Here is a 115343-nt window from a genome sequence, read left to right as displayed (position 1 = left end):
ACTGTGGGATTACCAGGGATCGCAAAGGGGGATACCGCAAAATCATAGCCATTACAGGATGAACTTCTGGCACACGAACAACTGGCCCGTTCAAACTAATCCCAGTTCAATAGAAAAACCAAATCAACCTTACGAACTGGAGGTGGATTGGATGTCCTATCATCCATTTAATAAATGAGGTAGCTGGCACATGCATTGACCTGAATGGAATATTTAATTCAGGGTAAACTTTCAATTCTTCGTCACCACTTCATCCAGGTTCAATATCGCATTTGCAACAACAATCAGGGCAGCAGTTTCGGGGTTGGTATGTTCGTTGATGCCACCCACCATTTCGCAGGTGTTATCTGCGTTATTTTTAAATTGATCATACCCTTTTTTATACAAATTGGTCAATGCCTGTAAACTGCCTGCGTCTATTTCATGATGAGTAGCGAGTTTAAAACCGGTCTTAATTTGTTTGGCTACCTCGCTGCCGGCAAGGGTTTGCATGCGGTACGCAAAATGCCGCGCCAAGTCAATATAAGCTGAATCATTCAAGGCTGTGAGCGCCTGCAATGGCGTGTTGGTACGGATGCGGCGCACGGTGCATACTTCGCGGGAAACGCCATCGAAGGTTAACATAGAGGGATACGCCGCGGACCTTTTCCAGTAAGTATACAAGGCCCGGCGGTACTGATCTTCATTTTTACTTTGCACCCACTCGGCACCATTCCAGGGCGAAAGCCAAATGCCTTTTGGCTGGTAAGGAAAAACACTGGGGCCAAACATTTTATTGCTGATCACGCCGCTGATGCAAAGTGCCTGGTCCCTGATTTGCTCAGCGGATAAGCGAACCCTTGGATAGCGTGCGTAGAATTTATCCAACGGATCTTTCTGTAATTGCTCCACCGTTATTTTTGAATCCTGCCGGTATGTACTGCTGAGTACAATTGTTTTGATTAACTTTTTTACGCTCCATTGATCACCATGCATAAAGCGATAGCTTAGCCAGTCCAGCAGTTCCTGGTGCGTAGGTGTTGTGCCCTGTGAGCCCATATCCTCCAGCGTTTCCACCAGGCCGGTGCCAAACAATTGTTCCCATACTCGGTTGACCATTGTGCGTGCAGTCAGGGGATTTTGGTCAGACGTTAACCATTGCGCCATGCCCAGCCTGTTTGCCGGCGCATTGGCCGGTAGCTTGCCCAACGATTTCGGAATATCCGGCTGCACGGCCGCACCTTTTACAAGCCAGTTGCCTCGTTCAAATACATAAGACGTGCGGTGCAGGTTGGCGGGGTTATCCATCATTACCGGCGTAGTGGGCACATCGGCATTCAGCAGACGCCAGTATTTTTTTTCAACACTGTCATAACCCGGCTTGCTGGCGGAAGCGAGTTCGTTTGTAAAATAAAACCAGTCGAATAACGCACCGGTAGCTTCCGGTTTTTTAAGCAAAGGATTGATGTAGGTAAAATATAAATTATGAAAACCAGTTTGTGGAATGATGTTGGTCTCGTTAATTGTCCAGCCATTTTTTGTTTGCTTCAGTGGAACATTTGCAATAACAGGACCGGTTGGCTCATCAATATGTATTTGCCAGGTACCGCCTGCAGCATAACCTTGGTACCGGAAAATCAATTGTGTGCGGTTGGTAAGGTCCACATTTTTTAGCCGGCACAGCGCCTTGTTGCGCAAGGCCAGCCATTTGGTATCGGACAATTCGCTATTGGTAAAACTATCGCAGGTAAGGCTGTTGTAAGCGGGTCCCCATGTTTTTAAAAATACATAGGCTTCCTTTGCTTTGGCAGGAGAAGCATTGCTTTGGAGCCAGTTAGTTACGGCCAGCAATTCTTTTTGCAAGCTATCATTGTAATGCCGTAATAAGGGATAATCTGCTTCAGTATCTTCATCGCGACTGTCATTATAAAACGCCAGGAACTTATAGTAGTCTTCATGCTTAAATGGATCGTAGGGATGACTATGGCATTGCACGCAGGCAAAAGTTGTTCCCATGGTGGCCTGCCAGGTGGTGTTCACCCTGTCCATTACGGCTGCTGTTCTGAACTCTTCATTATCTGTACCGCCTTCATCATTGGTCATAGTGTTGCGTTGAAAAGCTGTTGCAATGAAGTCTTCGTCGGTTGCCCCCGGTAATAAATCGCCGGCTATTTGTTTGGTAAGAAAACTATCATAAGGAATATCCCGGTTAAAGGCATTGATGAGCCAGTCGCGGTAATGCCAGATGTTCCGGGTATCGTCCCGTTCGTAGCCTTTGGTGTCTGCATAGCGTGCAAGATCCATCCAGAGTGCAGCCCATTTTTCACCATAATGCGGCGATGCCAGCAAGGAATCAACCAGGTTTTGATAAGCTTTGTCGCTGCTGTCAATCAGGTATTGTTGGGCAATATTTTCAGGCGCAGGCATGCCGATGATATCCAATGCGGCACGACGCAGCAGGGTTTCTTTATTGGCCTGCGGTGAAGCGGATACTCCGGCTGCTTTCCGTTTGGCTTCAATAAAATTATCTACTTCGTTGCTGGCCCATTTGCTGCTGGTTTTAAATAAACCAAAAAAAGTTGCTGGCTGCGGAACAGGCGTTTCTTTAACTGGTGCATAGGCCCAGTGCTCGCCCCAATGGGCGCCTTCATTAATCCAGCGGGTGAGGATTTCGATATCTGCTGCTGATAAATGATCGTGTTTATAAGGCATCCGTTCTTCCGGATCTTTCAATGACAGCCGCCTGAGCATTTCGCTGCTGCCGGCGTCGCCGGGTATGATGGCCGGCTTACCGGATTTTGTAATGGCCAGCGCTTCTTCGCGGAAGAGCAGGCTAAAGCCGCCTTTTTGTTTTACGCCGCCATGGCAGGTAATGCAGTTTTTGTTGAAGATGGGTTTAACCTCTGTTGTAAAATCAACTGGTGGTTTTTTGGTGATATACAAAAAACTACTGCCCGCCACGAGGAACAAGATAGCCACAACAGTGATTTTTTTAGAGAGAAAGGCAGGCATTGAATTTTCGTTTTTGCTTATTAAAATTAACGATAATTGGCCGAATTAACCTCATCTGGTTTAAATACAAAAAGTTCATTCATGCGTAGAGATAAGCAGAAAAAAGGAACATTTGAGAACATTAATTTTAAGGCAAGCATGGAACCAAAAAATTATTAGTCTATTTCGCAATGTGTTAAAAATTACAAACATAATTAATGACTTCAATTACCAAACTCAATGAACCAAATAGGTATAACGTACAAGAGGGCGACGCAAGAATTTACCACATAGCTTCTTAGCCCAGACAAAATAAAAATAACATCACAGATAATACAAAAGCCGAAGCGATTAAACTTCGGCTTTTACTTTTTTAGACTGATCTGTTATTCGTTAATGCCTTCCAGTGCAAGAAAAAACGCGTACTCTCTTGCCTTATCTTTTAATGGTTTAAACCTTCCGGAAGCGCCTCCGTGACCGGCGTCCATGTTGGTGTACAGAAACAATTTATTGCTGTCTGTTTTCATGGCTCTTAATTTGGCTACCCATTTAGCGGGCTCAAAATATTGTACCTGGCTATCGTGTAAGCCCGTTGTTACAAGCATATTTGGATAGGCTTTCTTTTCTACATTGTCGTAGGGCGAATAGCTCTTCATGTAGTCGTAACTTTCCTTGTTGGCGGGGTTGCCCCATTCATCGTATTCATTGGTGGTAAGCGGTATGGATGGATCGCTCATGGTAGTGACCACATCCACAAAAGGCACGGCTGCAATTACGCCGTTCCAAAGATCGGGACGCATATTTACTACGGCACCCATCAGCAAGCCGCCGGCACTGCCGCCGTTGATGTACAAATGTTTGGTGCTGGTATATTTATTGTCCAGCAGCCATTGAGCGCAATCGATAAAATCGGTAAAAGTGTTTTTCTTTTTCATCATTTTTCCATCCTCGTACCAGTAACGGCCCATCTCCTGGCCACCACGAATATGCGCAATGGCAAAAGCAAAACCGCGGTTGAGCAGACTTAACCTTATACTGTTGAAAGCGGCGTCTGTACTGGCGCCATAACTACCATAAGCATACAACAGCGCGGGCGCATTGCCATCTTTATTAAAGCCCTTTTTGTATACGATAGAGATAGGGATTTTTGTACCATCTTTGGCCGTAGCAAATGCACGCTCAGTTGTATAATCGCCCACTTTAAAATCCCCCAGCACTTCCTGTTGTTTCATTAGCTTCTTTTCTTTTGAAACCATGTTATAATCATACACAGAAGCTGGTGTTGTTAAGGAGGTATAATTAAACCGCAGCACATCTGTATTGTAATCTGCGTTGGTACCAATACTGGCCGTATAGGCTGGTTCATCAAAGGCGAGATAGTGACTGGCATTGTCTTTCAGGCTGATGATATGGAGTTGTGTAAGTCCGTTGATTCTTTCAGACACCGTCATGAAATTTTTGAACAATTCAAAATTCTGCACCAGGATACTGTCGCTGTGCGGCACCATATCTTTCCAGTTGCTGGTGTCTTTTTTATCTTCGGGGCAGGTGACTATTTTAAAGTTTTTTGCATGCAGGTTGGTGCGGATGTAGAACTGGTTATTGGCATGATCCACATCGTACAACACTTCTTTCATGCGTGGCTGAAAAACCGCAAATGCATCACCCGGTTTATCGGCATTGATCCATTTTATTTCTGACGATAAAGTTGCCTGTGAAGTGATTAAAATGTACTTGTCTGATTTGGTTTTGCTTACGCCAATATAATTGCTGGGATCTTTTTCTTCGTATACAATTTTATCCTGCATCGCGTCGGTTTCAAGCTCATGTTTTTTTATTTTTTCTGACAACAAGGTGACCGGATTTTTTGCAGTGTAAAAAATAGTTTTGTTATCGTTGGCCCAAACCGGGTCGGCCTCAGTATCTGTGATGGCATCTTTATAAATTTCACCCGTCTGCAGATTTTTTATGTAGATGGTGTATTCCCTTCTTGACAGCATATCAATGCCATAAGCCAGCAAATTATTATCCGGACTGATGGCAAAGCCGGTAGCTGAGAAATAGTTATGTCCTTCCGCCATCGCATTCACATCGAGCAATACTTCTTCAGGCGCACCCAATGTTCCTTTTTTTCTGCAGTACACAAAATAATCTTTGCCTTCTACCTGCCTGCTGTAATAAAAATAGCCCTGTTTAAAAAATGGCACGGACTCATCCTTTTCTTTTATGCGGGCTTTCATCTCCAGATACAATTTTTCCTGCAATGCCTTTGTGCCCGACATCATGGTGTCGTAATATTTATTTTCAGCCACCAGGTAATCAACTACTTTGGTACTGTCAGGACCTTTCTTAAAAAAGTCATTTAGCCAGTAATAATTATCTGTTCTTGTATCGCCGTGGGCGATTAATTCTTTCGGTTTTATTTCGCATACCGGCGGTGCGATATGAGCTGGCCAGTTGTAAGAGGTTTGTTTCAAAGTTGATTTGTTATTACATGATAAAGCCGCCATTGTTATAATTGCCAAAGGCAGCCAGTTTTTTGTTTGCAGGTGCATATGTGGATAGTATTTAGTAAAGTATTAATGTTGATATAACAGCGAATTAAAATTACCTGTCTGCTAATTTCTTCTTGCCAGTACAATCGGTAATTTAAATTGTTTTGTCTTGCCTTTCAAATTAAAAACTTCAGCAAACACAATGTAAATTCCTACCGGCAGCTGCTGACTTTTTTCTCCCAATCCATCCCAAATAAATTTACCCTTCGTACCACACAACGCATTGCGCTGCAGGTAACGCACCTTTTTGCCCGCAGCATCAAAGATAGTGATGTTAGCCACATAGCCCGGCTCCGGAAAATTATAACTGAGTGTTGCAAAATCATCCTGACTATCATTATCGGGCGAAACAATTTCTGGTGCCAGTTTCAATTCGCCCTGTAAAGTTTCGGTGATATGAAATTGTGAATTTTTGAAAGCGGGAGTTCCGTAACCTGCGCTGATGGCTGCTGAATGCCAGTTGGCTGCTGATTGCGATGGTGCATTGTAATCAATTCTTTCCAGCGATATACCTTCCGTATGATCGAGCAATTTAAAATGCCATTGATCACTATAAGTTACCTCATCAATAATATTTCCCTGTGCATTTAAAACAACCACACTGCTTTTATCATTATTATAAGAAGGCAGATTTACTGTGACGAAAGCATCAGGGTTCTGCGTGACGTACGATGATTTTACCCAGTCAATATCTTTGCTTAGCAAAATAAATTCCTGCGGAAAGAGGAGGTAATTTTCTGCGCTGATTGCTGTGATATTGCTGATGGCGCCGTTGGTTCCGAGGTTAGCGATGTAGGTTTGTTTAAGATCAATTATTTTATTGCTGCGGTTGTAGAGTTCAACATAATCACTGCCTGCTGCTGGCGGATCAAACAAAATTTCGTTGATGATTAGGTCAAGGCTGTCGGCTACAACACTTCGTCCAACCTTTACAATATTTTTAATTCTAATAGCATTACCAACACAATCTGTAATGCCCGTTACGGTGACAGAATAAATTTTTGACGCTTCAAGTGGAGCGCTTAACTCCAGGTTTACTTTATCCGGCACTGGAAATATAGCGGTGGCAACGACAGGCAAACCGATGCCATCGCTGATACTGTAATTGTTTACTGAAATGGCTTTCAGGGCGTCCAGTGGTTCGTCAAAAACAAGGACAATATTTACGCTGTCTGTTGCATAGGCACGCAATAATTTCGGCGCATTGGTATCGGGATTTATTGCATCGACGGTATTCTTTATACCCGGCGAACCTCCTCTTGCATCTGTGCTTGCCTTCCAGTTGCTGCTTCCTGAACAAGGATTTTTAGTGTCCGTCATTTCAAGGCTCCATCCGCCCTGCTTTTTTAATTCATTCTGATACCAGTTGTCTGAATAGTTAACAGCATGAATTACTTTTTCCTGTGATGAGATAATTGATAACACATCACCCTCATTTCCCAGTGAAGGGAAACTGGTGACTGCGATCGCCTTTCCTAAGCTTGTAAATGTTCCAAGTGCGTTGCTGGAGCAGATTATTACGAGGCTATCTGATGGTAAAATAAAATCAGGCATGGCCCCGCTTGTGCCTGAACGACCACTCAATTTCCATCCTTTTAAATTGATGGGTGTTATCGAAGTGTTCTTCAATTCTATCCATTCATTGTTTGGCAAATTACCCTGTGTTACAGGATGCGCCATTATTTCATCGATTACTATATCATACAAATGGCTGTTGTTAAGCGTTACAAATACAATAGGCGCAACTGCATTTATGATTGCATTGCCTGCTATATCCTGTACCCCATTTATTGTTAGCTGATTGTTTGGCAAGCCCGGCAAATTGTTGTTGAATGTTAGATGAACAACTGTATTATCAAATGCATCCAGCAAAGCTTTGACCGATGCTCCTATTCCATTATTTACAGAATAGTTAGCCGCTACCTGGCTGCTGATATTATCCAACGGTTCATTAAAAAATACATCCAGTTCGTTTGCACTGATTGCTTTTGCGTTTTGTACAACCGGTGGAGTAATATCGGGGGCTATCGTTTTTACTTCTATGTCATCAAAAAAATGTCTTTGTATAAAGCTGGCTGTGCTTTGTTTTACAAGTATTCCAAAGAATGAAGAAGTTGTAATGTTGGCATCTGAAACGGTCCCTTCTGTAAAATAATTTGTGCCAGCACCCGTCATGTCACGATTTAATGTCCAGTTGTTTGCCGCATCTCTTGTAACTTTTATTTTTATTTTATTGTTGGATGAGCTGCTGACAGCGCCATCAACACCGTCGATGATTTTAACTGCTGTTGCATTACCTGCGTCTTTACGGTATAAGCTTATTTCATCGGCAGTATTTCCGATTCGTACTACATAACCCGCATTGTCAAGCGCTTCCAAATTGCCTGAAGTGGATACCAGGTAGACATCTGTGTAGTTGGCACCTGAAGTAGCGAAGGTCAAATTAATATAGAAATCCCACTGCGCATTTACCGCCAGTGTGTTGGGCGTAGTGATAAAAAAACTGCTGTTGATCACTGTGTTATTACTTTGCAACTGGCCGGACGGGTTTACTATCCAGTCGACTCCAGTGCTTGTCCATACAGGGTTTGAAGTATAGTCGCCGTCGGAAAAATTTTCTGAGATCTGTGCATGCGTTATTAAATGAGTACACAAAATCATGGGCATGAAAATCATTAGTATCTTATGCATGAGAACGGGTTTAAATATTTCAGGTATTATCAAGTGGAGAAAAAAGGAAAGCAAGAGGACAGCTTAAAAGAAGAATATAGCTACCGGGTATTTTAAAGATACTGTTTTTAATATATTTATTTATAATCGTAAACGTAAAAAATGAATTGTACAACTTTCAATAAGGCTTATAAAACAGTATTTGTAATTTAATTAAAGAATGGTTTTATTAAATGCCTCACAATTTTACCTGCAGGAATGTTTGGCTGGTTGAGAAATAGTATTTATTTTCGCACCCGCAATGATGACAATAAAACATACAAAAACAACTAAGAAACATTCCGGTAGCGGGAGGTAATCAGTGTTTTGTTTGTTACACAATATGCACAGCCTTCCGCCAAAACGGGAGGCTTTATTTTGTCCTCTCTTTTAAAGGCAGACTGAGAACAAATCAAAACCTTTAATCAAAATAAAAACTAAACAAATGAAAGTTGCTGTAGTTGGCGCTACCGGGTTGGTAGGCACAAAAATGTTACAGGTATTAGCCGAAAGAAATTTCCCGGTAACCGAATTAATTCCTGTCGCTTCTGAAAAATCAATTGGTAAAGAAGTGGAGTTTAAAGGAAAGAAATACAAGGTAGTTGGTTACGAAGACGCTATTGCAGCAAAACCAGCCATTGCTATTTTTTCAGCCGGTGGTGGTACATCATTGGCCATTGCACCAAAATTTGCTGAAGCCGGCATTACTGTAATCGACAATTCCAGCGCATGGCGTATGGACCCCACAAAAAAACTGGTTGTACCTGAAGTAAATGCGGATGTGCTGACTGCTGACGATAAAATTATCGCCAATCCAAATTGTTCTACTATTCAAATGGTTGTGGTTTTAAAACCATTGCATGACAAATATAAAATTAAAAGAGTTGTAGTATCTACCTACCAAAGCGTTACTGGTACCGGCGTTAAGGCGGTAGAACAATTGATGAATGAGAGAAAGGGCGTGGAAGGAGAAATGGCTTATAAGTATCCAATTGATTTAAATGCTATCCCACAAATTGATGTGTTCCTGGAAAATGGTTACACCAAAGAGGAAATGAAAATGACACACGAAACGGTGAAAATTATCGGTGATGCCAATATTAAAGTAACCGCTACCACGGTGCGTATCCCCGTAATGGGCGGCCATAGCGAAAGCGTGAACATAGAATTTGAAAATGATTTTGATCTTGCAGAAGTAAGAGAACTGTTGAGTAAAGCGCCGGGTGTTGTGGTGCAGGATGATATAGCTAATTTCATTTACCCGATGCCATTAACCGCTCATGAAAAGGATGAAACCTTCGTCGGCAGAATACGCCGGGATGAAACCCAGCCGAATACGTTGAACTGCTGGATTGTGAGCGATAATTTACGGAAAGGTGCTGCCACCAATGCTGTGCAGATTGCAGAATATTTGCTCGAAAAGGGATTGGTGTAAACCCATCTTAATAAAACTAAAAACGGCCATCTTTAAAAGATGGCCGTTTAATTTCATTTTATTATTTCAGGATGATTAACTAATCGTCCAGGTTTCATTTCCGCGTAATAATTTATCCAGATCGCCCTTGCCTTTTTTAGAAATAATTTCTTCTATCTGCATCGCCATTCCATCTTCATAGCAAGGCCGGTCAGTTTCAAAAAATACTCCAAATGGTCTTGGTAAATGGCCGGCCAGTCTTGGATCATCAAACATGCGGATCAATATCTGCGCCTTGTAAAAATCTTTTTCATCGTGTATCCAAAGGTCATCTGCACTTGCTTTACCTTCTCCAACTTCTACAATCACCGGTTTAAATCCATCCAGTTTAATGCCTTTATTTTTTGAAGCACCAAATAACAATGGCTTTCCCTGCTCCAGGTACAATCCTTCTTCTTGCTTTGTGCCTTTTTCAGTAAATATTTCAAAAGCCCCGTCATTGAAAATATTGCAGTTCTGGTAGATCTCTAAGAATGAAGACCCTCTATGTGCCTGAGAACGCAACAACATAGACTGAAGATGTTTTGGATCTCTGTCCATAGTTCTTGCTATAAAGCTGGCGTCGGCTCCCATAGCCAATGCCAATGGATTAAACGGATGATCGATACTGCCAAAAGGAGATGACTTGGTAATTTTATTTTCTTCCGATGTAGGCGAATATTGCCCTTTTGTTAAACCATAAATCTGGTTATTGAACAACAATACATTTACATCAAAATTTCTGCGCAGCAAATGAATGGTATGGTTACCACCAATACTTAAACCGTCACCATCACCTGTAACTATCCAAACACTCAATTCAGGACGGGCAGCTTTCAGTCCACTGGCTACTGCGGTTGCCCTTCCATGAATACTATGCATACCATAGGTATTCATATAATACGGAAAACGGCTGCTGCAGCCAATACCGCTGATAATTACAATGTTTTCTTTTGGAATACCCAGCGTAGGCATTACTTTTTGTACCTGGGCCAAAATGGAATAATCGCCGCAACCCGGGCACCAGCGCACTTCCTGGTCAGTAGCGAAGTCTTTTGCAGTTAGGGTTTGTACGGGTTCAGAAATTACTGTTTCACTCATATGGACTTTTTATTAGTGTGTAAAGTTACAAATAGATGCTAACATTAGAAAATGAAAACACTTATCCGATATACATTAACAATTAAGTTCTGCACTTTATTGTTCTTTACTCTCTTTTAAAAAATCTTTTACACCGGCGACAATCTTTTCCACCATTTGTTGCTGAAAACCCTCGTCCAGAATTTTTGTTTCTTCCTCCAGGTTACTAAGAAAAAGCGTTTCAATTAACGCATTGGGATATTCGGTGGGGCTGTTGAGCATGAAATTGAAAGAGCCAGTATTGCCATATTCCTTTAAACCCAGTTCCAGCATGCGTTTATAAATATCCAGGCTTAAATTTTTAAACCCGATATACCGGTAATAGGTACTGGTACCGCCGGTACGAAACGGGTCTTCGGATGAATTAAGATGAACGCTTAACAATAAATCCGGCAGACTATCCCTGTAAAAAAGTATCCGCTCTTTATTATCAAAAAATTCCTCTTCTGTACGGGTCATGATCACTTTTGCACCTTCCTTTTCCAATGCTTTCTGCAACTTTAACGCCACCGCCAGCGTGATTTCTTTTTCGTAAACACCTGTTGCACCGACGGCCCCGGTATTTTTACCGCCATGGCCGGCATCAACCGCAATTACCAGGTTTTTTAAAGAAAGATTTTCCGGCTGGTGTTTGATCTTTATTATCAGGGTATTGCCACTGTAATAAATCAGGTGTCCCCAATGCTGCGCATGTTTTAAAGAAATGGTTATTCTGAAAAGTCCATCCTCCACCTGTTGGTAGTCAATCTTCCTGATTTCTTTTGCTGTTTGCAATTGGGTAATCCAGTTGGTATTATTAGTAGCGCCATAAATATCCACCACTAAGGTAGAAGGATCTGTAAATTGGTATGACTGGTAAGGCAATCTTGCAAACAAGCCCACCTTTACGTAATCGTACCGGTCGTCTCCATACACATTCCATTTATCAGTCAACGATTCAGGAGTAAAAGTTCCTTTGGGCATTAATGTTACCAATTCATCGGGAATATAGGCTGTTCTGCTTTTTGACAATTGCACCTTAAAATGCGTTCCCACCTTTCCAATAATTTTCAGCACAATATTGCTGTCAATATAACCAATCTTAGCGCCGCCCAGGCGGTCATCCCCGAGTCCGTATTCCAAATGCGCCAACCTGCCTTTAGTAAGTGCTATATCAGAGGCCAGCGGGGACATTACAGAAAAAACCTGTTTTGTTTCTTTGGTTGTACTAATCTGCAAAGAATCTGTAATGGTAACCGGCATTTTCATTACGGCAAAACTATCTGTTTCTTTTACGATGTATTCGCCCTGGTAAATACCGGGCATTCCCCTGGTTTGCGTAACAGGCAATTCATACAAACGGGTATCGCCAATGGTTTTTACTGTGCAGTGTGTAAAGGCCTTTACCCTGAATTGAATTTTATCGCCGGGAGACAGCACTAAATTTCCTTCGGGATAGGTCTGAATGCTTTCAATGCCCAGTTCCTTTACAGGTTCAGCAGGCTTTGGCACTGAATAAGTATAAGTAACTTTTTTAGTAGCTGTTTTACCGTTGATAACAGCGGCCAGGTTAATCGTAGTATCTCCCGGATGCAAATTTAATTCAATTGCAAAAGCGCCTGTTGGATACACTTTTACCGAAGATCCGTTTACTGTAACCATGCAGGTTTTACAGGTGCTGCCAATAATAAAATTTGTTGACCAGGAGACCTGATTGGATTCCCTTGAAGGTTGTACCAGGCGGATAAAAGGCTTATCGGGTGTTTGGGAAAAGGAATGGATACCTCCTGCACAAAGAAATACTGATATAATTAGTTTAATCACTTTAATAGTTTATAGAAAGGTAAAAATACACGATTAGAAAATGTAACTGCGATTAACGGGCCATGGTTGACGAACAGAAAAAAGTTTCTTGAAATTTTTACAGGGATTTACGCAATAAAAAAATTACTGTATCAAAATTTTTATAATTCAAATAAAGTATATATTCATCCCCTAAAATAAAAAAATATGAAAAAAATTATGTTGTCCGTATTGTCTTCTATGTTAGTGTTGTTTTCGTTTTGCCAAACCAACGATAAAATGTTGAAGCATTCTGGTGAAACGCTGGAAGTAAAAGTTATTAAAGTAGGAGAAACGACCATCTCTTACAAATACCCTGGTGAAGAAGCTGAACAAACTATCGGCAAATTTGCCGTGGCCAGCATTACCTATGGCGGAAGCGGCCGTAAAGAAGCCATTTCAGAAAAAATTGTTATTACCGGAAAAGATGACTGGGAAAAAGTTGAAATATTAACTGACAAAAGCCAGGTATTGGGACTTGCAAAAGGCGAAGAAATAAAAGGCAAGACTTCGGGATTGCTTAGTTACAACACGGCCGGCTCTGCTGACAAGAAAGCCACAAAAAGAATTAAAGAAGCTGCTGCTGAAGCCGGAGCGCCATTTATACTGATGACATCAGATAAAAGTGATGGCTTTGGAGTTAAGCAGGCTATAAAAAAAGGAGTTGCTTACTCTTATAAATAATCTTTCAATCGTACAAAAAGGTAAAAGGCTGATTCTAATAGAATCAGCCTTTTACCTTTTTTACCAGGGGTACTTAGCCGCAGTAATCAGTGTATCTGCAATTCTTCTTCTGGCATCTTTACTGTTGAAGGGTGCGGCTTTTGTAAAACGTTTTAGCCCAAGCAGCATCATGCGCTGTTCATCACCATCAGCAAAAGCATTAATGGCTTCCTTACCAGCCTTGTTTACATTATCAATCGCATCATTTAAACAGCAGCGCATCATATCAATGTGGATTGTGGCTGCAGCTTCGCCTTGTTTATCTGTCATTTTTATTATTCTTAATAAAGTACTTTCTGCTACAAACGTTTCGATCGCCATATCTGCAATGTTCATCAATATTTCCTGTTCATCCGAAATTTTCATCATCAGTTTTTGCACTGCTGCGCCTGCAACCATCAAAATACTTTTCTTCATATTTACGATGGATTTTTTTTCGGCTGCAAAAGGCGTATCATCTTCATTACCAAATTCCGGGATGCTCATTAATTCCTTGGAAACCGCCATGGCCGGGCCCATCAGGTCAAGCTTACCCTTCATGGCTCTTTTTAAAATCATATCCACGGTAAGCAAACGGTTAATTTCATTGGTGCCTTCATAAATTCGGTTAATACGGCTATCCCTGTAAGCACGGCTGATTGGATATTCATCGCTGAAACCGTTGCCGCCAAAAACCTGTACACCTTCATCCACCACAAAATCCAGCACTTCACTACCATGCACTTTTAATATGGCGCACTCAACTGCAAATTCTTCTGCAGCACCCAGCAAAGCCTCATTAAAAGGTTTGCCTGCATTGGCCAGTTCAATTTCTTTGTCGTCAATCCATTTACTTGTGCGGTATAAGGCACTTTCGCACGAAAAAATCCTGATGGCTGCTTCAGCCAGTTTATGTTTTATAGCGCCAAAATTTGCAATGGCTGTTTTAAACTGCTCTCTTGTTTTTGCATAATCAATGGTGCTGTTCAATGCCATCTTGGATCCGCCCAATGCTGCAGCACACAACTTCAGCCTGCCTATATTTAAAATATTAAAGGCTATGATATGCCCCTTGCCAACCTCGCCCAGTAAATTTTCCGCCGGCACTTTACAATCCTGAAAATACAGTTGCACAGTGGATGAACCCTTAATTCCCATTTTGTGTTCTTCCGGTCCCTGCGTAAAACCTTCAAAGCCACGCTCTACAATAAAAGCAGAAAATTTGTCGCCGTCAATTTTCGCAAATACAGTGTACACATCGGCAAAGCCACCATTGGTGATCCAGCATTTTTGCCCGTTTAAAATATAGTTTTTGCCATCGGCAGAAAGTACAGCAGATGTTTTAGCCCCCAGGGCATCGCTGCCACTATTGGGTTCTGTTAATCCGTAAGCGCCTTTCCATTCACCTGTGGCCAACTTAGGAATATATTTTTGCTTTTGTTCTGCAGTACCAAAATATAATATAGGCAAGGTACCAATACCCGTATGGGCAGCAATGGCCACGCTAAAAGAATAACCGCCGCCGAGGCCTTCGTTCACCAAAGTGGACGTAACAAAATCTTTTCCCAGGCCGCCATATTCTTCCGGGATAGATGCGCCCAATAATCCCTGTTCACCCGCTTTCACCATAAGCGATGGCATCAGACCCTGTTCCAGTTTATCAATGCGGTCGGCAACCGGTAGTACTTCTGTCTGCAAAAACTGCAAACACATTTCCTTTACCATCAATTGCTCCTCATTAAAATCTTCCGGGGTAAAAGAGTCAAATGCATTGCTTTCTTTAATTAACCATTCACCACCTTTAAGTGATGCAGTAGTTGAAGTTGATGCGCTCATAGTTATAAAGTTTGTCCCCTGCCTCGCAATTACAGCGTTTTTGGGGTATGATTATTTAAGACTTATTTGAAAATTTTAAGCTGATATGCTGGCGAGATTATCATATACTTTCTGCAATACAAGTTTAGCCACTTCTACCTCTTCAATGGTAACACCTTCCAGTGCTTCGTTCAAAGTTTGGTTGGCGAGTTCCATGGTCTTTTCCTGCAAATCTTTTGCTTCTGCTGTTAAATAAATCATGTTCATCCGCCGGTCGTTTTTGCTGGATACCCGTTTTACCAGTTGCAGTTTTTCCAGGTTATCTACCAACCGAGTAATGCTGGGCTTATCCCTGAAAGTGGCATCGCACAATTGCTGCTGACTCAGCCCGTCTTCCTTCCATAAATGATATAATACGCTCCATTGTTCAATCGTTATTTCTACACCCGCATCTTTAAAATTTTTCTGCAACCTGCGTGCAATGGCCGTGCTGGCTTTACCGGTAATAAAGCTGTATAATTCACCTTTTTTAAATTGGTTGTTTGGCATATAGTTGTTTAGACAACTATATAAAGATATATGATTCGTTTGAACTTTTAAAAATTATTTTTGTGCTCCCGGCTTTTGTGCAAAAATTTAACATCGTTGCGTCGCACTCTTGTACGGCATACCAATATGGAGCCCATTCTACTCATTACCGCTGGCGTTTTTTTTGCAGGTTACGCAGTACTTATTATCTATTATCGCCATTGCTGGATTCAAATTCCAACTTTTAGGGAGGCGTCACGTAAACATGTTTCCAGCAATAATCTATCTACAAAAATTACCATTGTCATTCCCGCCAGGAATGAAGAACACCATATCGGCAATTGCCTGCAATCCATTCTCAATCAAACCCATTCAATGGGTCTGGTTGAAATTATAGTGGTAGATGATCATTCGACAGACCGGACAGCGGCGATTGTTCAATCCTTTAATCAAGGTAACATCCATTGCATTGCTTTAAAAGATCACGTGAATGAAAAACTAAATGCCTACAAAAAAAAGGCGATCGAAATCGCCATATCCCAATCCCGGGGCGACCTGATTATTACTACGGATGCGGATTGTACAATGGAAAAAAATTGGTTGTCAACTATAGCTGCCTTTTATGAAAACTATCAGCCCGCCTTTATTGCAGCGCCGGTTGCCATTGATGGCAGCAGTTTTTTGGGCATTTTTCAATCGCTTGATTTTATGACCTTACAGGGCATTACCGGGGCTGCTGTTTACAAAAAAATACACAGCATGTGCAACGGTGCCAATCTTGCCTATGAAAAAAAAGCATTTTATGAAGTGAATGGCTTTACCGGGATAGATCATATCGCCAGCGGTGATGACATGCTGCTGATGCACAAAATTTATACACGCTATCCCGACAGGGTACTGTTTTTAAAGTCGCCTGAGTCAATCGTAACAACTGAAGCCATGAGTAGCTGGAAAGACTTTTTTAACCAACGTATCCGCTGGGCAAGTAAGGCAGATACCTATGACGATAAACGAATTATTTCAGTGCTCATATTGGTATATTTTTTTAATTTGCTGTTGTTGCTGTTGCCCATAACAGCTATCTTCAGTAGTGCCACATTTGAAATTGGTCGGGTTAGCTTTACCATTTTCCAATACTGGCTTTTGCTGTTGGTTTTAAAAACAGTTACAGAACTATTTTTTTTATTTCCGGTGGCGGCTTTTTTTAATAAAAAAACCAAGTTGTGGTGGTTTCCTGCAGCCCAGCCTTTTCATATTTTGTACACGGTCATCGCTGGCTGGCTGGGAAAATTTGGCAGCTATCATTGGAAAGACCGTTCAGTAAAATAATTTCGCAGCAATGCTTACAATGGAGCAATCATTTTCTTTTACAGCACAAACCTGGCATCGGCTTAAAAAAAACAAGGCCGCATTATTTGGCTTGGCGGTAATTGCTATTGCCATCTTTCTGTCCCTGTTTGGTTACCTGGTAGCGCCGGATGCCACGCCCAATGCGGATTTGCAAACCGTAGAGATACAGGCAAAAAATCCAGGTTACAAACAACTCTTTTTAAAAATTCCTGACAAAAAAAATAATTCAGTTAGCTGGTTTACAAAACTGATCAGTGGAAAGGCAGAGGATTGCCGGTATTTACCAATCAGTAAATACGAGGTCAGGAACGATTCGCTTGCAGTAAATAAATATGTAGATGATGACACAAGCGTAATGCAAATTTATTCCGTTAGCCAGTTAACCAATCACCAGCCAGCCAAATTGCTTCAGCAAAATATTGTTACCAAAACATACTACCTGGGCACTGATAAATTTGGCCGTGACATTTTGAGCAGGTTAATCATTGGTACAAAAGTAAGCCTTGCAGTCGGCCTCATCGCCGTGCTTATATCACTAATCCTGGGGGTTGCGCTGGGTGCTGTTGCCGGTTACTACCGGGGATGGATAGACGAAGTTATTATGTGGCTGGTAAATGTTACCTGGAGCATTCCAACTTTGCTGCTGGTGTTTGCCATTACCATGGCTTTGGGCAAAGGCTTTTGGCAAATATTTATTGCAGTCGGCCTTACCATGTGGGTAAGCGTTGCCCGTTTGATCCGCGGCCAGGTGATGGCTGTGAAAGAAATGGAATACGTACAGGCAGCGAAAGTTATGGGGTTAGGCAATAGTAGAATCATTGCCCGGCACATCTTACCTAACATACTGGGACCGGTACTGGTAATTGCAGCAAGCAATTTTGCAACAGCTATTATTATTGAAGCCGGCTTAAGTTTTTTAGGTATCGGGGTACAACCGCCACAACCCAGCTGGGGATTAATGATTCGGGAAAATTATAATTTTATCATTACCCACAATGCCATACTGGCCCTTATACCCGGCTTTGCCATTATGCTGTTGGTACTCGCTTTTAATTTACTGGGTAATGGTTTGCGGGATGCAGCGGATGTGAAGAGCATTTCTTAAAAGTGCTTATGATTATTATACCCAACTTTAATCAACCGGGGCTACCTGGACGTTCCTGTTAAATCCTTCTTCCAGCGAAATAAAAGTTTCGGTACGATCAATGCCTTTGATTTTTTGCAAGGCATCGTGAAGTACAAAACGCAGCTGTGTAATATCCTTACAAACAATCTCAATAAACATACTGTAATTACCCGTGATGTAGTTAAGCCTCACAATTTCAGGAATATTCATTAATTCTTTAGCTACCGCATCGTATAACGAGCTTTTTTCTAAATAAATTCCAACAAAAGCGGTAATATCATAACCTAACTGCCGGATATCTACGTTTAGTTTAGTACCTTTGACAATTCCGAACTCTTGTAGTTTTTTGATACGTACGTGAATGGTACCGCCACTTACAAATAATTTCTTACCCAGTTCGGCGTAAGAAATTTCAGCGGTTTCCATCATTTCATGAATAATTTGCAAATCAAGTTTGTCAAGATTTAATTTGGTCGCCATTTTTTATTTTGATTTTAATAACTATTCAAATATATGTACATTTGATTGAATATTATCTATATTTTTAAAATATTTAGTAAAATATATTCAATACAATGGCATTTTACGTAGATTTGCACTATAAATGTTCTTTAAAATTGTGGGGTGATGAAATCTTTGGCAGACATGCCCTCTTGTCTCGGGGGTGGAGATAACAGGATAAATATAGCATAGAGCCGTGCCTGCAGCAATGCAGACTCGACCAGGGTCGACCACTCAACTTTGTGCTACAACTAACTGCTCCGTGGAGGTTCGATCCCTCCCCCTACAGCTAAAAGCCTTTGCAAAAATTGCAAAGGCTTTTTTGTTTTATGAACGCTCTTAAGCCAGCAATATTCATATCAAGTTTTACCACGCACGCCATTATCTTATGTTTCTTCCCGTAAACTGTTATATACATTTTGGTTGTTTAACAGCTTACCACAATTTGATATAAACTTCTACGCAGACCGGTAGGCATTTCGCTGTGCAGACTAGTTATCAACCCACTTTTCTATCTCAGATAATTTCACGAAAATATCAGCATTCTCTTTGTTATTTAGATCAAATATCCTAAATAATGATGCTTGGCGTTTACAAAAAAATCCCCCAATTTATATTGAGGGATTTCGAAATACTATTAAAATTTGCTTACGCTACTTCTGCTTTCATCATTTTTGACACTTTCTTTCTTTCATCTTCATCCAGAATTACTTTACGCATGCGGATGTTTTTTGGTGTTACTTCTATGCACTCATCCTGCTGAATATACTCCATACATTCTTCCAAAGTAAACTGCCTTTTGGGAATCACACGAACTGAATCATCCGTACCGCTTGCACGCATGTTGGTAAGCTGTTTCTTTTCTACCACGTTTACCACAAGGTCGCCGGGTTTGGTACTTTCGCCTATTACCTGGCCAACATAAATTTCATCGGTGGTATCAATAAAAAAAGATCCCCTGTCCTGCAATTTATCAATAGAATAACCAGTTGGGAAACCGGCATTTTTAGCCAGCATTACGCCATTGTTTCTTCCGGGAATCGGGCCTTTCCATGGTTTGTATTCGTTAAACCGATGCGCCATTACTGCTTCACCAGCCGTATTGGTCAACATTTGAGAACGCAATCCCAGCAAACCTCTTGATGGAATATCAAATTCCAGATGCTGCATTTCACCTTTACTTTCCATCACCAGCATTTCGCCTTTACGTTGAGTCACAAGGTCAATTACTTTACCACTGAATTCAGCCGGTACATCTACCACCAAAACTTCATATGGCTCGTGTTTTTTACCATCTACTTCTTTTGTAAGTACCTGTGGTTGTCCTACAGTTAATTCATATCCTTCGCGACGCATGGTTTCAATCAATACACTTAAATGCAAAATACCACGACCGTATACCATAAAGCTGTCCGCACTGTCGGTTGGTTGCACACGCAACGCAAGATTTTTTTCCAGTTCTTTTTCCAGCCTGTCTCTTAAATGGCGGCTGGTAACAAACTTACCATCACGTCCAAAGAAAGGAGAGTTATTGATACTGAACTGCATGTTCATTGTTGGTTCATCAATGCTCGTAATGGGCAATGCTTCCGGATTTTCAAAATCAGCGATGGTTTCGCCAATGTTGAATCCTTCAATACCTACAACTGCACAAATATCTCCGGCGCTTACTTCAGCTACTTTCTTTTTACCAAGGCCTTCAAAAATATACAATTCTTTTACCCTGCTTTTTACTACCGAGCCGTCTGTTTTCATCAGGCAAACAGGCTGGTTTTCTTTGATGGTACCCCTTGCAATTCTGCCCACTGCTATTCTTCCTAAAAATGAAGAATAGTCAAGTGAAGTGATTTGCAATTGCAAATTTCCTTCGGTAACATGTGGCTCAGGAACTTTTTCCAGGATAGTATCCAACAATGGAAAAATATTATCAGTTGGTTCTAACGTTGTATTCATCCAGCCTTGTTTACTGCTGCCGTAAACAGTAGCAAAATCAAGCTGTTCTTCAGTTGCATCCAGGTTAAAGAATAATTCAAAAACCGCGTCATGCACTTCATCAGGGCGACAGTTTGGCTTGTCTACTTTATTGATCACTACAATCGGGCGCAAACCCAGTTGCAACGCCTTTTGCAATACAAAACGTGTTTGGGGCATTGGTCCTTCAAAAGCATCTACCAGTAACACCACGCCATCTGCCATCTTCAATACCCTTTCTACTTCACCGCCAAAATCGGCGTGACCAGGAGTATCTATCACGTTAATTTTAACGCCTTTGTAGTTTACAGATACGTTTTTACTAAAAATAGTGATACCACGTTCCTTTTCGAGGTCATTACTATCCATTATCAATTCGCCTGTTTCCTGGTTATCACGAAAAATATTCGTGGTATGCAGAATTTTGTCAACCAGGGTTGTTTTGCCATGATCTACGTGCGCAATGATGGCGATGTTTCTTATGTTCATTTTTTACTTTGCTTTTAGCTGTTTTTTCAGCCCCCGGTTAATCTGTAAGGTTAATCCGGTTACCCAAAAAACTTCAGCTGTTTTTTGAATGTGCGAAAGTAAGCAAATTCAGCCGTACCACAAGGTTAAATGTAAACTTATGATCGTAAAAAGACGTTAAATCAGACCGTGTGGGCAATGATTTGAGACAATTTTACAATGAAAACCACTTAATTTACTGTAGTGGGACTTGTGTATAAATTATTTTAACGTTTACCCCCTCTTAAAAAAAGTAAATTCAATAGCTGGATATCGCAATATTAAATATCAACAGTTCTTTAAATGGCAGGAGAATTGATAGATTAATAAAAACTTATATCAGGAATGAAAGAAAATGACAAAAAAATGTTTTTGCCACACATCGGTATTTGCGTAGCAATGGATTTGATTGGTATGGCTAGCTTTATTTTCCCTGGAATGGGTGAATTTACTGATGTTATATGGGCGCCCATTTCCGGCTACATTTTTTTTAAATTGTTTGGCGGCCGGCTGGGTTTAATTGGTGGCGTACTTGATTTTTTGGAAGAGATTATTCCTTTTACGGATATTATTCCTTCTTTTACCATCGCCTGGCTCATCCGCAGAGATGCCATCAGCAAAATGACACTCAAAAATGAAAAGTCTTTGCGAAGAGAATCGGTGGCAAAAAGCACTGTGAAAATTTAAATCTCCCGGATATTTCCCGGAACTTTCTTACTACATTTATTGTTTAGCAAATCAATATGCCTTTTAATCTGCAATCATCATACGCTCCTTCCGGTGACCAGCCGGATGCCATCCGCAAGTTAACGGAAGGCATTAACGAGGGCGAGCAATATCAAACTTTACTGGGAGTAACCGGTAGCGGTAAAACCTATACAATTGCCAACGTTATTCAAAATGTACAAAGGCCGGTGCTGGTACTTACGCATAATAAAACGCTTGTTGCCCAGTTGTACGGTGAGTTTAAACAATTCTTTCCCGATAATGCGGTTGGTTATTTTGTAAGCTATTATGATTACTACCAGCCGGAAGCGTATATGCCCGTGAGCAATACTTACATTGAAAAAGACCTCAGCATAAATGAAGAGCTGGACAAACTACGGTTACAGGCTACCGCACAATTGTTAAGTGGCCGCAGGGATATTATTGTGGTGGCAAGTGTGAGTTGTATTTATGGTATGGGTAACCCGACTGAATTTGAAAACGGGATTGTCCGAATTCAAAAAGGACAGGTGATTTCAAGGCAGGGCTTTTTGCATTCCCTGGTAAACAGCTTGTATTCCCGGTCGCAGGGCGATTTTACACGTGGTACTTTCAGGGTAAAAGGCGATACAGTAGATATCAATTTGCCTTATGTCGATTTTGGTTACCGTATCAGTTTTTTTGGCGATGAAATAGAAAGCATTGAAACGCTGGAACTTTCTACCAGTAAGCGCATTGGGGTCGTTGACAATGCCGCTATCTTTCCCGCCAATCTTTATCTTGCTCCAAAAGATATTATGCAGCAGGTAATTTATGAGATACAGGATGAAACCGCAGCGCAGGTGGAATATTTTAAAAACAGTGGTAAGTTTATAGAGGCACAGCGGCTGAGTGAACGGGTAAATTACGATTTGGAAATGATCAGGGAGCTGGGGTATTGTAATGGCATAGAAAACTATTCCCGGTTTTTTGACCGGCGTAAACCTGGCACAAGGCCATTCTGTTTGCTGGATTATTTTCCCAAAGATTTCATCTGCATTGTCGATGAAAGTCATCAAACAATTCCGCAGGTAAGCGGCATGTATGGTGGCGACAGAAGCCGTAAACTGATTTTGGTTGATTATGGCTTTCGGCTGCCTTCTGCTTTGGATAACAGACCGCTTAATTTTCATGAGTTTGAAAACATGGTGAACCAAACCATTTTTGTATCTGCTACACCAGGGGATTTTGAGTTGGAAAAAACAGGTGGCGTGGTGGTGGAACAAGTTGTACGACCTACTGGTCTGTTGGATCCGCCAATTGAGGTTCGCCCTTCCATTAACCAGATTGATGATTTACTGGATGAAATTGATAAAAGAATTACAAAAGGCGATCGTGTTTTGGTAACTACCTTAACCAAAAGAATGGCGGAGGAGATGGACAAATACCTGCATCGAATTAACATAAAAAGTAAGTACATACACAGCGAAGTTCATACCCTGGAAAGAATAGAAATATTAAGAGAATTGCGTCTTGGTATTATTGATGTATTAGTTGGCGTGAACTTGTTAAGGGAAGGACTTGATTTACCGGAAGTTTCGCTGGTAGCCATTTTAGATGCCGACAAAGAAGGCTTTTTACGCAATGAAAGAAGTCTTACCCAGACCGCCGGAAGGGCAGCCCGTAATGTGGACGGACTGGTTATTTTTTATGCCGATAAGATGACGGAAAGCATGCAGAAAACCATTGATGAAACCAGCCGCAGAAGAGAAAAGCAAATTGCTTATAATATTGAGCACGGCATCACACCTACAACCATTATTAAAAGTAAAGAGCAGATTTTTGCACAAGGTTCTGTGCTGGACGTCAAGGGCTATGATCCTTCAAACCCTTATTCAATCGGAGATTCGGATGATTTGGTTACTGTAGCAGCCGAAGACCAGGAAGTATACAAGACGATTCCACAAATGGAAAAAGGCATTGCCAAAATTAAAAAAGAAATGGAAAAGGCGGCCCGGGATCTTGATTTCATGGAAGCTGCCCGCTTGAGGGATGAAATGTTCCGGTTGCAAAAAGAACTGGAAGGAATGAAGAAATAGGCTCTGTTCAGTTATCTAAAAAAGCAATCTGGTAACATCAAAAAGGAACTCCCCAAATTGTTAGCACAGCAATGATAAAATACAGCAGAATAAAACAGCGGTTTGATGTGCAGCAGATGCAAGAGGAAGTGAACAGGCTTGAAGCAAATTTTTGGAAACCTCATTATAATGAAAAGCATTACGAAGGCAGTTGGACAATTTTACCACTCCGGTCTTTGAACGGTAGTATAGAAAATAACATCGCTATCCACAGTTGTTCTTTACAGACAAACATGCAGTACGAGGATACGACTCTTCTAAACGATTGCCCGTATTTAGCATCTGTGCTCAATTATTTTAAGTGTGAAAAAATGTCGGTACGCCTGATGAATTTAAACGCAGGTGCCAGCATTAAAGAACACAGCGATTATGAGATGAGTTTAGAGGAAGGTGAAGCAAGATTTCACATCCCTGTTCTTACTAACAGCGACGTGGCATTTTTTATTGAAGAAGAACAGATTCCGATGGATGAGGGAGAATGCTGGTACCTGAATCTATCGCTCAGGCACCGGGTAAATAACTCCGGCGCCACCAACCGTATTCACCTTGTTATTGATTGTAAAGTAAATAATTGGGTAAAGGGTCTAATTAATAACCAGGCAGAGTTGACAGAGGAGTGCACTGAGATGCCAGCTAAAAAATCCTATAACGCCGCCGATAAAGCCAAAATAATACATCAGCTCAGAATGATAGCAACGCCTGTATCGCTTGACCTGGCAAATAAAATGGAAAACGACAGTAACTAAAAATGGATAACTTACTATTTGAAAAAGCCGTAAGCTTTGTAAACGAAATAGGCATCGAAACATTATATGAAGATTTAAAAGACGAGGCCTGCTTTCTTCCCGGGTTTTTAATTGCGGATGGAAAAATAGTCATTGATAAAACGAAAGTAAAATATCCCGGTGACCTGTTTCACGAGGCTGCCCATATCGCAGTTGTTTCTTCAGCCGAACGGAGTTTATTGCAAGGCGAAAATATTGGTCAGCGAAAAGACGCAGCTTCGGAAGAAATGATGGCGATAGCCTGGAGTTACGCAGCCTGTATTCATTTAGAAATCGATCCGTATTTTGTTTTTCATGAACAAGGATATAAAGGGGGCGCTGAATCAATAGTAGACAATTTTGCAAAGGGAAATTATTTTGGTGTACCCGTTTTGCAATGGCTGGGAATGACAACGACTTCAAAAAATCCGGTTGATACCAATACCTATCCTTTCATGATAAAATGGCTGCGAGACTAACAATAGACTAATTCAAAATTATTTAAAATGTTCCCGAAGTTTTATAACAATCATAGATCATGCTAATGCTCCTGTTGACGGGTTTGTCGGGTGCAGGGAAATCTACACTGGCTGAAAGATTATTATCAAAACTATCAGCTTTAAACATTGCCGCCGAAGTGATTGACGGAGATGTTTATCGCAAAACAATGAACACTGATCTTTCTTTTTCTGCTGACGACAGAAGGGAAAATATACAACGCCTTTGCCGGATAGCCTATGATAAAAACAGGCAAGGCATCATTGCCATCGTTGCTGCTATCAATCCATTTGAAGATCTGCGGGTTGAACTTGTCAAACAATATGGAGCTAAAATTATCTGGGTAACCTGCAGCCTTTCAGTTCTTACAAAAAGAGATCCTAAAGGACTTTACAGGAAGGCGCTTTTACCTGACGATCACCCGGATAAGCTGTGGAATCTTACTGGCGTAAATGATCCCTATGAAATACCTGTACAAGCCGACTTGATAGTAGATACAAGTGAAAATTCCATTGAAGAATGCAGCGAACAATTAATTAATTATGTTTCGAATTTCATCCAAACGTAGTCAGGCGTATTACATCCAATTGATTGTATAAATCCAGCACAGGCGACAGGTAAGTTGGTGCCTTTTCTTCCCTGTTTTCTTCTTTAAATAATCGCTGTGGATGCTTTGCGTGAAAGAGGGTGCGTTGAGTTAGTTGCGACCGCATTTTTACATCTATCTCTAGTCCTAGCAAAGCATACATTTTTGAAAAAATGTTGTCTAAACCTTCATTATAGTTAACCAGCAAAACCTGCTTATCGGCCTGTACTATTTCAATCAATTTATTGAAATAGCCTTCCAAAACTTTTGTCATGTAATAATCCAGGTCATGTAGATTTATCTGCTGGTTTGAAAAACCAAAAATAGCAGGTTCAATAACACCGGGTACAGCATGCATACCGCGTTGCCTTCGCTGGGAAAGAACAACTTCCCATGGATTTCGATACAAAAAAATAAACGGTACTGCAGGATATAACGACCTCAATGACTCGTAAAAATGAATATGCCAGCTGTCCGTTTTAATAAAAAGGTGTTTTTCATTACCCGTTTTTTTACGACCGTATAAGGTTACAGCGGCCTTCAAAAATCTGGCTGCCATCAGATTGTTGTATGTTTTATTTTTAAAGGGAAGCCGAAGCATATCATCAAAAAATGGCACTTCAGAAAGTGCTAAATTATTTTCATCCAAACTGAGTAATTGAGATAAGAGTGTAGAACCGCAGCGGGAGACATGAAAGATAATGGCGGTAGGAGACAGGGCATCTGCACCATTTGCCCATTCTGACATTAACGACAAACTGCTAACCGGCTTAAAAGATTTGCAATTATTTTCCATTCTTCTGCAAATGGAAATGGTGTCATCAAAAAATGGTTCAGTAAAACTTTTGTCGCCGGTATAAAGCCAGTTGCAGGCTGGTTCGGTTGTATGATTTAATAGTTTCCAGGGAAGCCAGTCGTTTATTTCGGCATTTGCGTAAACACTCATGGGCAAATATAATCTTCCAATTTTTGTTGACTGAAATCAACGGCAAATAATACCCAGCTCCCGTTCAGCCCAAATTATTTCTTTTTGTTTCAGCTGCTCATTCGGGCGACAGACAAGTCTTGTCAACTTATCGGCGTGATTTTCGGTTAATCCTTCCAGGGATGATATGCAGTTGTCGTGTATATAAAACTCCTTCAGGTTTACCAGGCGTTCAACGGGTTTGATGGAGGTAATTTGATTGTGCTGCACATACAGTTCTTCCAGGTTAATGAGTCCTTCAACGCCAGTTAAACTGGTGATACCATTATTAAACAGGAACAATGATTTGAGGTGGTTCAGACCTGACAATGGTTCTACCGTTACAATCTTATGGTGTGTTACAATTAGCAGCGAAAGATTTACTAAATTTTCTACCCCATTAAGATTGGTTAGCTCAATCTGACTGTTTGGGAATGGCGCTTTAGGGCCGGCTAACCGAAGTGTCTGCGTATTAAACAACCTGTTCATTTCATTTGCATCCGGTTCATTGGAATGCAATAAAACAGAACACTTGAAAGTTTCCTTCCACTGGGGTTCCAGCTGTTTCCACCATTCGGCTGGTGTCAATAAATCTTTCAAGTTTAAAAAGTTTATTGTACCGGGTTTATGAATTGTACTGTTTAAGTGAGTGAAGAGTTGCCGGTTAAGAGAGTATATCTACTGTGATATGCTTTCTTAACCGACGCTCAGTTTATATGACCGCTAGTTGCGGCTTGGGAAAACTCCGTTTATGGCTATGATATAGTTCAAGGCCAGGAAAGGCTGCATAATACTAAATGGTTGAGATCCCCCGGTTATTCCTATAGCGGTTGCTTTCATAGCTACACCTGTTCCGGCAGCTGCTTTGTATTCTTTATCTAAAGCGCCGGTATTGGCCGGCAAAGCTCCTGCAGGCGCCGCTGTATCACCAGCGTCTGAAACCGCGTTTAACGTATGGTTATGCGCAGGCATATTGTTGATCAAAAGCGTAGTGTTCTCGGTTCCTGCCATTTCTCCAAGTACATAATTTGACAAGCCGGGTCCTGTTCCGGGATGAATAGGAACCCTGCCCCTTAAATCCGGCAACGCAAAAGTGGTTTGGCCGTTACCGCCATAGGTGGTTCCTAAAAGTGAAAACAATGCTGTATTTTGACTAATTGATAGTATTTGCCCTTCACAAAAAAGCCAGCCTCTTGGGGCAAAGTTGCCAGCAAAAAGTACAATAGAAGCAAGAAGAGGATCCATAAAATAAAAGTTTAAACGTTATAAATAATTTTTTTGTGAAAGACCAACGACTGCTCCTTAAAGTAGCTCAGGTGCTGGGTATTGGAATGCCTGTTAATAAGTGTTTTGTTTTGTATAAACGTGCTGATGTTACCAGCTAAAGGCTTTGTTGAATTGTGATGAGTCAGTAAAAGCTGATCAGCAGCATGTTCTTTCGAGAGTCTGTAAACAGCATCTATTTCAAAACGATTTAACCTGGTAATCTTTTTTTGAGTTTCACTGTTTTCAAATAAGGTAATTACAACATCTTTTGGATTTGTACGGTCATCGCCCCAATAAATCCAGGTTGGCTGTGCTAAAAGATTTTCTTTTTCAAAGAAGATTACGCCTCCGTTTTGATAATGGTGACCACTGGTATTGTTAACAAACTGCTGTTTTTTCAAATCGATCTTGCCGTTAAAAATTTGCCCCCCTGTTTCTTTCCAAAAACGCTCCCAGTTTTTGTCAAGGGCTTCTTCTTTTTTGTTTGCAGTAATAAATGGGTTGACAGTTGATCCCACTGCTGTGCCTGCAGACAGGATAGCGATACAACTTAAAAAGTTCCGGCGGTTATATTGGTTCTTAGTCATGCTTTAAAATTTAATCAGCTTCTCTGTAAATGTTGTAGTACCCTTTGCTATCTGCAGCAAATAAATACCGGACGGGAAATGGCTGATATCAATATATTGAATACCGGCGACCCCTGATTTAGTCATCAGTTTCTTTCCTCCGGCATCAATTACTGAAAGATTTACCGGTTGCGTTGCTGGTTCAATATTTAGCTGGTAACGATTGTTGCCGTTATTGCGGATAATTGAATAAAAATTGGCTTTTAAATATTTAACTGAAGCCACTGCTGAATAACTGAATTTTTCATCCTGGTCTACCTGGCGAAGTCTGTAGAAGCCAGTACCGGAAAGAGGATTCATATCAACAAATTCATATTTTTTTTCAACAGAAGAATTAATGTTGCCGCTAACAAATCCAAGCACATCCCAGTTTAAACCATCCTGGCTTCTTTGAATTTCAAAACCTTTGTTATTATTCTCGCTGGCAGTTTTCCATTTTAAAGTAACCTGGTTATTGTTAATACCTGCTGTAAAGTTGCTGATGGTAATTGGCAAAACACCTGATCCGGTAACGGCTAATGCTGTTCCTCCGGTGCACGTTTGCCCGCTGACTGCTGACCATAAACAAGCAGCATTTCCTGTACCGGGAGGTGCGATGGTATTGCATGAGTTCTGAAAGTAAGGCTGGCCGTCAAAAGCAACCACCCATACATTATCAGGTGCCCCTATCCAATATACATCTATCACAACACCCACATTACCATCCACTGTTCCGGTTCCCTCATAAGCTACTTTGCCATCAACATCGGCGATCTTGTTTAATAAAGCAGGGCTATTTATACACTCACCCGTCACAGTAATATTTTGCGAGCGGACCGTACTGAAATATGTTGTGAGAAAAATGAGGAGGTATAATTTACGCATGGGGTTAGTTTAGACATAATAAAATTATCAAATAAAAAGTAAAAAAATGATTTTTTTAATTGAACATTTTTAATCTGCTATCCAGTGAATAACATACTGATTACCTATCAGGTAAAATCTATATCCAAGCTTACCTAAATGATATAACTAAGGCGCTCTATCATTATAAAATAGTAAACTGATGCCATTTTTTTATGGCCAGGCCCTAAAGCCTGAAGATCGGCCCTTTACATTTTCATTTTTGTCTTTGACTACTATCTATCTGACCACGGATTTAGATAAAAATACCCGTTGTAAGCGCTTGAATCCAGTTCTCCAAACAACAGTATATGAAAACAAATAATATTCAAAACAATAAATAACAGCTTTTCCGTTTTAAATAATTTACTACCTTTCATATCTATCCCTTAATAAAATAAATCTATTTTATGATTACAGTAGCACTCTACAATTTAAAGGGCGGCGTTGGCAAAACCGCATCCTGCGTAAATCTCGCTTACCTGGCAGCAAAAGATGGTTTTAAAACATTATTATGGGATATTGATCCGCAGGGATCCACTACTTTTTATTATAAGGTTAAACCTAAAGATGCGCATGGAATAAAAAGCCTTATCAGTAAAGATGCTGATCTTGGCACCGCTATATTAGCTACTGAATATGACAACCTGGAAATTATTGGCAGCGACAATGCAGTAAAAAGTTTTGATATAATGGTAGAAGAAATGAAAGGGCAAAAAAGCAGGTTGAAGGGAATTTTGAAGCAACTGGAAAAAGAATATGATTTTGTATTTATTGATTGCCCGCCCGGTTTCAGTGCATTGAGTGAAAATATTTTTCATGCTGCAGATGTAGTGTTAATGCCTATTATCCCCACCACACTTTCTATCCGTACCTACAATATGGTAAAAGATTATTTTAAGGAAAAAGACCTTGACAGTACCAAACTAATGTGTTTTTTTACGATGGCTGATTTACGTAAAAATATGCACAACGAAATAATGGAACACTTGTACAAAGACAAAAGGTTTTTCCAAAATTATATTCCTTATTTGTCTGATGTCGAAAAAATGGGCATCCATCGACAGCCGATTGAAGAGTTTGCACCCAGCAGTTATGCCGCCAAATCTTACCGCGATTTGTGGACCGAAATTAAGGAAGGAGTAGTAGAATAATTATCTAATAACAACGTCCAGCTATCCAATAAGGATTATAGCAGCGCATTTGGCTGCATCCCACAAAAAATATTATGAAGAGAGAACTTAGCAGCTGGTACAGCCCTGCATTACAAAGAGAAATGCCCATTGCTCAATATGGAGATTATGGTTTTGCTTTATTATTGATTCCTACTGCAGCGGCGGACTACCTGGAATATGAACGCTTTCAGTTAATCAATTCCCTGGCCCCGCACATCAATGGGGGAAAAGTAAAAGTATTTTCCGTTAACAGCATGAATACGGAAAGCTGGATGCATCCGGGCATGCAGGGCGAACATAAAGCCATCAATCATAACAGGTTTAATGAATACATTTTCAATGAAGTGATTCCTTTTATAAAAAATGCTACTTCGCAGGAAACACCGGTGATTGTCTCCGGAGCATCGTTTGGTGCATTGCATGGCATGAATCTATTCTTAAAAAGGCCGGATTTGATTGACGGCGTAATTGCTATGAGCGGTGTGTACGACCTGAGAGAATATACCAAAGGTTTTTACGATGAACAGGTTTATTTTAATTCCCCGGCCATGTATATGCCGAATCTTACAGACCACCGCATCCTGGAGCAAATACGCGGCAGCCATCATATTCACATTTTAACCGGTTGCGGCGATTATGAAGATCCTGAAGCAGCTAAAAACTTTGCCGGAATTTTATATAATAAAGGAATTAATTATGAGCTGAGTGTTTGGGGCAATGAATGGAAACACGACTGGCCAACCTGGAGGGCCATGTTACCTTTATTTATTGATACAAGATTTTAATTGTTTCATAATAAAGCTATCTTCCTGATTTGTAATTAATTGACACTAATTTTCGGAATTACTGAAAGTAAAATGTAGTTTATGTGAATTAAAAACCGGGCTGTATCACAATAATAGCAGGCTTTTTCAGTTACTTAAAGGGTACCAACAACCCTGATATGAAAAATTTTATAGTCCTTACATTTGCTCTTTTTTTCTCGGTGATACTTTACATTATTGACTGGTCAAAATCTGACAAATTACTTGAATATTAAAAGTTGCTAATCCATTCACTTCTCTTCAAGATTTGCAAACAATCACTTTATAAAAACCCAATTACATTTTACCAGGTAACAGAATCAAACTTTTGCCCATCAGTTTGATTGGCGTGCACAATTGTTTTACTTTTACGGCATGTCAAAAAAATTATTTTTACTCGATGCCTATGCCCTTGTTTTCAGGGCTTATTACGCTCTTATCCGCAGCCCACGCGTTACCAGCAAAGGCAGAAATACCAATGCCCAGTTTGGGTTTACCAACACTTTAATTGATCTCATCAATAACCAGAAGCCTACGCATATGGCGGTATGTTTTGATACCCATGCGTTAACGGAAAGGCATACAGATTTTGCCGATTACAAAGCCAACCGGCAGGAGACGCCAGAAGATATCAGTTCCTCTATTCCTGACATTAAAAGAATTATAGAAGCCTTTAATATACCCGTGATTGCAATTGATGGGTATGAAGCAGATGATGTAATCGGGGCATTGGCAAAGCAAGCTGAAAAAGTAGGTTATGAGGTATTTATGGTTACCCCCGACAAAGATTATGGCCAGCTGGTAAGTGAAAATATCAAGATTTATAAACCCCCTTACCAGGGAGGAACCATTGAAATAATGGGTCCGCAGGAGGTTTGTAAAAAATGGGACATTGCAAATGTTGCACAGGTAATTGATATTTTGGGCTTAATGGGCGACGCGGTAGATAACATTCCCGGCATAGCTGGCATTGGCGAAAAAACAGCTGCCAAGCTATTGAAAGAATACCATAGTCTGGAAAACATACTGGCCAATGCCGATAATATAAAAGGCGCTCTTGGAGAAAAAATAAGGGCAGGAAAAGATGCCGCCATTATGAGTAAAAAACTGGCTACGATCATAGTGGATGTTCCGACAGAATTTCATGAAGAAAATTTCAGGATAAAAGAAATGAACCGCGAAAGCCTGAAGGAAGTATTTACAGAACTGGAGTTCAGGGGATTTATTAAAAGGGTTTTGGGTGAAGAAATCCAGTTGCAGCCAGGCGTGCAAATACAGGAAACGGGTGGCCGTAAACAGGTACCCAGCGGACAAATGGATCTTTTTGGAGAAGTAACTCAAACTGTAAATGTGGTCGCAGCTTCGCAAACTTCAGCTGTACCGGAAGAAGCAGGCAGTATTTTATCCGTTGATAAAAACATCCACAATACACCACATGAGTATTTTTTGGTGAACACCACTGAAGGAATAGGCCAGCTGATTAATAAACTGATTCACCAGCCGGAAATTTGTTTTGATACAGAAACAACCTCTGTTAATGCCAATGATGCTGATCTGGTCGGTCTTAGTTTTTCTTATCAGCCTGGCGAGGCTTTTTATATTCCCTGCCCTGCTTCCAGGGAAGAATGTTTGCACTTGTTAGCGCCTTTTTTAGTGTTGTTTAATGATGCAACAAAAATATGGGTTGGTCAGAATATTAAGTATGATTTACTGGTAATGAAATGGTACGGCATTGAGTTAAAGGGTAATATTTTTGATACCATGCTGGCACATTATGTAACTGAGCCTGATGGCAAAAGCAGTATGGATGCGTTAAGCGCTAAATACCTGGGTTACGAGCCGGTACATATTGAAGAACTGATTGGCAAAAAAGGAAAAGGCCAGGGCAATATGCGGGATGTAGAACCTGAAAAAATAAAAGAGTATGCTGCAGAAGATGCCGACATCACCCTGCAGTTAAAAAAAGTATTTCTTGAAGAGTTAAAAAACAAGGAAGTAGAAAAGGTTTTTTACGAGGTGGAAAATCCGCTGATAAAAGTATTGACGGATATGGAATTTGAAGGCATCCGGATTGACGAAGCCTTTTTAAATGAATACAGTAAAACCCTGGAAACAGAGGCCAAAATAAGTGAAGAAAGTGTGTATGAGCAAGCTGGCTTAAGGTTTAACCTGGCCTCGCCCAAACAATTGGGAGAAGTATTGTTTGATAAAATGAAGCTGGATCCAAAAGCAAAAAAAACAAAAACCGGTCAGTATGCAACAGGTGAAGATGTACTGGCAAAACTGGCCAGTCAGCATAAAATATGTGACGATATTTTAATTTTCCGTGAACTCACCAAATTAAAAAATACCTACATCGATGCGTTACCTGCTTTGATCAACAAAAAAACCGGGCGGGTGCATACTTCCTATGCGCAGGCTGTAGCTGTAACAGGAAGGCTTAGCAGTACAAATCCCAACCTGCAAAACATTCCTGTAAGAACAGAAAGGGGGAAAGAAATAAGAAAAGCATTTATTCCAAGAGATGAAAATCATGTACTTGTTTCGGCCGATTATTCGCAGATAGAATTGCGTATTGTTGCAGCCATCAGCGGCGATGTCAATATGTGTGATGCTTTTAAAACGGGTAAAGATATTCATACCGCTACAGCTGCTAAAGTATTCAATGTGGACGAAAAAGACGTTACCAAAGAAATGAGGTACAAAGCCAAAAGCGTCAACTTCGGCATTATTTATGGCCAGGGTGCATTTGGCCTGGCGGAGAATTTAAGCATCTCCCGCACGGAGGCAAAAGAGATCATTGACAATTACAAAAAGCAATTTCCCAATATTCAAAAATACATGGATGATACCATCAACTTCGCCAAGGAAAATGGATATGTGGAAACGCTGATGGGTCGTAAAAGGTGGCTGAAAGATATCAACAGCGTGAACTTTACAGTGCGTGGTTTCGCAGAACGTAACGCCATCAATTCACCCATTCAGGGCACCGCTGCGGATATGATAAAACTGGCCATGATCAAAATTCACCAGGAATTTATCAACCGTGGTTTTAAATCAAAAATGTTGTTGCAGGTACATGATGAATTGGTTTTTGATGCACACAAAAGTGAAATAGAACTAATCAAGCCTGTCATTTTAAAGTGCATGCAATCCGCATTGAAACTACCTAATGAAGTGCCAACCGATGCGGAAATTGGAGCAGGCGACAACTGGCTGGAAGCACATTAGAGTGGGTCGTCACAGGTGGGTCACCCCAAAAGGATGCTCACCTGTGATAGAATATTAGAGTCAATAATTCCACTCCCGTGAGCTCAATAAAATAAAAAATGGTAATACTAATTCAATGTAAAGACCAGGTGGGCCTGGTGGGAGCAGTAGCCAATATCTTCGCGGCTATGAACATTAATATTGTAGCCATGCGGGAACATGTTGATACTATTGACAACCGTTTTTTTCTTCGTATAGTCGTTGACGGCAGTATAGATACAATTGTAGCCGGGCGCCAGCTCAAAGCCGTTTTACCTGCTGACGCCGAAGTGAAAATCAGCCACCAGGCAGAAAAAAAAATAGTCGTACTGGTAACAAAAGAATATCATTGCCTGAGTGATATACTTGTAAGAAATCATTTTAAAACTTTGGGTGCCAGTGTACAGTGCGTCATTGGCAATCATGCTGCGTTGGAAGAAATTTGTAAACGCTTTGATATACCTTTTTACCTTGTATCAACCGATAATACAGACAGGCCCGTTTTCGAATCTTCCCTGCTTTCCATTATTAAAAAATGGGGAGCGGATTATCTTGTACTGGCAAAGTTTATGCGTATTCTTTCTGCTGATTTTGTTGAACAATTTGCTTTTCAAATCATCAACATTCACCATTCTTTTTTACCTGCTTTTATTGGCGCCAGTCCGTATAAGCAGGCGTACGAAAGAGGCGTAAAGCTGATAGGTGCCACCGCTCATTTTGTAACCAACCAATTAGACGAAGGCCCTATCATCGCCCAGCAAATTATTCCAGTTACCCATTCTTTTACTACTGCTGATATGGTGCGTTCCGGTAAAGAGATTGAGACGGCGGTATTAGCCAGGGCTTTACACCTGGTATTTGAAGACCGGGTTTTGATACATAAAAACAAAACAATCGTTTTTGAATAATGACCATTCCCGAAATAAATATTCATACAAAACAAACACTAAATTACTATGAATAAACTCACCCTTATTTACTGTTACGATGCCTACTGTGGCTGGTGTTACGGCTTCAGCCCGGTTATTAAAAAAATTGTATCGCAGTATAAAGAAGAGTTCTTTATTGAAGTGTTGAGTGGCGGCATGATGGTAGGAGAGCATGTAATGCCAATTGAACAAATTGGCCCCTACATTCAGAAAGCCTATCGCCGGGTAGAAGAACTAACGGGCATCCAATTCGGCGAAGATTTTTTATGGCATATTAACAATCCGGATAAAAGTGATTGGGTAATGAACTCTGAAAAACCGGCCATTGCATTGTGTGTTTTTAAAGAATACTACCCGGATGATGCGATTCTTTTTGCAAGTGATTTGCAGTATGCATTGAATTACGAAGGCCGCGATTTGGATGATGATGAAGCCTATCGTCACCTGCTGCAAAAATATAAAATACCTGAGGAGGAATTTTACACAAAACTAAAAAGTGAAGCATTTAAAGAGCAGGCGCATTATGAATTTGCCCTGTGCAAACACCTGCAGGTAACCAGCTTTCCGCAGGTATTAATTCAACAAAATGACAGCAAATTTTATTTGATTGCTAAAGGCTTCAGCGATTATGAAACAGTGAATGAGAGAATTCAGCATGTGCTGAAAGAATTGCGCTCGTCGCCTGAAGAGGAGTAAATCGAAGCTTATAACAGTTCAAAAAAAATTACAAAACAGCGGAATGCTAAAACCCTGCTTCTTTACGAAACAGGGTCTTAATCACTCAATCAAAAAACCAAAATAACCATCTTTATTATTGCTGCCTGTTGGGCCTTTGTGGCCGTAAGGCAGGTTCAATATCATCTTTCCATTTTTTAAATTGCTCGTCGGTAAAAATCTGTTTTAACTGTTCATCACGGTCAATGTTCAGTTTTAACATCTTACTCCTCATCGCTTCACGGTCCGGGGTTGCACCGCCACTCATCATAGCTTCCCGCTCCTTTTGCATGGTAGTATAGTAAGCCGTAAACACACTGTCGGTTTTAGCCTGCTTGTCTTTGTCCAGTTTAAAATCAGCCAGCTTTTCATCTACTGCTTTTACTCTTTCTTCCACTGTTAACCGGGGACCACGCTGATCTTGTGCTGATACAAAACCAATTGTCAAAAAAAGGGCCAGTATAGATAATGCGATTTGTTTTTTCATAATGATGTATTTCTTGTTTTCTGAATGATTAGACGACCTTTTTAAAAAAAACAGTCGTTTTAAATAATTATTTTTTTCGCTCATCCGGTTTTTTATTCAGCATGGTATAAAACAACGAATCAAATTTGGGCAGCTGTGCAGGTGTGCATATGCTTCTTACAGCTTTAAAATGGGTAAACATTTCTACTTCCATTTCTTTTTGTTTCATACTTGCTATACCTGCGATGGTATTGATGGATGAGTCGCTGAAATTATCAGCCGATAATTGTTTAACCTGTCCTTCCTTATCTTTTCTTGCAGCTTCAAACATCGATCTTACTTTTCTTTTATGCCGCTCAGTCAGTGAATCATATTGCGTTAATTGATTCTGGCTAAAGCCAATTTCTTTCTGCAAAAAAGTTGTCATCATGACTTTTCTTTCCGCCCGCATATTCCTTCTTTCAGAAGGCCGGCCGTTCAATAAAAATACCAGCATAACTATATTCGTCACCAGCAAAAAACCGATAATAAGCAACAGCAATTTATTATTTGGTTTCGTATTCATTACATTATTGGTTTTCGATATTATCAATCGTTGCAAGGTTATTGTATTCATCCTCTTCGTCCGCAGCCGTTGTAAATGAACGCTCAGTAGTTATTTTAGACGTGTTATAATTTTTATAAAATAGTACGGAAATATTAATGATGACCAGGAAACATATGCCCGCCACCATCACAGCCGGCCTGCTTATAAAACCAGCTATGTTTTCCCATGTATTTTTTACCGGATTGTTAAGCCGTGCCTGGATACGTGTTAACAGGTAAGGAGCAGGTGCAGCCCGCTCAATGTGATTTAAACTATTTAAGGCATCTTCAATTTCCTGCTCAGTATTCTTATTATTTTTCATGACTGTTTTTTTTATTGGGCTCCTGCAGATAATAATTTTTTAAACTTTTTTTAAGGCTTGATTTTGCCCTGGCCAACAAAGATTCCACCGCATAAAAACTGGTGTTCATAATGGCTGCAATTTCCTGGTTATTCAATCCTTCTATTTTATTCAACGTAAAAGCGATACGTTGATTTTCGGGTATTTGTTTAAGGGCTTTAAACAAAACCGCGGCATTTTCCTTATTCTCTAATTGTACCCCAGGGTGATTAAATTCTACCGGATTATATTGTTCTTCACCATGCTCGCCAAACAAATTTTGTATAAATGCAAAACGCTTTTTACGTTTCTTTTTTTTCTCACTGTCCAGGGCCTTTGCTATGGCTATGCGGTATAACCAGGTTGATAGTTTTGCCTCTCCTTTAAAAGATCCTATTGACTGATACACCTGCAAAAATACTTCCTGTGTTATATCCTCCGCGTCCAGTTCATTCTGTACAATGCTTACAACTGTATTGTACACCATATCCTGGTACAGCCCCACAATGTCTGCAAATGACTGCTGCTCGCCCTGCTGTAATTTTTTTATTAACTCCGCTTCAGATTGGTTCAACACTAACAGTTTTTAAATCCAATCTAAAAATAGTTAAAAGGATGGATTTCTTCCAACTGGTCGGTTCATACCTTCTCTTCCCCTGAACTCCCCATTAAAGCTTTTGGCTGCTACACCAAAATTTCGCAGACTGTAGGTAAAAGTGAGCATAAAATATTGTTGCAATACCTGGCTTTGTGCATCTTCAATGTAAGCGCCTGTTACCGTGCGCACAATGCTCTGGTTTTGTTTTAATAAATCAAATACTGATAATTTTAATTCGCCGGCTTGTTTTTTCAGGAATTTTTTTCCGATCGCTGCATTCCATAGCCAGAAATGCTGGTTCAGTCCGGCGCTCAAACCACTATAAGATTGCCCGGTGATATCATTTCTTACAAACCATCCCTTCTTATCCAATAAGTTTAATTGAAATCCGGCTGTTTGATTTACATAATTGTTAGTAGAAGCAAAAGTCGATGTGGTTTGCGCATTATTAAAACTGGCATTATACGACAGGTTAAAATCTACATATTCACTGATATTACTTGCCAGTACTACCCCTGTGTTATATGCATAATTATTGGTAATAGAAGCTGTATAATTATTCAACCCCGGCAACCGGGAATAAGAAAATCCTGCATTTAAATTAATGTTTGTTTTTATAGGATTAATTGGCATGCTGTAGGTTAAAAAGGTACGCAGGCTTTTATAGCCATCCAGGTTAACCGGCTTGGTAAGCTGTGATCCTTTTTTCAATTGTATCCCTTGTTGTATAACCGTATCCTGCTGGGCTATATATATCGCATTGGAAATGTAATTACTGGCTGTTTGTAAAAACACGTTCGCAATAAAGCTGCGGCTGGTTTTAGAATTGGTATAGGTGTACCGGCCGGAAAGCAGGTTGGTATACGATTCTTTCAAAGCCGGGTTGCCAGCACTAACCCGTAATGGGTTGGAAAGATTAACCACATCCTGTAATTGATTTACAGATGGAAAATTGGTTGAGGCCCTGTAAAATACCCGGATATTGCTGCTGGCAGAGAACTTTTTACGCCACATGGCATTGGGTAAAATATCGGAAAAAGTTTGATTAACAGATGACACGATCGGAAATATCCGCTGACTTTCTAATCTGGCATTTTGGAAGTTTACGCCGAAAGACAATTGCTCATCCCTGTTTTTTGATCTGCGATAATTCAAGCCCGCATTATTGGTTGTAATAGTGTTATCAAATTTGTTTGACAGTGTAGAATCAAACATGGAATATTTCTGTCCGTCAAAAGAAAAAGTCTGCTGATCAGCCTTGTTTTTTTGTACAGATGGGGTATAATCAACTTGCAAAATACCGATCTTACCAATTGGCTCTGTGTAGGCAATGTTACCCCCAATCGTATGTCCGTTGGTATTGTTATCATACAACTGTTGCTGCAGCGAGTCAACAATTGCAGCATCATTAAAAAAGCGGTATTGCGCATTGGTTACGCTGTTGCCATCATTCTTCGTATAATTTGTATTGAAGCCTAAAGAAAGGGTGCGGCCCTTTTTTGCAAAAGAGTGACGGAACATAATATTGTTGCGAATATTAAAACCTTCCCGCTCGGCCGTATTCCTGTTGATAGATGTATTCAACGAATCGCCCGCTCCATAAAAATTTTGTAAAGAAGTCAGGCCGCTGGAATTGTAATTCTGATAATTCAGGCTCGGTATTATAAAAAGCGAGTTGGAGGAATCTATTTTATACTCTAGCCGCATATTGATGCGGTGGTTATTATTGTTGGCGATGGAATTGGATTGCTGTGTGCTGAAAAGATTTTTAGGGGAAGAAAATGTTTCTGTGTTTACCACAGACTCGTTGCTGTTATTGCTGTTGTTGAAAAAATAACTGCCTGTAATAGTCACTTTTTTATCAATCACATTACTGTAGTTTATACCAATGGCATTGGTTTTACTTATGCCGGGTGACTGGCCGACGGAAAAATTATCTGTATTGCCACCACCCCGTCCGCCACCGCCTCGTCCGCCACCGCTGCTGGTAACACCCAGCAAATCCTGCGAACCAAAATTTTGCTGATTGATATTATTGAAATTGCCAACCAGGGAAATTCGACGGTTGCCATTAAAAAAACTGATATTACCTCCCGCAGCATAATGATCGTCTGTTCCATACCCGCCATAAATGCGGCCAAACTGCCCGTTTTTGATACCTGATTTAGTAACCACATTGATAGCCTTTACGCTGTTGCCGTCATCAAAGCCGGTCAATTGCGCCTGGTCGCTCAGCCTGTCAAAAACCTGTATTTTATCCACCACTTCAGACGGTAAATTTTTCAATGCCGCAGAAGCATCATCCCCAAAAAAATCCTTTCCATCAATCGTAACTTTCTTTACCTGTTCACCGTGCGCCGTTACTGTACCATCTTTATCTACGGTAATGCCTGGCATCTTTTTTATAAGATCTTCGGTGGTTGCATCGGGATTTACTTTATACTGACTGGCGCTGTATTGTGTGGTATCACCTTTTTGCGCCACTGGCGGCGCTTTCGAAATAATTGTTACATCACTGAGGTCTTTTCCCTGTCTTGTAAAATGCAACACACCCAGGTTTTTTACGCTGTCACCAATAATAACCGGCCTGATCAATTGCTGGTATCCGATTGAACTAACGGCAATCAAAAAACTATCTTTAGGTAAATCGTTCAGTTCAAAATTTCCGGCGGCATCCGTAACAGTGCTTTTTATCTCATTTTTTGCTGAATCTTTTTCTAAAAAAATAACGACTGATGCGCCTCTTACAGGAGCATTCGTTGTGGCTTCCTGTATTGTGCCTTTCAGGCTACCATTTTGAGCATAAACACCTGTTGCGCTAAAAATTAAAAAAAGAAAAGCGCTCGTAAATTTTGTCATGTATTGCAGTTTATATTACTCATAAGACGACGATATTGAATAAAACAGGCGATTTTGTTAACTTTTATTTTTATTGATGATATTATTTACAAAAAATGTCATCAAAGAAATCCGTTTAAAACTTTATGCATTTTTTAAAATTTAACAATCCGTCAATCAGTACAGAAGTTTATCTTTGATGCTCAAAAAATTACAGTTTATGGATTATAACAGACTCGTTTCAGTAACCGGCTTAGGCGGTTTGTACGAATTATTGTCTTCAAAAGCAGATGGTGGCGTAGTAAAGTCGTTGGAAGATAAAAGCACCAAATTTGTAAGTACCCGATTGCATAATTTTTCGCACCTGGAAAGTATAGAAGTTTTTACTGTAAAGGACAATGTGAATCTTGTAGAGGTATTTACCGCCATGCAGACCAGCACAGAAAAATTACCCGATGCTAAAGCGGATAACAAAGCAATCAAAGCCTATTTTGAAAAAGTATATCCTGATATGGATTTTGAAAGAGTGTACAACAGCGATATGAAAAAAATGATCCGCTGGTATGACCTTTTAAAAACAAATAATATTGAAATTAAATTATCAGAAAATACAGAAGCGGACGCTGCAGCACACGAAGTAGCAACACCAAAGGCGAAGGCACCGGAAACGAAACAGGTAAACGTAAAAGCAGCGCCGCCAAAAAAAATAAACTCACCAAGGAAGATGGCTTAACCGCTAAACGTTATTGATTGTTCCTAAAAAAGGAACAATATGTTACACTACCGTAGTTACCTAAACTACGGTAGTGTTGTTAGATAACTCAACGAAATTCTTATGTACACAGCAGCAATTGAAAAAACACCGCGTCATTTTGTTCCGGCCAATTTTGTTTTAACCGACTGGCAAAGCCTGGAGCCCTTTTTTAAAGAGTTACTGGATAGAAATATTGATACGCCGGAGGCGCTTGAACAATGGATGAAAGATCAGAGCGAACTGGAAGCGGTGGTAAGTGAAGATGCCTGCTGGCGCCAGATAAAAATGACTTGTGATACAGAAAATAAAGAATTGGAAGAAGCATTCAATTTTTACTGTTTGCAAATACAACCCAACATCGAGCCTTATACGGATGCGTTAAATAAAAAATTAACCAGCCATTCGCTGGCGGCCAGCCTGGATACAGAAAAATATTTTACCTACCTCCGCAACATCCGCAAAGGAATGGAATTGTTCAGGGAAGAAAACATTCCTTTACAGGCAGAATTATCTGTATTGAAACAGCAGTATGGAGTTATTTCAGGCAAGATGACGGTGACGATGAACGGCCAGGCTTATACCTTGCAGCAGGCTTCTAAATTTTTGCAAAGCCACGACAGAAGTGTAAGGGAAGAAGTGTACAGGAAAATACAGGATAGAAGACTGCAGGATAAAGACGCGTTGAATGACTTATACAATCAGCTGATTGAAAAACGTGCGCAGGAAGCGGTTAATGCAGGATTCAGTAACTACCGTGATTATCGTTTTAAAGAGCTGGGCAGGTTTGATTATACCAAGGAGGATTGTTTTGCTTTTCACGAGGCTGTAAAATTGCATGTGCTGCCTTTGGTGAACATTATTTATGAAAAGAAAAAAAAGAAATTAGGGCTGGATACCTTACGCCCATGGGATACCGATGCGGAGCCCGCAGGCACCGAGCCTTTAAGACCTTTTAAAGAAAGTGCAGAACTAATCAATAAAACAGTTGACTGCTTTACAAAGCTGCGTCCGTTTTTTGGTGAGTGTCTTCAAAAAATGCAGGAGCTAAAACACCTTGACCTGGAAAGCAGGATTGGCAAGGCTCCCGGTGGATACAACTGCCCTTTGGCAGAAAGTGGAGCTCCCTTTATATTTATGAACGCTTCCGGCCAGATGAATGATGTAACCACCATGGTGCATGAAGGTGGCCACGCAGTACATTCTTTCTTGGCACATCCGCTTGCTTTATCTGGCTTTAAAGAATACCCAATGGAAATTGCCGAAGTTGCCAGTATGGCAATGGAATTGTTTAGTATGGAACATTGGGAAGTCTTTTTCAATAATAATGAAGAATTGTTAAGGGCTAAAGAACATCAGCTGGAAAGAGTAATTACTATTTTTCCATGGATTGCTATTATTGATAAATTTCAGCATTGGGTATACGAAAATCCAATCCATACAGTAACAGAAAGAACGCAACAGTGGAATGCTATCCTCAATGAATTTAAAGATGATGTGATTGATTATTCCGGCCTGGATGAATACCGTAGCAATGCATGGCAACGCCAGTTGCATTTGTTTGAAGTGCCTTTTTATTACATTGAATATGGTATTGCGCAGTTAGGTGCAATCGGCATGTGGATGCAGTTTAAAAATAATGCTGAAAAAGCACTGGATAATTATTGCAATGCGCTAAGCCTGGGTGCTACCAAAACATTACCGGAATTGTACTCAACCGCAGGATTAAAATTTGATTTTTCGCCTGCACAAATTAAAGTGCTGATGGAATTTGTGAAAAAAGAAATGGACCAGCTGAATTAATACCGGGAAGCATTATTGCTGGCAATCGCCGCAAATACCATTTACCACCATGGCGGCATGCCTGGGCTTAAAACCTTGCGGAAGTTTTACTAACGGAACCGTTACTTCCTCGAGGCAAATGGTTTTGCTGCAGGCATCACAAACAAAATGTACATGGTCATCATGGTGGTGACCCGCTTCGCAATTATCTTTACACAAAGCATATAAAATCGAATTGTCTGTCGTTGGAATAATATGTATGATGCCTTTGTCAACAAAGGTTTGCAGCGTACGGTAAACGGTTACCCTGTCAAAACTGGCGCCCGTATTTTTTTCAATATCCGCATGAGCAAGGGCTCCATCGCTGTTTAAAAATAATTCCAGTATTTTTTTCCGCCCATCAGTAACACTGAGCTGGTTCTTTTTAAAAATGTTGAGTAAGGTTTCCATTGTAATTTCTTTTTAGGATAAAAACCTGTTTAAAATTCATACCGCATTCAGTAAAGAATTTAAATAAATCAATAACTTTTCAATTCCCGGTTTTGATGTTTTTCTTTCAGCAGCCCGGCAATGTCTTTCAATAGTTTCTGCATTTCCGCTTCCTTTAATCCGTCATAAATTCCCCTAACCCTGGTTTGTTTATCCACCAGCGCAAATAATTGGGTATGTATAAACTGGTCTGCTATATTTTGCGATGTGTCGGGTTTATTGTTATCAATAAGATAACTATGGCGGGCCATGTTGTATAAAGATGTCTTATCACCCGTCACAAAATTCCACATTGGATTGGCCGGTGTTTGTTTATCACCAGTTAAGGTATCATAGGCGATTTTATAAGTACCATCTGTATTTGTTTCCAGCTTGCCATTCAGCATTTTTTGTTCATACTTTTTCAGCAATGGTACAGAATCTGTCTCCGGCATGCAGGTATGTGAGATAATAATAAAATTGCTGTCAGTCTTAAATGCATCATATACCCGGCGCATGTTGGCGTTCATTTTAGGGCAAATTCCTTTACAGGTGGTAAAGAAAAATTCAGCCACATATACTTTTCCATCAACCTCTTTTTCAGAAATGGTTTTGCCGTTTTGATTGGTAAAAGAGAAAGCCTGTACATTATTATTAATTACCGGCAGGTTGGATTGTGAAATATCAGTCTGGCTGAATACATAGATAAAATACACTCCAAATAACAACACAAAGAACCCTACATACCACCACTTCTTATTCATACAATTATTTTTTTACAAAGCTACATCCAAACCCATTGTTAAAAACCGCCGTTTCAAAATCATTTGATTTTTCAAAACTTGCAACGTTATTGCAAATATACTATCTTTGCCCTTCTTTAAAATGAATATAAAAATCAATTGGGATGCGTTGGGAATTGCTACATCTGTAGCCTGTGCCATACATTGTGCTTTGCTGCCGGTATTGATCAGTTCCCTGCCAATTTTGGGAATCAATATCATCCATAATTTAGTTTTTGAATGGGCCATGATTGGCCTGGCATTTATTGTGGGCAGTTATTCCTTGTTTCATGGTTATATCAAACACCATAGGTCTGCAGTGCCGGTTTTGATATTTTCCATTGGTTTTATTTTTCTTGTGTTAAAGCAGTTTGCCCCAAAATTTGAACTGCAGTTTTTATCTATTGCCGTACTCTTCATCATTTCTGCCCATTTTTATAATTACCGGCTTTGTCACCAAAGCAAATGCAGCTCACCTCATCACCAGCATTAATTTATTTGCTACCCTGCATTATACTGACGCTCTTTAAAGTTTCATTCTTTGTAATGTGTGAACGAACCTTTATTTTTAAAGAATAAAACTCCCCACATGCGAAAAATAGGACTGCTTCCGGTGTTACTGTTTGTTTTGAATACTGTCTTTGCTCAATCTGCGGATGAAAAAGCAGTTCGCAATGTGATGGCCCAGCAGACAAAAGACTGGAACAATGGCGATACAAAAAACTTTATGAACAGCTACTGGAAAAGTGATTCCCTGATGTTTGTTGGCAAAGGTGGTGTTACGTACGGCTGGCAGCAAACGCTTGATAATTACAATAAGCATTACCCGGATACAGTGGCAATGGGCAAGCTCGACTTTAATTTGTTAAGCGTAAAACGTTTGTCAGCAGAATATTTTTTCGTAGTAGGTAAGTTTCACCTGGCAAGAAGCATTGGCGATTTAAGTGGTGCATTTACATTGCTGTTTCGCAAAATCAATAACCACTGGCTGATTGTTACAGACCATAGCAGTTAATAAGCCCGCGTACAAACCAAAAAACATTTTTAAATAAGTAATTTTTATTTGTCTGGTAAAGACCTAAGTTCATTACTCTCCAATCTCTTTCCACCCCTTCCATTTTTTTCTTAAATAATTAATCAGCCACGCAAAACTTAGTAAAAACCATACATAAAAAATATAATTACCCAGGGAAGGAGCGCCTTCAAAAAAAGCATATCCAAAATAAATTCCAGCGCACATATTCACCAGCATCCAAACAATAGCCATCGAAATTGTCTGAACAATGCGTATTAAAAATAATTTTACGTCCGGTTCTTCCATAAACAACAATTGAACAGGTTTTTATTTCAGCTCAGCCAAAGCTATGTCTTCCTTAAAGTTACCGCATGCAAACTATTTTATAAGCAAGTTTTTAAAGGCTGCGCTGTCTCCATTAAAAACATTAAAATCAACATACGCGTCAATGCCGTTTACCTGGCCCGTTTCATTGTGTTGCCAGAACAACCAATCCCTTTCAATGTTCGGTTTATCTTTTACCAGGTAATGCGCCACCCATAAAGGGTATTGGTCAAATTTTTTACCCAGGTAATTTTTATAAAAGAAGGCATTGGTATAAATGATAGGCTTAACATGGTAATGTGCCTCTACCATCGTCAGCCAGTCCTGTACTCCCTGCTGCAATTTCTCAATAGTGGTAAAGCTGATGTATTCTACATCCAGTACCGGTGGAAGATCGCCCGTTTTTAATGTTACAGTTTCTATAAAATTTTGAGCCTGCAGTTTGCCGCTTTTGGATGGAACATAAAAATGATACGCTCCTCTTGCTATATCCGCCTTTTTAGCTTCCGACCAGTTTTTATCAAACTGGTCATCTACATTTTTAACACCTTCTGTAGCTTTTATAAATCCAAATCCAATGCGAATGTCTTTTATCTGCATCGCCTTTACGTCATCCCAGTCAATCTTACTCTGATGGCGGCTTACATCAATACCATGAATAGTGTAATTGGCCGGAATATCAATGCCAAAACCATCATAATGAATAAAACGCGGCTTGTAAAAAAAATTGATGCCGTAATAATACACAGCTGCTGTAACAGCCAATAGCACGAAGGAAATAATCAGTATTTTTTTTGACGGAGTTTGCTTTTTTCTTTTTGCCACCTTTTAAGAATAGCTGCAAAAGTGCATAAAACTAACAACATTGCCGTCTAAAATCACTAACAGGTAAGCGGTTACAGAACTATGTAAGCGGTTTTTTAACAAGATGGAAGCAATTTAAACAGGCCTCAGACGTTAGTTTTGCTCTTTGCTGTAACATAAACCTTAGCAAAAAAGTCAATTAAAAAATCCTGGATATGGTAGCAAGCAAATATTTTATTACCTGTGCTTTACTGGCAACTTCTGTTAGTGCTGTCGTAGCTCAAAACAGGTTAGATTCCTCGAAAAGAGTATTGTTGGCTTCAGCAGACCTCCGCAGTGAAAAAGAATATATTATAAAGGAGGCAAATGTTATTTTCCCGGAAATATTAAAGGGCAATGAAGAAAAAGCAGTGGCGTATATCAGTTCATTCAGCGATAACAGAAGAGGTTACCTGCAGAACATGCGAATGAAAAGCAAAAAAATGTTGCCACAGGTAAACACTGTTCTCAAAAAATATAATTTACCAGAAGAACTGGCGGTATTGATGCTAATGGAGTCTGCCGGCGATGGTAACGCAATATCAAAAGCAGGTGCAGTAGGTTACTGGCAATTTATGGATGAAGTAGCAAAGGAATATGGTTTAAAATGCGTAAAACGCTTGAGTACGGAAGACAGGAAAAAGATGCTTAAAAAAAATCCAAGGAAAGCCAAAGCATTTTTTAAAGCGTTGGCAAGGCAAAAAGACGACCGCAAAAATTTTAATAAATCTACGCTTGCTGCAGCACGGTACCTGCACGACAGAAGCGTGAACCTGGACAATGATTGGCTGCTGGTAGTAGCAAGTTATAATTGTGGCGTTGGAAATGTTTGGAACGCAATGGAAAAAAGCGGTAAAACCAATCCAACATTCTGGGATGTAAAAAAGTTTTTACCGGCAGAAACACAGGCTTATGTGATGAACTTTATTACGTTGAACGTTATCTTCAATAACTACGATAATTTTACCAACAATAACCTCAGCTTTACCCCGGTTAAAATTAAAGTGCCCGACAATTGCGCATTTGTCAGCCCTCCTGAAATGGAGTAGCAGCACGTTAATACATAAAGAAGTCAAAATATTGTAATATCCGGCTAGCTTAAGCCGGTTATTTAGTTTAATAATAGGTTGATGAACTAACTTCGTGATATGCCCCAAATCAATAGGAACGATACCATCAACCTGGCCAGCAAACTCACTTTTAAGAGGTGCTGGAACGGTATCAAAGTCCTCAGCAGTTTTTATATCAGCAAGCTGATGAACAGGCCGGTGCAATGGGGTTACCCTGTATCCATTTCTTTTGAACCCACCACCAGCTGCAACTTGCGCTGCCCGGAATGCCCCAGCGGGTTGAGGGCTTTTACCAGGCCTACGGGCATGTTGCAAAAAGATTTTTTTACCCGAACCATTGATGAAATTCACGAGGAATTACTCTACCTTATTTTTTATTTCCAGGGCGAACCTTACCTGAATCCGGACTTTCTGGAAATGGTAAAATATGCTTCTTCAAAAGGTATATACACTGCCACCTCCACCAATGCACATTACCTGAACGATGCAGCCGCAAAAAAAACGGTAGAAAGTGGTTTGGACCGGTTGATTATTTCAATTGATGGCACAACTCAGGACGTTTACCAGCAGTACCGCATTGGTGGAAATCTGGATAAGGTAATAGAAGGCGCAAAAAATATTGTCAGGTGGAAGAAAGAACTGAATAGTAAAACGCCTTTTGTGTTTTTTCAGTTTTTAGTTGTGAAGCCGAATGAAAACCAGGTAAACGACATTAAAAAATTAGCCGCCGAAGTGGGGGTAGATGAAGTTCGTTTTAAAACAGCACAGATATACGATTATGAAACTGACCCTAACCAATTGATCCCGGCAACAGACAAGTTTAGCCGGTATAAAAAAAATGCGGATGGCAGTTACACCCCCAAAAATAAACTGGCCAACCGTTGCTGGAAGATGCATCACGCCAACGTTATTACATGGGATGGACTTGTTGTTCCTTGTTGTTTTGATAAAGATGCTATGCACCGGCTGGGTAATTTAAAAACACAGTCTTTTAAATCCATCTGGAAGAACGATAATTACAAACAGTTCCGCAATGATTTAATGAAGAGCCGCAAAAATATTGACATCTGTGCTAACTGCAGCGAAGGCGCTTCGGTATGGAGGGATTGACTATTACCAAAATTTCATTTTTGAATTAATTACTTTTAATCTTTTGCCGTCATTGCTTTTTGACGCAATGGTTTATAATTTGCTTATTTAATAATATGAAAGAAATAAGTTTCAACAACCGCTTACGCCAGGTGCTAATGATAGGCCTTATCCTTTTCCTGGTTATTGTTTTTATTAACCAACTGTATATTTTTTTACCCGGTATTCTTGGAGGGATAACCTTGTACATCCTGACAAGGAAATTATTTCAGCAATTAACGCTGGAAAAAAAATGGAATAAGTCAGCAACGGCTATCCTGTTTATTTTTTGTTCCCTTCTCATCATTTCCATCCCTGTTTATTTTTCTGTTATAATGATTGAACCAAAAATCAATTCCTTAATAAATAACCAGGAAGCCGTAATGCAGGGTGTAAAAACTTTCTCTGATAAAATTCAAAGTACTACCGGCTTTGTATTATTTTCTGATAAGAATACGCAGGCTATTTCACAAAAAATTTCTGCCTTTATACCCAGCCTGATCAATAGTACAGCAACTATTTTAACGAATCTTATCATGCTGTTTTTTTTATTGTATTACCTGCTGGTAAGTGGTAAAGAGATAGAAAAATATTTAAACCATATCATTCCTTTAAAATCGGAAAATGTAGATAAACTGGCTGCTGAAACCATTTTAATGGTAAAGGCCAATGCCCTGGGTATACCCATTATTTGCATAGTGCAAGGTGCTTTTGCTGCCCTTGGTTATTTACTATTTGGCGTACAGGAATGGGGTATGTGGGGTTTTGTAACGGGCGTGTTTGCATTTTTTCCGCTGGTGGGTACCATGATCATTTGGGTGCCGTTGGTAATTTACCTTTATTCAACGGGTCATAATTATACCGCTACCGGCTTAATGATTTATAGTTTTGTAGTTACCGGCAACGTTGATTATATCACGCGGTTGGGATTATTAAAAAAAATGGGCAATGTGCACCCCATGATCACGGTGCTGGGCGTAATAGTAGGATTAAAGTTATTTGGTTTTATAGGATTGATATTTGGACCTTTGCTCATCAGTTATTTTATTATCCTCATTAAAATTTACATTAATGAATTTACAACCGAAAAAGAAATTAAAGATTTAGGGGCATGAGTATAGATAAAGATATTAAGCAGGCAAGCTTTAAAAGCGAACATCAGAAAGCGATGGTAAATTTAATTTTTACCTATAACTGGACGACGGAACAATTAAAGCAATTATTTGAAGAGGAAGGCCTCACTATGCAGCAATTTAATATTTTACGCATCTTAAGAGGAAGCACCAAACCCTTATCCACTTTGCAGATAAGGGAACGCATGCTGGATAAAATGAGCGACTCAAGTCGCATCGTAGACCGCCTGGTTTTAAAAGGCCTGGTAAAAAAAATAACCTGTAAAACTGATAAAAGGCTGGTAGATGTAACCATTACCAGCAAAGGTTTGAAACTACTGGAAAAGCTGGACGCACAGGAAGACAAAATGGAAAATATTTTTAAATCCCTCTCTAAGATAGAAGCAGAAACACTAAACACACTTTTAGATAAAATCCGCCAATCCAATTAATTATTATAATGCAGCGATATTTCTTTTTTTTATTCCTTACCATTTTATTCATCTGTAAAAGTCAATCACAAACAAAACCTGAGTTTCGGGGTGTATGGGTTGCTACTGTAGATAACATCGACTGGCCAACGAAAGGCAATTTTAACAGCGAGGCTCAAAAAGCAGAATTTATAAAACTGCTGGATATGCACCAGCGCAACGGCATCAATGCATTGATTATGCAGATCCGGCCAGCGGCCGATGCCTTTTATCCTTCCCAGTACGAGCCCTGGAGCGAATGGCTCACAGGCGTGCAGGGGCAGCCGCCCGTTCCCTATTACGATCCGCTGGAATTTATGATAACCGAAACGCATAAACGGGGCATGGTGTTTCATGCCTGGATGAATCCTTACCGGGCTGAGTTTACAATCGGTACTTCTTCCATTTCTGCCACGCATATCACCAAATTGCATCCAGAGTGGTTTTTAACTTATGGAGATAAAAGATATTTCGATCCCGGCAATAAAGAAGTGCAGCAATATGTAGCCGGCGTTGTAAAAGATGTGGTGAACAGGTACCCGATTGATGCCATTCATTTTGATGATTACTTTTATCCGTATCGAATTGCAGGCGTTACGTTTCCTGATAATGCCAGTTATCAGCAATATGGCAATGGCTTAACAAAAGACGACTGGAGAAGAAGCAATACAGATTCCATCATCGCCCTGTTAAGCAGGGTAATAAAAGCAACCAATAAAAAATGCCTGTTTGGAATCAGCCCTTTTGGAATATGGCGCAGTGTTGACAGGGATCCGGTAAATGGCAGTAAAACCAAGGGCGGCGCCAGCAATTATGATGACTTATATGCCGACATTTTATTATGGCTAAAAAATGGCTGGATAGATTATGTAGCCCCGCAATTGTATTGGGAATTTGGTCACCGTACTGCGCCCTACGATTTGTTACTAGACTGGTGGAACAATCACACGTTTGGCCGGCAGTGTTACATCGGCCTGGGGATTTACAAAGCAAACGTTAACAAGGCCTGGCGTGAAACAAGCCAGCTTCCCAGACAAATAGAAGCCTTGCGTACCAAACCTAACATACAGGGCATGATTTTTTTCAGCAGCAAGTCTTTTGAAAATAATCCCAATGGCTGGAGTGACAGTCTGCGCTTGCATTATTTTAAAGAGCCTGCTGCAATCCCGGCAATGGACTGGATAAAATAATGGCATAAACTCTCAAACATCTTATTTCGTCCTGTTTAAATTTGCGGCTGTAATTTAAGCTTCTGTCTTTCATGCAAACCGTTTTTATCTACCTTTGTTTTTAATTGTACAAATAAAATTTATGCTATGCCCGGATTTGAATTTTTTGGAGCAGAAGAACGCAAAGAAGTAAATGATGTATTAGAAACCGGTATCCTGATGCGCTATGGATTTGATGGCGCAAGAAAAGGTATCTGGAAAAGCAAAGAATTGGAAGCGGCTGTGTGTGCAACTTTTGGCTGTAACTATGCACAGTTGGTAAGTAGTGGTACGGCTGCGTTGACCACGGCGATGAGTGCTTTGGGTATTGGCTACGGGGATGAAATTATTTTACCGGCTTTTACTTTTGTAGCAAGTTTTGAAGCGGTGCTTTCTGTAGGTGCTGTGCCCGTTTTGGTAGATGTAGATGATACATTAACCCTTAGTCCTGAAGCGGTACGTAATGCCATCACCCCAAAAACCAAATGCGTGATGCCTGTGCATATGTGTGGCAGTATGGCTGATATGGATGCACTGGCAGCCATTTGTAAAGAACACAACCTGATATTGCTGGAAGATGCCTGCCAAAGCATTGGGGCTACTTATAAAGGTAAAAAGGTGGGTACTATTGGCGATGCCGGCACTTTTAGTTTCGACTTTGTTAAAACAATTACCTGTGGCGAAGGAGGTGTGATAATGACCAACCGGGAAGATGTGTACACCGCATGCGACGGTTACAGCGATCACGGACATGATCATAAAGGCGGTATGGACCGTGGTGCAGATTTGCACCCTTTTATAGGTTACAATTTCAGAATCAGTGAACTGCATGCTGCAGTAGGCCTGGCACAAATAAAAAAGCTCGATAATTTTTTATCTATTCAGCGGAACAATAACAAAATACTTAGAACTATTCTATCCTCCATTCCTGAAGTTACTTTTAGAAGGGTTCCGGATGAAGCCGGAGACAGCTGTAGTTTTTTAAGTTGGTTTTTGCCTACAGAAGCCATCACGAAAGCAGTAGTTGCAGAATTGAAAGCTCAGGGAATTTTGGCCGGTAATTTTTACTGGTTTGTAAATAACTGGCATTATATCAGCAAATGGGATCACCTCAAAAATTCCGTTACGCTAAGTCATTTGCATCCCGATTTAAAAGCTGCTGTAATGCATCATGCCAATAAAGATTTCAGCGCAAGCAACGCTGTGATGGGACGCTGCATATCTACCGCCATTAGTTTATCCTGGACAGAAGAACAGATTAAAACCAAAGGAGAACAAATGAAATCAGTTATCAGCAAAATTTTAGAAGAACACCAGGTAACAGCCTGATAAATTTATTTTTTCAAAAAAAGGCATACGGTAACCCGTTTGCCTTTTTTAATGGCTCCGAAATTTTCCTTCCATCCTGTCGCAGTCATCTACGCTGCCCAATCTAAATTTAAACGGAATTTTAGCAGTTTTTTCCAATTTTATTTCCTGTTTGCAAAAAAAGCCCAATTGTGAGGCATAATAACCCGGCGATAAAAAAGGTTTGGGAGAACCAACCTGCCTCAAAAGTGGATTGATTGAAAGTACTGCTGGCACTACGTTTGAAGCCATTTTAGCTACTGGCAAGGGCGTCTTTACGGGTACTAAAACCTGCGAATAAATATCCGGTGCAACAAAAATCATGCAGAAAAATAAAATTTTAGCTTTTTTATACACTTTTCAAGTTTCAATGTTTGTAAATTTACGTTTTAATAAGAGCAGTAGTTCGAATTTTTGTACAATATTTCCAATGTTTACCATCTACCAGTACTTAAACTGCAATGATGCTTCGCTTCAATTATAGTTCCGGATTGGTAGAAAAAACCGGTAATCAAAAAAGTATATTCATTAATCGTTTTAAAGAACCCGAATAAAACATATGGCATTAAGTCAGGGATTATATCAACGGCAATTACAAAAATTATCGCCGCAGCAAATTCAGCTAATGAAATTGTTGCAGGTGCCCACAGCATTATTGGAAGAGCGTATAAAAGAAGAACTGGAAGAAAATCCTGCCCTTGAAACCGGGGAAGAAGAAGAAGCGGAAGAATTTGAGAATGATGTAACAGAAGAATTTGAATCGCCGCTGGATGAATTTGAACCAGATGGCAGCCAGGACGAATACGAAAGCATAGATATAAGTGATTATGTGCAGGATGGAGATGATGATATCGCAGATTATAAAATGCGGGACGAAAATTATCCCGAACAGGATGACAGCAAGGTAATACCACATAAAGTAGAAACTGGTTTCAATGAACTCATGCTGGAACAGTTGGGCCAGCTAAGCTTGAACGAACACAAACAAGCGGTAGCCGAACAAATTATTGGTAACCTGGATGATGATGGCTACCTGCGCAGGGATATCAGCGCTATTGTTGATGATTTGGCCTTCAGGCAAAACATCATTACAGATGAAGAAGAAATCAGCCAGCTTATTTTGCAGATTCAGCAATTTGACCCGCCGGGTGTTTGCGCCCGCAACCTCCAGGAGTGCCTGTTGATACAGCTGGAAAGAAATGTGCACCAGGGCAAACATGTGGAAATGGCGATCAAGGTACTGGATAAATACTTTGAAGAATTTACCAAGAAACATTACGAGAAAATTCAGCGTGGTTTAAATATTACGGATGATCAGTTGCGAGAGATCATCAACCAGATAATAAAATTAAATCCCAAGCCGGGAGGCAACATCGGTGAAAGCAGTAAGGGGGAAGGTTATGTGATTCCCGACTTTTTTATTATCAACAATGCTGGCAAATTAGAGCTTACACTCAATAGCAGAAATGCACCAGACCTGCGCATCAGCGAAGGTTACCGGGATATGCTGAAGGATTACGACAAGGGTTCAAAAAAAGATAAAAGACAAAAAGAGGCGGTATTGTTTATCAAACAAAAAATTGATGCTGCCAAATGGTTTATTGATGCTATAAAACAAAGACAGCACACGCTGCTGAGTTCGATGGACGCTATTATGAATTACCAGTATGACTTTTTTATAACCGGCGATGAAACAGAACTGCGGCCAATGATTCTGAAGGACATCGCAGAAAAAACTAATCTTGATATCAGTACCATCAGCCGCGTTGCCAACAGTAAATTTGTACAAACAGAATTTGGTACCTACCGGTTAAAGTTCTTCTTTAGCGAAAGTCTGCAAACCGACAGTGGCGAAGAAGTAAGTACAAGAGAGGTTAAAAAAATACTAAGCGATTTAATAGAAGGTGAAAGCAAAAAGCGCCCGCTGAGCGACGAACGTTTAACTGAACTGTTGCAGGAAAAAGGTTACAATATTGCAAGAAGGACAGTAGCCAAATACCGTGAGCAATTAAATGTGCCGGTGGCAAGGCTAAGAAAAGAATTATAAATCATCTCCCGAACCGGATCATAAAAAATATCAAATGCTGAATAGTGAATTGTCTTTGCAGGACAATATTGGGCCGGCTGCAAAAAACAACCAGCCATTTATTGTACGATTGCTTGCACATATTATCTCGATTGTTTTTCATCCATTGTTTCTGCCGATTTATGTTGGTTGGTTTTTAGCTTTTATTCACCCTTCGTATTTTTCCGGGTTTAGCGTTCCTTATAAAGCAAGAGTATTGTTAATGGTTACTATTAACGCCGTTGCCTATCCGTTAATTACTGTTTTGTTGCTGAAAGCGTTGGGTTTTATTGATACTGTTTTTTTCTATACCCAGCAAGACAGGATATTGCTATACATAACGTCTATGATATTTTTCTTTTGGGCACAGTATTCTTTAAGAGAGCAACCAGAAATACCAAGGATATTGGTGGCATTTATGTTTGGTGTTTTTATTTCGTCAGCCGCCGCTTTAATTGCCAATATTTATTTTAAAATAAGCATGCATGCCATTGGTATGGGCGGACTTATTGGTATTGGTTATGTAATCATGCGGCAAAATACCATGTTAATGACCTGGCCTTTAAGTGCAGCATTTTTAATAGCCGGGCTGGTTTGCACTGCAAGGTTAATTGTCAGCGATCATACTCCAAAAGAAATTTATATGGGCTTGCTGGTGGGCTTTATTTGTCAGCTGGTAGGTGCCGCTATGCATCTGTAAAAAGAAGAAGACCCCGTCCAATTTCGGGGTCTTTGCTCTTCTGTCGTGCCTAACAATAAAAAGGTAAACTGTAGAATTTTACGCCTTCGTATTAAGAATTTTAAAAAGTTATGTCAATATAATGCCTGCTATGAAAGATAGTACTCATACGTGACTTACACATCTTTTATAATAAGCGGTTGGTAAATGATTATGCCTGCTAAAACAAAATTGACCAATCAAAATTTCCATTTAATGGAAGATGAATACCGGGATAAATTTGCTGAATAAATGGTACAAACGGATAAGCGGCCTTTTAAAAAGGACTTACAAAAAAGAGGTTTCAATAGTCAGTGGTTTTTCAGGTTAACAATCTGTTGATTGCTTGGTTTCAATATATAAATCGTTTAAACAAAAACTTTATTGCCATCACAATAAAAAAACAAAAGCGGTGGTATTTTGTTTTTTCTTATCTTAACATCTTTCAAAAAAGATTACTACGATTGCATGCCGGTTGAACTCATCAAATAATTATTTTAGCCATGCATTTATCCCCGAGAGAATCTGAAAAGTTGTTGCTTTTTTTAGCCGGCGAACTGGCAGAAAAGAGAAAAGCAAGAGGGCTTAAACTAAACTATCCCGAAGCCATTGCGCTTATCAGCAGCCATTTACAGGAAGCCGCAAGAGACGGCAAAACAGTAGCCGAACTCATGCAGTATGGCTGTACTATTCTTACATCAGCTGATGTAATGGAAGGCATTCCGGAAATGATACATGAGATACAGATAGAGGCTACTTTTCCGGATGGCACCAAACTGGTAACGGTACACGATCCGATAAGATCGACCACAACTGCACCTTAAAAGAAGGTCAGTAGATCAGCGATCAGGTTTGCGGTCCGATGGAAAGTATACGTATCCCAAAAAATTACTGTTTCACTTTAAACTTGTTTTTATGATACCAGGAGAATACATTTTGGCTGAAGGTGATATTGAATGCAATACCGGCAGAGCTACAACCCGGGTAACGGTTGTAAATAGTGGCGACAGGCCGGTACAGGTTGGGTCGCATTTTCATTTTTTTGAAGTGAATAAACAAATGGACTTCAACCGAGAAAAAGCGTTCGGTATGCGTTTAAATATTGCTGCCGGCACGGCAGTTCGTTTTGAACCCGGAGAAGAAAAAGAAGTGGAATTGGTAGCATTCGGCGGTGCTAAAAAACTGGTTGGTTTTAATAACCTGGCAAATGGTGAAACCGTATCTGCATCTGCAAAAGAACACGCTATGGAACTGGTGCAATCCCTTCACTTTAAAAACAATAAGGCATGAGTTTACATATCAGCAGAAGAAAGTATGCCAACATGTACGGTCCAACAACCGGTGATAAAATCCGGCTGGGCGATACGGCATTGGTTATTGAGATAGAAAAAGACTTTACCGTATATGGTGACGAAGCAAAATTTGGCGGCGGCAAAACCATCCGTGATGGAATGGCACAATCAGCAACTGCTACCCGAAAAGAAGGCGTCCTGGATTTTGTTATCACAAGCGTAATGATCATTGACCATTGGGGAATAGTAAAAGCAGACATTGGTATTAAAGATGGAAAAATAGTGGGTATCGGCAAAGCAGGCAATCCGGACACATTGGAAGGCATTACACCCAATATGATTATCGGCGCCAGCACCGAAGTACATGGCGGTGCCGGGTTAATTGCTACTGCCGGCGGTGTTGATACACATATCCATTTTATTTGCCCTCAGCAAATTGACCATGCCTTGTTTAGCGGCATCACTACAATGATTGGTGGTGGTACCGGACCCGCCGATGGTACCAATGCCACTACGGTTACACCCGGTGCGTGGAACATTCAAAAAATGCTGGAGTCCGCGGAAGCCTTTCCAATGAACCTGGGTTTTTTTGGCAAAGGAAACTGCGCTTCGCTGGCGCCACTGGAAGAACAGATTGAAGCAGGTGCGCTGGGATTAAAAATTCATGAGGACTGGGGCAGCACTGCCGCTGTAATTGATGCCTCGCTGCAAATTGCGGATAAACATGATGTGCAGGTAGCTATACACACTGATACATTGAATGAAGGCGGCTTTTTGGAAGATACCATGAACGCCATCAATGGCAGGGTAATTCATACTTTTCATACCGAGGGAGCAGGTGGCGGTCATGCCCCGGATATAATCAAAGCAGCGATGTACCCGAATGTATTGCCTTCATCAACCAACCCAACACGTCCTTATACCATCAATACAATTGATGAACATTTAGACATGCTGATGGTATGCCATCACCTGGATAAAAATGTGCCGGAAGATGTGGCGTTTGCAGATAGCCGTATACGACCGGAGACCATAGCAGCCGAAGATATTTTGCATGATATGGGCGTGTTTAGCATGATGAGCAGCGACAGCCAGGCAATGGGTCGGGTGGGTGAAGTAATTACCAGGACCTGGCAAACAGCACATAAAATGAAAGTACAGCGGGGACCGCTGGCGGAAGATAAAAAAAACAACAATGATAATTTCAGGGTTAAAAGATTTGTTGCCAAGTATACCATTAACCCGGCAATTACACATGGTATTTCAGATTATATTGGTTCCATGGAAGCAGGTAAGCTGGCGGACATCGTGTTGTGGAAACCTGCCTTATTTGGCGCAAAACCTGAGATGATTATAAAGGGTGGAATGATCATTGCAGCAAAAATGGGCGATCCTAATGCATCCATTCCAACACCGCAGCCGGTAATGTACCGGCACATGTTTGGAGCGTATGGAAAGGCATTGTACACAACCTGTGCAACCTTTGTATCCAAACTTTCTTTGGAAAAAAATGTTGTACAGGGTTATGGTTTACAAAAGATGGTGTTGCCTGTAAAAAATTGCCGTACCATTTCTAAAAAAGATTTGATACACAATGATGCAACACCGCTGATTGAAGTGAACCCTGAAAATTATGAGGTGAAAGTGGACGGAGAAAAAATAACCTGCGCTCCGCTGGCTGAACTGCCCTTGACGCAACGGTATTTTTTGTTTTAAAGCGGCATTGTAATTTAGTAGTTTATTTTTCAGCGCAACTGCGTATGAAAAAATTACGTTTATAAAATAAGCACATTAGCCAATCAGCTAGTTAGTAAATTAAAGTATTAAAATGCTGGTAAAAGAAAAAATAGGGAACCTGGAATTATTCGCCATCAACAACAGGAACATTGATTATGTATTGCTGGATTGGTACGAAACCAATAAGCGCATACTGCATAAAAAAACAGTGTTGGGGCGGGAACTGAGCATGAAATTTTTAAATGAAAATCCCCAACTTGGCGTGGGTGATATTGTTTATGAAGATGATTTTGGACTGATAGCCGTTGATATCAATGAATGCGACGCCATTGTTATCCGGCCAAGATCAATGCATGAAGTGGCGGCGGTATGTTATGAAATTGGCAACAAACATTTGCCTTTATTTTACCAGGACGATGAAATTTTGGTGGCGTTTGAAGCGCCACTGTTCCAGTTGCTGACCAGCAGCGGCTACGCAGTTGAAAAAGCAAAACGAAAATTAATATCGCCACTTAAAACTACTGTTGCTCCACATGGCAGCAGCAATAGTTTGTTTAACAGGATCATGAAATTAACTACCGATCCTGAATGAATACTGCGCTGTTAAGTCTACTACAATTGTCAGATCCCACTTTGCCCATTGGCGGCTACGCCCACTCTGCGGGCTTAGAAACGTATGTACAGCAGGGGATTGTAAAGAATGCGGCTACAGCAAAAACATTTATCACAGAAATGCTTGCCCGCAATTTGCAATACACAGATGCAGCATTTGTTTCCCTTGCTTTTGATGCTGCAAAACAAAATGATTTTGCAAAAATAACAGTGCTCGATAACGAATGCAATGCGGTAAAATTACCGGCTGAAATACGTCAGGCAAGCCAGAAGCTGGGCATCCGTTTAATAAAGCTATTTCAACCAGTTTGTGAAAAAAGTTTTACAGCGCAATACCAAAAGGCCATTCAATTACAACAAGCTGCCGGGCATTATTGTATTGCTTTCGGTATGTATGCATCTGCATTGGGTATTGACAAACAAGATGCACTCACCGGTTTTTATTACAATGCAGCGGCAGGGTTTGTAACCAACAGTGTTAAACTGATTCCCCTGGGGCAACAGGACGGGCAGGAACTGTTATTTTCGCTTCAGCCTATGATACAACAATTAGTAACGGATTCAATGGAACCTGATAAAGATTTAATAGGTTTGTGCTGTACTGGTTTTGATATTGCCTGCATGCAGCACGAGCAATTGTATTCAAGGTTATACATGTCTTAATGCCTGATCATTTATTGATGTGTTGATTGTGAGAAAGCGGTGAAAAAAGCTGAAACCGTAAAAGGGAGTGACACAACGATGCTCAATTGAAAGACAACTGCTGGCTTCAAAAAATTTAAAATGACGGAAAGAAATTACATAAAAATTGGCGTAGCGGGGCCAGTGGGTTCTGGCAAAACAGCACTGATAGAACGCCTGAGCAGGGCCATGAGCAAGGACTACAGCCTGGCTGTAATTACCAATGATATTTATACAAAAGAAGATGCGGAGTTTTTAACGCAGAACAGTTTGCTTCCTGCCGAAAGAATTATCGGTGTTGAAACGGGCGGTTGCCCCCACACAGCAATCAGGGAAGATGCAAGCATGAACCTGGAAGCTGTGGAAGAAATGGCGCAACGCTTTCCTGATGTACAAATTATTTTTATTGAAAGTGGTGGCGATAATTTATCCGCCACTTTTAGTCCGGACCTTGCGGACGTTACCATCTTTGTAATTGATGTGGCGGAAGGTGATAAAATCCCCCGCAAGGGCGGTCCCGGTATTACCAGGAGTGATTTATTGGTGATCAATAAAATTGATCTTGCTCCTTATGTGAATGCCGACCTGCTGGTAATGGAAAGTGATGCCCGCAAAATGCGCAATGGCAATCCTTTTATTTTTACCAACCTCATGAGCCTGCAAGGTTTGGAGAGTGTTATCGGCTGGATAAAAAAGTATGCATTGCTGGAACCTGTTACCGAACCTGCACTGTACAGATGAAGGCTGAACTGAAGATACAGACCAGTTATATAAACAACAGCACCCGGCTTACAAACTGCTATTGCACTACGCCATTTAAAGTGGCCAATATTACAGAAGAAAGAAATAGTAATACGATGAGTTTAATGCTGATGAGCTCCTCGCCGGGTATACTGGATGGAGACGAATACAAGATCAATATTGAACTGGAGCAAAACTGTTCGTTGCAATTGCACACACAATCTTACCAGCGTTTGTTTACAATGGCAGAACAGGCCAGCCAGCAAATGGAAGTCCGGCTTGCTGCAGGTGCATCGTTTTGTTTTATTCCACATCCTTGCGTACCGCATCAAAAATCAGGGTTTTCATCACGCAATAAAATATTTTTAGCAGATAATTGTAACCTGGTTTTTGGTGAAATATTAACCTGTGGCCGAAAACTAAATGGCGAAGTTTTTCTGTTTGCAAAATACCACACCGTTACTGAAATTTTTGTGAATGATCGCCTGGCAATAAAAGAAAATCTATTAATGCAGCCGGCATCGATTGATGTAACTACCATCGGCCAGTTGCAGGGTTTTACACACCAGGCCAGTTTGATATATTTAAATGAAGAGGCAGATATAAAAGAAATAATGGCACAGCTAACTGAAATATTAACTGCGCAAAAAGATACAAGTTTTGGAATTACGGCTGCACCTATAAACGGCCTCGTTGTTCGCATCCTTGGTCAAAAAGCAGAGCAATTATTTGATTGTTTAAAAATGATTGCAGGCCTTCTTCCGCTAAACGCTCACCATACAATTATTCCGTATGCAATCTGAAATGCAGGTACTTATATTTGCTGCTGTTTCTGTTGCCTGCCTGCACACCGTTTCGGGGCCTGACCACTACTTGCCTTTTATTGCGCTCTCCAAATCAAGGGGCTGGTCGTTTGCGAAAACCATTGGCTGGACTGTTGTTTGCGGATGCGGTCATGTATGGAGCTCTGTGCTGCTGGGTTTGGGCGGCGCCGCCATTGGCTGGAGTTTATCAAAACTAAGCTGGATGGAAAATATTCGTGGCGGCATTGCAGGCTGGGTGATGCTGGTGTTTGGATTTCTATATGGCATGTGGGGATTATACCGGGCATATAAAAACAAACCCCATAAACATTTTGACCTGCAGAACGACGGTGAAATTTATGTATATCAACACCACCACGATGAGGCCGTTGCGCCGCAAGACCGGCATAAAATCACGCCCTGGGTAATGTTTATCATTTTTATTTTAGGCCCCTGCGAACCGATGATTCCGCTACTCTATTTTCCTGCAGCAAAAAACAGTTGGGGTGGCATGATTTTGTTGATAGCAATTTATACAGCGGTGACATTGATTACCATGATAGCAATGGTGGTGCTGGGTTTTATGGGCATAGCTTTTGTAAAAACAGAAAGGCTGGAGCGTTATGTGCATGCATTGGGAGGTTTAACAATTTTTGTTTGCGGCGCAGGCATGTTATTTATGGGATGGTGAAAAACAGGCAAGAGTGTTTAAAACTATCGCCGGTATAAATAAAAAAATTGCCGGCTAAAGGATCACCTGTCCATTTTACTCTTTTCATTAACCGGCCTTATTATCCCGTGAAGAATTACATTAAGGTCAGCCTATCTTTGCATGACAAAATTTTGAATTAAAATTTTTTAATTGGCACTCTTCAAAGCACTCTATCAATATATATTTCAATTTCTGCGTACTAAAGTTACCAGGATGCAGTTTTTGATGGTGATCGCCACACTGACAGGTTTCGTATCAGGAATGGTTGCGGTGCTATTAAAAACGCTGGTACATTATATTCAGCACTGGATAGAGCATATACCTGCCACAAAATTTGCATACCTGTTGTTTCCCACATTCGGGTTATTGCTGACGGTGTTTATCGTAAAACGTTTTTTTGGCGGCCATATTGAAAAAGGCATTGCTATGGTTTTACAAGCCATTGCCCGGAAATCTTCTTTCATTCCTTTAAAACACAGTTACCTGCATATTATTACCAGTTCAATAACAGTCGGCCTGGGCGGCTCGGTTGGGTTGGAAGCTCCGATTGTTGCAACAGGATCCGCAGTGGGATCTAACATTGCCCGCATAACAGACTTCAATTACCAGGAACGTACGTTGCTGATTGCCTGCGGTGCAGCAGCAGGAATTTCTGCCGTTTTTAACGCCCCAATTGCAGGTGTTATTTTTGCCATTGAAGTGTTGTTGACAGAGACTGTTGTTAGTTATTTTATCCCATTAATTATTTCGTCGGTTGTTGGCGCTCTTTGTTCTAAAATAATTTTGCAGGAAGCTTCACTGTTTAATTTTGTTTTGAAACAAACTTTCAACTACGAAAATGTGCCTTTCTATATTTTACTTGGCCTGCTGGCAGGCTTTGTTTCCTTATATTATGCGAGAACCTTTAAAAGAGTAGAAAAAAAATTGCACAGCAGCACCCTCAATGCTTATGCAAAGGCTTTACTGGGCGGAGGCATACTTATGCTGATTTATTTTATTTTTCCACCACTTTTTGGAGAAGGCTACAAAAGTGTAAAAATTGTTGCCAATGGCGACTTCAGACAATTCAGTGATAATACTACCCTGTTTTCTTTGCTCAATGAAAACTGGGCGCTTGTTGCCTTTACGGCTTTTATCGTTTTATTAAAGCCAGTAGCTGCGGCCATCACAATTGGTGGTGGCGGTAATGGCGGCAACTTTGCACCTTCCTTGTTTACCGGTTCCTACCTGGGTTTCTTTTTTTCTAAGCTGATTAATAATATCCCTGTAATAAAAATACCGGAAGGTAATTTTAGTTTGGTTGGAATGGCCGGCGTTTTAAGTGGCGTAATGTATTGTCCATTGACAGCTATCTTTCTAATTGCAGAAATTACCAATGGCTATGAATTATTTATCCCGCTGATGATTGTTTCTTCCATTTCTTTTTTTATTGTAAAAAGTTATGAGCCTTACTCGATGGAAACAAAAAAGCTGGCGATGGAAGGACAGATTTTTACGCATAAAAAAGAAAGAAACATATTGACTTCAATTGTATTAGCAGACATGCTGCAGGAACAATATGAAAGTATTGAACCGGATAAAAAATTAAAGGATCTGATTGAGGTAATTAAAAGAAGTGAAAAAAATATTTTTGCAGTAGTTGATAATAAAGAACGGTTTATGGGGATTGTTGAATTAAACGATATTAAGCAGAAGCTATTTCAGCCTGATTGTTATAATTCAGTATCTATCAAATCTATGATGAAAAAACCCGCAGCGATATTATCTACAGACCAGGACATGCATACCGTAATGGAAAAGTTTGACGTTACACAAAGCTGGTACCTGCCAATTTTAGATGAAAATAAAAAGTTTGCTGGTTTTATTTCAAAAACAAAATTGTTTAATAAATACCGGGAAATACTTGCATCGCAGGGAGACCTCTATGAATAAGGATAAATAAAAACCGAGATATAAATAGGATTAAGGAAGGGGAATATGGATATAAACGGAGAATAAATACTTTTAAATAACGACTGCTATAAGTCCCATTGATCGTGAAGTGAAGCGCTTGCATAGGAAGTAGTGGCGGAACCTTCATCTAACAATTCGTCTTTAGTTTGTTCACCCTTATCAAATACATTACCAACAGTTTCTTTTAAATTTTCCCATCCGTCCCGAAATTCTGATCCTCTTTTAGCGATCAGCTTTCTGGTCTTGGAACCTTTATGTGGCGCATACAATATCCCCAATACCGCTCCTATTCCGACTCCGATTAATAAATTCCTTTTTGCGCTCATGATTGTTAATTAATTATTGTTAAAAGGATTTAAGAAGAGAAGCCAGGATAGAAATCCAGCCTCGTTTTTTGTCCAATATCCTATGAAAACCGAAACTATAAGATTAATAATTGTGCCAGAATGGTTTCAGTATAAAATTGCTTATAAGGTGGGAATCAATTTCCACAACCAGCGGATAAAATTATGGAGTGGGAAAAAGACTGTAGAAATATTTTCCGTCTTTGATGCTTAAACAATAACAAAAATGGGTGCCTTGCTGCACCCATTTGTTATAATTTAAGTTGGTTATATTTTAATAATGCCATCTCACGAAAGCTTCCATTGCCGCATATTGAGTTAATCCCAATTGCGCATATAATGTTGCAGTATTGGCATTGCGTTCTTCAGCCCGCTGCCAGAATTCCCGGTCATCTGTTCCCTGGAATGGTATGGTATCTTTTTGAGATTGATGAATAAAAATGCCATTGCGTTTCTTAACCACCTGGTCGGGGCTCATAGGTATGGCCATTTCAATTTCAGTAATATCCCATTCCTGCCAGGCTCCTTTATAAAGCCATAGCCAGCAGTCATCCAGCCATGGCTCGCCGGCCGCCCTGATTCGTTTCAAAGCTTCTATCACAACATCAAAACAAACTTTATGGGTACCATGCGGATCTGCGAAATCGCCTGCACAAAATATCTGGTGAGGTTTTATTTTTCTTAGCAATTCAATAGTTATCGTTACGTCTCCTTCTCCCATCGGACTTTTTTCAATAGTGCCTGTTTCGTAAAATGGCAGGTTTTGAAAGTGTATTTGCGCATCTGTAAGACCTACATATTTACAGGTAGCTTTCGCCTCGCACCTTCTGATCAATCCTTTGATTGCCCTTATTTCGGCTGTATCTATTTCCGTAGATTTTTTTGTTTTTAAAAAGGCAATCGCATTTTCCAGGATGGTTTTACTTTTTGTTTCATCAATATCAAACATGCTTTCGAAGCCCACTGCAAAATCGATGAACCTGGTTACAAATTCATCGGTAACCGCGATATTACCGCTGGTTTGATAAGCGACGTGCACCTCGTGGCCCTGGTCGTGCAAACGCATGAAAGTACCGCCCATGCTGATAATATCATCATCAGGGTGAGGAGAAAAAATAACTGATCTTTTTGGAAACGGCTCACTTCTTTCCGGGTGGTGAAAACGTTGTTCTGTTTGCTTGCCCCCCGGCCAGCCGGTTATACTATCCCGCAGCATATAAAACACTTTTAAATTGGTTTCATATGCATCGTTTCTTTCCACCAGCAGATCGCTCAATCCGTTATCATTATAGTCATTGTTGGTTAAGCTTAATACCGGCTTTTTCAACTCCAGCGCCAGGTTGACTACCGCACGCTTAATCATGGTGTCGGTCCAAACGCACTCGCCCGTAAGCCAGGGCTTTTTAAAACGGGCAAGTTCACTTGCACAGCTTTCGTCTACTACAAAAGTGCAGTCATCATGATTCTGTAATAAAGAAGCTGGTATTTCTTCTGTATCATCTTCTTCAACTGCTTTTTGTATAACAGGCGCTTTAGCGTGCCCCCAGGCCATTAAAATTATTTTTTTTGATTTTAAGATGGTGCTAATTCCCATTGTGATGGCCATACGGGGCACCTGGCTCATATTACCAAATTCGTAGCTGTTTGCAATGCGGGTACTGTTATCTAAAGTAATCAATCTTGTTTTTGAATAAATGCCGCTGCCGGGTTCATTAAAACCAATGTGCCCGTTTACACCAATTCCCAATATTTGCAGGTCCAATCCACCGGCATCTGCTATCTTTTTTTCGTATGCTGCACAGTGTTCTTTTACTTTATCTTTTGGCACCATGCCATCTGGCAAAAAATAATTATTGGGATCAATATCAGTTTGCTCAAACAAATTTTTGCGCATAAAGTAATGGTAGCTCTGTAATGCATCGGCTTCCATGGGATAATACTGGTCCAGGTTAAATGTGATTACATTTTTAAAACTCAGCCCTTCGTTTTTATGCATACGCACCAGTTCGGCATACAATGTTTTGGGTGAAGAGCCCGTGGCCAAACCAATGATACATTTTTTTCCTTCGGCCTCTTTTGTCCTGATCAAATCTGCAATTACCTGTGCCACATACACTGATCCTGACGCAGAGTTGGGGAATATTTTGACGGCAATTTTTTCGAGTGAATCTGTAAAGTCAATTTTATGTTTCATTTATACATTTTTTGCTTGTTGAATTGTAGTTTTTCTTACCTGTATTTAAAGGATTATTAATTGGCAAAGCCTGGCTGAGAACATAACGATGATTAAGAAACAGTTGGACAGTTGCGTCAAGAGATTGATTTTTAATTGCCGCTAAAGTAAATCAAAATTTTTTATGTAAAAAATCGCCTGAGCCTGTTAAATAGGGCATTGCGCATGACAATCGTTTGCACAAATATTTTACTGCCTGCATAAATTTTAATAAGTTGCAAAATGGAAAACAAACTGCCGACCATTACCGAAATTGCCAGGCGATTGAATATTTCTGCCTCTACCGTTTCAAGGGCCTTGCATAATCATAGCAGCATTGGCCTGCGTACAAAAATGCGGGTGCAGGAGCTGGCGAAGGAATTGAATTACGAGCCCAACCAAACGGCCATCTTTTTTCAGCAGCGAAAAACATTTACCATTGGTGTGGTATTGCCTGAGCTTTCGGAAGCATTTTTTTCGGCGGCTATCAGCGGTATTGAAGATTGTGCCTATAAAAATAAGTATACGGTGCTGATGGGACAATCGCATGATAGTGAAGAAAAAGAAAAACAAATTATTGAAACTATGAAAAGCCACCGCGTGGATGGCCTGCTGGTTTCCATCGCCAATAAAACCAATAACTACGATCACTTTGAATCCTTAAAAAGATATAATATACCCGTTGTTTTTTTCGACAGGATACCAGACATGCCCGATATTCATTATGTCGCCTGCAATTTAATCTCGGGCACTATACAGGCAATCAATTTTTTAATAAAGAAAGGCCACCGTGTAATCGGTATGTTAAACGGACCTGAAAAACTGGCTGCCAGCAAAGAAAGAGAAGAAGGCTACATACAGGCTATGAAAAAAAACAGGTTGAAATTTGACCCTACCCTGGTGGTAAACTGCGATTTAAGTACCGATAAGGTTTACGCTGCAACTGAACATTTATTAAAGCTGAAACGTAAGCCCACGGCCATTGTAGTCTTCAACGATTATGTTGCTTTGGATGCGGTGCAGTATGCCCGCAGGCAAAAGTTACGCATCAACAAAGACATTTGCTTTGTGAGCTATGCCAATTTGCCTATCAGCCATTATACGGCCTTTCCCCCCATGGCTTCGGTAGAACAGTTTCCCTACCTGCAGGGCCAAAAAGCAACCGAAACTTTGCTGGAACTGCTGAGCAATAAGGACAGCGGACAGGAAGGAACAAATACGTACTATAAAATAATTCTTGAATCTCAGCTGGTGATTAAAGAAAATAACATAGCAGACCAGGTGTTATAAAATATTGTTTTTACCCGCAAACCGGCGCAATCGTTTGCACATCGCTACTCGCAGGCTTTTGTTTAGGTTTGTTTTCTATCTTAATAATATGTGGCAAAAAGTGTTACCAGCATACGGTATCAATATAAAAGATTGTAGCGTACAATTATTCGGCAATGGCCTTATCAACAGCACCTGGAGAGTCGCCGCCGGCGGAAAAGTTTTTATACTTCAACGTATCAATCATCAGGTTTTTAAAAACCCCCACGCAATAGCAGGCAACATACAATTGCTGGCAACTTATTTAAATAAGCATGCGCCCGGTTATATATTTACAACACCTGTTAAAACTGTTAATAATGAAGAACTGGTGCATGATGCGGAACTGGGTTATTTCCGAATGTTTCCGTTTGTTGCCGGATCGCATACCGTCGATGTAGTAAACAGTACGGCAGAGGCTTATGAAGCAGCCAAACAATTTGGAAAGTTTACAAAATTGCTCGCTGGTTTTGATTGTACCCAACTGCAGGAAACATTACCCGATTTTCACAATTTATCTTTCAGGTATCACCAGTTTGAAAACGCGCTGGCTGGTACTACACCGGAATTGATCGAACAGTCAAAGGAATCAATTGACTTTATTAAAGCCAATTATCACCTTACTGAAATATTTGAATCCATCAAAAAGAGCCCTGCTTTCAAAAAAAGGGTAACACATCACGATACCAAAATCAGCAATATTTTGCTGGATGAAAACAACAATGGTTTATGTGTAATTGACCTGGATACTATCATGCCCGGCTATTTCATCAGCGACGTGGGGGATATGATCAGAACCTATGTGAGCCCGGTGAGCGAAGAAGAAAAAGACTTTTCAAAAATTGAAATAAGAGAAGATTATTTTGCTGCCATTGTAGAGGGTTACCTGGGTGAGATGCAATACGAGTTAAGTAAAGAAGAAGTTGACCATTTTGTTTACGCCGGTAAGTTTATGATCTATATGCAGGCCATCCGTTTTCTTGCAGATCATTTAATGAATAATATTTATTACGGCGCCAGTTACCCGAATCACAACCTGTACAGGACAAACAATCAAATAACCCTGCTGAAAAAATTAATGGAAAAAGAAGTGAAACTGCAACAGCAGGTACATTCTTTTATACAAAAAAATGTTGAAGATAAAAGTACGGCTGCATAGGCGGCTAGCCTTCTTTTGAAGCATTCCTGCCCAGCGTAACTACATGCTTGTAGACGTTTTCATTAATGGCTTTTTCACTTTTTGCTATCACAACGGTGGCAACTGTATTGCCAATAAAATTGATCAGCGCCCTTCCCTCACTCATAAAACGATCTACCCCGATTAGTAAACCCAGCCCTTCCAGCGGTATTACTTTTAATGCAGTTAATGTAGATGCCAATACAATAAAACCGCTGCCTGTAACGCCTGCAGCACCTTTACTGGTTAACAGTAATATGCCGATAATAGTTAACTGTTGCCCAAGCGACAAATCCACATGAAATACCTGGGCCAGAAATATTACACTCATACTTAAATAAATGGTAGTTCCATCCAGGTTAAAACTATAACCGGTCGGGATAATTAACCCTACTACTTCCTTATCACATCCTGCATCTTCCAGCTTTTTTATAACTGACGGCAAGGCTACTTCGCTGCTGCTGCTACCCAATACTATCAGAATTTCTTCTTTGATGTAAACCAGCAATTTCCACAAACTAAATTTATAATAACGGGCTATTAAATTCAGCACCACAAAAATAAACAGCAAGCCCGTAATATAAAAAGTAAGCATTAGTTTGCCCAGCAAAGCAAGGCTTGTAAAGCCAAATTTGCCGATTGTAAAAGCCATACCGCCAAAGGCCCCGATGGGACTAAGCCGCATCACGATCTTTAAGATATTAAACAACACTTTATTGATGGTTTCAAAACTATTCAACAATTGGATTCCCCTGTTACCAATCCATTTCAGTCCTATAGCAAACAGCACACTAAAAAAAAGGACCTGTAAAATATCGCCTTTGGCAAATGATTCCACAATATTGGTTGGAACAATATGCGAAAAAAATTCTCCCCAGTTCATTGCCTTTGCCTGCGTTGCATATTGCGCCACTTTATCTGCCTGCATATTGCTGTACACTATACCTGCACCGGGTTTTACAAGGTTGGCAACTATTAACCCAATTATAAGTGCCAGGGTTGTTACTATCTCAAAATACAAAATAGCTTTGCCGCCTATGCGGCCTGCTTTTTTTAATTCGCCGGCACCCGCAATACCGCTTACGATCGTAAAAAATATCACCGGGGCAATCACCATGCGGATCATGTTAATGAATGTTTCACTGATCAGCTGTGCTGTAGTTGCAAAACCAGGGAACAAAAACCCAACCAATACCCCCGCCAAAATGCCAATGATTACCTGTACATATAAAACCTTTAAATACTTCACAATTAGTTTTTAAGATGGGTAAATTAGCATTTTTTATTGACTACACATTGCAAAAACGGATAGTGTCAGGTTCCTAAAAGGATGACGGTTTAAAAACACGTTTGTACAGGCACGCTGTAAAAGTGATGGCTTGCCAGGATTTCGGTTTAGTTGCCGGAATAACTGTTGCTTAAATTAAATAGTATTCTTGTTTATCGTATTTTTAATCATGCAACACGAGTTTCTTTTATATGGTGCAAATGGATATACGGGTGAGTTAATTGCAAGGCATGCCATGCAATACAAGTTGCTGCCCATACTAGCAGGCAGACGGAAGGAACAGATTGCTCCATTGGCTGCTAAATTAGGATTGCCTTATAGAATCTTTGACATGAATGACGGAGGTGCTTTGCTGGCCGCCCTTAAAGAAGTGAAAGCCGTAATACATGCTGCCGGACCTTTTGAGTATACAGCAAAACCAATGGTACTGGCTTGCCTGCTTACGGGCACACATTACCTGGATATCAATGGCAGCATTGAGGTTTTTGAGATGATAAAGCAATATGATGCCTCAGCCAAAAAAGCAGGTGTGATGCTGTTGCCAGGTGCCGGTTTTGATGTGGTGCCTACCGACTGTATTGCGCTGCAGTTAAAAAATTTATTACCTAATGCCGTGCGGCTTCAGCTGGCTTTTGCCACTACAGGCGGTTCATTATCCCACGGAACAGCCACTACAATGACGGAAAAATTAGGCGAGGGCGGAGCTGAAAGAAAAGAAGGAAAAATAGTAAAAGTTCCGCTGGGTAAAAAAGGCATGTGGGTTGACTTTGGCCCTAAGCAATTGTTTGTAATGAGCATTCCATGGGGCGACGTATCCACTGCATGGTTTACCACAGGCATTCCCAATATTGAAACTTATACCGGGGTTGCTAAAAAAACTTTTACTTTATTAAAATTGCAATGGCTGTTTAACTGGGTACTGCGCAGAAGCAGCATCCGTAAAATCATTAAAAATAAAATTAACCGGCAGCCGGCTGGTCCGTCTGACGAGCAGCGAACAAATGCCCGCAGCCTGGTTTGGGGGCAGGTGATAAATGAAGATGGAAAAACGGCCATGGTGCGTTTGAGTGCTCCGGAAGGATATACCTTAACTACGCACAGCGCTTTAATAATTGTACAAAAAATATTAAATGGTAATTTTTCTCCCGGCTATCAAACCCCCGCCAGCGCCTATGGCGAAAACCTGGTAATGGAAATCCCGGGTGTAACCAGAGAGGTTATTGAATAAAAGAGCAATGGCGCCGTTTTTTACAAAGGAATATTGCCATGTTTTTTTCTCGGCCTCTTCGCCACTTTATTTTCCAGCATGGCATATGCCTTGATTAATTTTTTACGGGTATCCTTTGGTTCAATCACCTCATCAATAAAACCTCGTTCAGCGGCAAGGTAGGGCGTTGCAAATTTTTCTGCATATTCAGCCTCCTTTTCCAATAACTTTTTTGCCGGATCTGCAGCTTCTGCAATTTCCTTTTTAAATATAATTTCGCTGGCGCCTTTTGCCCCCATTACGGCTATCTCCGCAGTAGGCCAGGCAAAATTCATATCAGCACCAATGTGTTTTGAATTCATCACGTCATAGGCTCCACCATAAGCCTTACGTGTAATTAAGGTTACTCTTGGTACGGTGGCTTCACTGAAAGCGAATAATAGTTTAGCGCCATTGGTAATTATGCCGTTCCACTCCTGGTCGGTTCCCGGCAAAAAGCCCGGCACATCTACCAATACCAGCAAAGGAATATTAAAACAATCGCAAAACCGGGTAAAGCGGGCGCCTTTTTTTGAGCTGTCAATATCCAGCACACCTGCAAGGCACATCGGCTGATTGGCAACAATGCCAATACTTCTGCCAGCCAGCCTTGCAAAACCAACAACAATATTCTGGGCATAGTTGGTATGAATTTCAAAAAAACTTTGGGCATCACAAATGCCATCAATCACTTGGCGGATATCATAAGGCTGATGGGTACTTTCAGGAATAATTTCTTCCAGGCACTCGCGGGTTTCATCCTGCGGTGTATAGGCGTACTTTGGCACAACATCTTCGCAGTTTTGCGGCATGTAGCTCAGTAATTTTTTCATCTGCGCAATACATTCCATGTCGTTGGCAGCGGTTAAATGTGTTACGCCCGATTTGGTTGAATGCGTAGAAGCTCCACCCAGCTCTTCTGAACTTACCGCTTCATTAGTAACGGTTTTTACAACATTGGGGCCGGTAACAAACATGTAACTGCTGTTTTCCACCATCAGTGTAAAATCTGTAATGGCAGGCGAATATACAGCACCACCGGCGCAGGGGCCCATTATGGCCGATAACTGCGGGATAACGCCGGAAGCCATCACATTCCTGTAAAAAATATCGGCATAGCCTCCGAGTGAACGTACCCCTTCCTGAATCCTTGCGCCGCCTGAATCGTTCAATCCAACCATGGGCGCTCCCGTCTTCATGGCAAGATCCATAATGCGGCAAATTTTTTCCGCATGTGTTTCAGATAAAGCGCCGCCAAAAACGGTAAAGTCCTGCGCAAAAACATACAGCAACCGGCCATTGACAGTTCCATAGCCGGTGATTACGCCGTCGCCGTAATACTGCTGATCTTCCATACCGAAATCTTTTGTGCGGTGCAAGACCAGCGCACCAATCTCCTCAAATGATCCCGAGTCCATCAATAAATTAATCCGTTCTCTCGCCGTCAATTTTCCTTTTTTATGCTGAATCGCATTCCTTTCAGCACCGCCGCCCGCTTTGCCTTCCCCTATCTTTTTTTGTAACAGTTCCGTTTTTGGTTTCATCAAAAAAAATTTAAAAAATAATTGTACCGGTGTTTGGTTCAGGCCAGCCTTCTTTTCCAGCTGGTAGATTTATTTTCCACCGCTCTTGTAATTTTTTGTTCTTCTATCCAATAATGCAATGCGACAATCGCTGCGGCACGCGCCTTTGCCTGCTGCTGCGCTTTTATCTTTTCAGGGCTGTAAAAAGTTTTTACAAAATGAGTATCGAATTTTCCTGAAACAAAAGCGTCGTGCTGCATAACAAAACTGCCGAAAGGTAATGTGGTGGACACACCTTCAATTTTATATGCAGCTATAGCCTCCTTCATTTTTTGAATGGCTTCTATCCTGTTTTTTCCGTGCGTTACCAGTTTTGCAATCATGGGATCATAATAAATAGGGATGCTCATTCCTTCTTTATATCCATCATCTACTCTTATCCCGTCGCCTGATGGTGGCGAATAGGTAGTGAGCGTTCCAATCGATGGCAAAAAATTATTGAAAGGATCTTCCGCATAAACCCGTAGTTCCAGCGCATGTCCGTTAATAGTGATGTCTTCTTGTGAAAATCCTAATAATTCTCCCCGGGCAATTTTTATCTGTTCTTCCACAAGGTCAATCCCGGTGATCATTTCGGTTACGGGATGTTCCACCTGCAACCGGGTATTCATTTCAAGAAAATAAAAATTGAGTTGCTCATCCATCAAAAACTCAACTGTGCCGGTGCTGAAATAATTACAGGATTTTGCCACCATCACAGCTGCCGCTCCCATGGCTTTGCGCAATGCTGGTGTTAGAATGGAGGAGGGTGATTCTTCCACTACTTTCTGATGCCTTCGCTGAATGCTGCACTCCCGCTCAAATAAGTGAACGGTATTGCCCGCTTTATCCGCCAGCACCTGTATTTCTATATGCCGTGGACAGGCAACATATTTTTCAATAAAAACAGCCCCGTCTCCAAAAGAGGAGGTTGCTTCGCTGGAAGCCCGCTGCATTTGTTCTTCAAAATCTGCTTCTTTTTCTACCACCCGCATTCCTTTACCACCACCGCCCGCAGAGGCTTTTATTAAAACCGGGTAGCCAATTGCTGCGGCTGTTTTTTTTGCCATTGCTACATCTTCAATAGCCGTATCAACACCTGGCACCATGGGCACGTTGTATTTTTTAACACAAGCCTTAGCTGCAAGTTTACTTCCCATTATACGCATGGCTTCTGGCGAAGGTCCAATAAACACGATGCCTGCTTCTTCCACCATTTGTGCAAAGGCAGCATTCTCGCTTAAAAAACCATATCCCGGGTGAATACCATCCACATTCAATTGTTTGGCAAAAGCAATGATGGCCTTGCCATTTAAGTAGGATTGGGTGGATGGCGCTGGTCCCAGGCATACTGCTTCATCGGCGTATAGTACATGAGGTGCATTTCTGTCTGGTTCTGAAAAAACGGCTACCGACCGGATGCCCATTTTACGGATGGTGCGAAGGATACGCAACGCAATTTCTCCGCGGTTGGCTACTAATATTTTTTGCATTGCATTTGTTATTTTAAAGGTCTGCACAAAAATTTATTCCAGCTCTATTAAAACCTGGCCTTTTTCTACCGTTTGCCCGGCTGTTACGGCTATTTTTTTTATGATGGCGGCGGTGCTGATTACAATACAATTCTCCATTTTCATAGCTTCCAGAATCAGCATTTTATCCCCTTCATTTACAGATTGGCCATTGGTTACAGCAATCTCCAGCACCTTGCCCGGCATAGGCGCTTTTATTTCCTTTATTTGCTTATTCGTTGCTAAACCAAAGCCCATTTTTTCAAGTACTTCGTCCATCTCATCTTTAACAGACACCTCAAAACTTTCTCCGTCAACTTCTACGGTAAAATTTTTAGAAGCCATGTCAGTGTGCAGCATTTTTACATTCAGCGATTGCGTTTCGTGCAACAGGTTATATTCACCCGGAGCGGTTTGTATTATATCGGCAGCTGCCGCTTCGGCTTCAGTGAAGGAAAATTCAAACCCGTTCGCCTTAACTTTAAATAGTTTTTTTTTATCGGGCATAGTGCAAGTTTTTCGCCTTGGGCGTTTTGGGTAAAATCTATTTTTGAGTTGCCTGGCAATTGTTATAATGAAAATTACGAAATAATAAATAACCAGCATCAATTGACTAAGTGTGACCTAAAACATCCGCTTTCAAAATATCGCTGCAAGTACTTTAAGAAAGAGATGCGTTTACGAAATGTTACTTATCAAAAATGTACTTTTACTTTTTATAGATTCTGCTATGTTTAACCTGCCCCAAATAGAACAAATCATTAAACAATCTCACTGGTGGAAAACGGCAGCTGTAACTGTGGACAACCATTACAGCAATAACAGTGGTATTATGCTGACAGATCATTTGCAGCAGGTGTATGACAATGTGGAAACCATCTTCAAACAACCTGAAACAGGTTTTTACGGAGACTTATTCAATCTTTTAAAGCAGTTAAATGTAGACAAGGAAGAATTAAAAAATGAGCTGAAAGTAGTTGCTTTATTGCATGATATTGGTAAACCTGTGGAAGATAAAAAAATGGTGATGCCACATCCGCTCACGGGCAAACCGGCCCACAAACGTCATGGTCTTGCCGGCCTGATGGCAGCCATGGAAATACTGGCACCCAGCCTTGATGAAATACCGGAAAAAAGAGACCGCATTTACCGTACCATTGAACTGCATGATATGTCGTACGGCTTATTCCGGGAATACCAGGCAACCCTGATTATTCCGCCACACGACCGATGGACTTATATCAATCATAAAATACACATACTGCCTGCTGCGGGCATTATTTACCTGTTGATTTTTAAACTGGCAGATGTTCACGGCCATGAAAACATATCAGATGTGATTTGGTTTTATCATGCCGTAAAATCAAATTACTTTAACCAGCTGCTGATTGATTTACCCATGCCAACCGAAGCAGATATCCGATAGTTTATTAAGCGTAACTTGAAGTTACTTTCAGCGAAAATAAATAGCCTGCTACAACCCGGTTGCCTGGCTGCGCCGGATTGCAGGACGTTTGTTTGATGGTTATTTTGATAAAACATTTTACTGTTGCGTGTCGTTTCCTTGTTGTAGCAAACAATTACGAATAATTTTGAATACCATGAAATTAAAACTTGTACTTTTTTTTGTTTATTTCAGTTGTTGCTTTTCAGCTTGCCACCCGCAACAGAATGACGCTGTATTAAAATCAACAGCAAAAAAACCGGATTATACTATTGGCAAGGCTTCGGAGGATGGTATTGGAAAATTTTATCTTGGGCGTGAAATTGCACATGTAATGGGCGCCTCCGGCAGCGACTGGCTGGAGAGAGATGATCGCGATAAAGAAGAAAATACATCGCTCGCCATAGCAAAAATACAATTGCCTGTAAACGGCGTAGTGGCTGATATCGGCGCTGGCACGGGGTATTACAGTTTTCGGTTGGCGGCTAAAGTACCACAAGGAAAAGTATATGCTGTGGAGATACAGGATGAAATGATTGCCCTCCTCAAAAACAAAAAACAACAATTAAAAGACAGTGTGGTAGACATCATCAAGAGCACAGTTCTTTCTGCCAACCTGCCGCCAAACAGTACCGACCTGGCGATAATGACCGATGTCTATCATGAGTTGAAATACCCGGCAGAAATGTTACGTTCCATTTATAACGCACTAAAAAGCGATGGCAAATTATTACTGATCGAGTACCGTGGTGAAGATGCGTCTATTCCTATCAAAGCATTGCATAAAACTACCGTGGCCCAGCTGAATAAAGAACTCAATGCAAATGGCTTTAAGCTGAGTTTTAAAGGTGATTTTTTACCGATTCAGCATTTTTTATTGTTCGAAAAAATAAAGAAGCCCTCAGATAAGGCTGAATAGATACCAATTAATTATTCCCATTTACTGGCATCTTAATTGTAAAATATTGCCGTGCGGCATTGGCCGGCAAACAATTTCATATTCAATTAAAGTCATTTCTTGTTATAGGAATTATCCAAACCAACTAAAATTGGGCAAGTATTAGCTTGATTTCATAGACTTTACAATGATTGTAAGTCCAACAAAAAAGAAGCAAAACATAATAAACCGGATTAAAGGCATTACAATTTTTTTATTTTTTATAAAGCAAGTCAATTAAATATTCTGAAAGTATGACGGTTATGACCGATCATCTTGATTTCGGTTAGGCCAAGTAGTATTGGAAATCGTTGCTTAGGAGGGTTAGCGTTTTATGAACATGAATTTAGGGTTAATTTATCAGTTATAGTTGCCGTTTAAATAAAATATGCCACAACTTTTTTATTATCGTCCATGTTTGAGCTTTAGATGAGAAATTTGCATCCAATTAAATAAGCTGAATGAAAAATATAGTACTGTTATTGATTATACTTCTACCCGTGTTAATGGTGCAGGCCCAGGATGAAAGAACAAATACCGTTTCTGGCAACATCCGGGATTCAATCTCTCATCTTCCGCTGGAATATGCTACCGTGAGTTTATTTACAAAAGGAAGTACCAAACCGGTGAACGGAACAGTTACAGATAATAAAGGCCACTTTATAATAAATGAAATCAAAGACGGCGTGTACACGATTGTGTTTGAATTTATAGGTTACAAATCGGTCAGTATAAAAGATGTGCGGCTCGATAAAACCAACCCCGTAATGGATGTAAAAACCATTGCGCTTGATCCGCAAAAAACAAACCTGCAATCAGTAACAGTGGTTGCGCAAAGCAAACTGGTAGAAAATAAGATTGACAAAATGGTGTATAATGCCGAGAAGGACATCAGCTCTCAGTCCGGCGTAGCGACAGATGTGCTGAAAAAAGTACCGCAGATTTCTATAGATGTAGATGGCAATGTGCAACTGGCGGGCAGTTCGGGCATTCGTTTTTTGGTTAATGGAAAACCCTCCACCGCTTTTGGAAGCAGCATTGCAGATGTATTGCAAGCCATCCCGGCAAGCCAGATAAAAAGCATCGAAGTAATTACCAATCCGGGCGCTAAATATGATGCACAGGGCATGGGCGGCATAATTAATATCATTTTAAAAACCAGTACGGCAAAAGGATATAATGGCAATCTATCCTTAACCGCAGGCACCAGGAATGAAAATGGTTCTTTTAATTTAAATGCCCGTAAAAACAATTTTGGTGTCAATGCATTTATCAGTGGTAATCAGCGCCTTACTTCAACTACACATTCCACCAGTGACCGTTTAACAACAGACAGCATCAGCAACAGTACCCTGCACCAGGAAGGAACAGGCCGGTTTGAGCGCCACGGATTGCAGGCTGGTACCGGTTTTGACTGGACGTATAAAAAACACAATAACTTTTCCGGCTCCCTGTCTTATAACGATTTTGGTTACACAGGCACAGGGCATAACAACCAGGTGCTGCATTCAGATAAAGTTGCCGGGCAACCACCTATACTTTCTGGTATCAATTCCAATTCTCTTTATAAATCCAGTAATGTAGATGCTGGTTTAAACTATAAGAGAACATTTGCAAAGGAAGACCAGGAGCTGGAAATAAATGTTAACACCAGTTCGGAAACCAATAAAAATACTTCTGCGAATGAACAATTACTGTTGCCGCAGGACTCTTTGTTTTACGGCCGCAAAAGCAGTAACCCCGGCAAAGTAAATCAAACAGAAATAAGGATAGATTATGCGCAGCCCATTATGAAAGATGTCAACTTTGGCATTGGCGGTAAGTCGTCTTTTTATAATATCAACAGTACTTCACTAGTGGATGGTTATCTTGCGGACCTGCAGTTATACCAGCCGGATGCTTCGCTCAGTAATAATTTAAAATACCATCAAAAAGTATATGCGCTGTACAGCGAAATCAGCTTCCCCGTGGCAAAACTATTCCAGGCAAAAATTGGGGAACGGTATGAGCGTACAGAAATCAATTCTTTTTATTCCAATGCGCAACACCAGGTAAAAATACCGGGCTATAATACACTGGTTCCTTCTGTTTTTTTATCAAAAAAAATCGGCGATCATCATACCATCAAACTTAGCTATTCCAAAAGAATTGAGCGGCCGGGATATGATGACCTGAACCCTTTTGTAAATACCAACGATCCTAAAAATCTTACTGCAGGCAATTCCAATCTGCAGCCCGAAATCGGCCACCGCTATGAGTTAGGTTATAGCCGTGATATGGGCAAAACAGGATCCCTTATGGCCAATTTATTTTACCGCCTGAATGAAAATGATATACAACCTTACCTGGTTTACTATCCTTCATTTACAGTGGGCGATACCACCTACACAAACGTAACAGTTAGCACCCGCCAAAATATTGGCAAGGAGCAAAACGTGGGAATGAACCTTTTTGCAGATGTACACATCAATACCAAATTTGGCCTGCGCAGCAATGTATTTTTATTCAGACGGCATACCATCAATACACTGGACAAGGGCTACGATTATAACAGTTTTAATTATCGTTTTAACCTGAACGCCAACTACCAGTTTACCAATACGCTGGTAGCTGAATTTTTCGGCAACTTCAATTCGCCGCGGCACGAGGCGCAGGGCAGGTATCCTTCTTTTACCACTTACAGTTTTGCTATGCGCAAACAGTTCTGGAAAAAGAAAGGAAGCCTTGCATTAAGTGCAAATAATTTTCTGCAGGAATATGTAAGTCAAAAAACAGTGCTGTTTGGCCCTGGGTTTTCGGTAAACAGTGAGCGAAAAATACCTTTCCGTTCCATCGCCCTTAATTTTACCTGGAAGTTTGGCAAGCTGGAATTTAAAAAGAGCAATAACGAAAACGAAGAGCGTGCGCCAGTAGAATAACGAATGTGTTCTCGGTAAAATTTGGTTTAATAATTGTTCAGGCAAGGGATATTTTGCACACCGGCGATACGTACATTTGTATTGTATATTCAGAAAAGCTCTGTATTTGATGGAATGTATTTTAGCTGAAAAATAAAACAACTTGCATGCTCCCTATCAGCGACGACAATTCGGACCGTAAAACATTTCCTGTTGTAAATTTAATTTTCATCATACTCAATATACTGGTGTTTATTATTTACCAGCAGTGGGGCACCAACACCAATTTTACCTACAGCTATGCCACGGTACCTGCCGAAATTTTATCAGGCCACGATATTGTAACAGATGCGGTAATTGTACACGATCCCGTGAGCGGGCGAACCCTGCAAATACCAGGTTTGGGTGTTACGGCCATCCCCGTTTGGCTTACTCTTTTAACAAGTATGTTTATGCATGGCGGCATTGCACACCTGGGTGGCAATATGTTGTACCTGTATATTTTTGGCGATAATATCGAAGACCGGCTTGGACATGTACGTTATTTTTTCTTCTATTTACTATGTGGCATTCTAGCCTCGTTAACTCATGTGTTTACGGACTACCTGTTTGGTGAAAATCACCTCATCCCAAGCCTGGGTGCATCCGGTGCTATCTCGGGTGTGATGGGTGCCTACCTGTTATTTTTCCCAACGCGAAGAGTGACCGTTTTTCTATTGTTCTTTTTTATACATGTGCCGGCCTTTATTGTACTCGGCTCGTGGATATTGTTGCAGCTTGCCAACGGTACCGGTTACCTGGGGGGCAATGAGGCAACCGGCATTGCCTATGCAGCGCATATCGGCGGCTTCTTTGCCGGGTTATTGCTGGTGAAAAAATTTTTACCGGAAAATGCCGTCAACTCCAGGAAACGGGTTTGGTAAAATGAACTGACAATGATAATGACGCTATTATCTTATATTTAGTCTCTAAAAACAGTACCATGATTTCTTGCAACATTAAAACAGATATTTGCTGCCTGACATTTTTATTACTGGCCGGTATACAATCATTACAGGCGCAAAGCGGTCGGTTCAGTTTTGAAAAATATATCAACCACCAGGATACATTGAAATACCGGATGCTTTTTCCGGATGCGGACAATATGCAGAAATACCCGCTGGTAATTTTTTTACATGGCAGCGGCGAGCGGGGAAATGACAATGAAGCTCAGCTAAAATGGGGTGCACAAAATTTTGCAACCGACGAGGCCATGTCAATGCATCCTGCTTTTGTAATTGCACCTCAGTGCCCTGAAAAGGAAGGCTGGAGTAATTTCGACGGAAGGGATAAAAGTATTGATCTAAAACTGAAGCCTGCCCCCTCAAAAGTGATGGGTCTTGTGATTGACCTGGTACATGAGATGGTTAAAAAATTTGCCATTGATACCAATCGCATCTACATAACAGGTTTATCAATGGGTGGCTTTGGCACTTACGATGCCATTGAAAGATACCCCGATTTATTTGCAGCCGCAGTTCCTGTTTGTGGTGGTGGCGATGTTTCCAAAGCACCACTGATTGCAAAAATGCCTATCTGGATTTTTCATGGTGCTGAAGACCCTGCGGTAAACCCTGCCTTCTCGGTAAATATGTTGGAAGCGCTTGTAAAAGCTGGTGCCCATCCAGGGTTTACACAATATCCTTCCACCGGGCATTTTTCGTGGCTGGCTGCTTACAGAGATCAGCTGATGATGGAATGGTTGTTCAGGCAACACAAATAATTCTGTCTGTCTTATTGATCCATCGCTTTTAAAGTCCGTAAAAGGAGGTCCCGAAGTGAAACCTCAACCATCCTATTTCTTCTTCCAAAATTCAAATTTAGCTCATCACAAAGCGGGTTATTTTTTTTATTGTAAATTGGCAGTATAAAAACCAATCCGGATGGGGTGTATGGAATTTCTTAGCCCGGTTAATTACCTTATTGAGTAAGTGATCGAATGCAATTACAATCCATACCCTGCATCTTTTGTTCAAGATAACTGCTAACCTCAATGAGAAGATTTTTACTTGTATTTATTTGCATAGCATTTTTTACATCCGCAAACGCCCAGGATTTTTCTGCATCCAGGTTGATTGAAATGTTGTCCGGCGACCATTATAAAATAGAAAAACAGGTAACAAGTAAAAAGTATCGTTTCACTGGCTCCGAATCATTTGGGGATACCGTCGTCAGAACCTATCAATACCGCCCCGTTATAAAAAACAGCAAAAAAATGACGGCTGATTCGATAGCGAGAAGGATGCAAATCTCGTCCCTCAAAGAAACGTTTACACTCACTTACCAAACCACTTCGCCCGCAGAATATACCGGCATAATTGACAAATTAAAAAAAGATTCCTTCTACTGCGAATACGAAAAGGATAGCACGGTAAAATCACATTTATATCAGCATGAAGATTATACAGCAGATGCAACTGTAACAAATGAAGATGGCACCAACTGGTATGGAATTACATTTTTTAAAAAAGAATTTCCGTTAACCCGTGATGTACATTTTGCAGAGGACCTGCTGGATTTTACCTCACATGAATACCTGGTTTATTATTTTGGTGAAAAACATGTAAAAAAAGATGTGTACTATTTTTCAAAAAATGATATTGTAAAATGTTCCGTACTTTTTAATAATACCAAACGCCAGGTAATTTTTGTTTGGCGGGATGGACTGAACAGGCGCCAACTGGATAATATACTTATTGGAGGGGCTCACAAATTAAAAAGCCAGGAAGGGTATGATAAATTTACCGCAGAAAATGACTGGTTAACCAAAAGTGGTATACATCCTGGTATGCCCCTGTTTGAGCTGCGCACGTTAAATGAAGGCAATTTTACTTTTTGCGGCGGAAACTCTCCCAATCCCGGTTTAATATTTTCCGATTCGGAAGGAAAAGTTGATTTTAAAAATACTGATATTATATTGGGCTGTATGAATTGTACGGATGATAAATTCCTTGCATCGCCAAAACTCAATGCCGACAAAGCCATGCTGGACGGAAGAATTTTATTTGTTTTAACGATGGTGCTTTATCCTGTAGCTAACGGCATCTTCAATTGATTTTTCAATGAGTCATCTTTTTGCAAACGAAAAATGTCCCGCGGACGGGACATTTAAATGTAGGGTTTCAGGGTACGTTAAAGTATCATCGGAGCTTTCTTTAACTATTTTATCGTGCTTTTTACTGTTGTTTTTTTGACATCGGTTTTTCTGAAGTTGAATATTGGTGCTTAAAATCATGAAAAAATTCCTTCAAATATTTGTTGTTGGTTTTTAAAAGGTATCACATAATTCTGTAGGATTTGGTCTTGTTTTTTCTTAGGATATTGACTGCTTTACTGGCTTTTTAAAGGAATTGGGATTCAGGATTTGTTACTTAAAACTTAGCTGCTTTGTTTTTTTCTGATGTAAAAATGCAACGAATATTTGGCTGGTTTTTTATTTTTCGTTTAATGTATAAGTTGTTTCGACGAATGAATAGAAATCCTCGTTTTGATAAAACTAAGGAATACAAATCTTTTAGTAAAACATTGATTCGAATTGATTACAGACAAATCAGGTAGTACTAAAATTATAACAAACTGAGGTTGCAAAATATTATCTTGTAATAACTAACCAATAGTAATTTAAATTACAGTTTTCAGTCACTTTATTTTTTATACATCCAATATGAACAAATATCAAACCTGCTTCATCATATTTTCTTTCGCAATACAGTTTATCTTTTTTCCACTGGCAGTCAATGCCCAATTGGGCTTGAGTAAAATAGTCCTCAACGAAAACAAACAAATTATTTCCGTTGTTACAGGAGACAAAACTTTATCGCTTCAAAAACCTGTTGCCCTGTTGGGTTATACCATCAACCAACAACAGTATTCCATCAATGCAGGTTCTTCCCTGGTTCAGGTTAGCGTAAACTTTAAAGATACAGTGGCCCCTTATGTAAAAGCTACCGTAACATTCACCAATACTTCAGCAGATACCATTGAATTAAGCAATGTGCTTCCGCTGCAACGGGATGGGAGCGAAGCATATATCACCGGGCTGGGATCGCACCCGCTTTCCCGCACGAATCTTTTCCTACCGGGCAAATTGCCGGTGAATGTAATTGTACCCGACAATGCCTGGGACCTTGGCTACAATGGGTTTCCTGTTTCGGCAGATAAAAAATTAATGCTGTTGAGCCGGCGCAACCGCAGCTCCATAAAACAGGGCGAACGAAAAAGATTCGAAACCGTCCTGTATCCGGGAGGCAGTGTAGACTATATTATCTACGGGGAAATGTATACAGGCAACTGGCAACAGGGATTGAACCTGGCTTTTCAGCAGCGTTGGCTGTATGACCTGGATACATTCAACGACAGCTTGTACCAGCGAAAGGATCTGCAATGGATGCGGCATAGTTATGTATTGCACCTGATGGATGCGTGGGATAAATTTTATTACGACAGCAATGAAGGCAAATACAAGCTGGAGGATTTTTTAGCAAGAGGTAAAAAGCTATATGGAGGTGATGACGTAGTAAGCATATGGCCCACCTGGCCAACGTTGGGGCTTGATCAGCGCAACCAGTTTGATTTATTTCATGACTTGCCCGGTGGCATAAATGCCATGCAAAAGCAGGCCCTGATGAGCAGAAAAATGGGCGCCCGTTTTTTTATTTGTTACAATCCCTGGGATGAAAGTACCAACAGTAAAAATCATTTTGAAGGGTTGGCAGACCTGATAGGTGCCACCACAGCAGATGGTGTGGTGCTGGATACAAAGGGAGAATCCAGCAGGGAACTGCAGCAAACAGCAGATAAAATAAGGCCGGGCGTAATCATGTACAGTGAAGGAATGGCAGTACCTAAAGATATGCCGAATATCGTGTCCGGCAGGGTGCACAATGCGCTGTATTATCCACCCATGCTCAATTTGAACAAACTCATTAAACCTGAATTTACTATTTTCCGGGTGGCAGAATTATTTAAAGAAAAAATAAAAAGAGAATTTGCCACTTCCTTTTTCAATGGTTATGGAACAGAGATCAATATTATGGCGCCCGGTCAGCCTGCGTGGGTGGAAGAACAGTATAAATATTTAGGGCGTACCAGCAGGATACTAAGAGAAAATACAGACAACTTTGTCAACCAGGGATATACTCCCTTAATAGCCACAACCACAGACAGCATTTGGGTAAACAAGTGGGAACACGATAATAAAATTATCTATACCATTTACAGCACCATCCCTGCAGGTTATAAGGGAAATCTTTTTACTGTGGAACCTGCTAAAAACTTTCATTATGTTGACCTGTGGCAACATCGTTTACTGGAGCCAGTTAGTAACAACAATCAATGGTTTATCCAGGCCGCCACGGATGCATTTAATGTAAGCGACATGGGCACCAACAACGAAGGTGAAGTGGATTGCATTGCGCGTCTGCCCATTTTAATACAGGCAAAGTTGAATGGTGATGAGCTGACTATTGATGCTGCAAACAAAGGAACTGAGGTTCGCATGTGGGCTGGTATGCCTGCTTATGATAAACAGGCTGTACTGTTTAAACCCGGTCGTCAAAAAATCAGCATCAGTAAATATTTTGGGCGTTATGAAGGTGATTTTGTGATCCAGTTAATGAAGGACGGAATTTTGCAGGACGAAACAATTGTTACGATTGCCCCAGGCACGGCACGCCGTGTGTCTGTAATGCAGCCAACTATACCGTCAGTTAGCGCACCTGCCGGAATGGTCGTAATACCAGCCGGCAAATTTAAATTCAATGCTACCAATGGAGATGAGTTCATTGCTTATCCAAAACAGGACCAGGACAGTGTATTTTCAATGCCTTCTTTTTTTATGGATCGATATCCCGTTACTAACCGGGAGTTTAAAAAATTCCTGGATGCGACCGCTTACCGGCCGACCGATAAAGCGAATTTTTTAAAGCACTGGATAAACGGCACTATTCCGCAGGGAAAGGAGAATTTTCCTGTAGTGTATATCAGTTATGAAGATGCAAAAGTATATGCAGCATGGTGCGGCAAACGCCTTCCTTCTGAATTGGAATGGCAGTATGCAGCGCAAACGCCCGATTTGCGGGAATGGCCGTGGGTACAGCAGCAACCTGTAACAAGAAAAGAAGAAGTGGTCAATGCTACCCTTACCGTTAGCCAGTTACAGGGCATTGATTCTTCCCGCTGCAACCTGGGTAATGGAAAATTATATACTGTTGGAAGTTATCCCGCAGGTGCCAATCCCAACGGACTAAACGATTTGGTAGGTTGTGTTTGGCAGCTAACAAATGATTTGTATATGAGTGGCAGTCACCGTTACATTATGATGAAAGGCGGCTCTTATTTTAAGCCCTCCAGCAGCTGGTGGTATGTACAAAGCGGACCAAGAGAATTGCATTACCGTCAATACCTGTTAAGGGTTAGCCCGGGCTTTGAACGAAATGCAACTGTTGGCTTCCGTTGTGTGAAAGATAAAAAATAATGTGCCTGACCGGGTATGGGTATAAAAAATGCCCCATAAAATGGGGCATGTAAAGTGTAGGGGTTCGGGTACGTTAAACTTTTATATTAGCGTTTGTAATGATCATTTATTGCAACTCCTGTTGAATAATTTTTTTTATTATTTCAGAGTTTGCACTCAAGGGAGCCAGTTGTCTATTAAAAAAAATGGGTTTAAATCTTTTATCGAATACTGATTCAATTCTTCTTTAGGATTTTGGTTGTTGTTGATTTTTAAAGGATCGGATGATTGGTTTTATTCAATTTTCCCAGGATGCTGGTTCTTTAATTCTTCTCAGAGTTTCTGGTCTTTTAAAGGAATTTGGATGCTGGTCTTTAATTCTTCTCAGGATTTGGTCTTGTTGGTCTTTTAAGGGATTTGGATGTTGGTAATTGATCTTTTGCTCTTATCGATGTAAAAATGCAGCGAATAATCCGGCTGTTTCGGATTTTTCGTTTAATGCACAGGTTGTTTCGGTGAATGGTTAAAAAACTTCGTTCTGATGAGCTGCAAGATTAGGAAAATAATGGCCGGCTATTTAAAATGCAAGCTTGATCTTTAGTTGTATTACAATGAAGTTTCCAAAAAAGGTGGCTAAGTTACCTTGTTAATTCATGCAAGGCAAAAAGGCTCCTATAATCTGCAAACCCACACTGGTGAAGGATTTCAAGAATATCCCGGAAAAGGCTGGTGTTTTCTGCAAGATTGGAAAAAAATACAATGCAGAATTTTTTAGCCGGTACGGTAATTACATAGTTATTAAATCCGCAGGTGCTGCCGGAATGAAACAAAACCAATGAACCCGCAGTTTTAAAAAACCAGCCGGCACTGTAATATGCATTGGTTACACCTCCCGCTGCAACATACATGCGTTGCATAATTTTCGGTAAATTCAGCAAGGTATTATTCTGAATGCCTTTCATCCATTTACGATAATCATTGATGGATGTATAGACACCGCCATCACCTTTGGTAGCACTTGTCATACTTTGGTCGCTGAAAAAAACATTCCCACTGCTGTCTTTGGCATAGCCCATCGCCCTCTGCGCAATCAAGGTTTTTGCTTCATAGACAACTGACTCATCCATATGCAAAGGCATGAAAATTTTTTGTTTTATAAACGTTGCATAAGACTGGTGCGACACTTTTTCAATAATGAGCGCCAGCAAACAAAAACCCGAATTGCTGTACCTGAATTGAGTCCCCGGCGTGAAATAAGTTGTATCGTGTGATTGCAATAATTTCAGAACGTCTGCATCCAGCAACTGTTTTGTTTGTGATGCCGGCATCAGTTCTTCATAATCCAGTATGCCGGATGAATGAGTGAGCAGGTGGCTGATGTGCACCCTGCTGCCAACACCAGCAGGCAGGCCCGGCAACCATCTGCCTATGGCATCGTTTACAGATAACTGATGACTCTTTTCCAGCAACAAAATTCCCATTGCTGTAAATTGCTTGGTGATTGAAGCCATGCGAAAATTAGTACCTGCATCAATTTCTTTAGCTCCTTCCAACACCGCAAGTCCAAGCTGATTGTTGTACAATGACTTGCCATCCTGCTCTATTGATAAGGCAAAACCAGGCTGATCTTTCGATTGCTGAAACAACAGGCTATCCAGTTTTTTAACCAACTGTGCATCGCTGCACAATGTGCAAAGCAGGAAAGCTTTCAGCGTAACAATTTTCAATATTTTTTCAGGTCGCATCATTTTAAAAGAGAAGCAATTTTGGTGTTAATCATTAAAGTTCGGTCAAAAGGGAGTATGTTTTTTTAAAGATAATTCTACCCGGAAATTAATCCGGACAATCATTAACAGCTATTGGCTAAAAATAAAATCCGCAGCCAATGACTGCGGACCTTACTGCTTCAAAAGTGCACATTATTTTTTTGCTGTAAAAAGACTGTCGATTATCTGCTGGTTAAAATGTTCATCAATATTACCCGTAACATTGTTGTATACTGAACTGATAAATATTGTTTGCGCAGCGCTGAATACCGCAAATATTGTTACGCCAGCCATAATACCAATGAAAATTCCGGCAAACATATTTACATAAGCAGCAATTAAGCATACAGGAATTGCAGCCAGTATAACTACAACCATTTGTACCAACCCAACACTAAAAGTTGCACCAAGGCTTTCGCCCCATTTGTTTCTCATCAACTCTGCTGACCGATTGAATGCATCAACCGGGCCTAGGTTTTCGTATGCTATTACCGGTACTACAAAGAACGTCGTGATGCCCCAAACGAAGCCCAGCAACCCGGTAACAATCTTGCCGATGGTACCTGTATTTTCCTGTATTATTTTTAAGATGGTGCCAACTGTTGCGGCAAACACCGCCCAGGATAAAATTACGTCGATACGACTGGCACTGAATTGCAGGCCTTTGCTTACGGTTACTTCTTCGCCGTCAAAATACAATTTACTGCAGTGTATCAGCGCCATGTTAAAAAACACAACAATGAAATAATTTATAAAGTAGAAGCCGAACAACAGCGCATAATTTATCACCCGGTTGTCTGTTTTAATGTACTCCACATTCCATCCGGCAACGGCCAGTATACCCAGTATAAAAACACCTGCCGTTAGCACCAGCGAAATACCGGAAAGAATGGGGAAAATAATCAGTTGTTTGTTTTTTTTAAGGATGGAGAAACTGTTCATGCTGATCGTCCATCCGCTGCTTAAGCGGTCGAAAAAGTTCATGCGGATTTAGTTTTAAGGTTTTAGATATTTAAATGTAAACAATGAAATGGATAAGTAACGTGCTATATTTTTTGGGGAGGAATTACTGAAATTTTAATATCAGTCAATTTTTGCAGAATGAAACGCTGGCTATTAATCATCCAGGCTGTCTGATTAAATATTTAATAGCAATTATTTTAATCGAAACTCTCAAAGCTTGTTCGGTTAAATGCGTCGCAATAAATTTTGTTTAAAGGCAAGTTTTATTTTTATGTTTACACACAAATAATAACATGAACCGCATTGACCGCGTCACCGCCATCCTTATTCAACTGCAATCTAAACGTGTGGTAAAAGCACAGGAAATTGCCGACCGGTTTAACATTAGTTTGCGCACCGTTTACCGCGACGTAAAAGCATTGGATGAAGCAGGTGTTCCCGTAATTGGCGAAGCAGGTGTTGGCTATTCAATCATGGAGGGCTATCGCCTGCCACCAGTCATGTTTACCCGCGAAGAAGCCACCGCTTTTTTAACCGCAGAAAAGCTGGTAGAAAAATTAACCGATGTATCCACCAGGAAAAATTATAGCACGGCAATGCTTAAAGTAAAAGCTGTACTGCGGCTTACAGAAAAAGATTATCTGGAAGCTATGGAGCAACACATTGAAGTAATCGAAAATCAATATGTTCCCAAACGCAGCAATGATACCATTCACCTTCAGCAGGTATTGCAAAGTATTGCGTCTAAAAAAGTATTGCAGCTTGATTATTTTGCCAACCACAATCAACAGCAAAGCAACCGGGACGTGGAGCCGGTAGGCATTTATTATTTAGGCGAAAACTGGTATATGGTAGCCTACTGCCGTTTACGTAAAGACTACCGCACTTTCAAATTCGGTAGCATCAGCAGGCTTACCGTAATGGATGTACATTTTGATAAGCAGCATCCATCTTTAAAAAGCTTTTTAAACAAGGTGTCCAAAGAAAAAAATTTGCAGACCGTGGTGCTGCTGATTGATAAAAATGTGCTTCCTTATTTTGGTGATCAGAAATATTACAATGGTTTTGTGTCTCAAAGAGAAGCAGATGCCAACACCATTGAAATGACTTTTTTAACCGGCTCACTAATTGGTTTTGCAAGATGGTTTCTTTTATTCGGTGATCATGCAATTATTAAAAGTCCGCAAGCTTTGATGGATGAAGTAAAAGTTGCGCTGGCTTCCATTTCAAAAAAAGTAAATACAGCTAATTGATGTCGCATCAAAGAAAGGCAATTGTATCGTTCTATACTTTTTTTAATTTAATTTTTCCTGCTGACATAAGGCTGTCACAACCCCGGATTTTCTTTGTGGTATAAACAAAAAAATTATACCATGTCACAAATTGCTACATTCCAAAAAGAGTTGGAAAAAGAAGCGGTTACTACCCGTAAAATGTTTTCCGTTATTCCCGACGATCAATACGACTGGAAACCACATCAAAAGAGTATGACCATTAAGGTATTGGCAACTCACATCGCTGATATATTTACCTGGTTTGGTATGACGCTGAACACCAGCGAACTTGATTTCGCCACGAACCCGTACCAGCCCGAAAATGTTGACAACACAGCGGAGTTGCTGTCCTTGTTCGAAAAAAACCTTGTTCAGGCAAGAACCGCATTAGCCAATGGAAAAGATGAACAGCTGAATGAAATCTGGACCCTGCGCAATGGGGAAGAGATTTGGGTAAAAGATCCAAAGGGAGAGGTAATTAGAATGTGTTTTTCGCAGATCATTCATCACCGGGCGCAACTGGGTGTTTATCTCCGGTTACTAAATATTCCCATTCCGGGAAGTTATGGGCCCAGTGCGGATGAAATGGGTTTATAGCGAATGCAGGCGTTACCAATGACAAACGGCTGAAAAAAATTCAGCCGCTTGTCATTTATTGTCAGGTTTTCCACTAACATTATTTCAGTAAAATCACCGGTAACTGCTTTTCAAAAAGCGCGGTAAATTCCTGGCTGGTTAAAATACGTCCCTGCTTTTGTGCATCGTTGGCAACGCTGTAACCCCATTGTGCGGAAGCCATTCTTTGTGTTGGCGTTCCATGATGTCCATCATTGGTAACCTGGCAATCGCCGATATTAAAAAACACCTGCAAAAACAGCAGCACCCTTTTCCACTGCATAGAAGCACCACGGGCATGAGAAAGGTAATAAGCTGAATATGCATCAGCCATCAACTCAGTTCTTCTTGTTGCTTCAGGGCTGCTTACAGTACCGAATACGCCGAGCTGAAACTGAATCTGGTGGCCAAATTCATGGGCTAGTATTGCCTGCGGCGCTACGTCTCCATAACCTGTCGCAGTAAAGTCCTGCATAATGCCATCTCCCATCACAATTTTGGCGGGTATTATTCCATAGGGAGAAAAAGTAAAAGCATTTTGCGCAAATGAATTAAACGTAAAAATCGGATGGTTGCCGTTTTGATATTGAGGTACATCTTTCAACAATAATATAATCAGGTCTGCAGTATATGCTGCTGTTACCTGGCTGTCGCCATAAAGAATCATATCAATCCTGATCAATTTATCCCGGTTCAGCAACATACTTCCGTGCATTCCCACCAACACAATATTGTTTGATTGAATATTCCAAAAGCGTTTCAGGTCTTTAAAAGTCTTTGCCATTATTTGGGTGTATTCTCCTTTCACGCCAAAATATTGTGTGGCTGCGGTATTTTCAAATAACAGCGCATCGTAGGTAGGAAAATCAAGCATACCAGTCGCCAGCGCAAAGTAAATAATATCGCTGTTCCAGTCTGCCAGCTGGCTGGCCAGTAACTGATTTAATGGCGTATTATCATTACAGCTTGCTGGAGAGCTTGCACTCAAAGCCCGTTGTACCATGGCCCGGTATTCAGGATGCATTTTTAATAATAATGCAGTATTTTTTTGCACCCGTTTTTCATAGCCTGCGGGCATAGATGCACGTAATTTGGTGAGCTTTAGCTGTAAATCTGCAGATATCAATGCTGGTTGCTTTGATAAAGTACTTTCGCTTTGTAAGTTGGGATTGTTGCTGGTACCAATTTCTTTTGTGCAGCTGGTAATTATGAAGGCGCACAAAACAATGGTTGTTGAAATCAGTTTAAAATTTTTCATCTTTTGGGGTTGATTTTTTAATCTAGCTTGTAAATAAGTTTCTGGATAATATAATATGTTGCACGGAAATTTATGAAAAGACAGGGGGCATGAGCAGTGATATTTTTAAAAAATTGGGTAATAAAATTTACTGGCTTTGATAATTTTACAATCATCAAACTTTGATCCCATTTAGGATTATTTATCAGGTGTGCAAGCTTATTTTGATTTTGCTTTGTAACTAGGCTACTTTCCTGAGTTACCGCTTTTTTTAGCGTTGAGTCTGTACTGGTGAGAGTAAATAATTGCTCACAGATTATAAGGCATTGTACAAATAAGTCCCGTATTGGGAAACCTCTTGCTCTAGCCTATTTAGAAGGATTGAAGAAAGTAAAAATGGCAATGCGCAGTTTGGTTTACAACAACCGTGTTTACGTAGAATAACAAATTAGTAATAAGGATTGACTATAACTATATGTTTAATACAAATTAAAACATTGCAGTAATGGGTACCAATTAAAAGCGGCCGGTAATTACCAGCCGCATAAAAATAAAAGATGTATTCGATACAAATGCGGATAATTTATTCTTTACTTCTGTCAAGTTCCCAGTCATCTGTTCTGAAAGGATTTACCGGCAATCCTTCCTTGCTGAATAAGTTGCCCATGGCTGCATTGCTGAACGAAAACCTGACTGCCACCGGTTGTGGCACTTTAGAGTTTGTTACAATCAATTTGTCTTTATCAATTTTTGCAGTAGCAGGTACAAATATTTTATCGGATCCGGCAATGTATACTTCGGTAATATTTTTACCAGTTGTCATAAGGCCATTGGGCGCATTGTCAAATGATATCACGACTTTATTTTTTTGCACTTCCATACTTTTATACATAGGGCTTTTAAACAGTAAGCCATCCTTATGGTAAATTTGTGCCAGTGCCCAGTTGGCAAGGCGTTCGCCTACCAGCCGTTTACCTTTTGGATGAATATCTTTTACATTGTCAACCAAATCAGTGATCACAGCCATACCAACATTGGGAAATGTCATGGCCTTTGTCTGCTGCTCTCTTATTACAGAGGAGATAAATTTATTTTCGTAAGTGAAGGGGGCAATCTGGACATAATAAAATGGCAGTTCCTTGCTCCATGCTTTGCGCCAGCTGCCAATCATAGTAGTTAATAGTTTACCGTATGTGTCTGGCGCAATGGTATTGCCTTCGCCCTGGTACCAGATGGCACCGGCAATATTGTAATTGGTAACAGGTGCAATCATACCGTTAAATGCAGCACCTGGTAAGTACGGCCACCAGTCGTATGGTTGTTGTTTTGCGGCGGCATTTTTTAATTCCGGATCATTGTTAATTGCTCCTGTCTCCGTCCATGTTTCTGCCGGTGTGCCGCCCCAGTTGGTGCTGATCAACCCAACAGGTACGTTCATATCTGTATTCAGTTTTTTACCAAAGAAGTAGGCCACGGCGCTAAACACTTTCAGCGTATTGGAGTCGCATGCAACCCATTCGCCACCACAATTATCCTGCGGATATTGAGAGGTAGTTTTTGGAATGGTGAAGAACCTGATATTGCTGTTGGCACAATTGGGTAACGCTGCTTTAATATCCGGTATACCGCCCCAGCCATCATTCATCTCCATATTTGACTGGCCGGAACAAACCCACACTTCCCCAATCAGCACATTGTTCAGCACAATGGTATTCTGACCTTTTAAAGTTATAGTATAAGGCCCGCCGGCAGCAGGCGTTTTTACGCTCAGTGACCAAACGGCGTCCCGGGTAGCGATAACGCTGTCTGTTTTGTTATCCCAGGATGTGGTAACAAATATCTTTTCAGCTGGACCGGCCCAGCCCCATAATTTTACAGCCGATTGCTGCTGCAATACCATATTATTATTGATTACGTTCGGCAAGCGTATATTGGCTTTTAACGCCTGGGTAAAGAAAAGCGCAGTAACAATGGCAAAACATTTTTTCATGAGAAATTATTAAGTGTTAGTTGTTTGTATTGGAGTTTAAATGTACGAACCATTTACTTAAATTTTAATGACCAATTCTACGCTTTTGACCGTTATTGGTTACAATGGTCAGTATTGCTATACGCTCAACGTACCTGATGAACAAACTTGCACTTTGCCAGGCAGTATCAGTTTACCAGTTTATCCCGGCAAAGTAAAAATTTACTTTAAAAATGCAGCCCGCTTTCTCACACCATTAAAAAATCCTCTCTTTAAACTTTATTCATCAAATAATTTATATTGCGGCATGCATAAAAAAATACTACTGCTCGGAAGTGGCGAATTGGGTAAAGAACTGGTGATTGCATTAAAGCGCCTGGGCCAAACCGTTATTGCAGTTGACAGCTACGCCGGTGCGCCTGCCATGCAGGTAGCAGATGATTATGAAGTAGCAGATATGCTGGACGGAACGCAACTGGATGCAGTTGTGGCCAAGCATCAGCCCCACTTAATTGTGCCGGAAATTGAAGCCATCCGTACAGAACGTTTATATACCTACGAACAGCAGCAGATACAAGTTGTGCCCAGCGCAAGGGCAGCCAACTTTACCATGAACCGGAAGCTGATTCGTGATTTGGCAAGTAAAGACCTGGGGTTGAAAACAGCCGCCTATTTTTATGCAACCAGCTTCGCTGAATTTACAAAAGCCGTACAGGTAATCGGGCTGCCATGTGTTGTAAAACCCCTGATGTCTTCAAGCGGCAAGGGACAATCTGTTTTAAAAAACCCGGAAGATCAGCAACAGGTTTGGGACTATGCCATTACCAATTCAAGAGGCGATGTACAGGAAGTAATTATTGAGGAATTTATTTTGTTTCACACCGAAATTACTTTGCTAACCGTTACCCAAAAAAATGGAGTTACCTTATTTTGTCCGCCGATAGGGCACCGGCAGGAACGGGGCGATTACCAGGAAAGCTGGCAACCGGTTGCCATCAGCGAAAAAGATTATACCGATGCCTGCGACATGGCCAAAAAAGTTACCGCTGCATTAACGGGCGCCGGCATTTGGGGAGTTGAATTTTTTCTTACAGATAAAGGTGTATATTTTTCTGAACTAAGTCCGCGGCCACATGATACCGGCATGGTTACACTGGCAGGCACACAAAATTTATCGCAGTTTGAATTACACGCAAGAGCTATACTGGGCTTACCAATTCCTTCTATACTACTGGAACGGGCCGGGGCAAGCGCCGTGGTACTGGCCAATAAAGCTGCTGCCAGTTTTACCATTTCCGGAATGGAGAAAGCTCTGCAACTGGATGGCACAGATATACGCATTTTTGGTAAGCCAACCACCCGCCCTTACCGCAGAATGGCCGTTGCCCTGGCGTATGGTGAACCGGATTCAGATATAAATGAGCTCCGTAAAAAAGCGAAAGCCGCAGCCGATTGTATTATCATAGAATAACGCTGTTTCTTTCATTTGCAATCAATCACTTTTGTCCTGCGTCTCAATATTCAGTAATGCTCAAGAGGCGAACCAGAAAAACACATCCTTATAGTAGCAGGAAGAAAGTAAAAATAATTGTTGCCTGTTTTGCATAATACAATGACTGGCTAAAAATTAAATACTGTTTTAACATTTATAAAGCTCAAGCTCAAAAAAATTATGATTGCACTGTTACTTATTACCGTATTTATACTGGGATACATTGCCATCGCATTTGAGCATGTGATAAAACTGAATAAAGCCGCCAGTGCTTTAATAACGGGCGTGCTTTGCTGGACAATCTACATTGTACAAAGCGATGCACCACAACAGGTAAGCGAACAGTTATTGCACCACCTGGGCGAAATCGCGTCTATCTTATTTTTTTTATTAGGTGCCATGACGATTGTGGAATTGATTGACTCGCATAATGGCTTTGATATCATCACCGAAAAAATAACTACCAGCAGCAAAAGTAGCCTGCTACTAATTGTAACAGCCATTACATTTTTTCTTTCTTCCTTACTTGATAATTTAACTACGGCAATTGTGATGGCTTCTTTGTGTTCAAAAATCCTGAGCGATAAAGAAGATAAATTATGGTTTTGCGGAATGATTGTTATAGCAGCCAATGCCGGCGGCGCATGGTCGCCTTTGGGAGATGTTACTACTACCATGCTGTGGATTGGCGGTCAAATAACAGCGCTCAACATTATGAAGCAACTGATATTGCCCGGCATAGCCGTGTGTATTTTTCCTTCGTTGATTATTGCGGCCCGTTTCAAAGGAAAAAAACTGGATACTATTTTATTGCCTGCGACAACTGAAAAGGAAAAAAAAGAGGGTCAGGTTATTCTTTTTGCCGGCATTGGATTTTTAGTTTTTGTACCGGCTTTTAAAACACTTACACATTTACCACCTTTTATGGGAATGTTGCTGGCGCTGGGTTTGATGTGGTTGATTACCTCCTTTATTCACAAAGGTAAAGAGCCGGAACTGGCAGAAAAATATACCGTAACAAAAGCGTTACAAAAAGTGGATACGCCCAGTGTGTTGTTCTTCCTCGGCATTCTGCTGGCTGTGGCAGCTTTACAATCTTTTGGATTATTAAAAGAACTGGCGGGCGCCTTAAGCCACACGCTAAAAAATGATTATTTAATCGGTACAACACTGGGGTTGTTATCAGCACTGGTGGACAATGTTCCGCTGGTGGCTGCATCGCAGGGCATGTATGATTTATCAACCTATCCAACTGACCATCCTTTTTGGGAATTTCTTGCGCTCACGACAGGAACAGGTGGCAGTGCCATTATCATCGGTTCTGCCGCAGGCGTGGCCGTAATGGGAATTGAAAATATTGATTTTATCTGGTACCTGAAAAAAATAAGCTGGCTGGCGTTGATTGGATTTGCTGCCGGTATTGGAGTATTTCTTTTGCAATTGGAGTTTTGAAAATCAACCGCTAAACAGCCTGCTTTTTAGGAATGGAAAATGTAAAATTGGCACCTTTGCCCAATTCAGATTCTACCCTGATTTTACCTCCATACAATTCAACAATTTTTTTACAGGTAGCCAGGCCAATACCTGTTCCGGTGAACTTATCCTGTGTAACCAGCCGCTGGAACATGATAAAAATTCTTTCTGAATCTTTGGGATCTATGCCAATCCCGTTGTCTTGTACACTGATGGTAGTTTCGGTTGCCGTTTCAGTCCCTGATATCCTGATGACCTGTCTTTCATCGCTTGCATATTTTAATGCATTGCCAATTAAGTTTTGCATCAGTTGCAGCATGTCGTTTTTTCCAGCTCGTATAACCGGCAATTTTTCAACATCAATTTCTCTTTCTGTTTGATTGCCGTCGCTGATGAATGTATATAGCACTTCTTTTACTACAACGTTCATGTCCACATCGGTCACCGTTTCCGGCTCTTTTGCAATCAGCGCATATTTTAAAAGATTATTGATCAGCGTTTTCATCCGCTCCGCCCCATCTACAGCAAACTGGATATATTTTTTTCCGGTTTCGTCAACAATATTTTCGTACTTTTTTTCAAATAATTTAATGAAGCCGCTTACCATGCGCAGTGGTTCCTGTAAGTCGTGCGAGGCCACATAGGCAAAGCTTTCCAGCTCGGCATTTTTATTGATTAAAGCAGCGGTTTTCGCTTCCAAACTGGCATTGAGTGCAATTAAATGCGCTTCATTTTCTTTTAATTTTCTGCGGGTAATTATCTGTTCCGTGAAATTATCGAACGTACATATCACATGATCCAACTTGCCTGTGGCATCAAATTCCGGTTCTGCATTTACCAACAACCAAACCCTGTCTTTTTTTAAAGGCCGGTAGACACCCATGATAATATCTTTAACAGATTTACCGGAGGCAATAGTTGCTGGCACGGGGTGAGTATGACCGGGAAACGGTGAACCATCTTCATGAATAACATTCCAGTCAGGATCGAAGGATGTTTTGCCCAACAACTGTTCTTCTGTTAATCCCAACAGTTCCAAAGCTGCATTATTTGAAATAAGGATGGATGCATCAGGAGCTTGTTTTAAAACACCTACGGGAAGATTTTCAATCAAATTTTTGAATTGTTTCCAACCATCCTGCGATACACTTGCAAGTTTAACCGGAGCATCAACAAGTTGCTGTTGATTAATTTCAATGAGACTGATGTATACATAGTCAGTACCATTATTGCCTGCTAAAATTTGTGCTGAGGTTTTACCATTAAAAAGTTCGCCGTTTTTGCGGATGAAAGGCAGTGTTTCTATAGGACTTCCGTATTTGACCTCACCGGATATCAAATTGCTGCCACAGCCTGGTGCCAGCAGATCAGCTATCATAAGCGAACCGAATTCTACTTCACTATAACCAAATAATATTTTTGCTGCGGTGTTTGCAGTTACAATTTTACCGCTGGTTAGAGAAACAACAGTTGCTGCTACCTTACTTTCAAAAGCCAGCTTAAGCAGCGAATCGTAAGGAAGAAAATCCTCCGCCTTTCCGAAGTGATTCATTGAATTAAAATTGATAATTGAGGAAGATTTGTTTAACAGAGGTCCGGTAACATGTATAAAACTACAACATTAGTATAATTACTAATCCTGATAAATATCAGTATTTACAGTATTTCGCTTTAATAGTAATTCTTCTACCCGTTAAATCTTTTTCTGGCTAATCTCTTCAGCAATACTGTCAGTCAACCGAAGCTTCCTTCTACAGATTTTATCCGATTCTGTTTTAGACAGGCTGACATAGCAATTTTATTGAGGCTGTTAATGAAAAATTTAAAAATGCCGGTTACATTTTGCTAACCGGCGCTTACCAACCCTAGCTACAAGTGTGCTGCTTGTGCTATTGATTTAGTTATCTGTGAAAAAACCATGTTACCAACTAACTAATAAAACCCACATGGTTGATTTTTTAAAAACAAAATTTAATTATTTAAACCTTTATCCAGGGGCTGCTTTATTGCTAATCCTGCTATTGAATGCTGCAGCTCTTTATTCCCAGCAATTGCCTGATGATAAAAAAAATAACGGGCGCTTAAATACTACTGCTTTATTGAAATGCGTCACTACCAATAACGACGACCTGTTTGGATCCCGGCTGGCCTTTATAGAAAACGTGGGTCAGTACGGTGAAACAATGAATCAGCACCAGCAAATGGGCACAATAAAATATGGTTACGAAGGATGGGGTATGCCGGTATTATTTACAACAAAGGGGCTTATTTATTTACAAAGAAAGCTGGAAGGCCCGTCTGAACTGGAAAGAGAAAAGGAGGAAGCCAGGGAACGCAGGAAACATAAAAAAATCCATGCCGAAGAAGAAATTGAAGAGCAGGAAGTGATTGATAAAGCAATTACCATGCAGTGGCTGAATGCCAACCCCAATCCACAGATAATAGCAGAAGATATCGCACCCGGATATCATACTTATGGCAGCGTACAGCAAAAAGCCAGGGGCTTTAGAAAAATTACTTACCGGGATCTGTATCCCGGCATTGATATAATCTATTCTTTTATTGCCTCCAGAAAGCCGGGCTTTGAGTACAGTCTTGTTGTAAAACCCGGAGCCAATCTCAGCGCTGTAAAGATGAAGTACGGCGGCGATGTTACCAGCACCTGGCTTAAAAACAATGGCAGTCTTGTTATCAAATCACCCATTAATGGCATTATTGAAACAGCGCCTGTTTGCTTTTACCAAAACAATACTACTCAAAAAATTATAGCTGGTTTTACAGTAAATGAAAATGAAATCAGCTTTTCTTTTCCTGAAGGATATGATAATTCAAAGACGTTGGTAATAGATCCTTTTGTAACCACCACCGCCAATCTTACTGGCTTAAACGCCGGCAAAGCAAAAGATGTGGACTTTGATTATACAGGCAATATGTATGTAACCGGTGGAGGAAATTCCAACGTTCACCAACTGGCGAAATTCAATGCAGCCGGTGTTTTACAATGGACTTTTAATGGCAGTCTCGCCATTCCGTCATGGACCTTCGGAACTTACTGGGGTGGGTGGATGGTAGAAAAGCCAACGGGCAATATCTACCTGGGCCAGGGCTTTAATCCTTCAACTGGTTTCCAGGTGATACGGGTAAGCACAACGGGTTTGTATGATAATTACATCACCGCTGCCAATCCCAATTTCAGGGAAGCCTGGAAAATATTGTGGAGCTGTAACAATGGCTCCCCGCAAATTTTAGTTGCGGGCGGCGGTACTAACTCCAATATCAACTTCGGCGTATTTGCTCCGCCATCCACAGCAATTGGTGCATTGAATGTAACCGGTATTCCCTATACAGGAAGTGCCGGCTGGGCGCAGGATATTGTTGACTTCGTGATCGATCCTTCCAACAACGACATGTATACCATTTACGGATCACTGTTTGGTAACCCCTCCTTAACAAATAAAATTTATAAAAACACCGCTCCCTATAGCGGCGCATCAGTTGCCTGGAATGTTGCTTCTGGTTTTACAGCAGTTGAGGAAATTGCCAACCGCCCGTATTTGCTGGGTGGCCAGATTGATAACTCGGCCAACATCTTTGCCATCAACAGTGCTTATCTTTTTTATTGGGATGGAAAAAATTTAAAAGCGTTTGATAAAGCCACCGGAAATGGGGTGGGTACGCCTTTGATCACTGCCAATACAACGCTGATGCAGGGCGGTATTGTAGCTGATGCCTGCAACAATATTTTTGTGGGTGATGGCAACGGAGTAATAAAAGTGTATAAATTTAATGGTGCCGTATTTGATGATGCAGGGGCACCAGATATCGCCATCCCGGGGTTTAACGGAAAAGCAGTTTATGACCTGGCTTATGATGAATCAAAAAAAATATTGTATGCCAGTGGCGATGGTTTTGTCGCTTCTTTTGATATTGCGGCCTACTGCCCTTCCACACGATATTCGTTGAATGTTTCACCAAACTGTTTAACTGCAAGCGCTAGCGTAATAGTAAGTCCAGCGCCACCGGCTGGGTCAACAGTTACTTATGTACTCTCTGCTGGTGGCACCCAAATCGCCAGCAATACTACCGGCCTGTTTACTGCACTTAATCCCAATATTACTTACACAGTAGTAGCCACTATTAACCAGGCCTGCAGTGGCTCGCAGGCCAGTACTGCTTTTATTTTTCCTGGTGCTGTTATCGCCGTTACACAAACCAATACAACCTGTGGCAACAGCACCGGAGTAATTGTGGCCACGGGTTCAGGTGCCACCGCTCCGTATACTTACAGCATTGATGGCTCGACATTTAATGCCAGCGGAAACTTTACAGCACTGGCGGCAGGCGTTTATACGATCACCGTAAAAGATGCCAGCGGATGTAAAAGCACAAGGACTGTAACCCTGTTAAATTCCAACGGGCCGGTATTGGCGTACACCAGTGCCAATGCTGATTGTGGAAGTAACAATGGTAATGTTACAGCGAATGTAACCGGTGGAACACCACCCTATCAATACAGCATTAACGGAACCACTTATCAAAGCAGCAACTTCTTTACAGGACTTGTTGGAGGTACTTATACCCTTACTGTAAAAGATGCCACCGGTTGCACCAATGCTGCAGTAATTACTATCACCAGTTCACCAAGTCCTTTAATTACAGCCATTCCTGCAGCGGCTACCTGTGGTACTGCCAACGGAACGATTACAGCTTTTGGAAGCAGCGGTACGCCACCATTGCAATACAGTATCAACGGAAATATTTTCCAGGCCGGCAATGTCTTTTCAAATTGTACTCCTGGCGCTTATACTGTAACGGTAAAAGATGCCAATGGGTGTATGCAGTCTACAACAGTTAATATTGCCAACTCGCCTGCTCCAACTGTTACCGCCGTTGCTACTGCCGCAGCCTGTGCCAACATCAACGGCACGGTTACAGCGACTGCCGCAGGTGGCATCGCACCGCTTCAATACAGCATTAATGGTATCACGTTTCAACCCGGTAATATTTTTACCGGGTTGGCGGCAGGAACGTATACCGTTACGGTAAAAGACAACACCGGATGCACCAATATAACAACCGTTACAGTAACCAGTACTTCAGGCCCGACTGTAACAGCAACATCAACTGTTTCTGCCTGTAATATTAATAACGGTACTATTACAGCCACCCCAGCCGGGGGCACAGCTCCCTACCTGTACAGCATTGACAGAATAACATTCCAGGCGGGCAATGTTTTCACAGGCGTTGGTGGTGGCAATTATGCAGTGTATGTAAAAGATGCTGCCGGATGCATCAGTACCGCGATTATTGTTGTCGGCAACACGGCAGGCGCAACAGTTAATGCAGCAACAACCGCGACCGCTTGCAATTCAAATACGGGAACTATCACTACTACCGCAACGGGCGGTACAGCCCCACTGCAATACAGTCTCGACGATATTACTTACCAGGCTGGCAATGTCTATACTGGCCTTGCAACCGGTAGCTATACAGTTTATGTAAAGGATGCCAATGGATGTATTAAAACAACAACTGTTGATGTTGCCAACTTGTCCGGATTGTCGCTAAAAGCCAGTTCGGTTTCATCTTCCTGCAGCAGCAGTAATGGAACCATCAACGCAACAGCTAAAGGCGGCGTTCCGCCGCTGCAATACAGCATCAATGGAACGGTATACCAATCTTCAACTATTTTTACAGGTGTAGCACCGGGAATTTATACAGTCTATGTAAAAGATGCAAATAGTTGCGTTGTTACCAGTAAAGTGACAGTGACTTCTGCCTCAGGTCTTTTATTAACTGTATCAGTTGAGCAAAACGCCACTTGTGGGAGTGCCAATGGTGTAGCAAGGGCAAATGGCTCAGGCGGTGTGGCACCATTAACCTATAATATTGACGGCGGCGCATTTCAGCCTCATGGTGTTTTTATAAATGTAGCACCTGGCACACACAACATTATTGCAAAAGATGCAACCGGATGCAGCATAGCGGGAACAGTCACCGTTACAGATAATGGAACAGGAACGGCACCTACCGATGTAACATTCACTATCAGGGATGCCCTGGATTGTACCGGTGGTTTAGGCAGAATTAAAAATATAAAAGGCCTGCCCAACGGCGGGGGGGAAGGTGGAGGTGGCGGCGGTGGCGGAGGAGGAGGTGGTGGCACCTCTTACGAATTTAGTTTAGACGGCGGCGCCTTTACAAGTGCTAACCAGTTTAAAGATGTACCTGCCGGTGTGCATACAGTTACCGCAAGACTTGCAGGCAGCACCTGTACGGTAACAAGAATTGCCATTGTGGGAAAGGCGGCACCTGCTACAGCAACAGCCACGTCAACAGCTGCTGCATGCAATACTACCAGCGGATCAATTACAGTGACAGGGGTTGGGGTAAACACACCCTATCATGCCAGCATCGATAATGGTGTTACCTACCAAACCTTTGCGGCTACATTCACATTTGGCAGCCTTGCACCTGGTACATACCCTGTTATCATAGCAGATGACGCAGATTTTACAACGGGACCGCCCGACATCCCCGGGGCTTGTTTGAATACCATTTTTGTGAGTGTTCCTTCTACCAACGGGGCAGGTATAAATACAAGCCAAACCAATGCTACCTGCAATGCCAGTAACGGCAACATTACTGTAAATGGTAACGGAGGAGTTGCTCCTTACAGTTACAATATTAATGGCGGCGCTTACTTTACCAGCGGTGTATTTAATAACCTGGCACCCGGCAATTACGCTGTTGGTGTGAAAGACGCGACAGGATGTACAAATGGCGTAATGGTAACCCTGGCAGGCTTACCAGGCCCGGTAATAACTGCAAATGTTATATCCACTTCCTGTAATACCAATAACGGAACAATCACTGTTGCGGCAACAGGAGGCGTTGCTCCGTTGCAATACAGTATCAATGGAACCAGTTTTCAAAACAGCAATGTATTTACGGGTCTTGCTCCGGGAAATTATACTGTGTATGCAGCAGATGCCAACAAATGTTATGGCACGCTGGATATAACCATTGCCAATACACCAATGCCAAAAGCAACGGCTTATACAATTGCCGCAACCTGTAAAAATAATGATGGAACCATTGTTGCAGAAGGGCTGTTGGGCGAAGTGCCCTATACCTTTAGTATTGACGGAACAGTTTATCAAAGCAGCAATACATTTTCAGATTTGCCAGCTACGTTTTATACTGTTTATATAAAAGATGCAAGGGGTTGCATCACCACCACAGGGGTATCTGTTGCTAACACAATTGCGCCTGTTATTTCCGCCACAACTATTACTCCATCCAGCTGCGGCAATCCAACGGGGAGTGTTACCATCACTGCTGGTGGCGGCACAGCACCTTTGCAATATAGCATTGATGAGGTCAATTTTCAAACATCAACAGTTTTTACCGGCCTCTTACCGAAAGAATATACAATCACTGTAAAGGATGCAAATGGATGCTTAACTACAAAAATTGTTTTGGTCAGCAACACCAACGGCCCCCAGACACTTACGGCTGCAATTACTAACGAAGCCTGCGGGCTTGGCAACGGGAGCATTATTGCGACCGCAACCGGCGGTACTGCGCCATTGCAATTTTCAATTAACGGCAGCACCTACCAGGCTGAAACAACTTTCAATGGCATTGCTGCCGGCGTTTACACTCTGTCAGTAAAAGACGCCAACGGTTGTATAAAAACATTGCCGGTTCCAATAATCAATCTGCCAGCACCCGGCCTGATATTGACTACATCGCCGGCTTCCTGCGGTTTAAATGATGGAACTATTACTGCTGAGGCTACTGGCGGAACGGGCGTGCCTGGCTATAGCAAAGACGGTGTGACTTTTCAAACAAGCAATGTCTTTCTGGGACTGGCCGCAGGTGCCTATACAATTACAGTAAAAGATACCCGGAACTGTACAGCAACTGCAAATATAACGGTAGCTACAATAGAGTCAACCGTTACCCCGACATTTGCGCCAGTTTCTCCAATTTGTTCAGGAGCATTATTGAGTCCGTTGCCAACAACTTCTTTAAATGGAATTACTGGATCATGGTCACCGGCACTGAATAATTCCACAACCACTATCTATACATTTACACCATCGGCAGGGCAATGCGCATCATCTGTCTCGTTGACAATTACGGTTAATCCAGCCCTTGTGCCAACGTTCAACTCCTTAGCATCAATTTGTGCAGGTACAGCACTGGCACCATTACCAACAACTTCACTAAATGCAATTACTGGTACATGGTCACCCACTTTGAATAATACCGCTACAACTGTTTACACTTTTACGCCAACAGCAGGACAATGTGCTTCACCGGCAGCATTGACTGTTACAGTTAATCCTGCGGTAACACCAACTTTCAACGCAGTAGGGCCAATCTGTTCCGGATCTGCTTTATCACCATTGCCAATTACTTCTCTAAATGGAATTACAGGCTCATGGTCACCTGCTTTGAATAATACGACCACTACTATTTACACCTTTACACCAGCAGCAGGGCAATGTGCAGCACCTGCAACATTGACTATTACAGTCAATCCTGCGGTTATTCCAACGTTTAGCGCAGTAGCGCCCATTTGTTCCGGAGCTGCGTTGTCACCATTGCCGACAACATCTTTAAATGGAATTAATGGCTCATGGTCACCTGCGTTAAATAATGCGTTCACTACAACTTATACTTTTACACCAGCAGCAGGGCAATGTGCAGCAGCATCATCGTTAACAATTACAGTAAATCCTGCAATCATTCCTGTATTTAATCTGGTAACACCAATATGTGCAGGCAGCACATTATCTCCTTTGCCAACAACATCATTAAACGGTATCACCGGCACATGGACTCCTGCATTAAATAATGTCTCCACTACTACCTATACTTTTAAACCAACTGCTGGTCAATGTGCTAAAACAACAACTTTAACCATCTTTGTTACCCCAGTTGAAACGGCCACTGTCAATTGTGGCATTTCGACTGTTTCGTCAACCACATTCACATGGGCAGCAGTGAATGGTGCAACAGGCTACGCTGTTTCCTACAAGGTAAATGCCGGTACTTCAGTCAACGTTGGCGCCATTGGCAATGTGTTATCCTACTCAGTAACGGGTCTATCTGCGGGAGGCAATGTAACCATTACAGTTACTCCTACTGGCAATGGGGCCTCCTGCTTTGCCAGTACTACCGCTACCTGTACTGCTGTTTCGTGCATACCGCCTACTGCAAAAATCAGTTATTCAACTCCATTTTGCCTGGACGAGTTAAACCCACAACCCGTTACCCTGACAGGCACGGGAACATTTGCAACCGGCAGTTACACAGCACCAACAGGGTTATCGCTGAATGGAAGCACGGGTTCTATCATACCTTCAGGCAGTACACCCGGAACATATATTGTTACATATACCGTTCCGGCATCCGGAGGATGTACCGGGGTTATCGCTACAACATCTGTAACCATTACCAGTTTAATTGTACCAACTTTTAATGCAGTTGCGGCTGTTTGTAAAGGAGCATCCCTGGCGGCTTTGCCAGCAACATCTTTAAATGGCATTACTGGTAACTGGTCCCCGGTGTTGAACAACTCCGCAACAACTACCTATACTTTTACACCAACTGCCGGGCAGTGTGCTTCAAAGGCAACGTTAACCATTGCCGTTAACTCTGCTATAATACCAACATTTGCACCAGTGGCAGCTGTATGTGCCGGTACCCCGCTATCGCCATTACCGACAACTTCACTGGAAGGTATTACCGGAAGCTGGGCGCCCGCTTTAGATAACAGCGCTACCACAACATATACATTTACCCCGGCAGCAGGACAATGCGCTTCAACAGCTACCCTAACAATTACAGTCAATGCATTACCGGCTGCACCAACTGTTACCGTTACACAACCAACCTGTAATGTGGCTACCGGAACCATTGCAGTCACATCGGCTACTACAGGCCTTGTGTTTAGTTTGGATGGAGGTATTTTTACAACATATCCTTCGGGAGGTTATACCAGAGTTGGTGCGGGAGCACATTTGTTAACGGCCCAAAATACAACTGGTTGCAGTTCTGTTGCCACCAGTGTAATAGTTACAGCTGGGCCGGTTCCGATTTCGGCAATTGCATCCGTTGTAACCAATGCGACCTGTGGTAAGAGTAATGGCTCAATCACACTTGGAACTATTACCGGTGGAATTGTGCCGTATACTTACTCACTGGATGGTAGCCCATTTTCGACCTTACTGAATTACGTGAATCTAGCTGCAGGAAGTCATACCCTGATTGTACAGGATGTTAATTTATGCAGTTTTTCAACCAGCATAACAATTGGTAATACCAACGGGCCTGTAGTGACAGCTACCACAACAAAAGCAAGCTGTGGAAATGCAAACGGCAACATCGCTGCAACAGGCTCTGGTGGCATAGCCCCTTTACAATATTCAATTGATGGAATTAATTTTCAAACGTCCAATATCTTCAATGCCCTTGCGGCAAATAATTACATTGTTTATGTAAAGGATGCAAATGGATGCAGCAATACAACAACAGTGACAATCGCCGGCACAAACGGGCCATCCATTACAGCAACTGCTACAACAGCCAATTGCGGTAACGCAAACGGAATAATTAATGCAGCAGTAACTGGGGGCACGCCGCCTTTTAAATATTCAATCGATGGAACCAATTTTCAGGCAAACAATATTTTCAATTCACTGGCAGCTAATAATTATACAATTACTGTAAAAGATGTAAATGGCTGCACCAGCACTGCAACTGTAATTGTGGCAAACACCAATGCTCCCGGCATATCAGCAATTGCTACCGCCGCCACTTGCGGCAAAACAAATGGCAGCATAACGGCTACGGCCAGTGGAGGAACGGCGCCTTATGGTTATGCGATTGATGGTATTAATTTTCAGCAGGGCAATACTTTTTCGGGATTAATTGCAGCCTCATATACTATCACCATTAAAGACAAAAACGGATGTATTGCCACAAGCACTGTCAGCGTAAGCAGTATAGCTGGCGCTACTGTTACGGCAACTTCCACCACAGCAACCTGCAATACCGCCAATGGATCAATTACTGCTGTTGGTACCGGCGGCACAAGGCCATACCTGTATTCCATTGACGGCAACAATTACCAGGAGAATAATGTTTTTGCCAACCTCGGAGCAAGTACTTACACCATTTCGATTAAAGATGCAAATGCATGTATCAATACGGTTCAGGTTACAGTAAATTCTTCCGGGCCTTCCCTTACTGCCGCTGCTGGTGCTGCATCCTGCACCAATAATGATGGCAGCATTACCATTACCGCCAGCGGTGCATCAACACCGCTTTACAGCATTGATGGAACGAACTATCAGAACAGCAATATATTTACAAATCTCGCTACGGGAAATTATACGGCTTATGTAAAAGATGCAGGGAGCTGTATTGCAACAAGGAATATCAATGTTCCATTAAAAAATACTTTGCAGCTCAATGCAGGTGCTGATATAACAATCTGTGAAGGAGATTCTACCAAACTAAATGCAGTCAGCAATGGTGTCAGTTTTACATGGTCGCCAACAAGCAGCATCAGCGATAATGCATTTCTTCAGCCCATGGTATCACCAGTTACAACAACTACTTATACTATTAAAGCGACTACCGGAGTTTGCACTAAAACTGATGAGGTTGAAGTAATCGTAAACAAAGCGCCCATTGCCGACGCGGGAAAAGATACAGTCACCTGTTTTGGAAAAAATATCACCTTGCATGCAACCGGCGGAACTGTTTATCAATGGACACCTGGTGTATTTCTTTCCGGTACCGCTATTGCCAATCCGGTTGTGATCAAACCAACACACAGTCAGCAGTATGTATTGACTGTGTCGGGTACTAACGGCTGCCGTTCGCTTAAAGCTGATACAGTTTTGGTTACAGTCACTCCACCGGCAACCATATTTGCAGGCAATGATACTTCTATCGCAATCAATCAACCTTTGCAGCTGGATGCTGTTGATACAAATAATTTTGGCTTCAGCAACTATCAATGGTCGCCTTCATTTGGACTGAATAACCTCTTTATAAAAAACCCCATTGCCATTATTGACAGAGATGTTACATATATCGTCACTGCGACTACCGCCGCAGGTTGCACTGCAAAAGATGATATCAGGGTAAGGGTTTACCAGGGACCGGAAATTTATGTACCCAATGCATTTACGCCCAACAATGATGCAAAGAATGATGTATTCAAACCCATTTTGATTGGTATAAAAGAATTAAAATATTTTGCGGTATTCAGTCGCTGGGGTCAGTTGGTTTTTAAAACATCGGAAGCTAACAAAGGCTGGGACGGCACACTAAACGGTATAAGGCAAAATCCCGGCGCCTTTGTATGGACGGTTGAAGGAGTAGATTTTAACGGCCATGCTATCAGCAAAAAAGGGACTGTAGTTTTGGTCAGGTAAATCTACTGCTATTTTATTTTCAGCAAGGCATATGTATCATTTTTAATGACCAACAATCTTAATAAGATTTGTTGAAAGAACGGGAATTTCTGGCTGCACTTAAATAATTTTCTGTTAATTGATTTGCTGTACTCTATTAATTGCTACCTTTTCAATCCCGATTTTCACAGTTAATAAAATACTTAAACAAACAAATCATGCCACAAAAGAAAATTTTGCTGAATGAGTCTGAGATGCCTACCCACTGGTACAATATCGTTGCAGATATGCCCAACAAACCTTTACCACCACTGCATCCCGGCACCAAACAACCTGTTGGACCTGATGATCTGGCACCCATTTTTCCGATGGACCTGATCATGCAGGAAGTGAGTACCGAGCGCTACATTGAAATACCCGACCAGGTGCAGGAAATATATAAAATATGGCGTCCAACACCGATGATGCGGGCTTACGGTCTTGAAAAATTATTGGACACACCTGCTAAAATTTATTATAAATACGAAGGCACGAGCCCCAGCGGATCGCACAAGCCCAATACGGCTGTACCACAGGCTTACTATAATATGAAGGCGGGTGTTAAACGGCTTACCACAGAAACAGGAGCAGGCCAATGGGGTACTGCATTGAGTTTTGCCTGTCAGCAATTTGGCCTGGGATGCGAAGTGTATATGGTGCGTATCAGCTACGATCAAAAGCCCTACCGCAAGTTTATGATGAACACATTTGGTGCGGAAGTTTTTGCATCGCCAAGCGATCATACACAGGCAGGCAGAAACATTCTGGCACAGGATCCTGCGTCTTCAGGAAGTTTGGGCATCGCTATTTCAGAAGCCATCGAACGTGCAGTGAGTGATGAACATACCAAGTATTCTTTAGGCTCGGTATTGAACCATGTGTTAATGCACCAGACCATCATCGGGCAAGAATGTATCAAACAACTGGAATATGCAGGCGATTACCCGGACATTGTAATCGCACCACTCGGTGGCGGAAGCAACTTCGCCGGCATATCTTTTCCATTTCTTAAAAACAATATACTCGATGGTAAAAAAACAAGGTTCATTGCTGTGGAGCCTGCCAGTTGCCCTAAGTTAACCAAGGGCGTTTTTAAATACGATTTTGGTGATACTGCCGGTTACACGCCTTTGCTGCCAATGTATACGCTTGGCCATAACTTCAGGCCGGCCAGCATCCATGCCGGTGGTTTACGTTATCATGGTGCAAGTGTGTTGTGCAGCCAGTTATTGCGTGACGGTTTGATAGAAGCACAGGCATTGCAGCAGCTGGAATGTTTTGATGCCGGTGTGAAATTCGCCCGTGCTGAGGGTATCATACCTGCACCCGAAGCTACGCATGGTATTGCACAGGTAATCCGTGAAGCAGAGCAGGCCAAAAAAGAAGGCGTTTCGAAAACCATCTTATTCAATTTGTGCGGTCATGGTTTTGTTGACATGCAGGCCTATGCAGATTATTTTGAAGGTAAATTAAGCGACCACTTTTTTACGGATGAAGAACTGAAAGCAAGCCTGCCGGAAATAGAAGCATTGCAACCGGCTTAGATAACCGGCTTGGATAAAATTACACAGGGTTTCAAGCGTCGATGTTTGAAACCCTTTTTTATATAGGGACGTCTCATATAGCATCTTCGTTCCCAGAGCCTAAGCTGATAAGTAAATTTTCTTAGTAAAAAATGAATCTGTCAGCTTACTGCTTCATATATCCTCTTTCAATAAACTCCATAAAACCCAGCAATGCACCCCAGTGATAAAAGCCATCGGCATTGTACACATCATCGCCTTTGCCGGTAACTGCATTGTAGTTTTCAAATACGCCACCATTCTCTTTCCAGTTTTTCAGCAGCAGGTTTTTAGATTTGTTGATCAGGTCAGCCCTTGCATTTTTAACATCATACTGTTGCATTCCAAGATATACCAGGAAATTCATCGGTGCCCATATTCTCCCCCGCCAGTAGCTGTTGTCTTTAAAAGCACTGTCATTGCGGGCTATCGATGGCATCACGTATTCACCATAGAATTCTTCCGGGTTATAATAGTGCTCTTTAATCATCCGCTCCGCCTGTTTCGGTGTACAGGCTTTGGCGAGCATCGGGTAAAAATTTGTGGGTGACAAGCGCTCACTTTTATCACCATTATCCAGCCTTTTATTTAAAAATATGCCGGCCTTTTCATCCCACAGCGTAGCAAGCTGTTTGGTATAAAAAGCTGACCGTTTTTTTAATTCCGCAGCTTCAACGTTCTTACCCAACACGGTAGCAATTTCCATCAGGGCATTGCAATCGGCGATGTATAAACTCATCAGGCCTACATCTGCCAATTCAAGCAGGTGCTTGGTTGTATTGAAAGGCACACCATCATACATCGGTGAATTATCCAGGCCGGATTCGTATGCAGCGCTCTGCCAGTAACTTTCCGTTTGTGCGTGGGCAGTATCATTTTTATAGTAACTGCCCCAGGCAAGGTATCCTTTAACAGCCCGGTTATTGTTCCACCACCTGTTCCAGGTAAGCAACTCATCATACACTTCATTCAGGAACCATGTCTCCTTGTATTTTTTGTAGATGTTCAACACAATCATACTGCCAACAGGTGGCTCAGATCTGTCCCACGATGAAGTACGCAATAGTGAGCTATCACCGCTGGCTGCCTGGTAGCCGCTGACCGATTGAAAATTGGGTACCAGTCCTTCCGGGGTAATGGCCTTCGTCATTTCAATTGCATTGGCATAGGCCAGGTCCTTGTTGTATAAAGAAAACATGTAGCTGGCAAAATAAGTATCCCATTCAAATAATACAAACCCGCCCCATTGCTGGTTCCATAACCTGCTAACGGGTGTGATGGTCCGGTGTTGGGGTGCATCATAAATGGTATTCCACGCCAGGATGTTTTGCATGGCCTGGAACGACTCGGCCAACTCACCGTAACCATTCACTTTTTTTTGTTGTGCTTCGCGATGACTGGCAATGATGCCTTTAATGTTCGAAAGTGTCCTGGTTTTCCCTGTATAAATGCCTGTTTCGCCGTGGAGCAAAAAACTCAGGTGCGGCGCAGTTGTAAAACTATACGCATTGCTTACAGGATCAGTTGTTGCGCTTACTGTAATAGTTTTGCCGGGGAATTTACCTGTCAGTTGATTTCCCTTCATGCCTGTTTCACCTTCCCCGTTCCATAATAATCCCGCTTCTATTACCAGGTAATTTTCAGACGGTCTTGCTGGTGAAATCAGGATAATTTCATCCTCTCCATCTGTTGCTGTTTCAACAGTGATATCCATTTGCATATACTGTAACTGCAGGCTGGTATAGCTTCCATCATCCGACCTTAGTCCCGGTAAAACTTTCTCCGGGCGTTTCAAAATATCGGAAGCTTTGAGCGCATCTTTCAAAAACGCCTTGTTATCCTTTGTGCCGAAGGATACATTAATGGAGAATCCCTGCGGTAACAGCGTATGCGTTAACATACTGTTATTGTACCAGGTGTTCCATCCCTTACAAAGTTTGGCCTGCAGTTGTTGATACTCCGGTGTACGAATATTGCGGCTGGAAGTTTGGGTGTAACCGCTTGTCGCGGTAATAAGCAGTGCAACCATGACTGTGCTGAAAATTATCTTACTAACCATGCGGCTGAATTTATTTTTCCAAATGTATTCATTCAGTTGATAAAAAGTGATGTGAATGATTTTTACTGGACGTCATTTTCGGTAGGATTTTTAAGTATTACATTTTGCCTTGCAATTGATATCGTTAAACATCAGCCAACAAATCCATCTTTCGCAAAATCATCTGCATAAAAACTATTTCAAATGGTATGTAATTTGTAACCATCAAAGCATTAGAAAGTAAGTTGCCGTTAACAAACGCGGCACTTGCACAACCGTGGAAAAGGATATAAAAAATTGCATACAAACCGGCAGCATATCAACATCCCCCGATCGCCGGATCAGCGTGCTTGAAATCGTTGGTAGTTCTACCCGGGGTGGCATGGAAAACTACATAGTCAATTTTATAAAAAATCTTCCTGCAGATAAGTTCCGGATCATCTGCATTTGCCCCAACGAAAGTTGGTTTACTACTGCGTTGCGGGGGCTGGGAGTGGAAGCTGTTTTTATAACACCTATTGCAGATGACCCTGAATGGCGTTCAATTCAAATGGTGATGGAAGTAGCCCGTTTGTACCACGTAGATATTTTGCATGCGCATATGCCCAAATCACACGTGCTCGCTGGCATTGCCGGAAGCCTGTTGAATAAACCGGTTGTAGCCACGGTACATGGCATGCATGTTACCGCTTACGAACTGGGTGTGGCGCTTGCTGTAAAATCGCACCTGGTTACCAACTGCCAGGAAACGTTTATACAGGCGCTGGCGCTGGGTGTGCCTGCAGACAGAGTGAATCTCTTTCACAATGGTGTTGATATAAATGTATTTGCACCAGGCAGGCAAGGCCAAGAATTGCGTAATAGGATTGGTGTGCCAACAACAGCAACACTGGTTGGTTTTGTTGGCAGGCTTGAGCACGAAAAAGGGCCTGACCTGTTTTTGCGTGCTGCCTGGCATGTGCATGCAACTTTGCCCGGTGTTCAGTTTGTAATTGTCGGTGCCGGAAGTATGCGAAAACACCTTGTACAAATGGGTCAACAAATGGCGATGGAAAGTTGCCTGCATTTTGTCGACTGGTCTGAAGATACAGCGGACATGTACCCCGCTCTTGACCTGCTGGTCCATTCTTCCCGCAATGATGGCACTTCGCTTGTATTGATGGAAGCCATGGCCTGCGGGCGACC

89 protein-coding genes (2 of these 89 cut by a window edge) are annotated in these 115343 nt (G+C 41.2%); 53 read left to right on the top strand and 36 right to left on the bottom strand.

What is annotated here, in order from left to right; all coding sequences use genetic code 11:
* Nucleotides 1-178, top strand: partial view of a glycoside hydrolase family 16 protein gene (locus QWZ08_RS21585; protein WP_290339642.1) — the 3' portion only. 701 nt of this gene lie to the left of the window's left edge; only the last 178 of its 879 coding nucleotides appear in the window; its start codon lies off the left edge, out of view; its stop codon occupies nucleotides 176-178.
* 53 nt (nucleotides 179-231) lie between these two features.
* Here the strand turns inward: QWZ08_RS21585 and QWZ08_RS21580 are convergent, their stop codons facing one another.
* From QWZ08_RS21580 to QWZ08_RS21570, 3 genes are all read right to left on the bottom strand, one after another.
* Nucleotides 232-2991 carry a DUF1553 domain-containing protein gene (locus QWZ08_RS21580; protein ID WP_290339641.1) on the bottom strand — a complete coding sequence of 920 codons (2760 nt, stop codon included), beginning with the start codon at nucleotides 2989-2991 and terminating at the stop codon, nucleotides 232-234.
* A 365-nt stretch (nucleotides 2992-3356) separates the two neighbouring features.
* A complete protein-coding gene (locus tag QWZ08_RS21575) occupies nucleotides 3357-5447 on the bottom strand; it encodes a S9 family peptidase (protein WP_290339640.1) in 2091 nt (696 codons plus the stop codon).
* Between the two features lie 141 nt (nucleotides 5448-5588).
* Complete coding sequence (locus tag QWZ08_RS21570; protein WP_290339639.1) at nucleotides 5589-8216, bottom strand: lamin tail domain-containing protein; 2628 nt, start codon at nucleotides 8214-8216, stop codon at nucleotides 5589-5591.
* 463 nt (nucleotides 8217-8679) lie between these two features.
* On the opposite strand from QWZ08_RS21570, the gene QWZ08_RS21565 reads away from it, so the two are divergent.
* Nucleotides 8680-9669 (top strand): aspartate-semialdehyde dehydrogenase, encoded by a 990-nt coding sequence (locus tag QWZ08_RS21565; RefSeq protein ID WP_290339637.1) that lies wholly within the window; start codon nucleotides 8680-8682, stop codon nucleotides 9667-9669.
* Between the two features lie 75 nt (nucleotides 9670-9744).
* Here the strand turns inward: QWZ08_RS21565 and QWZ08_RS21560 are convergent, their stop codons facing one another.
* Together QWZ08_RS21560 and QWZ08_RS21555 are read right to left on the bottom strand one after the other, a co-directional pair.
* Nucleotides 9745-10788 (bottom strand): 2-oxoacid:ferredoxin oxidoreductase subunit beta, encoded by a 1044-nt coding sequence (locus QWZ08_RS21560; protein WP_290339635.1) that lies wholly within the window; start codon nucleotides 10786-10788, stop codon nucleotides 9745-9747.
* Between the two features lie 96 nt (nucleotides 10789-10884).
* On the bottom strand, nucleotides 10885-12630 hold the full coding sequence (locus QWZ08_RS21555) for an N-acetylmuramoyl-L-alanine amidase (protein WP_290339634.1): 1746 nt from the start codon (nucleotides 12628-12630) through the stop codon (nucleotides 10885-10887).
* Between the two features lie 186 nt (nucleotides 12631-12816).
* Here QWZ08_RS21555 and QWZ08_RS21550 point away from each other — a divergent pair, with 186 nt between their 5' ends.
* Nucleotides 12817-13332 (top strand): hypothetical protein, encoded by a 516-nt coding sequence (locus QWZ08_RS21550; RefSeq protein ID WP_290339633.1) that lies wholly within the window; start codon nucleotides 12817-12819, stop codon nucleotides 13330-13332.
* A gap of 60 nt (nucleotides 13333-13392) precedes the next feature.
* On the opposite strand, the gene QWZ08_RS21545 is transcribed toward QWZ08_RS21550, so the two are convergent.
* Both QWZ08_RS21545 and QWZ08_RS21540 read right to left on the bottom strand, forming a co-directional pair.
* Nucleotides 13393-15186 (bottom strand): acyl-CoA dehydrogenase FadE, encoded by a 1794-nt coding sequence (locus QWZ08_RS21545; protein WP_290339631.1) that lies wholly within the window; start codon nucleotides 15184-15186, stop codon nucleotides 13393-13395.
* Between the two features lie 75 nt (nucleotides 15187-15261).
* Nucleotides 15262-15714: a MarR family winged helix-turn-helix transcriptional regulator gene (locus tag QWZ08_RS21540; RefSeq protein WP_290339630.1), complete on the bottom strand. Its 453-nt coding sequence runs from the start codon at nucleotides 15712-15714 to the stop codon at nucleotides 15262-15264.
* Between the two features lie 96 nt (nucleotides 15715-15810).
* Here QWZ08_RS21540 and QWZ08_RS21535 point away from each other — a divergent pair, with 96 nt between their 5' ends.
* On the top strand, nucleotides 15811-17022 hold the full coding sequence (locus QWZ08_RS21535) for a glycosyltransferase (RefSeq protein ID WP_290339629.1): 1212 nt from the start codon (nucleotides 15811-15813) through the stop codon (nucleotides 17020-17022).
* A 10-nt stretch (nucleotides 17023-17032) separates the two neighbouring features.
* Entirely contained in the window at nucleotides 17033-18148 is a 1116-nt protein-coding gene (locus tag QWZ08_RS21530) for an ABC transporter permease (protein ID WP_290339628.1), read from the top strand.
* A 27-nt stretch (nucleotides 18149-18175) separates the two neighbouring features.
* Here the strand turns inward: QWZ08_RS21530 and QWZ08_RS21525 are convergent, their stop codons facing one another.
* Nucleotides 18176-18649: an Lrp/AsnC ligand binding domain-containing protein gene (locus QWZ08_RS21525; RefSeq protein WP_290339626.1), complete on the bottom strand. Its 474-nt coding sequence runs from the start codon at nucleotides 18647-18649 to the stop codon at nucleotides 18176-18178.
* 669 nt (nucleotides 18650-19318) lie between these two features.
* On the bottom strand, nucleotides 19319-21130 hold the full coding sequence (gene typA / locus QWZ08_RS21520) for a translational GTPase TypA (RefSeq protein WP_290339625.1): 1812 nt from the start codon (nucleotides 21128-21130) through the stop codon (nucleotides 19319-19321).
* Nucleotides 21131-21493: 363 nt separating this feature from the next.
* Here typA and QWZ08_RS21515 point away from each other — a divergent pair, with 363 nt between their 5' ends.
* From QWZ08_RS21515 to cysC, 5 genes are all read left to right on the top strand, one after another.
* Entirely contained in the window at nucleotides 21494-21835 is a 342-nt protein-coding gene (locus QWZ08_RS21515; RefSeq protein ID WP_290339624.1) for a hypothetical protein, read from the top strand.
* A gap of 56 nt (nucleotides 21836-21891) precedes the next feature.
* The gene (gene uvrB, locus QWZ08_RS21510; RefSeq protein WP_290339623.1) at nucleotides 21892-23931 is read left to right on the top strand and encodes an excinuclease ABC subunit UvrB; all 2040 of its coding nucleotides are present in this window, start codon (nucleotides 21892-21894) and stop codon (nucleotides 23929-23931) included.
* Nucleotides 23932-24002: 71 nt separating this feature from the next.
* Complete coding sequence (locus tag QWZ08_RS21505; protein WP_290339622.1) at nucleotides 24003-24716, top strand: aspartyl/asparaginyl beta-hydroxylase domain-containing protein; 714 nt, start codon at nucleotides 24003-24005, stop codon at nucleotides 24714-24716.
* A 2-nt stretch (nucleotides 24717-24718) separates the two neighbouring features.
* Nucleotides 24719-25213, top strand: a complete 495-nt coding sequence (locus tag QWZ08_RS21500) for a hypothetical protein (protein ID WP_290339620.1) — start codon at nucleotides 24719-24721, stop codon at nucleotides 25211-25213.
* A 59-nt stretch (nucleotides 25214-25272) separates the two neighbouring features.
* Nucleotides 25273-25800, top strand: coding sequence for an adenylyl-sulfate kinase (cysC, locus tag QWZ08_RS21495; protein WP_290339619.1), 528 nt, complete (start codon nucleotides 25273-25275; stop codon nucleotides 25798-25800).
* Here the strand turns inward: cysC and QWZ08_RS21490 are convergent.
* The 5 genes from QWZ08_RS21490 to QWZ08_RS21470 all read right to left on the bottom strand — a co-directional run bounded on the left by QWZ08_RS21490 (nucleotide 25787) and on the right by QWZ08_RS21470 (nucleotide 29538).
* Nucleotides 25787-26764, bottom strand: coding sequence for a hypothetical protein (locus tag QWZ08_RS21490; RefSeq protein WP_290339618.1), 978 nt, complete (start codon nucleotides 26762-26764; stop codon nucleotides 25787-25789). The two genes, cysC and QWZ08_RS21490, sit on opposite strands and share 14 nt — an antisense overlap.
* A gap of 36 nt (nucleotides 26765-26800) precedes the next feature.
* Entirely contained in the window at nucleotides 26801-27382 is a 582-nt protein-coding gene (locus tag QWZ08_RS21485; RefSeq protein WP_290339616.1) for a leucine-rich repeat domain-containing protein, read from the bottom strand.
* Between the two features lie 123 nt (nucleotides 27383-27505).
* Nucleotides 27506-28027, bottom strand: a complete 522-nt coding sequence (locus tag QWZ08_RS21480; RefSeq protein WP_290339615.1) for a phage tail protein — start codon at nucleotides 28025-28027, stop codon at nucleotides 27506-27508.
* Nucleotides 28028-28038: 11 nt separating this feature from the next.
* Nucleotides 28039-28635, bottom strand: coding sequence for a hypothetical protein (locus QWZ08_RS21475; protein ID WP_290339614.1), 597 nt, complete (start codon nucleotides 28633-28635; stop codon nucleotides 28039-28041).
* Nucleotides 28636-28638: 3 nt separating this feature from the next.
* Complete coding sequence (locus QWZ08_RS21470) at nucleotides 28639-29538, bottom strand: T9SS type A sorting domain-containing protein (RefSeq protein ID WP_290339613.1); 900 nt, start codon at nucleotides 29536-29538, stop codon at nucleotides 28639-28641.
* A gap of 428 nt (nucleotides 29539-29966) precedes the next feature.
* Between QWZ08_RS21470 and QWZ08_RS21465 the strand changes: the two genes are divergently transcribed.
* The 5 genes from QWZ08_RS21465 (at nucleotide 29967) to QWZ08_RS21445 (ending at nucleotide 36408) form a co-directional block, all read left to right on the top strand.
* The gene (locus QWZ08_RS21465; RefSeq protein ID WP_290339612.1) at nucleotides 29967-30710 is read left to right on the top strand and encodes a ParA family protein; all 744 of its coding nucleotides are present in this window, start codon (nucleotides 29967-29969) and stop codon (nucleotides 30708-30710) included.
* 74 nt (nucleotides 30711-30784) lie between these two features.
* Nucleotides 30785-31516 (top strand): esterase family protein, encoded by a 732-nt coding sequence (locus QWZ08_RS21460; RefSeq protein WP_290339611.1) that lies wholly within the window; start codon nucleotides 30785-30787, stop codon nucleotides 31514-31516.
* Between the two features lie 393 nt (nucleotides 31517-31909).
* Nucleotides 31910-34765: a DNA polymerase I gene (gene polA, locus QWZ08_RS21455; protein ID WP_290339610.1), complete on the top strand. Its 2856-nt coding sequence runs from the start codon at nucleotides 31910-31912 to the stop codon at nucleotides 34763-34765.
* A gap of 98 nt (nucleotides 34766-34863) precedes the next feature.
* Nucleotides 34864-35691 carry a formyltetrahydrofolate deformylase gene (gene purU / locus QWZ08_RS21450; protein ID WP_290339609.1) on the top strand — a complete coding sequence of 276 codons (828 nt, stop codon included), beginning with the start codon at nucleotides 34864-34866 and terminating at the stop codon, nucleotides 35689-35691.
* Nucleotides 35692-35739: 48 nt separating this feature from the next.
* Nucleotides 35740-36408 carry a DsbA family protein gene (locus tag QWZ08_RS21445; protein WP_290339608.1) on the top strand — a complete coding sequence of 223 codons (669 nt, stop codon included), beginning with the start codon at nucleotides 35740-35742 and terminating at the stop codon, nucleotides 36406-36408.
* A gap of 115 nt (nucleotides 36409-36523) precedes the next feature.
* Here QWZ08_RS21445 and QWZ08_RS21440 read toward each other — a convergent pair whose 3' ends face one another.
* The 5 genes from QWZ08_RS21440 to QWZ08_RS21420 all read right to left on the bottom strand — a co-directional run bounded on the left by QWZ08_RS21440 (nucleotide 36524) and on the right by QWZ08_RS21420 (nucleotide 41275).
* Nucleotides 36524-36913 (bottom strand): DUF4890 domain-containing protein, encoded by a 390-nt coding sequence (locus tag QWZ08_RS21440; protein WP_290339606.1) that lies wholly within the window; start codon nucleotides 36911-36913, stop codon nucleotides 36524-36526.
* 67 nt (nucleotides 36914-36980) lie between these two features.
* Nucleotides 36981-37457 carry a Spy/CpxP family protein refolding chaperone gene (locus tag QWZ08_RS21435; RefSeq protein ID WP_290339605.1) on the bottom strand — a complete coding sequence of 159 codons (477 nt, stop codon included), beginning with the start codon at nucleotides 37455-37457 and terminating at the stop codon, nucleotides 36981-36983.
* Nucleotides 37458-37461: 4 nt separating this feature from the next.
* Complete coding sequence (locus QWZ08_RS21430; protein WP_290339604.1) at nucleotides 37462-37800, bottom strand: hypothetical protein; 339 nt, start codon at nucleotides 37798-37800, stop codon at nucleotides 37462-37464.
* Complete coding sequence (locus QWZ08_RS21425; protein ID WP_435387622.1) at nucleotides 37790-38392, bottom strand: RNA polymerase sigma factor; 603 nt, start codon at nucleotides 38390-38392, stop codon at nucleotides 37790-37792. Before QWZ08_RS21425 ends, QWZ08_RS21430 begins: the two co-directional genes overlap by 11 nt.
* A 33-nt stretch (nucleotides 38393-38425) precedes the next feature.
* The gene (locus QWZ08_RS21420; RefSeq protein WP_290339602.1) at nucleotides 38426-41275 is read right to left on the bottom strand and encodes an outer membrane beta-barrel protein; all 2850 of its coding nucleotides are present in this window, start codon (nucleotides 41273-41275) and stop codon (nucleotides 38426-38428) included.
* 199 nt (nucleotides 41276-41474) lie between these two features.
* Here QWZ08_RS21420 and QWZ08_RS21415 point away from each other — a divergent pair, with 199 nt between their 5' ends.
* Complete coding sequence (locus QWZ08_RS21415; RefSeq protein ID WP_290339601.1) at nucleotides 41475-41987, top strand: DUF5606 family protein; 513 nt, start codon at nucleotides 41475-41477, stop codon at nucleotides 41985-41987.
* Between the two features lie 102 nt (nucleotides 41988-42089).
* Nucleotides 42090-43808 (top strand): M3 family oligoendopeptidase, encoded by a 1719-nt coding sequence (locus QWZ08_RS21410; RefSeq protein ID WP_290339600.1) that lies wholly within the window; start codon nucleotides 42090-42092, stop codon nucleotides 43806-43808.
* Nucleotides 43809-43820: 12 nt separating this feature from the next.
* Here QWZ08_RS21410 and QWZ08_RS21405 read toward each other — a convergent pair whose 3' ends face one another.
* Together QWZ08_RS21405 and QWZ08_RS21400 are read right to left on the bottom strand one after the other, a co-directional pair.
* Entirely contained in the window at nucleotides 43821-44237 is a 417-nt protein-coding gene (locus QWZ08_RS21405) for a Fur family transcriptional regulator (RefSeq protein WP_290339599.1), read from the bottom strand.
* 68 nt (nucleotides 44238-44305) lie between these two features.
* Complete coding sequence (locus tag QWZ08_RS21400; RefSeq protein WP_290339598.1) at nucleotides 44306-45019, bottom strand: SCO family protein; 714 nt, start codon at nucleotides 45017-45019, stop codon at nucleotides 44306-44308.
* A gap of 121 nt (nucleotides 45020-45140) precedes the next feature.
* Here QWZ08_RS21400 and QWZ08_RS21395 point away from each other — a divergent pair, with 121 nt between their 5' ends.
* Together QWZ08_RS21395 and QWZ08_RS21390 are read left to right on the top strand one after the other, a co-directional pair.
* The gene (locus QWZ08_RS21395) at nucleotides 45141-45530 is read left to right on the top strand and encodes a MerC domain-containing protein (protein WP_290339597.1); all 390 of its coding nucleotides are present in this window, start codon (nucleotides 45141-45143) and stop codon (nucleotides 45528-45530) included.
* Nucleotides 45531-45626: 96 nt separating this feature from the next.
* The gene (locus QWZ08_RS21390) at nucleotides 45627-46052 is read left to right on the top strand and encodes a YybH family protein (RefSeq protein ID WP_290339596.1); all 426 of its coding nucleotides are present in this window, start codon (nucleotides 45627-45629) and stop codon (nucleotides 46050-46052) included.
* A 72-nt stretch (nucleotides 46053-46124) separates the two neighbouring features.
* On the opposite strand, the gene QWZ08_RS21385 is transcribed toward QWZ08_RS21390, so the two are convergent.
* Together QWZ08_RS21385 and QWZ08_RS21380 are read right to left on the bottom strand one after the other, a co-directional pair.
* Nucleotides 46125-46358, bottom strand: coding sequence for a hypothetical protein (locus tag QWZ08_RS21385; RefSeq protein WP_290339595.1), 234 nt, complete (start codon nucleotides 46356-46358; stop codon nucleotides 46125-46127).
* Nucleotides 46359-46430: 72 nt separating this feature from the next.
* Nucleotides 46431-47201, bottom strand: a complete 771-nt coding sequence (locus tag QWZ08_RS21380; RefSeq protein WP_290339594.1) for a glycoside hydrolase family 25 protein — start codon at nucleotides 47199-47201, stop codon at nucleotides 46431-46433.
* A gap of 194 nt (nucleotides 47202-47395) precedes the next feature.
* On the opposite strand from QWZ08_RS21380, the gene QWZ08_RS21375 reads away from it, so the two are divergent.
* From QWZ08_RS21375 to QWZ08_RS21350, 6 genes are all read left to right on the top strand, one after another.
* Entirely contained in the window at nucleotides 47396-48268 is an 873-nt protein-coding gene (locus QWZ08_RS21375) for a lytic transglycosylase domain-containing protein (protein WP_290339593.1), read from the top strand.
* A gap of 99 nt (nucleotides 48269-48367) precedes the next feature.
* Nucleotides 48368-49399, top strand: a complete 1032-nt coding sequence (locus QWZ08_RS21370) for a radical SAM/SPASM domain-containing protein (protein ID WP_290339592.1) — start codon at nucleotides 48368-48370, stop codon at nucleotides 49397-49399.
* A gap of 95 nt (nucleotides 49400-49494) precedes the next feature.
* Nucleotides 49495-50532 (top strand): AI-2E family transporter, encoded by a 1038-nt coding sequence (locus tag QWZ08_RS21365; protein WP_290339591.1) that lies wholly within the window; start codon nucleotides 49495-49497, stop codon nucleotides 50530-50532.
* Nucleotides 50529-50981, top strand: coding sequence for a MarR family winged helix-turn-helix transcriptional regulator (locus tag QWZ08_RS21360; protein WP_290339590.1), 453 nt, complete (start codon nucleotides 50529-50531; stop codon nucleotides 50979-50981). Before QWZ08_RS21365 ends, QWZ08_RS21360 begins: the two co-directional genes overlap by 4 nt.
* Nucleotides 50982-50989: 8 nt before the next feature.
* Nucleotides 50990-52189, top strand: coding sequence for a glycoside hydrolase family 10-like protein (locus QWZ08_RS21355; RefSeq protein ID WP_290339589.1), 1200 nt, complete (start codon nucleotides 50990-50992; stop codon nucleotides 52187-52189).
* A gap of 126 nt (nucleotides 52190-52315) precedes the next feature.
* A complete protein-coding gene (locus QWZ08_RS21350; protein ID WP_290339588.1) occupies nucleotides 52316-53536 on the top strand; it encodes a DegT/DnrJ/EryC1/StrS family aminotransferase in 1221 nt (406 codons plus the stop codon).
* A 48-nt stretch (nucleotides 53537-53584) separates the two neighbouring features.
* Here the strand turns inward: QWZ08_RS21350 and QWZ08_RS21345 are convergent, their stop codons facing one another.
* Complete coding sequence (locus tag QWZ08_RS21345) at nucleotides 53585-53878, bottom strand: hypothetical protein (protein WP_290339587.1); 294 nt, start codon at nucleotides 53876-53878, stop codon at nucleotides 53585-53587.
* 235 nt (nucleotides 53879-54113) lie between these two features.
* On the opposite strand from QWZ08_RS21345, the gene rpoN reads away from it, so the two are divergent.
* From rpoN to QWZ08_RS21290, 11 genes are all read left to right on the top strand, one after another.
* The gene (rpoN, locus tag QWZ08_RS21340; RefSeq protein WP_290339586.1) at nucleotides 54114-55601 is read left to right on the top strand and encodes an RNA polymerase factor sigma-54; all 1488 of its coding nucleotides are present in this window, start codon (nucleotides 54114-54116) and stop codon (nucleotides 55599-55601) included.
* Nucleotides 55602-55635: 34 nt separating this feature from the next.
* A complete protein-coding gene (locus tag QWZ08_RS21335) occupies nucleotides 55636-56319 on the top strand; it encodes a hypothetical protein (RefSeq protein WP_290339585.1) in 684 nt (227 codons plus the stop codon).
* 521 nt (nucleotides 56320-56840) lie between these two features.
* Nucleotides 56841-57161: an urease subunit gamma gene (ureA, locus tag QWZ08_RS21330; protein ID WP_290339584.1), complete on the top strand. Its 321-nt coding sequence runs from the start codon at nucleotides 56841-56843 to the stop codon at nucleotides 57159-57161.
* 91 nt (nucleotides 57162-57252) lie between these two features.
* A complete protein-coding gene (gene ureB, locus QWZ08_RS21325; RefSeq protein ID WP_290339583.1) occupies nucleotides 57253-57627 on the top strand; it encodes an urease subunit beta in 375 nt (124 codons plus the stop codon).
* Nucleotides 57624-59345 carry an urease subunit alpha gene (gene ureC, locus QWZ08_RS21320; protein ID WP_290339582.1) on the top strand — a complete coding sequence of 574 codons (1722 nt, stop codon included), beginning with the start codon at nucleotides 57624-57626 and terminating at the stop codon, nucleotides 59343-59345. The genes ureB and ureC overlap by 4 nt, the downstream gene beginning before the upstream one ends.
* Before the next feature lie 112 nt (nucleotides 59346-59457).
* On the top strand, nucleotides 59458-59958 hold the full coding sequence (locus tag QWZ08_RS21315; protein ID WP_290339581.1) for an urease accessory protein UreE: 501 nt from the start codon (nucleotides 59458-59460) through the stop codon (nucleotides 59956-59958).
* Complete coding sequence (locus QWZ08_RS21310) at nucleotides 59955-60641, top strand: urease accessory protein UreF (protein WP_290339580.1); 687 nt, start codon at nucleotides 59955-59957, stop codon at nucleotides 60639-60641. The genes QWZ08_RS21315 and QWZ08_RS21310 overlap by 4 nt, the downstream gene beginning before the upstream one ends.
* Nucleotides 60642-60761: 120 nt before the next feature.
* The gene (ureG, locus tag QWZ08_RS21305) at nucleotides 60762-61400 is read left to right on the top strand and encodes an urease accessory protein UreG (RefSeq protein WP_290339579.1); all 639 of its coding nucleotides are present in this window, start codon (nucleotides 60762-60764) and stop codon (nucleotides 61398-61400) included.
* Nucleotides 61397-62203 (top strand): urease accessory protein UreD, encoded by an 807-nt coding sequence (locus tag QWZ08_RS21300; protein WP_290339578.1) that lies wholly within the window; start codon nucleotides 61397-61399, stop codon nucleotides 62201-62203. Before ureG ends, QWZ08_RS21300 begins: the two co-directional genes overlap by 4 nt.
* Entirely contained in the window at nucleotides 62193-62894 is a 702-nt protein-coding gene (locus QWZ08_RS21295; protein WP_290339577.1) for a hypothetical protein, read from the top strand. The genes QWZ08_RS21300 and QWZ08_RS21295 overlap by 11 nt, the downstream gene beginning before the upstream one ends.
* Nucleotides 62895-63065: 171 nt before the next feature.
* The gene (locus tag QWZ08_RS21290) at nucleotides 63066-64847 is read left to right on the top strand and encodes a chloride channel protein (protein ID WP_290339576.1); all 1782 of its coding nucleotides are present in this window, start codon (nucleotides 63066-63068) and stop codon (nucleotides 64845-64847) included.
* Nucleotides 64848-64933: 86 nt separating this feature from the next.
* Here the strand turns inward: QWZ08_RS21290 and QWZ08_RS21285 are convergent, their stop codons facing one another.
* Together QWZ08_RS21285 and nagB are read right to left on the bottom strand one after the other, a co-directional pair.
* Nucleotides 64934-65194, bottom strand: coding sequence for a YtxH domain-containing protein (locus QWZ08_RS21285; protein WP_290339575.1), 261 nt, complete (start codon nucleotides 65192-65194; stop codon nucleotides 64934-64936).
* 292 nt (nucleotides 65195-65486) lie between these two features.
* Nucleotides 65487-67406, bottom strand: coding sequence for a glucosamine-6-phosphate deaminase (gene nagB / locus QWZ08_RS21280; protein ID WP_290339574.1), 1920 nt, complete (start codon nucleotides 67404-67406; stop codon nucleotides 65487-65489).
* A 261-nt stretch (nucleotides 67407-67667) separates the two neighbouring features.
* On the opposite strand from nagB, the gene QWZ08_RS21275 reads away from it, so the two are divergent.
* Nucleotides 67668-68714 carry a LacI family DNA-binding transcriptional regulator gene (locus QWZ08_RS21275; RefSeq protein WP_290339573.1) on the top strand — a complete coding sequence of 349 codons (1047 nt, stop codon included), beginning with the start codon at nucleotides 67668-67670 and terminating at the stop codon, nucleotides 68712-68714.
* An 88-nt stretch (nucleotides 68715-68802) separates the two neighbouring features.
* The gene (locus tag QWZ08_RS21270; RefSeq protein WP_290339572.1) at nucleotides 68803-69891 is read left to right on the top strand and encodes a phosphotransferase enzyme family protein; all 1089 of its coding nucleotides are present in this window, start codon (nucleotides 68803-68805) and stop codon (nucleotides 69889-69891) included.
* A gap of 4 nt (nucleotides 69892-69895) precedes the next feature.
* Here QWZ08_RS21270 and dctA read toward each other — a convergent pair whose 3' ends face one another.
* Entirely contained in the window at nucleotides 69896-71158 is a 1263-nt protein-coding gene (gene dctA / locus QWZ08_RS21265) for a C4-dicarboxylate transporter DctA (protein ID WP_290339571.1), read from the bottom strand.
* 208 nt (nucleotides 71159-71366) lie between these two features.
* On the opposite strand from dctA, the gene QWZ08_RS21260 reads away from it, so the two are divergent.
* Nucleotides 71367-72425, top strand: coding sequence for a saccharopine dehydrogenase family protein (locus QWZ08_RS21260; RefSeq protein ID WP_290339570.1), 1059 nt, complete (start codon nucleotides 71367-71369; stop codon nucleotides 72423-72425).
* A gap of 20 nt (nucleotides 72426-72445) precedes the next feature.
* Here the strand turns inward: QWZ08_RS21260 and QWZ08_RS21255 are convergent, their stop codons facing one another.
* The 3 genes from QWZ08_RS21255 to QWZ08_RS21245 are packed head-to-tail and all read right to left on the bottom strand — an operon-like array spanning nucleotide 72446 to nucleotide 76023.
* A complete protein-coding gene (locus QWZ08_RS21255) occupies nucleotides 72446-73987 on the bottom strand; it encodes an acyl-CoA carboxylase subunit beta (protein WP_290339569.1) in 1542 nt (513 codons plus the stop codon).
* A 38-nt stretch (nucleotides 73988-74025) separates the two neighbouring features.
* Complete coding sequence (gene accC / locus QWZ08_RS21250) at nucleotides 74026-75498, bottom strand: acetyl-CoA carboxylase biotin carboxylase subunit (RefSeq protein ID WP_290339568.1); 1473 nt, start codon at nucleotides 75496-75498, stop codon at nucleotides 74026-74028.
* A gap of 33 nt (nucleotides 75499-75531) precedes the next feature.
* A complete protein-coding gene (locus tag QWZ08_RS21245; RefSeq protein ID WP_290339567.1) occupies nucleotides 75532-76023 on the bottom strand; it encodes a biotin/lipoyl-containing protein in 492 nt (163 codons plus the stop codon).
* Nucleotides 76024-76201: 178 nt separating this feature from the next.
* Here QWZ08_RS21245 and QWZ08_RS21240 point away from each other — a divergent pair, with 178 nt between their 5' ends.
* The 7 genes from QWZ08_RS21240 (at nucleotide 76202) to QWZ08_RS21210 (ending at nucleotide 87308) form a co-directional block, all read left to right on the top strand.
* Nucleotides 76202-76942, top strand: a complete 741-nt coding sequence (locus QWZ08_RS21240; protein WP_290339566.1) for an HD domain-containing protein — start codon at nucleotides 76202-76204, stop codon at nucleotides 76940-76942.
* Nucleotides 76943-77117: 175 nt separating this feature from the next.
* Nucleotides 77118-77879, top strand: a complete 762-nt coding sequence (locus QWZ08_RS21235) for a class I SAM-dependent methyltransferase (protein ID WP_290339565.1) — start codon at nucleotides 77118-77120, stop codon at nucleotides 77877-77879.
* A 479-nt stretch (nucleotides 77880-78358) separates the two neighbouring features.
* Nucleotides 78359-80815: a TonB-dependent receptor gene (locus QWZ08_RS21230; protein WP_290339564.1), complete on the top strand. Its 2457-nt coding sequence runs from the start codon at nucleotides 78359-78361 to the stop codon at nucleotides 80813-80815.
* A 146-nt stretch (nucleotides 80816-80961) separates the two neighbouring features.
* Nucleotides 80962-81717, top strand: a complete 756-nt coding sequence (locus QWZ08_RS21225) for a rhomboid family intramembrane serine protease (RefSeq protein ID WP_290339563.1) — start codon at nucleotides 80962-80964, stop codon at nucleotides 81715-81717.
* A 59-nt stretch (nucleotides 81718-81776) separates the two neighbouring features.
* Nucleotides 81777-82556, top strand: coding sequence for a carboxylesterase family protein (locus QWZ08_RS21220; RefSeq protein WP_290339562.1), 780 nt, complete (start codon nucleotides 81777-81779; stop codon nucleotides 82554-82556).
* A 270-nt stretch (nucleotides 82557-82826) separates the two neighbouring features.
* Nucleotides 82827-83888, top strand: a complete 1062-nt coding sequence (locus QWZ08_RS21215) for a hypothetical protein (protein WP_290339561.1) — start codon at nucleotides 82827-82829, stop codon at nucleotides 83886-83888.
* A gap of 609 nt (nucleotides 83889-84497) precedes the next feature.
* Entirely contained in the window at nucleotides 84498-87308 is a 2811-nt protein-coding gene (locus QWZ08_RS21210; RefSeq protein WP_290339560.1) for a formylglycine-generating enzyme family protein, read from the top strand.
* A 617-nt stretch (nucleotides 87309-87925) separates the two neighbouring features.
* On the opposite strand, the gene QWZ08_RS21205 is transcribed toward QWZ08_RS21210, so the two are convergent.
* Nucleotides 87926-89035, bottom strand: a complete 1110-nt coding sequence (locus tag QWZ08_RS21205) for a serine hydrolase domain-containing protein (RefSeq protein WP_290339559.1) — start codon at nucleotides 89033-89035, stop codon at nucleotides 87926-87928.
* Between the two features lie 171 nt (nucleotides 89036-89206).
* Entirely contained in the window at nucleotides 89207-90037 is an 831-nt protein-coding gene (locus tag QWZ08_RS21200; RefSeq protein ID WP_290339558.1) for a DUF6159 family protein, read from the bottom strand.
* A gap of 272 nt (nucleotides 90038-90309) precedes the next feature.
* On the opposite strand from QWZ08_RS21200, the gene QWZ08_RS21195 reads away from it, so the two are divergent.
* Entirely contained in the window at nucleotides 90310-91269 is a 960-nt protein-coding gene (locus QWZ08_RS21195) for a helix-turn-helix transcriptional regulator (RefSeq protein ID WP_290339557.1), read from the top strand.
* 120 nt (nucleotides 91270-91389) lie between these two features.
* Nucleotides 91390-91887, top strand: coding sequence for a DinB family protein (locus QWZ08_RS21190; RefSeq protein ID WP_290339556.1), 498 nt, complete (start codon nucleotides 91390-91392; stop codon nucleotides 91885-91887).
* Between the two features lie 79 nt (nucleotides 91888-91966).
* Here the strand turns inward: QWZ08_RS21190 and QWZ08_RS21185 are convergent, their stop codons facing one another.
* Nucleotides 91967-93163: a hypothetical protein gene (locus QWZ08_RS21185; protein ID WP_290339555.1), complete on the bottom strand. Its 1197-nt coding sequence runs from the start codon at nucleotides 93161-93163 to the stop codon at nucleotides 91967-91969.
* Between the two features lie 562 nt (nucleotides 93164-93725).
* Complete coding sequence (locus tag QWZ08_RS21180) at nucleotides 93726-95132, bottom strand: sialate O-acetylesterase (RefSeq protein WP_290339554.1); 1407 nt, start codon at nucleotides 95130-95132, stop codon at nucleotides 93726-93728.
* A gap of 67 nt (nucleotides 95133-95199) precedes the next feature.
* Between QWZ08_RS21180 and purT the strand changes: the two genes are divergently transcribed.
* Together purT and nhaD are read left to right on the top strand one after the other, a co-directional pair.
* Nucleotides 95200-96582: a formate-dependent phosphoribosylglycinamide formyltransferase gene (purT, locus tag QWZ08_RS21175; RefSeq protein ID WP_290339553.1), complete on the top strand. Its 1383-nt coding sequence runs from the start codon at nucleotides 95200-95202 to the stop codon at nucleotides 96580-96582.
* 201 nt (nucleotides 96583-96783) lie between these two features.
* On the top strand, nucleotides 96784-98055 hold the full coding sequence (gene nhaD, locus QWZ08_RS21170) for a sodium:proton antiporter NhaD (RefSeq protein ID WP_290339552.1): 1272 nt from the start codon (nucleotides 96784-96786) through the stop codon (nucleotides 98053-98055).
* A gap of 10 nt (nucleotides 98056-98065) precedes the next feature.
* On the opposite strand, the gene QWZ08_RS21165 is transcribed toward nhaD, so the two are convergent.
* Complete coding sequence (locus QWZ08_RS21165) at nucleotides 98066-99628, bottom strand: PAS domain-containing sensor histidine kinase (protein WP_290339551.1); 1563 nt, start codon at nucleotides 99626-99628, stop codon at nucleotides 98066-98068.
* Between the two features lie 394 nt (nucleotides 99629-100022).
* On the opposite strand from QWZ08_RS21165, the gene QWZ08_RS21160 reads away from it, so the two are divergent.
* Both QWZ08_RS21160 and QWZ08_RS21155 read left to right on the top strand, forming a co-directional pair.
* Nucleotides 100023-110540: a DUF7948 domain-containing protein gene (locus QWZ08_RS21160; protein ID WP_290339550.1), complete on the top strand. Its 10518-nt coding sequence runs from the start codon at nucleotides 100023-100025 to the stop codon at nucleotides 110538-110540.
* 197 nt (nucleotides 110541-110737) lie between these two features.
* Entirely contained in the window at nucleotides 110738-112102 is a 1365-nt protein-coding gene (locus tag QWZ08_RS21155) for a TrpB-like pyridoxal phosphate-dependent enzyme (RefSeq protein ID WP_290339549.1), read from the top strand.
* A 145-nt stretch (nucleotides 112103-112247) separates the two neighbouring features.
* Here the strand turns inward: QWZ08_RS21155 and QWZ08_RS21150 are convergent, their stop codons facing one another.
* Nucleotides 112248-114179 (bottom strand): MGH1-like glycoside hydrolase domain-containing protein, encoded by a 1932-nt coding sequence (locus QWZ08_RS21150; protein ID WP_290339548.1) that lies wholly within the window; start codon nucleotides 114177-114179, stop codon nucleotides 112248-112250.
* Between the two features lie 256 nt (nucleotides 114180-114435).
* On the opposite strand from QWZ08_RS21150, the gene QWZ08_RS21145 reads away from it, so the two are divergent.
* On the top strand, nucleotides 114436-115343 hold the 5' portion of the coding sequence (locus tag QWZ08_RS21145; protein WP_290339547.1) for a glycosyltransferase. The gene runs 319 nt beyond the window's last position; only the first 908 of its 1227 coding nucleotides appear in the window; it begins with the start codon at nucleotides 114436-114438; its stop codon lies off the right edge, out of view.

It is taken from the genome of Ferruginibacter paludis, from assembly GCF_030409685.1.
GTDB classification, from domain to species: domain Bacteria; phylum Bacteroidota; class Bacteroidia; order Chitinophagales; family Chitinophagaceae; genus Ferruginibacter; species Ferruginibacter paludis.
This window is presented reverse-complemented; position numbering and strand designations above follow the sequence as displayed.

What these genes read in the sequence shown, in the direction of transcription:
- QWZ08_RS21230 (WP_290339564.1), top strand. Translation starts at nt 78,359, where the DNA reads ATGAAAAATATAGTACTGTTATTGATTATACTTCTACCCGTGTTAATG.
- QWZ08_RS21275 (WP_290339573.1), top strand. Translation starts at nt 67,668, where the DNA reads ATGGAAAACAAACTGCCGACCATTACCGAAATTGCCAGGCGATTGAAT.
- QWZ08_RS21270 (WP_290339572.1), top strand. Translation starts at nt 68,803, where the DNA reads ATGTGGCAAAAAGTGTTACCAGCATACGGTATCAATATAAAAGATTGT.
- QWZ08_RS21245 (WP_290339567.1), bottom strand. Translation starts at nt 76,023, where the DNA reads ATGCCCGATAAAAAAAAACTATTTAAAGTTAAGGCGAACGGGTTTGAA.
- QWZ08_RS21200 (WP_290339558.1), bottom strand. Translation starts at nt 90,037, where the DNA reads ATGAACTTTTTCGACCGCTTAAGCAGCGGATGGACGATCAGCATGAAC.
- ureB (WP_290339583.1), top strand. Translation starts at nt 57,253, where the DNA reads ATGATACCAGGAGAATACATTTTGGCTGAAGGTGATATTGAATGCAAT.
- QWZ08_RS21240 (WP_290339566.1), top strand. Translation starts at nt 76,202, where the DNA reads ATGTTACTTATCAAAAATGTACTTTTACTTTTTATAGATTCTGCTATG.
- QWZ08_RS21235 (WP_290339565.1), top strand. Translation starts at nt 77,118, where the DNA reads ATGAAATTAAAACTTGTACTTTTTTTTGTTTATTTCAGTTGTTGCTTT.
- QWZ08_RS21435 (WP_290339605.1), bottom strand. Translation starts at nt 37,457, where the DNA reads ATGAATACGAAACCAAATAATAAATTGCTGTTGCTTATTATCGGTTTT.
- nhaD (WP_290339552.1), top strand. Translation starts at nt 96,784, where the DNA reads ATGATTGCACTGTTACTTATTACCGTATTTATACTGGGATACATTGCC.
- QWZ08_RS21215 (WP_290339561.1), top strand. Translation starts at nt 82,827, where the DNA reads ATGAGAAGATTTTTACTTGTATTTATTTGCATAGCATTTTTTACATCC.
- QWZ08_RS21150 (WP_290339548.1), bottom strand. Translation starts at nt 114,179, where the DNA reads ATGGTTAGTAAGATAATTTTCAGCACAGTCATGGTTGCACTGCTTATT.
- QWZ08_RS21490 (WP_290339618.1), bottom strand. Translation starts at nt 26,764, where the DNA reads ATGAGTGTTTACGCAAATGCCGAAATAAACGACTGGCTTCCCTGGAAA.
- rpoN (WP_290339586.1), top strand. Translation starts at nt 54,114, where the DNA reads ATGGCATTAAGTCAGGGATTATATCAACGGCAATTACAAAAATTATCG.
- QWZ08_RS21430 (WP_290339604.1), bottom strand. Translation starts at nt 37,800, where the DNA reads ATGAAAAATAATAAGAATACTGAGCAGGAAATTGAAGATGCCTTAAAT.
- cysC (WP_290339619.1), top strand. Translation starts at nt 25,273, where the DNA reads ATGCTAATGCTCCTGTTGACGGGTTTGTCGGGTGCAGGGAAATCTACA.
- QWZ08_RS21360 (WP_290339590.1), top strand. Translation starts at nt 50,529, where the DNA reads ATGAGTATAGATAAAGATATTAAGCAGGCAAGCTTTAAAAGCGAACAT.
- QWZ08_RS21465 (WP_290339612.1), top strand. Translation starts at nt 29,967, where the DNA reads ATGATTACAGTAGCACTCTACAATTTAAAGGGCGGCGTTGGCAAAACC.
- QWZ08_RS21375 (WP_290339593.1), top strand. Translation starts at nt 47,396, where the DNA reads ATGGTAGCAAGCAAATATTTTATTACCTGTGCTTTACTGGCAACTTCT.
- QWZ08_RS21565 (WP_290339637.1), top strand. Translation starts at nt 8,680, where the DNA reads ATGAAAGTTGCTGTAGTTGGCGCTACCGGGTTGGTAGGCACAAAAATG.
- QWZ08_RS21560 (WP_290339635.1), bottom strand. Translation starts at nt 10,788, where the DNA reads ATGAGTGAAACAGTAATTTCTGAACCCGTACAAACCCTAACTGCAAAA.
- QWZ08_RS21180 (WP_290339554.1), bottom strand. Translation starts at nt 95,132, where the DNA reads ATGAAAAAATGTTTTGCCATTGTTACTGCGCTTTTCTTTACCCAGGCG.
- QWZ08_RS21185 (WP_290339555.1), bottom strand. Translation starts at nt 93,163, where the DNA reads ATGAAAAATTTTAAACTGATTTCAACAACCATTGTTTTGTGCGCCTTC.
- QWZ08_RS21195 (WP_290339557.1), top strand. Translation starts at nt 90,310, where the DNA reads ATGAACCGCATTGACCGCGTCACCGCCATCCTTATTCAACTGCAATCT.
- QWZ08_RS21385 (WP_290339595.1), bottom strand. Translation starts at nt 46,358, where the DNA reads ATGGAAGAACCGGACGTAAAATTATTTTTAATACGCATTGTTCAGACA.
- QWZ08_RS21260 (WP_290339570.1), top strand. Translation starts at nt 71,367, where the DNA reads ATGCAACACGAGTTTCTTTTATATGGTGCAAATGGATATACGGGTGAG.
- QWZ08_RS21160 (WP_290339550.1), top strand. Translation starts at nt 100,023, where the DNA reads ATGGTTGATTTTTTAAAAACAAAATTTAATTATTTAAACCTTTATCCA.
- QWZ08_RS21155 (WP_290339549.1), top strand. Translation starts at nt 110,738, where the DNA reads ATGCCACAAAAGAAAATTTTGCTGAATGAGTCTGAGATGCCTACCCAC.
- QWZ08_RS21345 (WP_290339587.1), bottom strand. Translation starts at nt 53,878, where the DNA reads ATGATTTTTGTTGCACCGGATATTTATTCGCAGGTTTTAGTACCCGTA.
- QWZ08_RS21395 (WP_290339597.1), top strand. Translation starts at nt 45,141, where the DNA reads ATGAATATAAAAATCAATTGGGATGCGTTGGGAATTGCTACATCTGTA.
- uvrB (WP_290339623.1), top strand. Translation starts at nt 21,892, where the DNA reads ATGCCTTTTAATCTGCAATCATCATACGCTCCTTCCGGTGACCAGCCG.
- QWZ08_RS21310 (WP_290339580.1), top strand. Translation starts at nt 59,955, where the DNA reads ATGAATACTGCGCTGTTAAGTCTACTACAATTGTCAGATCCCACTTTG.
- ureG (WP_290339579.1), top strand. Translation starts at nt 60,762, where the DNA reads ATGACGGAAAGAAATTACATAAAAATTGGCGTAGCGGGGCCAGTGGGT.
- QWZ08_RS21525 (WP_290339626.1), bottom strand. Translation starts at nt 18,649, where the DNA reads ATGGCGACCAAATTAAATCTTGACAAACTTGATTTGCAAATTATTCAT.
- QWZ08_RS21475 (WP_290339614.1), bottom strand. Translation starts at nt 28,635, where the DNA reads ATGACTAAGAACCAATATAACCGCCGGAACTTTTTAAGTTGTATCGCT.
- ureA (WP_290339584.1), top strand. Translation starts at nt 56,841, where the DNA reads ATGCATTTATCCCCGAGAGAATCTGAAAAGTTGTTGCTTTTTTTAGCC.
- QWZ08_RS21315 (WP_290339581.1), top strand. Translation starts at nt 59,458, where the DNA reads ATGCTGGTAAAAGAAAAAATAGGGAACCTGGAATTATTCGCCATCAAC.
- QWZ08_RS21480 (WP_290339615.1), bottom strand. Translation starts at nt 28,027, where the DNA reads ATGGATCCTCTTCTTGCTTCTATTGTACTTTTTGCTGGCAACTTTGCC.
- QWZ08_RS21400 (WP_290339598.1), bottom strand. Translation starts at nt 45,019, where the DNA reads ATGAATAAGAAGTGGTGGTATGTAGGGTTCTTTGTGTTGTTATTTGGA.
- QWZ08_RS21460 (WP_290339611.1), top strand. Translation starts at nt 30,785, where the DNA reads ATGAAGAGAGAACTTAGCAGCTGGTACAGCCCTGCATTACAAAGAGAA.
- QWZ08_RS21505 (WP_290339622.1), top strand. Translation starts at nt 24,003, where the DNA reads ATGATAAAATACAGCAGAATAAAACAGCGGTTTGATGTGCAGCAGATG.
- QWZ08_RS21420 (WP_290339602.1), bottom strand. Translation starts at nt 41,275, where the DNA reads ATGACAAAATTTACGAGCGCTTTTCTTTTTTTAATTTTTAGCGCAACA.
- QWZ08_RS21220 (WP_290339562.1), top strand. Translation starts at nt 81,777, where the DNA reads ATGATTTCTTGCAACATTAAAACAGATATTTGCTGCCTGACATTTTTA.
- QWZ08_RS21440 (WP_290339606.1), bottom strand. Translation starts at nt 36,913, where the DNA reads ATGAAAAAACAAATCGCATTATCTATACTGGCCCTTTTTTTGACAATT.
- QWZ08_RS21190 (WP_290339556.1), top strand. Translation starts at nt 91,390, where the DNA reads ATGTCACAAATTGCTACATTCCAAAAAGAGTTGGAAAAAGAAGCGGTT.
- QWZ08_RS21285 (WP_290339575.1), bottom strand. Translation starts at nt 65,194, where the DNA reads ATGAGCGCAAAAAGGAATTTATTAATCGGAGTCGGAATAGGAGCGGTA.
- QWZ08_RS21550 (WP_290339633.1), top strand. Translation starts at nt 12,817, where the DNA reads ATGAAAAAAATTATGTTGTCCGTATTGTCTTCTATGTTAGTGTTGTTT.
- QWZ08_RS21530 (WP_290339628.1), top strand. Translation starts at nt 17,033, where the DNA reads ATGCTTACAATGGAGCAATCATTTTCTTTTACAGCACAAACCTGGCAT.
- ureC (WP_290339582.1), top strand. Translation starts at nt 57,624, where the DNA reads ATGAGTTTACATATCAGCAGAAGAAAGTATGCCAACATGTACGGTCCA.
- QWZ08_RS21415 (WP_290339601.1), top strand. Translation starts at nt 41,475, where the DNA reads ATGGATTATAACAGACTCGTTTCAGTAACCGGCTTAGGCGGTTTGTAC.
- QWZ08_RS21445 (WP_290339608.1), top strand. Translation starts at nt 35,740, where the DNA reads ATGAATAAACTCACCCTTATTTACTGTTACGATGCCTACTGTGGCTGG.
- QWZ08_RS21470 (WP_290339613.1), bottom strand. Translation starts at nt 29,538, where the DNA reads ATGCGTAAATTATACCTCCTCATTTTTCTCACAACATATTTCAGTACG.
- QWZ08_RS21540 (WP_290339630.1), bottom strand. Translation starts at nt 15,714, where the DNA reads ATGCCAAACAACCAATTTAAAAAAGGTGAATTATACAGCTTTATTACC.
- polA (WP_290339610.1), top strand. Translation starts at nt 31,910, where the DNA reads ATGTCAAAAAAATTATTTTTACTCGATGCCTATGCCCTTGTTTTCAGG.
- QWZ08_RS21405 (WP_290339599.1), bottom strand. Translation starts at nt 44,237, where the DNA reads ATGGAAACCTTACTCAACATTTTTAAAAAGAACCAGCTCAGTGTTACT.
- QWZ08_RS21365 (WP_290339591.1), top strand. Translation starts at nt 49,495, where the DNA reads ATGAAAGAAATAAGTTTCAACAACCGCTTACGCCAGGTGCTAATGATA.
- QWZ08_RS21165 (WP_290339551.1), bottom strand. Translation starts at nt 99,628, where the DNA reads ATGAATCACTTCGGAAAGGCGGAGGATTTTCTTCCTTACGATTCGCTG.
- QWZ08_RS21210 (WP_290339560.1), top strand. Translation starts at nt 84,498, where the DNA reads ATGAACAAATATCAAACCTGCTTCATCATATTTTCTTTCGCAATACAG.
- nagB (WP_290339574.1), bottom strand. Translation starts at nt 67,406, where the DNA reads ATGAAACATAAAATTGACTTTACAGATTCACTCGAAAAAATTGCCGTC.
- QWZ08_RS21410 (WP_290339600.1), top strand. Translation starts at nt 42,090, where the DNA reads ATGTACACAGCAGCAATTGAAAAAACACCGCGTCATTTTGTTCCGGCC.
- accC (WP_290339568.1), bottom strand. Translation starts at nt 75,498, where the DNA reads ATGCAAAAAATATTAGTAGCCAACCGCGGAGAAATTGCGTTGCGTATC.
- QWZ08_RS21370 (WP_290339592.1), top strand. Translation starts at nt 48,368, where the DNA reads ATGCCCCAAATCAATAGGAACGATACCATCAACCTGGCCAGCAAACTC.
- purT (WP_290339553.1), top strand. Translation starts at nt 95,200, where the DNA reads ATGACCAATTCTACGCTTTTGACCGTTATTGGTTACAATGGTCAGTAT.
- QWZ08_RS21300 (WP_290339578.1), top strand. Translation starts at nt 61,397, where the DNA reads ATGAAGGCTGAACTGAAGATACAGACCAGTTATATAAACAACAGCACC.
- QWZ08_RS21355 (WP_290339589.1), top strand. Translation starts at nt 50,990, where the DNA reads ATGCAGCGATATTTCTTTTTTTTATTCCTTACCATTTTATTCATCTGT.
- QWZ08_RS21350 (WP_290339588.1), top strand. Translation starts at nt 52,316, where the DNA reads ATGCCCGGATTTGAATTTTTTGGAGCAGAAGAACGCAAAGAAGTAAAT.
- QWZ08_RS21390 (WP_290339596.1), top strand. Translation starts at nt 45,627, where the DNA reads ATGCGAAAAATAGGACTGCTTCCGGTGTTACTGTTTGTTTTGAATACT.
- typA (WP_290339625.1), bottom strand. Translation starts at nt 21,130, where the DNA reads ATGAACATAAGAAACATCGCCATCATTGCGCACGTAGATCATGGCAAA.
- QWZ08_RS21515 (WP_290339624.1), top strand. Translation starts at nt 21,494, where the DNA reads ATGAAAGAAAATGACAAAAAAATGTTTTTGCCACACATCGGTATTTGC.
- QWZ08_RS21580 (WP_290339641.1), bottom strand. Translation starts at nt 2,991, where the DNA reads ATGCCTGCCTTTCTCTCTAAAAAAATCACTGTTGTGGCTATCTTGTTC.
- QWZ08_RS21545 (WP_290339631.1), bottom strand. Translation starts at nt 15,186, where the DNA reads ATGAGCGCATCAACTTCAACTACTGCATCACTTAAAGGTGGTGAATGG.
- QWZ08_RS21335 (WP_290339585.1), top strand. Translation starts at nt 55,636, where the DNA reads ATGCTGAATAGTGAATTGTCTTTGCAGGACAATATTGGGCCGGCTGCA.
- QWZ08_RS21205 (WP_290339559.1), bottom strand. Translation starts at nt 89,035, where the DNA reads ATGATGCGACCTGAAAAAATATTGAAAATTGTTACGCTGAAAGCTTTC.
- purU (WP_290339609.1), top strand. Translation starts at nt 34,864, where the DNA reads ATGGTAATACTAATTCAATGTAAAGACCAGGTGGGCCTGGTGGGAGCA.
- QWZ08_RS21570 (WP_290339639.1), bottom strand. Translation starts at nt 8,216, where the DNA reads ATGCATAAGATACTAATGATTTTCATGCCCATGATTTTGTGTACTCAT.
- QWZ08_RS21295 (WP_290339577.1), top strand. Translation starts at nt 62,193, where the DNA reads ATGCAATCTGAAATGCAGGTACTTATATTTGCTGCTGTTTCTGTTGCC.
- QWZ08_RS21225 (WP_290339563.1), top strand. Translation starts at nt 80,962, where the DNA reads ATGCTCCCTATCAGCGACGACAATTCGGACCGTAAAACATTTCCTGTT.
- QWZ08_RS21500 (WP_290339620.1), top strand. Translation starts at nt 24,719, where the DNA reads ATGGATAACTTACTATTTGAAAAAGCCGTAAGCTTTGTAAACGAAATA.
- QWZ08_RS21255 (WP_290339569.1), bottom strand. Translation starts at nt 73,987, where the DNA reads ATGAAACCAAAAACGGAACTGTTACAAAAAAAGATAGGGGAAGGCAAA.